Below are 115,343 nucleotides of genomic sequence, written 5' to 3'. Positions count from 1 at the left end.
TCGATCGCAGGGATAATGCCTTCTTTTTCGGATAAAAATTGCAATGCGGCGATCGCCTCTTCATCGGAGACGGGCTTGTATGTCACCCGCTTTGCGTCATTTAAGTAAGCATGCTCTGGTCCGATACCAGGATAGTCTAGACCCGCTGAAATCGAATAAGGCTCCGTAATCTGGCCGTGTTCATCTTGAAGTAAGTACGTCATTGAACCGTGGATGACCCCTGGAGTACCTTTCGTTAATGTCGCCGCATGCTGGCTCGTATGAACACCTCGACCAGCAGCCTCAACGCCATACAATTTGACGTCGTCTTCTAAAAACGGATAAAACATACCTATCGCATTGCTTCCTCCACCGACACAAGCAACGATATGTTCAGGTAAACGTCCAATTTGCTGTGTCACTTGTTCTTTCGTCTCATCACCGATCACCCTTTGAAAATCACGAACCATTTTCGGGTAAGGATGAGGACCGACGACTGAACCTATAATGTAAAAGTGATCTTCACAATGCTGCACCCAATAACGGATTGCATCGTTTGTCGCATCCTTTAAAGTTTGATCTCCCGAAGAGACAGGAATGACTTCTGCACCGAGCAGCTCCATTCGAAAAACATTTAATTTTTGTCTTTCGATGTCCTTTTCACCCATAAACACTTTACAGTGCAAGCCGAATTTTGCCGCCACGGTTGCTGTGGCGACGCCATGCTGCCCCGCGCCTGTTTCAGCGATCACGTACTTTTTCCCCATTCTTTTTGCAAGCAATGCTTGCCCAAGTGCGTTGTTTAATTTGTGAGCGCCCGTATGGTTTAAATCTTCGCGCTTTAAATAAACTTGCGCGCCACCTAAAGTATTGGTCGTATTTTCAGCATACGTAAGCGGTGTCGGTCGTCCCGAATATTCACTTAGCTCCTTGTGTAAAGAGGAGATAAACTCTTCGTCGTGCAGCGCTTCTTGCAAAGCTTCTTCCAATTCATATAGGGGCTGCATTAATGTTTCAGGAACGTATTTTCCGCCGAACGTCGCGAATCGCCCTAAGTGATCAGGATAAGTCATTTCGAGTGCCATAAAGCACAGCCTCCATTCGTTTCATTTGTTCAATCGATTTTTGTCCTTCTACCTCAATCCCACTAGCAACGTCAATACCGTGAGGTTCGTATTCAAGAAGCTTGGCAATATTAGCAGGGTTGACTCCCCCAGCAATGAAGCATGTCACCCCTTGACGGTTTGCCTCTTCCATATATGCAGGAACACTGGACCAGTCAAACGTCTGTCCACTTCCTCCCCAAAGCTTCGTTTTAGTATCAATTAAAAACCCATCCACAATGCCCGCAAAGGCTCGCATCTGTTCCAGGCCATTCTCGTTATGATGAATTACTTTAATGACGTCTCGTTGAAAGCGGCTCTTAACAAGCCGACACATATCGGGCGTCTCCCGACCATGAAGCTGAATGATATCCATACTTGGAAAGGACCGGAGGGTACTAGCGATTTTCTCAATGTCAGGTTGAACGAAAACCCCTACGAGCTTTTGCTCGTTTTTTTTGCCATGAGAAGCGACCCACGTTTGAACATCGTCAGGAAGGACATACCGTGGACTTTCCGCAAAAAAAATAAAGCCAATCCATTCTGCCCCGTGACTGATGGATTTCACATAATCAGCGGCACTTTGATTTCCGCAAAATTTCAAGATTGGTTTCGTTCTCATGTGGCTTGATTCCCATATAATGCTCGTATCGCTTGTTCAGGCGCACCCGATCGCATTAAATGCTCGCCAACGAGGATGCCTGCTGCACCGTATTCTTTAACCGTTTTGACATCGTCAGATCCATGAATACCTGATTCACTAATAAAAAGCGTACCTTCCGGCAGGAGCTTTGCAATCTCGTTTGTATGTTGAAGCCGCGTTTCAAACGTGTGTAAATCGCGATTATTTATGCCGAGCAATGCCGGTGTAAAGACGTCAAGCAGTTGGGAGAGCGTTTCCTTACTATGCACTTCGACGAGGCATTCCAAACCAATCGCTTCTGCTGTTTGATAGAGTGTGTACAATGCTTCTGGAGACATCGCCTCACCAATTAACAGGATCGCATCGGCACCAATTGAAGCACTTTCGAATACTTGCGCCTCTGAAATAATAAAATCCTTCCTAAGCACTGGCAGAGACACGTGAGCGCGCACGGCTTCTAAATGCGCTTTTGCCCCTTTGAAATACGTTTCGTCCGTTAACACTGAAATCGCGGCTGCCCCGCCACGTTCATATGCCTGCCCAATCTCTGTAGGAACAAAATGCTCGCTAATCAGACCTTTTGACGGTGATGCTTTTTTCACTTCAGCGATTAAGGCGGGCTGTTGCTCAGATGAGAGCAATGCCTGCCGTAAAGAACGAAAACCGACATCACGATGCTTCAGCTCTTCAATATGAATGTGCTGTATTTCTTCACGTTTTGTTTCAAGAATTTGATGCAACATGGAAGTCCCCCGCCTTTTTCGTCATCATTTTTTCTAAATGTGCGTATCCCTGCCCAGTACGCAAAGCTTGCTGCGCACGCTCAATCCCTGCTTCGATTGAGGAAACATCGTCAGCGACATACAGAGCAGCACCTGCATTGAGTGCAACAATGTTTGTGGCTGCTTCCTCTCCTTTTCCTTTTAACACGTCCGTAATGATGCGGGCGCTATCCTCTGGAGAGCGCGCAAGAATATCTTCAATACGCCCGGTCGGTACGTTAAATTGCGCTGGTTCAATCTGGTATGTGTGGATATCACCGTCACAAAGCTCAACGACGTTCGTACGTCCAGTAATTGTTATTTCGTCAAGACCGTCTTCTCCTGTCACGAGTAACACATGTTCAGAGCCTAGCTCTCGCAAAGCTTTTGCCATTTTTTTCGCCTGTTCAAAATCGTACACCCCGATCAATTGCTTGCGACAACGAAGCGGATTTGCCATCGGTCCCAAAATGTTAAATACCGTGCGAAAACCAAGCTCTTTTCGCGGTGCAACGGCGTGCTTCATCGCCTGATGGTACAAAGGAGCAAATAAAAATGACATATGGTGCTTTGCTAAACCTTGCTTTGCTTCCTCTGCATTTTGCTGAATATCAATGCCGAGTGTGTTCAGCACGTCGGCACTTCCACTTTTAGATGAGACCGCAAAATTTCCGTGTTTTGCAACCGGCACTCCGAGTGAGGAAACGAGCAGTGAGCTAGCCGTGGAAATATTAAATGTTCCAGAAGCATCGCCTCCTGTACCACACATATCAATCAAATTTTCGGTTGGCCCATTGACCGTCGTCATGTGCGAACGGAGGGAGCGAACAAACCCGATAATCTCTTCGATCGTTTCACCTCTCATATGGAGCGCCGTTAAAAATGAAGCAATTTGTAACGGTGATGCCTCTCCTTGCATAACGATGTTCATGGCCTGTTCAGCTTTCTGTTCGCTTAACGTTTCTTGGCGGGCGGCCACTGTTTGAAGAATAGATTCAAACATAAGTTTGACTCCCTTCCGCTTTTTGCTTTTCCGCATGGTCAATCGCTCGCACAAGCCCCAGCGCCTTATTTCTCGTTTCTTCCCATTCCATCTCAGGGACAGAATCAGCAACGACACCAGCGCCTGCCTGCACTGTGACGGTACCTTTTTCCAAAGTCATGGTCCGGATCGCTATACACGAGTCGATTTGAGCATTATAGCCGATATAACAAATGGCTCCAGCATAAATGCCTCGCGATGTAGGCTCTAGCTCATTAATAATTTCCATTGCCCTGATTTTCGGTGAACCGGATACGGTTCCCGCGGGAAAACCAGCGTTTAAGGCAGCAAATGGTGTAAACCCCTCAGCTAGCTGGCCACGTACTTTAGAAATGAGGTGCATAACGTGCGAAAAGTGTGCCAATTCAAGTAAAACAGGTGTGTGTACAGAGCCGTATGCTGCGACACGACCCACATCGTTGCGAGCAAGGTCGACGAGCATATGGTGCTCTGCCCGTTCTTTTTCATCATTTTTCAATTCTTCACCGAGCTGTTCGTCTTCTCGTTTTGTCTGACCACGCGGTCTCGTCCCTGCAATTGGGTGAATTTCAATTTCACCTTGCTGAACTTCAACGAGTTTTTCCGGTGAGCTGCCAATGATTTCTGTCTCGCCAAGTACGATGTAAAACATGTACGGTGAAGGGTTAATCATTCGTAACGACCGATACAGCTCAAGGCCGGACACTTCTGTTTTTTTGGTAAACCGTTGCGATAATACAGCTTGAAAAATATCGCCGTTTTTGATCCATTCTTGAATGGCCTTTACATCATGTAAGAATGAATCTTTCGCGTAATTGCTAACAAATTGGGCAAACGCTTCTTCGACTTCCTGTCCGTTGGTCGGTGTTAACAAATGCGGAGGTGCATCGTTGTTCAAAGTTGCTTTAGAAACGATATCATCCATTCGCTTGATCGTTTCTGCGTAAATTTCCTTTACTCGATCTTTATTTTGCACGTCTACATAACAAATGACTTCAAGGCGGCCATTGTGATGGTGATATGCGAGCACGATTTCACAAAATATAAAATGATACAAAGGTTTTTGCCCGTCAAAACCGTGTTTCGTTCGCACAGTTTCTAGCTCATAAGCCGCTTCATAAGCCATATAGCCGACACCACCACCAGAAAAAGGCAAGTCACTTTCCAATGGCTTTAAGTTTTGTAGCTTTTGCACTGACGCAAATGCATCTTGAAGCGTCGTCTCGCTTTCGATCACTTTATTCTCTTTCTTAATCTGAAAGTGACTTTCTTGGTGAACGATGGCATACGTTTCGTGTAAACCAATAAACGAATGCTTCGACCAAAGTGACTGCTCATCACGGCTTTCGAGTAAATAGGACGCCGTATCTTGAAGGTGAGTAAACATATGAATCGGTGTCGTTTGATCAACGTAGTACTCTTTAACTAAGGGGATCGTGTCATAATGTTCTGCTTCTTCGATAAATTGCTGAAGTGTCTTCAATAGGAATATCCCTCCATCATTTGCCTATGGAGAGCAGGAGAGGAAAAAAGAGGAAATATAAAACGCCCAGGAGCTTTGAACTAAAGCCTGGGCGCGAAAAAGGATAGACGTATCCCGTGTGTATTCGCTCATCTCTGCTCACGCTCAGCTTTTCTAAACTCACTCTACTCTCAACTCAACTGCTTATTAATCACTAATCTCATTTACTTAACTTGTATAGACTTTACTATACCTTTTTAGAATCTGTCAATGATAAATCCGGCCTAAGGACGACTGCCCCTTCAAGATAAATGTGCTCCACTTCTTTTTGCGACGCATTCGTGTTCACATGCATCATCACTCTGATACATTTTTCTAAGGCACCCGCAACCGTTGCTTCTGCCATACACATAATCGGAACGTACGTCCAGCCATCCAACCGCCTTAGTGCCTTTGCAGGGAATACAGCATCTAGGTCGTTCGTCATCGACACGTATACACTCGCAACATCTTCTGCTTCTACACCATTGGCCGTAACCATTTTGCGGAACAATGCTTCTGTCTTGACAAGAATGTCTTCGGCATTATTCGATTCTACCGTTGTCGCACCTCTAATTCCCCGAATCATGCCTGTTCCTCCCTTTGAAATGCTTTTAACTCTTCTATGATCATTTCATCATCGACAGAGCGCAGGCAAACCCGGCCAATTTCTTCTAGTAAGACCATATTGATTTGACCACTCGTTGATTTTTTATCTTTTTTCATTTTCTTAAGCATGTCGCAAACGTCAAGGTGAGGAGATAAACGCGGGAAACCGAGCCCGTCAAACCACTCTCGCCAATCCTTCTCTTGAACTTGTGTGCCGGTCAGCTTGCGACTCATTCGGAGGGCAAATCTCATTCCGATCGATACCGCATCTCCGTGTGACATTTCAAAGTTCGTCATTGATTCAAGCGCATGAGCCAACGTATGACCAAAATTCAAGTATGCGCGTACACCCGTCTCCGTTTCGTCTTGTGCAACGACATGCGCTTTCACACGAATCGCACGTTCAATCGTAAGAGCTAAGTCTGCGTCAGAACGAACAGCGTCCAGAGAAGGAAAAGCGTTTCTCAAATCATGATAAAGCGAGCTGTCGCCGATAATGCCATGTTTAATGACTTCAGCAAATCCTGAGCGCCATTCATGCTCCGGCAGTGTCTGTAATGTTTCTATATCGTAATACACGCCGTCAGGTTGATAAAAAGCGCCGACCATATTTTTTTCATGCTCGAGGTTGATCGCAACCTTTCCACCAACAGAGCTATCATGGGCAAGTAATGTCGTCGGAATTTGAATAAAGCCAACCCCACGCATATACGATGCGGCAGCAAATCCCGCTAAATCACCGATCATTCCTCCGCCAAGAGCAATCATACAAGACTTACGATCCAAGCCAACTGCTAGCGCCTTCTGTAAAATCTTTTCGTACTCACTAAATGACTTTGAGGCCTCTCCACTAGGGACAGCGTACAAATGAACAGGCACTATATTTTCAAGAGCCTTCATACAGTCATTGCTATAATATGCAACGACTGCTTCATCGGCGACGAGCAAAACGCGCGAATAATCTCCCTTGTTGATCCATTGACCGAGCTGATGCCGGAGACCTGCACCAACCCGGACAGGGTAATGATTTGAAGAGGCTTCAATCTGAATCGTTCTCATCAAAATCGCCTCGTTCGTTCTTTATGCTCTTTAAGCTGTCCCTGAATGACGTCTAAGCGATCGTGGCCGAATTGGTGCACGATTGCACTAGCAACTTCCCAAGCAACGGCTGCTTCAGCAACAACGCTCGCTGCCGGAACGGCACACGAATCTGAGCGTTCTACACTGGCAGAAAAAGGCTCTTTCGATTCGATATCAACGGATGCAAGTGGTTTGTATAACGTCGGGATCGGCTTCATTACGCCACGCACGACGATTGGCATTCCAGTCGTCATCCCGCCTTCAAAGCCTCCTAAATTATTTGAAGAGCGTGTGTAGCCAGAGGCTTCATCCCAATAAATTTCATCATGGACTTGACTGCCGAATCGGCGGGCAGCGTCAAAACCAATACCAAACTCAACACCTTTAAAGGCATTAATTGACAAGATCGCCTGGGCTAACTTTGCATCCAGCTTGCGATCGTATTGTACGTAGCTGCCAAGACCGGCTGGTACGCCTTCGACAATCACTTCAACGATACCACCGATGGAATCACCATTTTTCTTTGCATCGTCAATCGCTTGCATCATTCGTTTCTCTGCGTCACCGTCAAGCGTTCTAACAGGAGAGGCTTCCGTGATCTCCTTTAGATCAGAAAGCGATGTATAGGCTGTATTTTCAGCACGAATGCCGCCAATCTCCAATACATGACCGGCGACCGTAATGCCAAGCTCAGCTAACAGCTTACGGGCAACCGCACCAGCAGCAACGCGAACCGTTGTTTCACGAGCAGAAGAGCGCTCAAGGACATTACGTAAATCACGGTGACCATATTTCATGCCCCCAACGAGATCCGCGTGTCCAGGACGAGGCTTCGTCACCTTCCGGCGAACGTCCTCTCTCTCTTCATCTGAAATTGGATCCGCACCCATGATATCTGTCCAATGCTTCCAATCATTATTTTCTACAACGAGCGTAATTGGCGACCCGAGAGTTTGTCCATGACGTACGCCGCTTTTAATCATTGCTTGATCCTTTTCAATCTTCATACGGCGGCCGCGGCGTGACCCTTTTGCCTGCGTGCTAAATCGTCATTAATATCTTCAGCCGCCAATGGAACGAGCGACGGCATCCCTTCAATAATGGTTGTCAACTGAGGTCCATGTGACTCTCCCGCTGTTAAATACCTCATTTTGAACCGACCTCCTCTTCATCACTTTAAAGCATCTGTGCAAATCATAGCATATTTGCGCCGGTTTGTCCTATAATTTACGGTAAAAAAAATGACCTTCATGTTTGAAGCCATAGCGTTCAGGACGAAAAATCTGTTCTGTGCTACCGACAAACAACAGGCCACCCTTCGTCAACGCATCAGCAAAACGCTGGTAAACTCCGTCTTTCGCTTCTTCAGTGAAGTAAATACAAACATTTCGACAAATGATCAGATCTTGCTGGGATGGATATGAATCCTTTAACAAGTCATGTAAACGAAACTCTACTTGTGGTAGAGCTGACGTTGAAAGTTCCCAAAAATTTGCCGATTCAACGAAGTAAGCATCTAATTCTTCCTTTGGCACTTGTTTAATGACATGTGGTTTGTAAATCGCTTTCCGAGCAGCCGCAAGGACCGTTGCATCTACATCAGTCGCTAGAATATTCGCACGAATACGTTGTTTCTTCATAATCATCGCAATCGTATACGGCTCTTCACCGGTCGAGCAGGCTGCGCTCCAAATGCGAAGTGGTCTTTGCCGGTCTTTATACATTTCCGGCAAGATATGTTGCCCTAAATAATCCCAGCGCTCTTTATTTCGATAAAATTCGGAAACGTTAATCGTCATTTTTTCTAAAAATTGCTGCTTAATATCCTCATCTTGCACCATTGCAACTGCTAAAGCGTCAAAGCTGTCAAAACCTAGCTTATCACGAAGCGTTTTAAATCTTCGTTTCATCTGTTTTTCCTTATAAAGGTTTAAATCAATGCCAGTTGCTTTCTTATAATGTTCGATAAACGCTTTGTAGTCTTTTTCTTCTAGGCTATTCACCGTAGCTCTCTCCTCTTCTTCCCCAAAAACATTCATTATGTCGTTAATTACCTTGAAAAGCCGACCTGTTATCTCAGGTCGGCTGTTCGGCTACCGTCATTCCACAAGCCATTGATCAATTGTTTTGTTATATTCTACTAACTCATCCGCTGAGAAAAACAGACCCATTTCGCGCTCAGCGCTTTCAGGCGAATCTGCTCCATGAATGACATTTCGCGGAACGACAACACCAAAATCTCCACGGATCGTGCCAAGTGGTGCTTTAGCTGGGTTAGTCGCGCCAATAAGATGGCGAGCGGTTTCAACGACTCCTTCACCTTGCCAGACCATTGCAAATACTGGCCCAGAAGTAATAAAGTCGACGAGGTCTGTAAAGAATGGCTTGTCTACATGTTCTTTATAATGTTCCTTAGCAAGCTCTTCAGAAACTGACATCAATTTTCCACCAACAAGCTGAAAGCCCTTTCTTTCAAACCTATGTACGATTTCTCCAATCAAGTTTCTCTGAACCCCATCCGGCTTGACCATAACAAACGTTTTTTCCATATATGTACTCTCCTTCGTCCTTCTGGAAATAAACACTTCATATTGTATAGTCTACTAAAAAGAGTCTAAAAGTTCAATGACAGTCAAAGCTAAGACCAAAAGTGAGACCTTTAGCTTTACTGTCAAAAATAAGGATAAAAATGAAGTTAATATCTGCGACGACCAATATACTCGGCGATGTCTTTAAGTGTTTTTTTAGCTCGGGTATTCGGTAGCACCTCGAGTGACGTAAGCGCCTTTTGCAAATACCGATCACTTAACTGCTCACTATAACGGATGCCACCTGATTGTAATACGACATTGACAGCCTGGTTCACACTTTCACTCGTATGTTGAGCAATCAAATGTCGTAAGTGCTGTTTTACCTCTGGATTCTGTATGGCATATAACACTGGCAAAGTAATATTTCCTTGCGCTAAATCACTGCCAGCAGGTTTGCCGAGCTGTTTTTCGGTTCCGGTAAAGTCAAGCACATCATCGGTAATCTGATAGGCCATGCCAACATTGTAACCGAATCGATACAGCGCACGCACAGCATCTATAGGCGCATCGTTTGCCAGTGCACCTAGTTGACAGCTCGCCGCGATTAAGAGCGCCGTCTTCCGACGAATGCGTCGTAAATAGACTCTCATTGATTGCTCCCAATCAAACTTTTCCCTCACCTGTTCTAGCTCGCCTTTACACACTTCAACAATTGTATAAGCCAGACGCTGATGGGCTTGTACAGACTCAATTTCTGTCATCAGCTCAAGCGATTTAGCAAAAATATAATCGCCTGTGTACATTGCGATTCGGTTATCCCATTTCGATTTGACCGTTTCTTGACCTCGACGAAGCTTTGCATCATCGACGACGTCGTCATGAACGAGCGAAGCCATATGAATCATTTCGAGTGATACAGCTACCTTTTCAGAGATACTGCGATCATATGACCCGAAACGACCTGACAACAACACAAAGATCGGACGGATTCGTTTACCACCGGCCTTTAACAATTGGGTCGACGCTTCTTGCAACGTTTCTTCAGAAGAAAAAACGGTTTTTTCCAGCGTCTTTTCAATTGTTTTTAATTCGCTATCTAGGTGTGCATAAATCGTTCGTAATTTCATGGACTTGACTCACCTTTATCTTCAAATCGGTTTAAGGCTGCGACTTCTGTGGTTTACTTGCCAAATGCATGGCTGCCACACCGCCTGTAAAGCTTTTAATCTCTTTCATTTCTAGGCCAACACTCGAAAATAAGTGAGCGAGCTCATCCTTTCCAGGAAAATCTCGCGCTGATTCCTGCAACCATGCATATTCGTCATAGCTTTTCGCCAACCATTTCCCAAGCCTTGGCATAATCGTTCGAAAATAGAGGTGGTAGCCTTGCTTAAAGACCGGCATCGTCGGTTGTGAGGTTTCTAAACAAACCACTTTTCCTCCCGGCTTGGCCACTCTTGCCATCTCAGCTAACGCAGCCTTATAATCAGGAACATTTCGCAAGCCAAAGCCAATGGTCACGTAATCAAACGTATGATCTTCAAAAGGGAGCTCCATTGCATTTCCTTGAACCCACGTAATTGGCGCTTGATTGGGCAATGGCTCTTTTTCCTTAGCTACTTGAAGCATGTTACCGCTAAAATCAAGACCGTAGACAGCCCCTTCTGCACCTGCCTGTTCTGCTAAAGCGAACGTCCAGTCACCTGTTCCGCAACATACGTCAAGCGCTTTTGCTCCTTCATGAACGTTCATTTGCTTCATTGTGTATTTTCGCCACGATTTATGTTTATTAAATGAGATCACTGAATTCATTCGGTCGTACTGACTCGAGATTTTCTCGAATACACCGTGAACCTTTTCTTCTTTCGATTGTCTGTTCAAATGATTCATGATAAACCTTCCTCTATGTACCGCTGTTGCTGTTCATGCGGCTGGGAAATCAGGTCATGAACACGCTCTCGTACTTCTTCATGAACCCCGCTTAACGCTTTTTCTAAACGGCCTTGAATTTTTTCAATAGCGCGGTCAAGAAAACGGCCTTCTCCACCTGGGTTTTGTTCAAATAAAAAAGCAAAAGGTGACGCGTGCTCGTTTTTCTGCCGTGTTTTTATGAGGCGCTTCAACAGAAAAAAGTCTTCTGCAATCATTTTCAGTGAAGGCGTTTGTAAAAACTCAGCAACACTTCCAAGAATGGACGTCTCAATGTGTACTATCACGTCTAATACTTGCTCAACAGTTTGAGACGTTTCCTCGTACAGCTTCACCTTAGCTTCATTAATGACTTTGACACCCTGCGATACAGCACGAATAAAGTTTATGTCCCCGGTGTAGGACAGTAACCGATAATACATGCCGCTATAAAAATCTCCCGCGAGAACAGTCATTTGCTGTTGTTCTCGATCATTGTTTGATATCTCTTTTGATTGAGGACGTACAAATTCATGCGTATCCATGGCTAACTGTACGAGCATGACCGGTACAATGTATGTACGTGTATCTTCTTCTGTAAAATTCGCTTCCTTCATCATTGCATACAAAAAAAGCATGCGGTCCTCATCAATTTCGGGAACAGGCACTGCATGGCGAAGCGCAGGGTGATCGAGCCTTTTATTCATTCGTTTTCGAAGTTCATTCAATGTTTCTCTACACATACGCAAAAATCCTCACCCTTGTCTGTCTGCCGACTTTTCTCTTCGTCTGCCGTTATTGTAACACATATAGTCACCTGGTCACTGCGAAAATGATTCAGATCATCGTGCTTATTTTTCCTGTTCTCCACCATGAACTTCTCCAAAGCTCGTTTTAATGAGTGCTTTCCCTCTTACTTTAATTGCAGAAGTGTGCTCCGTAAACTGAGCAATCATAACCTCACCATCATCAAGCTTTTCAGAATGGTGAAATCGTGTATTTGTCCCACGAGTCAACCCGATGACGTTAACGCCATCTTCCTCTGCTTTAATTACGATAAACTCACTATTTTTGTCATTCATTATCAATTGCCTCCTTATCGATCGACTGACGGGTGCCAAAATGAAGGAACACAACCTCCGAAGAATATCCAGATGCGATCGATCGTGTTACGCCGATATTATAGAAATTCTAGCACAATGCCGGTGCCATCGTAAAGAAAACGGAGCATATGGATCATCTTATCGGGCATTACACGTCAAAACAATCGCCTTATCGAAAAAAGAGTCACAAACACACGGTTTGCGACTCTTTTTATGCCCTATCTATGTATTACTTCACAGCATCTTTAAGGGCTTTACCAGGCTTGAAGGCCGGCACCTTACTTGCAGGAATTTCGATTTCTTCACCCGTTTGCGGATTGCGACCTTTACGTGCAGCACGCTCACGAACTTCGAAATTTCCAAAACCGATTAACTGTACTTTATCTCCGTCTTTTAAAGCATCGCTGATGCTTTCAAATACTGCGTCGACCGCTTGAGTTGCTTCCTTTTTGGAAAGTTCTGCGGATTCGCTGACAGCATTGATGAGATCTGTTTTGTTCATGCCAATCACCTCCTCCCAAAAAGATCAAAAACAGGTTCATTTTACTTTACTGTTTTTTAGTCAAAAATAGCCTTTCATTCAGGCCAGCCTTGAGACTGACAGCCTTATATTAAACGATCACATCCGAGAATTCAATCATTTTACGCTGTTTTTTCGGGATTCACGCGGAAAAAAGTTGATACGGACTTAAATTCCAGTCATATTACGAAAATAGATACAATTTATGACGAAGACAGTTGAAAATCCTTCATCCTCCTTCGTTTGACAGATCACTTTCTGCAAGCTGACATCTCCAGTGTAGACAAAACCGCTTATTTATAATACTTTGCATACAACTTTTTTCGGAAAACTGACTTAATCATACGATATAGGTGAACAGAAGCTCACTTCTCAAGAGACAGGCAACGGATACGAGCGTAGACCCCTTATCTTACTAAAAGAGCGCAGATAAAGTCATTTTTGACGTCATCTACACCCTTTAGCATCAACGCATTCAGTTTATCGCCTAAAATCGAGTAGAAGGGAAAGTTGAATCACTTTCCGCCCCTCTCACCACCACCGTACGTACGGTTCCGTATACGGCGGTTCAATTTATATCGCAGTGTGTACTTTTAGATAGTAATCTAAGGCAAAGGGGATACCCCTCTGTCTTAGGCGTTTATTGAGTATCCTTTGAGATACGCTCATACTTTCCTCATTAACACATTCTGAAGTTTATCTTTCGTGCATTCTTGGCGTAGAAACACTATAAATTGTTCAGCCCTTCGTGATCAGTCTCACTACTATGGCTTCGGCTGACTTCTCACGGTAAACCTTTTTCGAACCAGCTTTCTTGTTAGGGGACTCCTTAGCTGTCCGTGAGACCTCCCAGGGTAAGACAACGATCTTTCCTCTTTTACTCGCCTGATTTACTCCATAAAGTTACGCACATCTTTTGGACTTTGACTTGTCTTGGAGCCTCATCCTTTTATAGAGCCTTCGTATCAGATTTCTGTTCGTCGAGCCAAGATTTTATTCCACGCTTCCTTCAGCCCTTACCTCACAGTAAGTACCTTGCGCTTCCTTAGTGGTTGGTTGATGTGTACCCCCACAGTGGACTTTCACCACCTAGATCGTCACCATGCCTGGCGCACAAGAAAAACGCCCTGTGGCAGGCGTACAAAATTAAAGAATAATCGCGATCAAGCCTCCAGAGCCTTCGTTAATAATACGCTCTAATGTTTCTTTAAGTTTATATCGCGCATTTTCTGGCATCAATGAGAGCTTTGCTTGGATCCCTTCACGAACGATCGAACTTAACGAACGTCCGAAAATATCCGAATTCCAAATGGACAATGGATCATCCTCAAAGTCTTGCATTAAATACCTTACCAACTCTTCGCTCTGTTTTTCGGTGCCTATAATTGGGGCGAATTCAGATTCTACATCGACCTTAATCATATGAATTGATGGTGCAACTGCCTTTAAACGCACCCCGAAACGAGGTCCTTGACGAATGATTTCTGGTTCTTCAAGACTCATATCTGTCAGTGCCGGAGCTGCTACGCCATACCCCGTTTGCTTGACCATTCTTAATGCATCAGATACTTGATCGTATTCCGTTTTGGCATGTGCAAAGTTTTGCATCAACTCGAGCAGATGGTCTTTACCGCGAATTTGCACACCGACTACCTCTTGTAAAATACGGTCGTAGAGATCATCTGGTGCATATAAGTCAATTTCCGCGATCCCTTGCCCCATTTCGATGCCGGCTAAATTAGCCTGATCAATAAATTCATAGTCGCTAAATTGTCCCACAACACGATCAACATCGCGTAGGCGCTTAATATCTTTTACCGTATCGCGGACCGCTGCTTGGTAGCTCTCTCGCAGCCAGTGATCTTCTTTCAACACCATGACCCAGCTTGGCAAATTGACATTGACTTCAAGCACTGGGAACTCATACAACGCTTCTCTAAGCACACTATATGCATCTTGCTCTCGCATGCTTTCGACACTCATTGCTAATACAGGAATATCGTAGTGTTCTTCGAGTGACATTCTTAATTCTTCCGTATCTGGGTGATGAGGCTGAGCAGAATTGATGACCATAATAAATGGTTTACCAACTTCTTTAAGCTCTGAGATGACCCGCTCTTCCGCCTCAATAAAATCGCGACGATCGATCTCGCCGATCGTGCCATCAGACGTAACGACGACCCCAATCGTAGAGTGCTCTTGAATCACTTTGCGCGTTCCTATTTCAGCAGCCTCTGTGAACGGAATTGGATCCTCGTACCAAGGCGTATGAATCATACGTGGCCCATTCTCATCTTCGTACCCTTTTGCGCCTTTGACGGCGTATCCAACACAGTCAACGAGGCGAACGTTGACATCAAGACCTTCATCAACTTGAATTGAAACGGCTTGATTCGGTATAAACTTTGGCTCAGTCGTCATAATCGTCCGCCCTGCTGCACTTTGTGGCAGCTCGTCCTGAGCTCTTGCTTGATCGGATTCGTTTTCAATGTTTGGCAGCACAGCCAATTCCATAAACTTCTTAATAAAAGTAGACTTGCCTGTGCGAACGGCTCCGACTACGCCAAGGTACACATCACCGCCGGTGCGCTCTGCGATGTCCTTGAAGATATCAACTCTTTCCATTGCTTCCCCTCCCGCATATACTTGTGACCATCCATTTTTCGTAAAGGCACCCTTCACCCCATAACTCAATGTATGAGCATCGCCATAAAAAATATGACTACGTTTGGACGATCGTTGAATGATTGCGAGTCCCTCTACATAAAACAACCTCCGTCATCACATCGTATGATTCGGAGGTTGAATGCATGCCTTTTATTCTTTTTGCGCAACAATTGTTTCATCTTCCATCGCATACGGAACTGAGAAAGCAGGAACAATCGGATGGTCTGTAACCAATACCTCTCGCAAATCTCCCGCTGGCTCCTCCGCTCCTTCTTCCAACGCCATAAAAATATCAGGAGCATAATCGACATATAGATTTCCCGAAGCGTCAAACACAATCGGTAGCGTCGTTTGAGAATATGGACTTTCTACATACGGCGGCTCATCTAAGCCCATTTTCTCATAATCTATTTCTAACAGGCCATTTTCTTTCACCCTGGCTACAGGCAAATAATTTGAACGCTGCATGTAACTGTTTAATTGTAGTCGTAAACTACGCATTTCTTCTGCATGCCGTAAATCAATCAGCTTAACCTTAGGTGCCTCATCGGGATCAACGAGCACATACTGATAATGTCCTCCCGCTTCATACGCATTAGAGGGAACTTCACTTAAAAACCCGTTTAAAAGCCTTCTAAAATCAATCGTATATTTTTCATAGACGGACGTATCTTCTTCACTATTTTTAATCGGAAAAACGCCTGTTTGCTCCTGAAAGCGGTCAACAGCATTTTGGACAAACATGATCTGTTCATCTGGCGGAGCCGAAGAACCATAGTCACGAGGATACATACACCCCGACAGGAATAAGAGGCTCACCGTCAGAACGACTACCATCTGTCTTCGTATCATTTTCATCCACCCCTTACGAATCAACCGGTCCTGAAAAAACGACAAAAACAATCAGAAGACCTGCAAAAACCATGCATATGTATGCAATCACCGCAGTAAAGCTTTTAAAAAACCCTTGTAATTTAAAGCGGCTTGCCAAAATAAACACAACAGCTAAAAACATCAGTCCGATTGCTCCAAGTGCAATCCACATTTTTATAAGCCCAACAGACATGACTTCCCCTCCTTTAAACACGTCCCATTATATCACAGGCAAAATGACTTTCGCCTTGATTTACTATAAAGTGAATAAAAAAGCGGCGAGGCCTCCCCCGCCGTTACAACTTTCCCTTGAACGCCACAAGCCCCTAGCCGTTTTAGTTTTACAGGCTTTCATTCACCTATTCAACCCTAGGGGCTTTCCTTTAACGTATGCGTTAACAGCTAAAAATGAGCGCGCTACTGCCTATTTAAAAAGGTTCTTCACCGAACAACTCCATTTCTCTCCGGCGGTCTCTACTCATCAACTCATCTACAGCGACCTTTGCTTCCTTCTCCTTAAACCAAACATCATAAATGGCACGAGTAATCGGCATATCTACGTCACGCTCACTGGCTAACTGGTAGACCGCTTCAGTCGTTCGAACACCTTCAACAACCATCTTCATTTGACTAAGCGTTTCCTCTGGTGAGTGACCACTTCCTAAAAGATAGCCCGCCTTCCAATTACGACTATGCACACTCGTACATGTGGCAATGAGATCACCCATGCCAGTCAAGCCAGAGAACGTTAAAGGATTTCCACCAAGACGACTGCCAAGGCGAGAGATTTCCGCTAATCCCCTCGTAATTAAAGCCGCTTTTGCGTTGTCGCCATACCCTAAACCATCAGAAATGCCAGCACCGAGCGCAATGATATTTTTTAACGCGCCGCCAAGCTCGACACCGACAAAATCAGCATTCGTATACACACGAAAAACATCGTTCATAAATAAATCTTGTACGAACGTTGACGTTTCCATACGAGCAGCAGCAATAACAACGGTCGTCGGCTTTCGTTCACACACTTCTTCAGCATGACTTGGTCCGGATAAAACAGCAACGTCTTTTCGAAAATGATCAGGAATTTCTGCACGGACAATTTCTGACGGCCTTAGATAAGTTCCCGGCTCGATCCCTTTTAGTGCATGGACCCAACATAGTTCTTTCGTTAAGGCGGGGATCATTTGCCTTAACACCTCACGGAGTGCCTTTGTCGGGATAGCGAGGATGCATGTATGCACGTCCTCTAAAACGGTTTCGAGTGATGTCGTCGCTTGAATCGATTCAGGTAGCTTAACACCTTGTAAATATTGCTCATTTTGCTGACGTTCATTTATATCGTTCGCGAGATCTTCACGATGTGTCCACAACGATACACTGTGCCCATTATCAGCAAGAACCATTGACAAGGCAGTGCCCCAGCTTCCGGCGCCAATAACTGCGATTCGTGCCACCTTCATTCCTCCTTTTACTTTACCGCTCTTTTTTTCGCATGCGCGGGTAAATGTTAATCGGTGTTCCGGTAAAATCAAATGCCTCACGAATTTTATTTTCTAAGAAACGCTGATAAGTAAAATGAAGTAGCTCAGGGTCGTTCACAAACAGCACGAAGGTCGGTGGCTTTACACTCACTTGAGTGGCATAGAGCACCTTTAATCGTCGACCTTTGTCAGTTGGCGGAGGATTGACGGCCACTGCATCGGAAATGACGTCATTTAGTACGTTTGTCTGGACGCGCATCGCGTGATTATCAGCTGCTAATCGGATGGCAGGAAGAAGGGTATGCATCCGTTTTGTCGTCAGTGCTGATAAAAAAACAATCGGTGCATAAGCTAAAAAGGGAAAATGAGCACGAACGTTCTTAGAGAAGCTCTGCATCGTTCTTTCATCTTTTTCAACAGCATCCCATTTGTTAACCGCAATGACAACCGCCCGTCCACCTTGATGGGCATAACCAGCAATCTTTTTATCCTGCTCAATAATCCCTTCCTCACCATTTAAGACGATGACACAAACATCCGATCGTTCAATCGCCTTTTGTGCCCGTAGAACGCTGTATTTTTCCGTTTTTTCGTAAACCTTCCCACGTTTACGCATACCGGCTGTGTCCATAATGACATACGATTGCTGATCATGCTCAAATGGTGTATCTGTCGCATCGCGTGTCGTACCAGGAATATCTGATACGATCGCTCTTTCTTCACCAAGAATGGCATTGACGAGCGAGGATTTCCCGACATTCGGTCGACCAATAAATGAAAAACGAATGGCTTCAGGATCTTCATCCTCTTCCGTTGTCAGCGAACCAAAAGCTTCCACGACAGCATCCAGTAAATCACCTAATCCACTTCCATGCGCTCCTGAAACCGGATAAGGCTCCCCAAAGCCTAGCGCATAATAGTCGTAAATATCTTCGCGCATTTGTGGATTATCCATTTTGTTGACCACAAGAAGCACGGGCTTTCCACTTCGATATAAGCGTTCGGCAACCGTTTGATCTGCTGCAGTAACGCCTTCCTGCCCATTGACCATAAATAAAATCACATCTGCTTCGTCCATAGCGATTTCTGCTTGCTCACGGACACGGGCAAGCAAGGGTTCATCCCGTAAATCGATCCCGCCTGTATCGATGACATGAAAATCAGTGCCAATCCACTCTGATGTGCCGTATATACGGTCTCTCGTTACGCCTGGTGTATCTTCAACGATCGACAACCTTTGACCTATCAAGCGATTAAATATCGTTGATTTCCCGACATTCGGTCGACCAACAATCGCTAAAACGGGTTTACTCATGCGTTTCCCACCTTTCTTTTTTTACAATCTTTTAGTCACACTTCTATCAAAGACAGTCTAGACACGCCCGGTCCACCCTTGTTTTTGCAACACTTTCGCTTCTAACTTTCGAATGCCTGCTTTCATGAAGTGCCATCCACCATGCAATAATAAAACGACGACAAGTATATCAGCCTGTATCATTGTACCAAGCATATAAGACATGTTCACTTTTTTTAATACAAGCATGACGAGAAAGGCTCCTTGCACCATCCCACCAGCAATATACGACAATCGATCAATTGTACGCTTCGCCAAAAGGAGTGTCAGAAAAAAAAGAATGGATCCGACCAACCATTGTTTATCGAGTACTGTCCATACAGGATCATATAATAAAAACAACTCAAAAAATGCGAAACAAAAAGCACACGTAAGCATTGAAAAAAACCGGCGCAGAAGCGAGCCCCCAGCATTGTTAAAAATGTGCCAAAACCCGAGCCAGCCAACAAAGACAAAGCCTGCATTGACTTGGTTTTCATAAAAGAAGGGAACTTCAAGCGCAGACAAAATAATCGCACTTAAAACACTAGCAGCGACTCGGGTTCTCCGAGCCGAGCGTTCTGCAAAAAATGTCATGTATAACCATACGAGCCACGCAAGCCATAATAAGCCGAAGGAGGGCCACAATTTAATCACCTCTAGCCTCCATTATGACTCATTAGGACGCATTTCAATCACAAAGCACGTGAAAAACCAAGCGTTGCTGTAAAAAGCATACACCGCTTGGCTTTACTTCGGTTGAGCGAACTCGCTCGTATATAATCCACGCTCCGTCAGCCAATGATGTACATATCCAGATACGAGTATAGGAGCACTAGACAACTGCTGAGGCTTCGTCACACCAAGCGCTGTCATGATGGTGATCATGTCATTGTGCCAATCAACCAGCAACTGCTCAAGCGCTTCTTCCCCTTCAGACATAAACGTCCTTAACGCTATACCAGCCACACCAACTGCTGAGGCGCCTAAAGCGAGCGCCTTCACCACATCTAAAGGCGACGTAATCCCGCCAGACCCTAACACTGGAACCTGCAGATGTCGTAAGCGAAGCTCAGCCAACGCGCAAGTCGTCGGGATGCCCCACTCATTAAAAAAGTCCATCGAACGAGTGCGACGGTCATTCTCAATTCTTGAAAAGTTTGTGCCCCCGAAACCAGCGACATCCACTGCCGCTACACCAATTGACTGTAAGCTTCGAGCGGTTTCATAGCTCATCCCAAAACCAACTTCCTTAACGATCACTGGCACATTAATCGCTTGTACAATCTGTTCTAGACGGGCTAAAACCGTTGAAAACGAGCGATCTCCTTCAGGCATGACAAGCTCTTGAATCACATTTAAGTGAATTTGCAGTGCATCTGCGGCAATGATATCAACGGCCTCTTTTGCTTGCTCAGCAGTGGCATCCATCCCAAGATTTGCAAACAAAATACCGTCTGGATTCTCTTCTCTGACGACCTCGTATGTATATCTTTGGGCTTGATCTTTGACAGCAGCCATTTGAGAACCGACAGCCATCGCCACGCCTGTTTTTCTCGCCACGCGGGCAATGCCTTGATTAATCAGAAACGTTTCTTCTCCACCGCCACCTGTCATCGCATTGATAAAAATAGGCGAACTTAATGTAAGTTCGCCTATTCCAGATTGCAGTGAAACGTCTCGCAAATCACACTCAGGCAGACTTTGGTGGATAAAAGTGACATGCTCAAAACCAGCTCCGCCTGTCTCCTTTTCTACCATAGCTCCTTGAATATGATCCAGTTTTCTTTGTGCGCGTTTCACAACATCACCATTATTTAAATTTTTTCAAAGCGTCGCCAAACAAGTCGCCAAGCTTCACACCGGAACCATCTTCTTCCTCATAAGAAGGAGTTACAGCGTGGTGTTCTTCTTGAGCAGACTCTTCAAGCAGGTCGCGAATGCTTAATGATACCCGGTGCTCATCCGGGTTCACTTCTAGCACTTTCACGCGAACTTCCTGTCCTTCTTCTAACACCTCATGAGGCGTACCAATATGGCGGTTCGAGATCTGTGAAATATGAACGAGACCTTCAACACCAGGCAAGATTTCTACGAACGCACCGAAAGAAACAAGGCGCTTTACAGTACCGTCAAGCTCATCGCCAGCTTGAACTTTATTTGCAACTTCTTCCCATGGACCAGGAAGTGTTTCTTTAATGGACAGAGAAATGCGCTCATTGTCGTGATCAACAGAAAGCACTTTCACTTGTACTTCTTGACCTTCCTCAACAACATCAGATGGCTTTTCAACATGATGGTGAGCCAATTGTGAAATATGAACTAGGCCGTCAATGCCACCGATGTCTACAAACGCACCAAAATCAGTCAAACGCTGAACTGTACCAGGCAACACTTGTCCTGCTTCTAATGAAGCAAGCGTATCACCTTTTTTCTGTTGAATTTCCTCATCAACAACAGCACGGTGTGACAGAATGACACGATTTTTGTCTCGGTCAAGCTCAAGCACTTTTAGTGTCAAAGTACGACCTTTATAGTCGTCAAAGTTTTCTACATAGTGACGCTCGACTAGAGAAGCTGGGATGAAGCCACGGACGCCTAAATCTACGACGAGTCCACCTTTAACAACTTCTTTCACTTCCGCTTCGAAAGTCACGTTGTTTTCAAATTTTTGCTCTAGGTCTTCCCATGCTTTTTCTTCATCCACTGCTTGCTTGGACAAGATTAATTCATCGTCATCAATTTTGATCACTTTTAACTCTAACTCTTCACCGGTTTCTACAACATCTGCAGGTGACTCGACGTGCAAACTGGATAATGATTTAATAGGTACAATCCCATCCACTTTATATCCTACGTCTACGAGAACTTGCTTATCTTCGATTTTAGTGACAGTACCCTTCACTAAATCGCCCGCAGAAAAAGATTTGATTTCGGACATTTCTTGCTCTTGGTTTACTTCATCAACCATGTAAACAACCTCCTTGAATCCCAACAAACTACGTATTCCACAAAAGAAAGGTAGAACAAATCATATCTTCCTTTGGTGCTACGAAAGTTCTTTTCTCTAACTTCTTATAAATACTTCAGTTTGTCAAGTCATTATTACTTGTACTGTTCTATTAAAGCAGAGATTTCGCTCATAATCAACTCAGTTGCCTGTTTTGATGACGCTTTTTCTTTACGAAGAGTCTCGAATGGGATCGGCGGTCCAAAAGCGACTTTCACTTTTTGAAAAGGTTGATAATCACCGATAACCGCACTTGGCACAATCGCAGCGTTAGATCGCAGTGCAAAAAAACCCGCACCACTCATCCCTTCGCCAAGCTCGCCTGTTTTACTTCGTGTTCCTTCAGGAAACATTCCGTATACATCCCCATCATTTAACACTTGAAGGCCTTTGCGTAACGCTTGCTTATCAGAAGCACCGCGACGGACAGGAATGACACCGAGCTGATTCATCAGCCACTTTAGAGGAGGCGCCTTGAAAAGCTCGTCTTTCGCCATATAGCGCACTTTTCGCGGACAGGCAACGCCTAAAAGGACAGGATCATAATTCGACCTATGATTGCAACATAAAAGAACACCGCCCGTCTTAGGGATATGCTCCTCACCAATAACTTCAAATTTAAATAAAGCTTTTGAAAAGCCTGCGCAAAGTGTTTTACCGACCGTGTATGTTTTGGTCATGACGCCACCTTCTGCTTTACGACTTGAACAATACGCGCTACAACATCGTCTAAAGGCATTGCCGTCGTATCGACTTCAATCGCGTCAGATGCTTTTTTTAATGGTGCAACCTTTCGTTCCATATCCTGCTTGTCTCTTTTACGGATGTCCTCCAACAGAAGTGCTAAATCAGCGTCTTGCCCTTTGCTCTGATATTCCTTCCATCGTCTCTCTGCTCGTTCCTCTGGCGAAGCAACTAAAAAGATTTTCACATCTGCATTAGGCAGTACATTTGTACCAATATCTCGACCATCCATAACGACTGCCCTTTGCGCAGCCATTTCGCGTTGGAGTGCCACTAAATGATGGCGGACGGGTGGATGCACAGCAACAGCAGAAGCATACAGCCCCATCTCCTTCGTACGAATCGCCTCTGTCACGTCTTCTTGACCGACAAACACGCGCTGAGCTTTCCCTTTTCTCTGGAAATCCATCGCAAATGAAGGTAACAGCTCTCTTGTTTCTTTTTCACTCGCAGGGTCGACGCCATTTTGCACTGCATACCATGCAAATGCCCGGTACATCGCTCCTGTATCTATGTATAGATAATTAAAATAGCCAGCCACTTTTTTGGCCACGGTGCTCTTGCCTGCTGCAGCCGGGCCGTCAATGGCAACGGCAATACTCTCTTGCATACATTCTCTCCCTAACTTTTTTCCTTATCATACCACAGCGTGCCTTTCCTGGTCTAACGACGTGTCGTTTTTTCTTGTTCATCAATCTGTTCAACACCTTCATATTTGGTGAGCCGCGTTACACTTTCGCCGCCAGCGGACAGATTGACGTATTGAGCAATGCAAAGAAACAAAAAGTGCCATAAAGTGAGAATAAGAATGATCCGCTCTACTCTTTTCATCACTTGCTCCTTTTTTAGATAACGTGCCTCATTTGAATCTTTTTTATGCTCTCGCTTTTCGCGCATGTTCAAACATCGTATAACGAACGAGCTTTTTGCGATCCTGCTCGCTAATATCTAAAAATTCGCCGCCCCAACGTTCATTTCCACCCTCTACTTGAGTGTGCCGGAGTGGATTAAACAATGTTTTAATTAATGTAGGCTTTTCTTCCTTTTTAAGCGGGAGGGAAATATACAGTAACACTTGCTGTTCACGGACGAGCTCAGTACCGCGCGGCATCCAAATAGATACGCCTCCTCCGCTCACATCATATGTCGTCGTAACAAACGGCTCAAGATCATCTTCTTCCATCCCATAGACTGCGACATTAAGCTTGGCTTCGACACGCAAAAAATTGCGTCGTTGAATGCGGTGGATATGCTCAGGCGCAGGCTTACGAAATCCAGCCATCCATACGTTTCCTTCCTTTCGCACCGCAGTATGCTCAGCTGTAAACGTTTGTAGCGCACCACTATATTCCCGAAAAGAAAGAATGCACGTTTTTTCTTCAACGTACTTCATTAATTCTTTGTCAATCATAATCCAAATATTTTCTTGATCTTCATCGACAACTGCACCGACATACTCCTTTTTTTCCAAACCTTGAAGGCGCAGCCACATCTTTGTACCTAATTCGATGGTCATAACCCCCTTTTTTTCATTATGCCCGAAGCCGTTAAAAAAAGGAAGTCATTTAAACCTCTCCGCTAAGTAAACTTTATTTCAGCTCGTGAAAAATCATTTTATAGAGCTAAAAAGCGTAGACAAAACCAAATAGGTCTTTTGTCTACGCACCGAAGCTCAAGCTTCTATTTTTTTACACAGCATTCTCAAAAACGTTTTCTGTGCTTTCAACTTGTTCAACGTCCTCTTCATCACCCGTGTTGGCGTTGATTAGAAGTCGATACGTGTCACCATCCATAACAGCGTATACTTCATAGCAGAGCACATCCTCACCAAACTCATTTTCGGTGAAGACGAGGGATGATTGCTGAATGTCCATCGTCTCACGAATTGGTTCAAGCACTTCCTCCTCTGACAATGCAGGCGTCGCATTTAAAGCTTCTTGATCTTTCGGGTCTTCAATTAAATACTGGCGTGCATCAAAACCGACCAGCTCTCCATTGTCCAAAGCAATCTTTACGCGAATGGACGCTGGGAGATAATGAATTTCGTCGATCTTTTTCACGAAGGTAAATAGCCCTTCATTGTCATACTGGCTGCTTTCGTGCAATTCAACCTTCCCATAGCCGTGCTTTTTTAGAAAGGATGCGGCTTTATCAGCAGCCTTATTTAACGAGACGGTTGGATCTTGCACTTCTCTGCTATTTAATAGCCAGATGGGGACGCCACCATTTTTAGAAATGTCGCCAGTAAAGGTTTCCTTGTCATTTGATAATGTCACCGAATAAAATGCGTAATCCGCACCTCCGCCGCTCTCTTTCACCGTCGTTTCATATTCGCCCTCTAGCTCGAAGAACTTTTTCATTTTACGAACGGCTTGTTTTTCAGAAATCGGTTTTCCAGCAAAAGACATTTTCGTATTGTAGTGGTCATTCAAACGTTTCACATCAGTGCCAAAGTCGGTGTTTTCATTGTATTTTTCGGATTGCTGTTCAACAGTTTTAAATCCGTCAATAATCGTGTTGTCCATCGGCTCTTCATCAGAAGCAAGCGCCATTTGCACATCCATCCATTTTAAATGGTCTTGAAGAACTTTTTTCTGGACGTTCTTTAGCTCGCCATCAATCGACTTTGCGTCTTTATACAACGTTTTCAATGTTTTTTTCTCTTGATCTGTCATCGGATTTTCAGATAAGTCACGGAAACTCGTCCGATAGCTGAATTCAGCAATGTTAGACAGAAATTCTTCGGTTTTATTAAAAGCCATGAGTCGTAAAGGGAGCTGTCCAACATCAGAATGTGCTTCGGCACTCACCTTCCAAACATCTGTTAATGTTTTTTTCATTTGAGCATCTGATTGAATGCCTAGTGATGTTCCGACTTTGTCTTTTAAGTAGCCGACACGATAAGCAAGGTCATGAAATGCTCGTTGGTAATTGTTTTCCGCGTGGTTCATAACTGCTTCTTTCCCTTGGCGCTCTTGATAGCCCCAAAAGCCAGCCCCAATTACGCCAAGAGCTAAAACGGCAATGATTATGTTTTTGGCCATTTTCATCCTCTCCTTTCTTATTTACAGAAAATATGAGCACCAATTTGTTTAATTTGTGGACGAGTCCAGATCCATGGTGATGTAGCTGTATCTGGATTAAAATAATATAAGGCGCCGCTACTCGGATCCCAACCGTTGATCGCGTCGAGTACGGCCCGTTTTGATGTTTCATTCGGGGTTAACCAAATCTGCCCGTCTGCAACAGCTGTAAACGCACGCGGCTCAAAGATGACGCCAGAGACTGAGTCAGGAAACGTTGCGCTGTTAATGCGATTTAAAATGACACCGGCAACAGCAACCATACCTTCATAAGGTTCTCCGCGTGCCTCTCCGTGCACCGCATTGGCCATCAGTTGAATATCATTTTCAGAATATCCTGCAGGGACATTAACTGGCTTAGTAGGCTGCTTGCCCCCACCCCCTGACGGCTGCTGCTGTCCAGGACTTTGTTGCTTTTCGCCCGAAGAATTGTTTTGTTTTCCGCCGGACTGATTTTTTTTATAGCTCCCGCCGTAATACGTAAAGCGCTTTCCACTGTTTAAATAATTTTTCACGTAAGGTTCGTCGTATTGAGACGCGTTGACGAGTTTTTCCTTTGTCTGTGGACCAGCCAGCCCATCGATATCCAGTCCAAAATCTTCTTGGAAGTTTCTTAAAGCCCAATACGTACTCCAACCAAACTTTCCATCAATTTGACTCTGATAAAAACCGATGTATTGCAAGCGTGATTGCAATTCAATAACATCATCACCGACAGCACCCTTTTGAATGACTTGATTTGTAAAGGCTTGAACAGACGCTGTCTGACTTAAGCTTAAAACGAGACATACAGCTATGATTATTTTCCATCGTTGCTTATTCACTCTCTTTTACCCTCCGTTCATCGAAGATCACCTTTTACAGGCTTTGGTGGGTAGTATTTGCTGAGTTAATCGTTTTATTCAATTGGTGGTTGATTTATGAAAACTGATCAAGGCAGACCTTTTGCCATGTAAAAAACGCCCTCTAAAAGAGGACGTTAAAGAGGAGACAAGATCGTTTTTGATGTCGTCTACGCTTATTTTATTTTTTTAAACTTTAAATGAAATGAGATGTCGTGCGCATTGAAGATTGAAGCGCCCATCAATGATCATAGGTCAAAGGTTTGTTTCCGGCTTCTCTGATTGGCGCTCTTCACTTTCTTTAAACCAAGCCACCAAAGAAAAACCATAAATGGAACAATCCAAACGAGCCAATTTTTTTTAAAGAATAGCATAATATAATCATATATACCGTGGAGAATAAACGGAACGAAAAATGATAGCAGCAGCCAGGCATAGCGCTTCTTAGTGATAGCAAACTTAGCCCGTCCAAGGTAATAACCCATAATAACACCGTATAGCGCATGACTTGACACAGGCAGTAACGCTCTTCCAAAAGCCGTGTCAATGCCATTTGCAAAAATATACAGAATGTTCTCGAATGTCGCAAATCCTAAGGAAACGGCAACCCCATAGACAATCCCGTCATAATAATCATCAAACTCGACATGATGATACACTGTATAGTAAAGCACAAACCATTTAAAAAACTCCTCAAGAAAGGATGTTTGGACGAATGCCTCAAACAATGGAGAATCAATGGCAGCTTCATGCGTGATGGCATACTGCAAAAACATAATAGGAAAAACAATTGCAAAGCCGACGAGAAAGCTTTTAGCTACCATATGAATGGGCTCTGCTTCATATTTATCGCGCAAATAAAAATAACATAAGAGGGCTGCCCCGGGAGCAATTCCCGCTGAAATAATGGGGAGCATCTGATCCCTCCAGCTTAGTTTGGCATGTATGTATTATCGTATCATGAAAAATTTCAAAAGGCACTGATTTTTAAAAGGAATGTTATGCTAACGGGCGAATGCACGCGCAGGTGACCCATGAGAAGAAAGAGCACAAGCAAGCTTCACGCGGGCTTTTTTCGCATCATAATCCTTCCCGAGAATGACGCCTTGTTCAGCAAGTTGATACGCGCTCCCAGTATAATCATAGGCCGGAAACACATATCCTTCCTCTGCACTCGTCGTTAAAACGACTGCTGTCCCTTCATCAATTGCCGCCAAAATACCTGGTACCACCGCGGGAGGTACGTGCCCGCGCCCATTGCCTTCAATAATGATCCCGCGAGCACCTTCTGCTACGAACGCGTCAACAGCCGTTCGGTCAGCACCGGTATAGCAAGTAACGATATCAACTCTCGGAAAGGTATGGACGTCGGGATAAACATCGCGATCAACTGGCTTTTGATAGACATGAACGATATCTTGATCAATGATGCCTAAATAACCATAACCAAACGTTGCAAAGCCTTGCACATTCGACGCATGTACCTTTTGTACATACCGCGCAGGCCAAATGCGCTCGTTAAAAACAACGACCGGACCAGCGCCATGCAAGCTTGTATTTCCGGCTACAAGCATTGCATTTCGAAGGTTCGTATACACATCACTTCCAAGGTCGTTTGCCGACTTCTGACTGCCTGTAAGGACGATCGGACGATCATCAGAGATCGTCAGGTCGAGAAAATAGGCGGTTTCTTCTAAAGAATCTGTTCCGTGTGTAATAACAATACCGTCAACCGAATCGTCCGCTAAAACCGTTTCGACGGTTTTCTTTAAAGTGAGCATCTCTCCTTCTGTTATATGCATGCTTGGTAGCTGAAAGAGAGAAACGACATTAATTGTATAATGTTGGGGCATTTTACAAAGGGAAGCAACCTCATCCCCGAGCATCACGCCCGCAGCGAGTAAACCTTTTTCATTCGGTTTACTTGCGATGGTACCTCCCGTTGTAATTAACGAAATGTTAGGCATCGTGATTCACCTCTTTTTTCAATGAAGTCAACGAATGCTGCATAAGCGCATTGGCAATTTTACCTCCGTGAAAGCGCCCATTTTCAATAAATATTTCATTTGCGTTATTTCCTGCGGCTACGACACCAGCGATGTAAAGGTTGGGCACGTTTGTTTCCATCGTGTCTTCGTTGAAAAAAGGGCGTCCAGTGTCTTCATCAACTTTGATTCCGGCTTCGCGAAAAAGCCCATGATCGGGTGTATAGCCCGTCATCGCAAAGACAAAATCACATGCAATTCGCTGATCTTCGTTCCCAACGGCATACACAACTTCATCAGAGGTGATCTCTTTAATCTGGGCATTGAATGTCATTGACACTTTCTCATGCCTTACGAGCGCTTCAAATTCTGGCAAAATCCAAGGCTTAATGCTTGCTGAATACTCAGGGCCTCTATACAGAACGCTCACATGTGCTCCGGCCTTTTCTAATTCAAGCGCAGCATCGACTGCAGAGTTCTTACCACCAATGACAACGACTCGCTGATCAAAATAACGGTGCGCCTCTTTAAAATAATGGGATACGTGGGGCAACTCTTCTCCTGAAACATCCATCACATTCGGGTGACCGTAATAGCCTGTCGCTAACACAACAGCTTTTGCACGATAGACACGCGGACCATCGAATGTCTCAGACATAACAAAAAAGCCGCCACCTTCAGCTGGAGCAACACGACTCACTGTCTCAAATGCATGAATACGCAAATTTTTCTTCTTAACGACTTCACGATAGTATGCCAGCGCTTGGCTCCGGCGGGGCTTCCGCTCTTCAATAATAAATGGAACATCACCAATTTCCAGCTTTTCACTCGTTGAAAAAAAAGTTTGATGTGTTGGGTACTGAGCAATGGCGTCAACGATATTTCCTTTTTCAATAACGAGGGGCACAACACCTTTCTCTTGGAGCTCGATCGCTGCCGACAAACCACATGGTCCCCCACCAACGATCACGACTTGTTCTTGCTGCGCCTGATTCTCGATTGACATGAAAAATTCTCCTTCCGTTTTCAAAAACCATAAAAGAGATGGCCTGTAAGCCACCCCTCATCAACGTTTCCTTCAGTCTGTCTAAATTAAATCCACCCACGAAATCTCGCGGCTTCTGCCATTTTACGAACACCAACCATGTATGCAGCGAGCCTCATATCAATTCGGCGATTCGTAGCTGTCGTGTAAATATTCGCAAATGCTTTGACCATCACATCACGGAGCTTTTCTTCAACCTCTTCTTCACTCCAGTAATAGCCTTGACGGTTTTGCACCCATTCAAAGTAAGAAACAGTGACGCCGCCAGAGCTGGCGAGGACATCCGGCACAAGCAGAATTTCCCGCTCGGTTAACAGCTTCGTCGCTTCAAGCGTCGTCGGCCCATTTGCAGCTTCGACGACAATACGGGCATTAATATCGTTGGCATTGTCCTTCGTAATCTGGTTTTCAATCGCTGCCGGAACGAGAATATCACAATCAAGCTCAAGCAGCTCTTTATTGGAAATCGTATGGTTAAACAGCTTCGTCACTGTACCAAAACTATCTCGGCGATCAAGCAAATAATCGATATCGAGACCGTTCGGATCATGCAATGCACCATACGCGTCTGAAATGGCAATGACTTTCGCTCCGGCATCGTGCATAAACTTTGCAAGAAAGCTCCCTGCGTTACCAAAACCTTGGATAACGACACGAGCCCCTTTAATATCAATATTCTTTTTCTTCGCCGCTTCCTCTATACAAATCGTAACACCTTTTGCAGTTGCTGACTCACGCCCGTGAGAACCCCCTAGAACGATAGGCTTTCCGGTTATAAATCCAGGGTTATTAAATTCATCAATGCGGCTATACTCATCCATCATCCAAGCCATAATTTGCGAATTTGTAAATACATCAGGTGCTGGAATATCCTTCGAAGGTCCAACAAATTGGCTAATGGCTCGTACATATCCCCGACTTAATCGCTCAAGCTCTCTAAACGACATTTCACGTGGGTCACATATAATACCGCCTTTTCCACCACCATAAGGTAGATCAACAATGCCAGCTTTCAAACTCATCCAGATTGATAAGGCCTTGACTTCTTTCTCCGTTACGTTTGGATGAAAGCGGACGCCACCTTTCGTTGGACCAACCGCATCATTGTGCTGAGAACGGTAGCCAGTAAATATTTGAATTGAGCCGTCATCCATTCGGACAGGGATGCGGACGGTTAGTAAACGAATTGGCTCTTTTAGTAGTTCATACACTTCATCTGGGTAGCCCAGTTTTTCCAACGCCTTCATGATTACTGTCTGGGTCGATATTAAAATATCTGTCTGCCCCTCATGAGAGCCCTTAGTTTCCTTGGTTGCCATCAGTCCATGTACCTCCTGTGTTTCAACACACTATTCTTGCCTCATTCACAGATTAGTATACACGTTGTCATCTTGATTTGAAAGGTATAACAGTCGTTTCTTTCTATAGGCTTGTACGTATTTTTTCAGCCGAGCCATTACGCCAAAAATGGCAGTCAAAATGAGGCTGACCGATCAAACGGGAAGCCTCACCACCAATCATTTATGTCGACAAAAAGAACTGGTCAATGACTTTGGGAGCCGAATGAGGAATGACGACTTTTCCATACTCCTCTACCCGATACTTCGTTAACGTCGAGGGGCTGCCAAACTCAGCTAAAATGGCCACTAAGCCTTCAAGCTCGCTTGGAGTAACTTCCTCTATACTTAGACTGTAAAAATACCGATTTTCAAAAGCGTAGAGCCTGCCTCTCTCCACCCCTTTTCTAATCAAGTGTGCACTGAGTGAAATAAAGTCCTCAAAGCTCACAAACTCATAAAAAATATCGTCACTTTCATCGAGTGTAACCTGCATTTCAATATAGTCTTCGTCATAATCATCATCAAGTGAGTGGTTTCCAGCTTTCGTCATGATAATAACCATGCCTTGCGCCTGCATTGAAAAGACTTCAACAGCGATTGGCCCAACAGCCTCAAATCCTAGTTCAACACTCGCTTCCTTCATCATGTCCCTGAATAATTGATGAACTTTAGGTGCATCGTGCCATAAATCTTCTTTCGTCATTCCTCTTTCATATAAATCGTCGTATGTTAAAAATATTTTAATCTTATCCATGGTTAATCGTTCAAGACGCAATTCTTTTAAGCCCCCCTCCACCGTTCCCTTACTTCCTACATCATATGATGTCAGGAGCTATCGGTGCGTGCCTTTGCGCAAATTTATGAATGATCTAAAACGTTGACAAGGTATTAAATGAAACAGCTATGCGTTACTAATGATTTGACAACACTTGATTTGTTGCCATTTTTAATTTAAGCAAAGTCTAACTTCCTTGTATTATATAGAATCTCTTCAGTGCATGTCCACACTTCACTCCCCAGAGATTGACAGCCAATGTGCCTCAGACCTTGCGCCTAAGCGTAAAGGCAGTAAAGACGTACCATATCCGTTTGTCGAAAGCTCAAAAAACGCTTCTTTTACCTTTAGCTCTCCAAGCGTATATGGACCGAATGGACCGATACGGATTTGCCCACCATGCGTATGTGCGGTTAACACTCCACTCAATCTCTCTTTTTCCGTCTCAGTATAACGAACATTTGGATTATGTGAGACAAGTAAGAAAAAGCCACTTTGATCGTCCTTAGGCATCGCTTTTGGCAAATCATCCAATGCACTGGTCGCATCGTCTACACCAATGATACAGACGTGTTCACGCAGAAAGCTATGACCATTACGAAGAAGCTGAACGCCTTCATCTGTCAACATTTGTACAAATGCTTTCTGATCCACTTCATAATCATTATTCCCCCATACAAAAAACACAGGGGCCCCCAAGGAGGAGAGTCGTTGAACATTCAGTCTCGTCTTCTCAAGAGGAACACCTTCCTCAGTAAGATCGCCTCCGATAACCACTGCATCCAGGCCGCCAACACACTTTCTTAAAAGTCGGCGTGACACAGTTCTCCGGTGAATATCACTAATAAAAAAGATGTCAAGTGTTTCATCACGCTTCAAATGAGGGGAGAACACTTTATGGGAGCATAACCTATTCTCAAAGGCGAGCATGATCATACACCCTAACAAAAGAAGCCCGGCAATGGCTGCTCCCCCGATGATCAAAATCCAATCCAAACAGTTCTCTCCTCTCTAATTAAACCACCGCATTCTTCGAGCATACAATTGAAAAAGAAGCATTGTTACCATATATAACATCACGATTGCGGAAAGCCAAAGCGCAAAAATGCTCAAAATCCCCGCACTGAAGACAAATGTAACGACACAAGCTCCTTTAAAAGACGGGTAGGGCAGCCATTCGTGAGCGATAAATAAACTTTTAATGACAGTTTCTGCGCCCGCAATAATCAGCAATACCCCACCGATGGAAGGCCAAGGGTGCTGGAAGGCAAGCGCTAAAGATGGGAGGAAATCTTTCTCAATTGGTAATAGCCATATACCTCCTGTAAAAAAAACAAAACTGAGGCAAACCCATGCTGCATATTTTATCCCAGACATTGTCCATGGCCTCCTTTTTTTCTAGACTGGGACGGTCGTCTAAAATAATATATGCAACGGTTTGCTCAGAAGTGAACGCTTTTAACGTGCAGGAATTTGCAGCTCTTGCCCTACGTAAACCGCATCTCCATTTAGTCCATTTGCATTTCTAATGATTTCCTCTCCATCACGCGATCCATAATAGCGTTGGGAAATTGAATATAGTGTGTCCTCTGCTTGGACAACGTGCGTTCCGGCTTGCTGATTTGTTTCCACAGGAGCTTGCTCTGTCTCTTGAGGGGTTTCCTCTTCCTCCACCGGTGTTTCTTCAACCGTACTCTCAGAAGGTGCAGGTGGATCTACACTCTCTTGTGAATTCACTGGCTCCTCAACTGTTTCGTTCGCATTTTCTGATACAGTTGGGGTGCGTTCTTCCGGTATTGTAGGCGAGCTCGTTTCTGCTTCAGCTGCATTATCGTCATCTGTTGTTTCCTGTTCACCATCAATGACTTCTTCTGCTGTAGCGTCCGCTTCCTCATCTGCCTCTTCTTCGCTAGCCATGTTTACAACATCCGCGGCATTTGTCGATGTATCATCATTTTCATGCTGAGCTAATGGCTCAGCTTTCAAGGCATAATATACGGGAATCCCGATGGTTAACACAAGAAAGAAAATGAGCAGCCATTGGTGCAGCGTCATTCGTCTTTTTCGTCTGCGGCTGGCACGCCTTTCTGTTAATGTTTCACTCGAATTTGAACTTCGACGTTGAACTCGTGATGGGAGAGACTGTTCGCCTTCCTGTTTTTTTGTAACAGTGCGGCGTTTTTCTTCATGTTGGCTCGCCCTTCGTTCAGCTCTTGTTTGCATCGCAATCCCCCCCTGTTGACTTATCATGCAATTCATTCTCTCGTTTTTTTAGTTGTAGGCCTGCAGCTAAATTGATTATTGTGTGGGCAATGACTACGGTCCAAAACGACGCTGTCACCTGAAATAAAAAACCCATCCAAAAGCTAACGAGCGTTACGAACACGAGCAAAAAAGGTCGTTTCACATATCGAAAATGGACAAAAGCAAACAGCAAAGCCGCTAAAATAAGGCCAAATTGCGTTTGCAGGACAACTCTAAATAAAGCTTCTTCAACAAAGGATACGACGAGACAAAGAAAAATCATATGGTGATACGATAAAGGAGCAAAAAGCGCCTGATTAATACCCCCATCATCCAAAAGGTCCTTTGACATTGTCTTACTTAATACCCACTCAATACATAAAACGATGAGCGCTCCACCAATCCCTACAGCGAGCTCAGCAAATGACGGCCAGTGAAAGAAAATCGCGATGTCTCTTCGTTGTAACGGAAGGAGCCATAACAAAAGAACGGCGACCACTAGCAAGATGACTTGAGATAGGTACGCATTGATGAGCAATAAACGATGCGACATTCATTCACACTCCCGCTTCATCTTGAGAGACTTGACAAATGACTGCCAGTTCTTGACGCCAATCGTTAACCGCTTGAGGCTGCAAAGGTGTCACTACTGCCGCTTGAGAACGAACAAGCGGAACAGTCATCCCACAATTGTCACAACACAACTGAGGACGCTCCGAAGGTTCAAGCGTTTCATCAAAAGCGTCTAATAGTTCTTGTCGACGACAGCCTTCCGTGAAAATCCACTTTTTTACACACTTCCAATGAGACCACTTTTCTCGCAGCCGCTCCTGGGCCAAGTTTTTTAATACAGCAAAAGGATCTTCTTCTGCAGATTCAAGACGTTGCAATTGAAAATAACAGTAATCCATTTGCTCTTCAGACATGTCGAAGCGGTGATCATGTTGCTTTAAAGCGCTCATTCCTTCGCGCCAGCCGAGCTGACAAAAACATAAATATAGCCGATCCACTTTTGCGTCATCTGGTAGAGAACCCGTCATTAAATGCTGCTGCAACAATTCATCTTCCGGAGAAAACAATCCAACAGCGAATGCTGGACGACCATCTCGACCAGCTCTTCCCATCTCTTGAACAAACGATTCAATGCGTGAGGGCATGTGGTAATGTAACACAAATTGAATATCAGGTTTATCAATTCCCATCCCAAAAGCACTCGTACATACAACAACCTCGAGTTCGTTGTGCAAAAATTGTCGCTGAATAAGCTGTCTCTCTTCAGGATTTAGACCGGCATGATACGCAGACACTTCAAATGCCGTTTCTTTTTCGAGCAAAAGAGCAAGCTCTTCCGCTTTCCTCCGGCTGGACACATACACGAGCGCAGGACCCCGCATTCGTTTAATCCATGTGAGAAGCGCCTCTTTTTTGTCGAATTCATGATCAAATGTTTGCGCAGCTAAGCGAATATTCGGGCGATCAGTGCCCATGCGTAAAATCGTCTGATGGGTAGAAAAACGCAAATGGGTCACAATATCATGAACAACCGCCGTCGGTGCTGTCGCTGTTAATGCCAAGCATGGAGGACTTCCAAGTGTCTCTCTGACCTCACCTAACTTAAGGTAATCCAGCCTAAACTCTGGCCCCCATTGTGAAATACAGTGTGCTTCATCGACGACAAATAACCGTATTGTACAAGACATGAGCGCTTCTTTCACCTTTTTTGTTTGCAACATTTCAGGTGAGACAAAGACGAATCGATACGATGCAAGTCGATGAAGCACAAGCTGCTTCTCTCTCCACGCCATCCCGCTGTGAAGCGCAACAACCGATCGCTCTTTTACATGCCAAAGACGGCGAACTTGATCTTCCATTAATGAGATTAATGGTGTGACAATTAAGACAACGCCGCCATACAAATAGGCTGGCAGCTGATAGCAAAGGGACTTTCCAGCCCCCGTTGGCATCACAGCTAATACATCCTTTCCTTCTTCCATCGCATCTAACACCATTTCTTGTTCTGAGCGCAATGTAGATAAGCCAAACACTTTGCGTAACAGCTGGTCACGTGTCATCTTGAAAAAACGCTCCCTTCTCTCTAGCAAGACATAAACGAATGCTAAAATATGAAACTTCTGGAGGAAGCTTTTCTTTCATACGTTTTAAGGAATACCCTTCACCTTCTCTTATGATAGGGAGAATGAGCGTGACGTGTTCGCTCAATATGTAATCCTTCCATTGGAAATGCGGCAGATGTGAAGCAATTTCAATGATATGATCTTCAATGGTACTTTCTTTTAAACGACGCTTCAGCGCAATATCAGATATCGAAGCACCGCGTTCAGCATATGGAAGGGTCTTGGCTGCGGATTGTGTCAAAGGGTTATTTGCTGTCCCTTCTAAAAGCAAGGAAAGGTTCTGATAGCGTTGAGGCGCGTTCATAACCGTGCCAAATAAGTGATGAAGAGCAGCTCGCCAATATAGCTCCGCGCCTTCAATACCGATGCCGAACCGTTTGCCTGCCTGCTCCAATGTCCAGCCCGTTCGCGTAGGGCGTGACAGCTTGTAAACGAACATGCAGGCGGATAGTTGATCTACTTGATTTAACAATGTCAACAATTCATCGTATGCAGCCCTCACCCAGACGCCTTTTGAGTGCGAGCGGCAAAACTGATCAAGCCAAAGTAACGTACTTTTTTCTGCCAGCATAAAGCTTGAAGACGCTTTTTCTTCGGCATCACGATCTAATAGGTGATAAAGACGCCGCCAAAATTCGTCAGTTCGACTATGATATTTCGCACCATTAAGCCGTTGTGGTGCAGGATAGCTTTTATTAAACTGAAGGAATAAATCTCTTCCTTTTTCCGTGAGTACCGCTTTATGCTTGCCTGTTGAGATCACATACCCTTCTGACCATAACCATTCAATATCGTTAAGAAATGTGTCTCTCGTCAATGTTGTGGAAAGACAACCAAAAAATGGCGATAGCGCAAACAAACCAGCATCTTGAATCGTTTGAGATGACCGCTTCCCCTTTAATAAATGGTACACAGCATTTACACTACGTTCTCCTTGAAACCGATCAAGCACGTGCATAAGTACTGCCTGTCGATACGACATTGTTCGATCCACCTCACTACACCTCTACCAAATCATTCATCTGTCTTTCAGTTTATCATAGACGAGTCGATTCTTGGAGAAAGAACAATCATTTGAAAACATTTCGACGATCTCTTGTCTTTTATTGACGTCTTATCAAAAGAGTCATACAATGACAAGCATATTGAAACAACCATTTGCATGACTACGGAGGGTCTCTGATGGCAAAATATACGATTGTTGATAAAGATACGTGCATCGCGTGCGGCGCGTGTGGCGCAGCAGCACCAGATGTTTTCGATTACGATGATGAAGGGGTTTCATTTTCATTACTTGACGATAACCAGGGCACTGTCATTTGCCCCGATGAACTAGAGGAAGATTTAATGGACGCATTCGAAGGGTGTCCAACAGAATCCATTCGTATAGCAGAAAAGCCATTTGATGGCGATCCAAATAAGTTTGAATAATGCTGATGATCCCTTGTTTCATGGATACAAGGGATCTGACTGTTGACAAACACCCACACTCGTCGTGCTTAGCCTCACTTTTCCTCTCAAACTAAAACGCTATTTGCACCTTCGCTCCCCCTCTCGACCTCGCCTGATATCTGATCAGCGTTTGCAAGTCATGCTACAAAGAAGGCGTTCGTAAGCTGACGCTAGCACAGTGTAGTAAAAATCGAGCATATACATTGTCTACACGCTGAGACACGCTGAGCCCCTGTTTCATGCTTACGCCGGTTTCTTTATTTTAGCGAACAAAACTGTAAAAAAACATTTTTTGTTCGTAAATGCAATTGAATAAATGCTTAAAACGCCTTACACTATTATTGATGTTCGTCATTTATTGACTTGGTTTCGTAGATATGGTACTTTCAAAAAAATCAACTTTCATTTTCAGACTATCTTAGACAGGCAAAGGAGACCTTAAACCGATGGGATACATTTTAGTGTCTGATGCAATGAGTGAAGAAGGTCTTGCACCGCTTTTAGAGGCAGACCACGTAACCGTTGTACAGAAAAATGCTCATGACGTGACCGATTTACACCTTTATGATGCTCTACTTGTACGTAGCCAGACAAAAGTCGACGCTGAACTGATCGAAAAAATGTCCAATTTAAAAATCATTGCTCGTGCTGGTGTCGGTGTTGACAACATTGATATTGATGCAGCGACAAAACATGGTGTCGTCGTCGTCAATGCGCCCGATGGAAACACGATTTCGACGGCCGAACATACATTTGCAATGATTGCCTCACTCATGCGAAACATCCCTCAAGCTACAGCCTCCATAAAAAATGGCAACTGGAATCGATCTGCTTTCCAAGGTCGGGAGCTTTACGGGAAAACGCTTGGGATTGTAGGTATGGGACGGATCGGATCAGAAATTGCTAAGCGCGCTAAATCCTTTGAAATGAAAATCAAGGCATTTGACCCATACTTGCAAAAAAATCGTGCAGATAAAATGGGGATTGAGTCGGTTAGCTTAGAAGAGTTGCTAGAATCATGTGACATTATCACAGTACATACACCACTCACGAAGGCAACAAGAGGATTAATCAACGACGAAAATCTTGCCCTTACGAAAAAAGGTGTCTATTTAATTAACTGTGCACGTGGGGGTATCATTGACGAATCCGCTTTAGTGAACTACTTGGATAAAGATCATATTGCCGGTGTTGCTTTGGATGTTTTCGAAGTTGAGCCACCTGAAGCACATCCGCTTTTACAATATGACCAAGTGATTGCTACGCCTCATATCGCTGCATCTACAAAAGAAGCGCAGCTCAATGTAGCAACACAAGTCGCCAGCGAAGTGCTCTCCTTCTTAGACGGACGACCAGCTCAATCGTCCATCAACCTCCCCGCTCTGCCAAAGGATGTATTTGAGCAGATGGAGCCGTTTTATCATTTAACGAAAACCATGGGCCGGTTTTTATCTCAGTGCATGAGAGAACCTGTTAAAGAAGTGTCCATTACGTACGCTGGTGAGGTGGCTTCATTAGAAACATCTGTAACTACACGTGCTTTCCTCGTAGGTTTTTTGCAGGAACGTGTAGATACAGGTATTAATGATGTGAATGCAACGATGACAGCGAAACAGCGTGATATTCATTACGGTGAAAAGATTTCAACCGAAACGAAAGGCTACTCTAATTTGATCTCGGTTGAAGTTCGCGGAGAACAAACGACCTTTACATTGACTGGTACATTCGTCCAAGGGTACGGGATACGAATTGTCAACGTGAACAGTTTTGACATTGATTTTCTGCCAGAAGGACATCTCGTCTACATTCACCACAATGACCAACCAGGGGTCATTGGTAAAGTCGGACATATCCTGGCTCAGCACGGCGTCAACATTGCAACGATGCAAGTTGGCCGAAAAACTGCTGGCGGCGAAGCCATTATGATGCTATCGTTTGACCGAGTATTGACCGAAGATGTTGTCCACGACCTTTCATTTATTGATGAACTCGACTCATTAAAAACGATTGAGCTTTAATAACAAAGCAATAAAAACGAAAGACGCCAAAAGATAAGGCGCCTTTCGTTTTTTTATTCGTCTTGCTTAAGGGCATCGTGACGATTAGCAGCCACAGGAACTTCAATCGGTTGATTCAATGCATACGGTCCAATTTGAGCGCCCTGCGCCCCTTCAAACTGTACGCGCACAGCACCGTATTCTTTAGCTGTCATAAGAATGGCCTCGATCATCCATTGAAGCTGGTCTAAATTTTCGTTTGAATTCAAACTGTCCAGGTTGGCGAATGTGACCGTCGCCGTTTCGTTGAGTAGTGTCGCCTCCTGAATCTCCACCGGTTCAAGGGCAGAAGACACTCCCGGTAACACGTCAGGTGGTGTTTTCATAAATTGCAGAGCTTCATCAAAGCTTTCTGGTAAGGCTGGCTCGGAAAAATGACTTGGCATCGCAATGAGAAAACGAGTTGCATCCGTTTCATAGATAAAATAAGGTCGAGGCTTTTGATTTATCAGTTCTAACTCCTCCACCGTTCCGAAATTGCCTAAAGACAACCCAGGCTGACCTTCTGTTTGCAAACGGACAAAATCAAATGATGAACCAAAAGCTTCTTCTAAAGATAAAACGAGTAACGTGCTTGCCGTAGATCCTTGGTTGAGTTGAGTTGCTTTCTCTTGACTAAAATTTAACGTAATCATCCGTTTGTCATCATTCTTCTCAATTTCAACATTTTCAAGCAACGATGCCCCTAAACCGAATGCTTCATCGCTTGCGAGTTGATCTGCTTCAGCATATATTTGTTCCATTTGCTCAGTCGTTTCCCCGTCTTGGACCGTATAACTGACCGGAACGATAAATTGTGCACTTGGATCAATATACGGAACAGTCACGACCTCACTGCCAGTCGGGATACTCCTAATGACATGCTCCTCGGCTAAAGGCATTCGCATCATTGAGCGCTCAACCGCTGACTCCCTTTGGTCTCCAGTTGCCCTCCGTTCAATAGGCTGCTGTCTTTCTCCTTTCGGGGCATCCTGCGCACCGCTAAATGGCTGTACCTCCTGTATTTCAGGTACGGCTTCATCTGCCAAATTGTAGCTTTCCTCATCAGAGGGAATAAGTGGTATGGCAATTAATAGCAATATGAGCGCTGTCGCAACGAAAGAAAAAACCGGAACCCAGCGATGACGGCGTTTTTTAGACGGTTTCGACAAAGGAACATCGTTTAACCGTTCGGAAATATTTCGATACAATGCTTCTTTTTCTTGCGTGTCGTCGATCTTAGGCATGTCACTTAGAGCTTTTTTTACCTCTTCATCGGTCCAATGACGTTTTTTCATGGATGCTCCCCCCTTTCCCGGTCGAGGCATTCATTAGGCGCTGCAGCTTTTTGATCGCCCTGTGCTGTGTCGTTTTCACTTTACTTTCTGACCAATCGAGTATTTCCGCCGTTTCAGCAATCGATAACGATTGAATATACCTTAAGACAAGCACCGTCTTTTGTTTTTCATTACATTGATCAAGACATTCATATAGCCAGCGAATGTCCTCCATTAACAAAGCATGCTCTTCAGGCATGTCTTCCGGCGACGGCTGTTGTTGCAACTGAGCCGTTGCCCATTCGAATGAGTCGCCACTATGCTCTTTTTTCCTTTTTTGACTACGGAGCCAATCAATTGCAACATGCTTCGCAATGGAAAAAAGCCACGTTTTTTCTGAACTTTTACCTTCGAATGAATCATAGGAGCGTAACACTTTAATGTAAACCTCTTGGACGAGGTCTTCAGCTTGCTCTCGATTTTTCACCATATACACTAAAAATGTAAATAAATCTGTATGATATTTATCATAAAGTTCCTGAAACAGCGAATGCACGACTGAACCTCCCCGTATAACCTATTTGTCGATCATTAGGAAGAAAAGTTACATACTTTTCTACAAAAACGAATTTCCTATGATTCAACCGGTCATTGTATACAATTTGTTTTCAAGAGCTATTGTAGCATGAATATGCCCTTATCGCTGATTTACTTTCTAATCAACCTCAAAAAACCGACCAGAATAGCGGTCGGTTCAGAGTGCAGAAAAATGATCAACACTTTTAAAAGAGAGTCCTATTTATCAGCTTCGCTTAAAAATAATTGACTGACTAGACATGCCTGAGGCCGAGGAAACATTTTACAAGCTGACTAATAACGTTCGTCTATCATTGGATGCGGGAACGTTACTGTAAAAGTCGTCCCTTCATGCTGCTTGCTATGAACGGTGATTGTCCCTTGGTGTGCTTCTACTAAATTTTTTGAAATGGCAAGTCCTAAGCCTGTCCCACTCATCCCGCGCGTTCTTGCCTTATCAGCTTTATAAAAGCGCTCAAAAACAAATGGAAGGTCTTCTTCTGGAATACCTACACCTGTATCACGAACTTCGATCATTAGTCGTTTTGGTGTCGCTTGTGCGTGCAAAACGACTTCTCCTTGAGCCTCTGTATGACGAATGGCGTTGTCTAGTAAATTTGTCAACACTTGCTCCAATCGATCTTCATCCAAAGGGAAATGATCAACCGTCAAATGCAAATCTGTCTTTAATTGCACATCTCTTTCTTGAGCCAGCGTGTTAAATTTTTGTATCATCCGGTCAAAGTACGTCCTAAGCGAGACGTCGTTTTTGTTTAATTCTACATGACCAGCTTCGACACGGGCTAAATCAAGCAGTTCATTGACAAGACGTCCCATCCGTAAAGATTCCTCATAAATGATCTTACCGACTTCACGTTTATCCTGCTCACTGACAGCGACATCATCAACGATCGCTTCACTGTAACCTTGGAGCAACGAAATTGGTGTACGTAATTCATGAGATACGTTTGCAATAAAGTCCGTCCGCAATTTATCAAGCTTCCGTTCGTCCGTCATGTCTCTTAATACAGCGACCGCCCCGCGGACGTACGAGCCGTCGTATAAAGGGGCCATAATGATGACCCAAATGCGTCCTTGGATCGTAATTTCTGCCGTTTCTACATCCTCATTTTGCACAGCATCCGCAAATAGTTCTGATAAGAGGGGCGGTAATTCTTCAGCCTTATTTTCGTATCTCCACGTATTAATAAAGCGTTTTGCCGGTGGGTTTGTCAGCAAAACCTCGCCATCACGGTTTAAAGTAATGACCCCGTCTACCATACTGCTTAATATGCTTGATAGCTGCTCTTTTTCTTGGTTTAATGCGTTCACATGAAATTGTAATTCACGCCCCATCCGGTTAAAGGCAAGGGCAAGTTCACCAATTTCATCGTGTGTTAAAATTGGAATCTTTGTATCAAACTCACCCCGTGCCATTTCAAATGCTGCTTCACGCATCTTCCGTAAAGGCGCCGTAATTCGGGTTGATAAAAAGAACGCAAAAATTGTCGTTAAAAATATCGCCACGCCGGCACTTAGCAACACAAGCCGTGTCGTTTCTTCTGTCGTCCGTTGTACGACATCCAATGATTGATAAACAAAGACCGCACCGTCACCTGATGGCGTTACAGGCGCAGGCATTCCAATGATCATGACATCCATTGGCTGCGGTTGTTGCGGCTGCTGTAATGAGGTCGTCTCCGAAACCGTTTCACCTGACAATAACACTGAAGAAAGCTTAGAATCCAAAAGCCACTGGTGTAAAGCAACGCCGTTCATTTGCCACGATTCACTCATCCAGTATTCATTCGAACTAGCAGCAATAATGACCCCGGTCGTATCATCCGCAATTTCAAAAGCAATAGAGCGCGCCAATTCAGGGTCATCATGCTCCTCTACAATCGTCACGACTTTCGAGGCAACCTGCGTCAACTTGTCTCTAGCCTCATCGACTTGAAAACCGCGAAAGAATTGCAATAAGAGCACCGTCAAAATCAATAGAACGAAGGCGACGAGTAAAATAATCGTCAGCCACAGTTTACCAACAACACTGCGCCAAATCATTTACTCGCCTGTCGCTTCAAATTTATAACCGACACCCCAAACCGTCACAATCATTTGCGCGGCTTCTTTAGACACTTTCGAGAGCTTCTCTCGCAATCGTTTGACATGTGTATCGACCGTTCGCAAATCGCCAAAGAACTCATACTTCCAAACTTCCTTTAACAATTGCTCTCGAGAAAACACTTTGTCGGGAGTCTTTGCCATAAAATGAAGCAGTTCATATTCTTTCGGTGTAAGACCGATTTCTTTATCACTTGCGGTCACACGATGCGCATCGTGGTCAATCGTTAAATGTGTGAAGACGAGCACATTTTTTGCTTGTGTTTCTGTTTGTAAAAACTTCGTGCTATCGGCACGACGCAAAATTGCCTTGACGCGCAGTACAACCTCGCGCGGTGAGAAAGGCTTGACAATATAGTCATCCGCTCCTGATTCAAACCCTTGAACACGATTCGCCTCTTCACCTTTCGCGGTGAGCATGAGGATGGGCGTCGCTTTTTTGTCACGAATTTTTTCACAAACCTCGACGCCATCCATTCCCGGAAGCATTAAATCGAGTAAGATACAGTCGTAATCTGATTCTACAGCTTTTTCAAGAGCAGATTCTCCATCTTCTGCTTCGTCTACTGTATAATGCTCACGCTCAAGATACATTTTTAAAAGGCGGCGGATCCTCTCTTCATCATCCACGACCAAAATGTGTGCTGATTTTTCCATAGACCTCTGCCGCCAGGAGTGCTGGCAGCAGTTTTCCCACCTTTCTATCGCTTAACTCTCTGATCTTATGCGTAAGAGTGAAGTCCAGAGATGACTAAGTTTACAAAGATTAAGTTAAACATAATGATAGCAAAACCGACGACCGCCAGCCAAGCCGAACGCTCTCCGTGCCACCCTTGAGAAAGACGTAAATGGAGGAAGGCAGCATAAAACAAAAAGGTAATCAGCGCCCATACTTCCTTCGGATCCCAGCCCCAAAAACGTCCCCAAGCTTCTTGAGCCCAAATCATCGCAAAGACTAAACCGCCTAGAGCAAAGACAGGAAAGCCGATCGCTACCGCCCGATAGGAAATTTCATCAAGCAGCTCTGGTCGAATCCCTTTCAGTTTCGGATGGATGACAGCACCGATTCGTTTTCTGAAGATTAAACGCAACAGGCCATAGACGAGAAGACCACCAACGAGAGATATGAGTAGCGTGTTAAACCGGCGCGGCGCTTCAGCACCATTCAACCAGGCAGGGGCTTCAAAAGGTGCTGAAAAATATGGCTCTCCAGCGACGAGCTCTCCACCTGCCGGCGCAAATACGGCCGGAATGTTGTATTCAATCTGTAATTCTTGCTCATCTTCAATAAACGTGTACACTTCGCTATGGTTCATCGCCGAGAACGTCGACGTAAGAACGATAAACGCCAGCGCACTGCATAATGTAAAAAGAATAAATTCGATCCAAAACGTTTTTTTTCGTTGCTTTTGCTTGATCAACAACACGCAACAAGTAAATTAAACCTGCAGCAAAGCTGATCGCTAAGATCGCTTGTCCAGCTCCAACGGTTGTTACATGAATGCTTAACCAATTACTTTGCAGTGAATCGACGAGCGGTTCAACTTCGTTTGGAAACATGCTTCCATAAGCAATGATAAGTAAGACAATCGGTAACGTGAATAATCCAAGTACGTTCAGCTTATACATCCAGTATATGATTAAAAAGGCAAAGATAAACATCATGCCAAAGAACGTAATAAACTCAAACAAGTTACTAACCGGAGCTCGTCCAGCTACAATCCAGCGCAAAATAAAGTAGCCGAGGTTACTTAAAAAGCCAATCACGGTGATTGTATATCCGATCACGCCACTCTTCGTCCAAACGACTTCATCTTGCTTTTTTCGAATAGCCCCACCAAAAAAGCAGTCGCTACTAAATAACATATAAACGCAACAAATAATAAATTCCCACTAAATTCTACCATCCTACTCACTTCCCTTCAGAGAGTCTTTCGCTTTAGACTCTTCTTTTCGATCAACAACAGACGTAAGGGAAAAAGGTGCAATCACTTCATCCAGCTCTCTTTTCAGTCCAAACCAGTTTTTGTTTGTATGACCACTCACCCAAACCTCATCGTCATCATTTTTCACCCAAATACGACGATGTGTCCAATACATTCCTTGAATGACCCCAAGCATAAAAATCGCACCGCCAACGCTAATAATACCTAGCGTCCGGTCTTTTGTCACACTAAGGCCTGTCGCCTGTCTGAAATCTGGTTGGACAAGGGATAAGGAATATACATTGTCGGCGTCTGGCGCAGAGACGTTGATCCCAATTCCGATGACGCTCCGCTCCACCTCTTCGATATCAGGACCGGTCACTTCAAAAACAAACACTGGATTATCCGGAATTTTAGATTTTGAGCCTAAGTTGACTTGCTTTTCCCCGTCAACCCACTCTTCCTTCACTTCATAATCTGGATAATAGCCGGATAATGTAACTTCATAGCCATCACCAAGATCATAGACAACTTCGTCATCATTCATTAGTCTTTCATCACTCAGATCAACAGTGAACGTCCCAACTCGATCTTCTGTATCATTTCGATCTAAACCAAGCGTTAATCTGTAGAGCTCAGCCGGTTTATAGTTCATTTGATAAAGCGTTAGTCCGTCTATTTTTAAAGGGTGATTTACACGGATCAGCTCTTCACTTACTTTTTCCAACTCTGGCTCTTCGCCTGGAACCGTTCCTTCTGCACGCTTATAAATAATTGCGTCTGTTTTATGCGCTTTAACAACGTTTCCACCTACACGCTCTAAAGCTTCCTTGTATTCGCCTTCATTTGCTTCTGGGTCATAATATTCAACTTCAAAATCTACATTTTCTAAATAATAGCCATTTGAATGGGGGATCGGTTGTGTTTCGTGTTCACGCACCCATAAGTGATCTTGCACGTACATATCTGGTGAAAAACGAAGCATAACCCCAATTAAGAAAATAATCAGTCCAATATGGTTTACATATGGACCCCAGCGTGAAAAACGACCTTTTTCGGCAAGTAAATGGTTTCCGTCACTCCGAACACGATAACGTTTTTTTTCAAGAGCCTTTTTCATTTCATCTAAAGAAACGTTTTTATGCTCGGTTACAGAGTGAAGTCGCTGGTGCTTTAAGAAATGATCTGCTTTTTTGACACGCTGGTGCTTTAAAGCCCGATAAAGCGGAACGAAGCGATCGAGAGAACAAATCACTAGCGAAACACCGATCGAGGCGACGAGTAATATGTACCACCATTGAGCGTACATTTCGTGAAAACCGAGCTGATAAAAAATCTTCCCGAATATACCAAACTCTTCTTCATAATAAATCGCTTCCGTTGATCCAGGAGGCAAATATTCCGCTTGAGGAAATACTGTACCAAGAGCCGAAGCAATTAACGTCACGACGATAAGCCAAATCCCAACTTTAACTGAAGAAAAGAACTGCCAGATTCGATCGACAATGTTTCGCTTATACGTTTGGGAGCGACGAGCAGTTCCTTCATAACGCATCTCAGCAACTTTTCGTTTACGCTCCTCTTCGGTTAAGGGGCGGCCACAAGCTTCACATAAGTGTGTTCCTTGTGGATTCACATGCCCACATTCACATTTTACTTTCTGCATACAACCACCTACGTTTCATTTGGCTTTACAGCTTCCATATAGCCACGAATTTCTTCTGCACTCATTTCGCCAATTTTGTGCTGAACGATTTCACCGGTTGGATCAATCATAAAAGTAGAAGGGAGCTGTCCAACGCCATATAGCTTCATAATTTCAGAGCGGTTGTCCATTAAAATTGGAAAAGTCGTCCCCATCCTATCAACAAAATCTTTGACAATAATCTTCGTTTCTGCAACGTTCACTGCAAGCACTTCAACACCTTGATCTTTATACATGTTGTAACCAGCCTCTAAAGCAGGCATTTCGCGTTCACAAGGCTCACAATACGTACCCCAGAAATTGATAATAACCCCTTTTCCACGCAATTCCTCCAGCTCAATACGCCCTCCGTCAAGCGTTTCCAAAGAAAAGTTGGGTGCAACCTGGCCCGCCCTAACAATGGATGGCTTGTCGAAAATGCCAGAATAAAGCGTGTAACCAACAGCAACAAGCATTACAAGTAAGATTGAAGACCGGAGCACAAGCCTTTTTTTCTTTCTTGCGTTCATTTGCTCACCCCTTAAAAAACCACATTTTGTCTAAATTATATCATCTTATCAGCAAAATCTGATTTTGATTTTATGAAGGTTATGTGACAGCTAATTGTCTAAGCTGTTTGACCTCATGGGGTGTAAGTTCGCGATACTCACCGGCGTTTAAGCCCTGAAGTGTTAAAAACGCATACCGTTCTCTTTTCAGCTTCAATACTTTAAATCCGAGCGCTTCAAACATTCGTCGGACTTGACGATTTTTTCCTTCATGTATCGTCAACTCAACAATTGACGTCTTTTTCGCTGTATCTCGCGAAATGACCTTCGCTTTTGCAGGTGCTGTTTTACCGTCTTCCAGTTCGACCCCTTTTTTGAACTCGTTGAGATCACCTTTTTTGACAAGCCCTTCAACTTTAGCGACGTACGTTTTGTCGACTGTATGCTTCGGATGCATCATTGCATTGGCAAATGCGCCATCATTCGTCAGCAATAAAAGCCCAGACGTTTGATAGTCGAGACGCCCAATCGGATAAATACGTTGTGGTACTTCAACAAAAAAGTCAGTGACAACCTTTCGCCCTTTATCATCAGCGACGGCTGTAATGACGCCACGCGGCTTGTACAACATAAAATATACCGGTTCTTCTCTTTCTAAAGGAACACCTTCAACTTCAACTTTATCATTGGCAGATACTTTCGTCCCGAGCGTTTGAACAAGTTCGTCATTGACCTTTACCTTCCCTTGAACAATGAGTTCTTCCGCCTTTCGCCGAGAAGCGATGCCTGCCTGTGCTATCACTTTTTGTAATCGTTCCATCGTTCCACCTCATTTAGCAGTTGCTATAACGCTGTTTTAATTTATATTAAAGCAAAATACCGCAAGAAAGAAAATCTTCCTGCGGACCGTGTGAACACGCCTTTGCTATTGTATCATACTGTGTCGGTTTCACCGAATGAATGAACTTTATTTTACAAAAAAACGAGAGAAACGATGACAATCGCAGCAATCAGTCCGACTAAATCAGCAAGCAAACCGACTTTAACTGCCTCGCTCATTCGTTTAATCCCTACAGCACCAAAATAAACGGTTAATACGTAAAAGGTCGTATCTGTACTCCCTTGCATCGTTGAGGCGAGGCGACCAATAAACGAATCAGGGCCGAACTGTTGGATCAAATCAGATGTCATCCCTAAAGCAGCCGTTCCGGAAATCGGACGTATAAAGGCCAATGGAGCAACTTCTGCTGGTACACCTAAAAAGGTCAGCAGCGGACGCAGTCCTTCCGTTAAAGCATCCATTGCTCCAGACGCTCGAAAAATAGAGATCGCCACCATCATCCCGACGAGGTAAGGAATAATTGAAAAGGCCATTTGGATCCCTTCTTTGCCCCCTTCAACAAAAACCTCATAAGAAGGGACCTTTTCCACGCCGCATATAAAAGAATGAAAGCAATTAAACAAGGGATTAAAAGCGTTGAGAACCACATCATAGACGATCTACCTCCGTTGTCGACGATACGCAAAATAACGATCAATCATAATTGCGCCGATAAATGAGATTAGGGTCGCCATAAAGGTGACACCGACGATCTCAGTTGGGTTATTAGATTGATAGGTCATGCGGATCGAGATGACCGTTGTTGGGATCAATGTAACGCTTGACGTATTAATCGCTAAGAAGGTGATCATCGAACGGCTCGCCTCTGGTAATCCGCCATTCAGCTGCTTCATTTCTTCCATTGCTTTAATACCTAAGGGTGTTGCCGCATTGCCTAAACCGAATAAGTTTGCCGTCATATTTGAGAGTATATATCCAAGTGCAGGGTGGTCTGAAGGAATTTCAGGAAAAAGACGTTTCATCACAGGACGAAAAATGGCCGTCACCTTCTCAAGCAGCCCAGCCTCTTGTGCAATCCGCATTAAGCCAAGCCAAAAGACGAGGACGGAGATGAGCCCCATCGCGAGCACAACTGCTTGCTGCGCGCCATCAAACACGGCTTCGTTCACCGCCTCCATCTGACCTGTAGAAGCGGCATAAACAATACCGATGACCGTTAAAAACATCCATATATAATTAACCATCAGCATCTCCTCCATACGCTTGCTGGAGGAAAGGAAGCCATCTTTCAAAAAATGTCTTTTTCTTTAGTGGAGTTTCTCGCTCCACTTCAATTAAGTCAACCATTGCCTCGCCTACGATGACTTCAGCGTATCCAACATCTTGCGTTTCTCCTCGTAAATGAAGGGAAACATCACCGGTTTCATCATTGGCTAAAGGGAGCTCATATGGAGACGTGGCGTGGTACTTTGAGCCCTCAGTCCCTCCGGCGGTTTTAATTGATTGACCTTCGTCAAACAAGACATACCAATCATAATTCGTAAATCCCCATTCAAAGAGCGCTTGATGGTCTGTCCAATCTGAAGGCGCATTTAACGTCACGACGAGAAGCTTCTCCCCTGATTTTTCCGCTGTAGAAACGAGGGTTCTGCCCGCCTTCTTCGTAAACCCTGTTTTTCCCCCAGTTGATGAGTCGTATAATGCGGTCAGCAGTTTGTTTTTATTTTTCCAGACATATCGTTGATCCGAGGAGCGATAGACCGACGTACTTTGCACTTGGCGATACAGGTCATTTTTCATAGCTTCCCGCGTTAATAACCCCATATCATACGCGGATGAATAGTGGGCGTCATCCATATCTAAACCATGCGGATTACTAAATGACGTGTTTTCCATGCCAAGAAGGCGAGCTCGTTCGTTCATCATAAAAACGAATCCTTCTAGACTTCCCCCGACGTGCTCAGCGATTGCCACGGCAGCATCATTGCCGGAGCGTAGCATTAACCCATAAACGAGGTCTTTTAACTTCACCTTATCTCCTGCGCGTAAATAAAGTGACGAGCCTTCCTGTCTCACCGCACGATCACTTATCGTTACGGTATCCTCCCATGAACCGGACTCGATCGCCAACAACGCCGTCATGATCTTCGTAATGCTAGCAATCCGTCTTTGCTCATGCATGTTTTTGTCATACAATACGCGCTTGCTTGACAAATCCATTAATACAGCTGCCGATGCTGAAACACCCGGTGGCGGAGAGGTGTCTTCTTTTTGAGCGTGTGCAGGGGCAGTGATTGTGACAAACACTAATACAGCAACGATATATTTCCGTAACCTTTTCATCTCTGCTCGACTCCTTGTCTCCATCTATACTAGCTATCTTTATGAAGAAAGAGGGACAAACATGATTCATTCCGAGCAAAGCGTCGCGGTTGCAGGAGACAGCGTATCTTTGCAAAGGTACTGAAAGCGTTAAACACGGACATGGCTTTCTTTGAACGAAGGTGAGCTTTGCATTTATCGTAGGTAACTTTCTGTAACCTTGACTAAGAATAATTATGCAATTTCTTGTCTTTGACAAAGGCGAACTTACGATCGTTTTTCACATGATGAAGTCAATACGTTGTTGAAAAATAGTTTCACAAAAACCATGTAAAAAGAAAGTCAATTGACTGGAGCTGCTTTTCAGTATTTGGGTTTGTTTAGCATAAAGGACCAGACACACACACGACAATGACTGAGTTGACAAACGAAAAAAGAACCTGCATTAAGACAGATTCTTCATTTGCGGTCGATGACGTCCCTTTTTGTGAAGGCTTACTCACTAAGAAAGCTGTTCATCACCTAGGGTATCAAAAAAGAGGGCTTTATCTTCTTCTGCGTCCGATTCTTCCTCAACAAAAGGCAACGGAGGCAAGCCTTCAATTGATTTTAAACCGAAATGCTCCAAAAAGGCTGACGTCGTGCCGTATAAAATGGCACGACCACTCCCTTCCTTTCGCCCGCGATCTTCAATTAATTCTCGCTGCACGAGTGTCTGAATCGCTCGTTCACATTTAACACCACGGATGTCTTCAATTTCAGGGCGTGTGATCGGCTGATTATAGGCGATGATGGCCAAGGTCTCAAGGGCAGCACGAGATAAAGTCGAGTTCTCGGGGATTGTGCTCAACCGTTCAATATAAGAAAAATGCTCAGGTCGTGTCGTTAACTGAAATACACCGGCGATTTCAATTAACTGCACACCTCGCTGCTCTTCATCTAGCCGCTCCTGTAAGCATGCGAGTGCCTCAGCGACGACTTCTTCATGACACTCCAAGGCATTTGCCAGCATCTGGCGGTCAGCACCTTCATTTCCTGCAGCAAATAACATCCCTTCCACGATAGCGGCTCTTTCTTCAACCGTCATTTCTAACCACCTCATTCGTTACTGACGACGCTTCATCAGTTAAATATAGCTCAATGGATGAAAAATTACTTCCTTGCTCATATCCAATTTTTTTCATTTTCAATAGTTCTAACACAGCAAGAAAGGTAACAACCACTTGTTTCGGTTGGCTGTTGTCACCGATGAGCTCGATAAAACTGAGCTGACGCCCACCCAATCGTTTGACTACTTCATCCATTCGATCTCGAATCGGCGTCTCATCTCTTTCGACAGATCGCTTCGGCCATACTTTCTCTTTTGATCGGTTTTTAAGCTGTAATAAGCAATCTGTTAAATCGAACAAAGAGACGTTTTGCAACGCATCACCCGGTTCAATCTTTTGTGCAGGCAAGGAATGACATGGTCTCGAAAAAAGCCGGCTCTGTTCCAGTTCGCTTTCTCTAAGGCGCGACGCTGCTTCCTTATACCTTTTATACATCAGGAGTTTTTCCGCTAGCTCTACAGCTGGATCTCCTTCATCTTCAAACGCTTCCTCCCAATCTTCAAGCGACTCGTCCTCTTGTGTTGGCAGTAGCATTTTACTTTTTAACTCTAATAAAGTCGCCGCCATCACGAGATATTCACTGGCCACGTTGAGTTCAATTTGCTTCATATCTCGGATATACATCATATATTGGTCGGTAATTTCATGAACGGGAATATGATAAATATCAATTTCAAGCTGCTGGGTTAAATGAAGCAATAAGTCCAGCGGCCCTTCAAAATTTTCGAGCTTTACCTGATACGACAACTTACTTCACCTTTTCTATCAGTCTCATTCACGTACTCCATTTTAGCATAATTTTTAAGCCGTTAAACGAGCTTACTCAATATACCCAGCAAATAAACGGCCACCATAACATGCGAGCTTTTCGTCCACACATTGTACGAGCTGTTCTTTCTTAGACGTTTTAAAATAATGTGCCACCGTTTCTTCCAGTCGTTTTTGAAAGGTCGGATCGGCTTCTGTCAATGCGCGAGCAGCCCATTTCCCTTTTCCTGACCAACATGCCTTTTCACGACAGATCAGCTCCTGAACATCTGATAGTAGCTCAATCAAAATATAGACCGTCTCATGAAATGGCCGCTCAACTTCAAAATCTTGCAATAGATCGGTAATCTGATAACGCCGACTATCGATTTCAGACGTTGATATAGGGTGTGGCCCCTCTGTAAGTAACTTCTTTGCCTTTTGAATGATCGCACTGCCCGTTTGTTTGCATTGCAGCAGAATCACGCTCTCAGCGGTCAACCGTGTCATAAATGGAATGCCCGTAAACGACTCAGTCGTCATGATCATATCGAGACTCGACTGGTTATATTTAAATATTTCGAGCGGTATCCCTTCATAATTGACACTTTCCCGACAATAATGTTCGATCGTATCATCAATGATAACTACATCCATATCAGAGCCTGCAACCGCTCCCCCCGTGACATAGCTCCCCCCGACGAGAACAGCCTCTGCATTTATATCATGCTCGAGTACATATTCCTTCACCCGTTCAAGTGACATGTCTTTTCCCTCCCTTTAATTCAGCGTATGCACAGCCTAAAGAGAGCAAAACAAAAAACGAAGCGATAATGCGTACAATCGCCCAAACACCTCAACGATTGAATACATATGGTGTATTGTAAGCTCTAAGCTTAAAGTTAAAAAGGAGGAACATGAACATGAGCGGATACGGATATGGATATGGTAAAGGCTTTGCGTTGATCGTAGTGCTTTTCATTCTATTGGTCATTGTAGGTGCAGCTTGGCTGTAAGCTGACACTTCTCCCCCTGTTTCTAGGGGGTACATATAAGTAAACCTGTTGCATTCTTTATGCCTTTCTGTTGAAATGAAGGTGAGAAGCTTCATTGAAATGGGGAGCCACTTATGAATGATTTACCAGAGGCGTATATTGAATATTTAATCCATTTTCATGGCACTCGTGATTATTTTGAGTGTCATGAAATACTTGAAGATCATTGGAAAGAAGATCCGCATCGATCCGCTGTCTGGGTCGGGCTTATTCAATTGGCGGTTGCGCAATATCACCACCGTCGTAAAAATTTTTTTGGAGCACAGAAGCTATTTAAAAAAGCGATCGATAAACTTCAGTACGAAGCTGAACCATTGCAAAGACTTGGGATAGACCGTAAAAAGCTATTATCGTTGCTGCACGTGCTTGAAGAAAAGGCAGCGATGCAGGCGGATTACGTGAGTGTTTGTCTGCCGTTTTCAGAAAAAAAGGTTGAAACTCTCTGTAAGTCGCTCTGTCGTCAGCGAAACCTTTTTTATGGTGAGCCGAGCAATTTACACAACGAGGCCATCGTTCATAAACATATGCGACGAACGCCTTAAGGAAGATTGCCCGTAAAACATAAACAAAGTGAAGCAGATTTGGCGTTTTTTTCACAAAAACAGCAGTAATAAGCTGCCTTTGCACTTATGAACGAAGATCGATGAAGCGAATAATCCGCGAAATAACGCTTTATCGGTCACCTGCTTTACGATTTCATTTGCATAGACCATTAAAAAGCCTGAGGTTTTGTCACCCCAGGCTTCTTTGTTTTACATAGCTTATTGATCTTAAGATTCAGATTCAATACATCTTGAAAAAAATTCGGTCGTTTCTTCATTCGGCAGTAATGTATACCGGTTGGAGAAAAGCGATTTTAACTCACGCACGAGTCGTTGGCCTAATCCTTGGTTACGGAAGGAAGGGTTTACAGAAATATGCTGTAATTCCGCCTCTCCTCGATCAGGATTCAGTCGCACCCCGATAATGCCAACCATGTCTTCGCCTTCCTTCCAGAGAAACAGTTGCCATAAATCGTTGTCTTCGTATTCGCGAATCGTTGACATCAATTTTTTTAAATCTTTTTCTCCGGGCATGAACGACAAAAGTCCCATCGCTATTTTTTCATAATTCTTTTTATACTTTACTAACATGAAAATATCCTCCAGTACCGGCAGCATAACACTGCCTTGAAGTTCTCTTACCTCCTCTACAGGAGGTCGGTGAGATTAGCCATCTCTACTGCGCTCACAGCAGCATCATAGCCTTTATTTCCGGCTTTTATTCCCGCTCGTTCCATCGCTTGTTCGATCGTATCTGTTGTAAGTACGCCAAAAATAACAGGAACTCCCGTATTTAAAGCGACATGAGATAGCCCTTTTGCGGCTTCATTGCACACGTATTCAAAATGCGGTGTTGCGCCACGAATGACACACCCTAAAGCAATGATGGCGTCATACTGTCCAGCTTCAGCGAGCTGTTTAGCTACAACCGGTAATTCAAAAGCACCAGGAACACGAACGAGCGTGATATCATTGTCTACTACACCGTGCCTTTTCAAACCATCCTTCGCACCTTCTAACAACGATTCCGTAATGAGTGAATTAAAACGAGATACAATGATGGTCATTTTTTTACCTTGACCTTGTAAATGACCTTCCAATGTGCGAGTCATAGCCATCCTCCTGTGCGTTGACAAGACAGGTGACGAAATTATCTTACCTCACTTTGTCTTGTGAATCAATTTTTAAGCTGAAACATGTGTCCCAACTTTTGGTTTTTCGTCCGTAAATAAGCTTTATTTTCTGTACGAGCAGGTATTTCCAAAGGGATACGCTCTTGGATGTCGATGCCGTAGTTTGTCAATCCGCTTAGTTTCAGCGGGTTATTCGTTAACAATCGAATGCGTTGAATGCCAAGATCGAGAAGCATATGTGCCGCTTCTTGATAACTGCGCCCATCTGCTGTAAATCCAAGTCTTTCATTAGCTTCTACAGTATCTAAGCCATCCTCTTGGAGTGCGTAAGCTTTCAATTTATTGAGTAACCCAATGCCTCGTCCTTCTTGGCGCAGGTAAAGTAAAATTCCGTCACCTTCTCGCTCAATAGCGCGGAGGCTGGCGTGAAGCTGGGGACCACAATCACAACGGTGAGAGCCAAAAACGTCTCCCGTAAGACATTCTGAATGCACGCGCACGAGCGTACTTTCAGCTTGTGTGACATCTCCTTTTACAAGCGCCAAATGCTCCTTCTGATTCACTGTGCTTCTAAATCCGACCGCACGGAAAAGTCCAGCTGTCGTCGGTAGCGATGTTTCTCCTTCACGATAGACAGTGCGTTCAACTTCTCGCCGATACTGCTTCAACGCTTTGATCGTAATCATCTTTAATTGATACTTGGAAGCGAACACTTGCAGACTGTCGCGTCGTGCCATTGTCCCATCTGGATTTAAAATCTCACAAATGACTGCAGCTGGTCGTGAGCCAGCAAGTTTAGCAAGATCAACGGCAGCTTCTGTATGACCAGCACGTCTAAACACACCACCTTTTTTTGCAACTAAGGGAAACATATGACCCGGCGTTCGAAACTCTGCTGGATGAACATTTTCTTTGACGAGCTCTCGAATCGTACGTGCCCGTTCAGCAGCCGAGATTCCAGTTGTTGCCGACACGTGGTCAACACTAATCGTAAATGCTGTTCCGTGCGCATCGGTATTGCGCGACGTCATTGGCGATAATTGTAATTGGCATGCCATCGCTTCATCCATCGGTAGACAAATCAACCCTCGTCCTTCCTGGGCCATAAAATTAATGCTTTCAGACGTTACCGCATCCGCTAACGCGACGAGGTCACCCTCATTTTCGCGATCTTCGTCGTCGCAGACGATCACCATTTTCCGCGTTTTAAATCCGTCACTGCTTCTTCGATCGTTGAAAACATTGCCTTACCCCCTTTTATGCATGAACTCTGGTGCTTTGATCAGAATGATGAAGTTGTTCGACGTACTTCATAAGTAAATCAACTTCTATATTGACGAAATCATCAGGCTGCTTCCGACCGAGAATCGTCTGCTCCGACGTGTGTGGGATTAACGAAATATGCAAAATTTGATTCTGAATCCCGAAAACTGTAAGACTTGTGCCGTCGACGGCCACTGATCCCTTCATAACCACATAACGCGAAAGGTCTTGCGTAAGCTCAATATGCAGATTAAGAGCATTTTGATCTTTCTCAACAGCAAGCACACGGCCTGTCCCATCGACATGACCACTGACAAAATGACCGCCAAATCGACCATCAGCCCGTAAAGATCGTTCGACATTAACGAGCGTACCTTCCTTAAAAGAGTCTAACGTCGTTGCTCGTAGTGTTTCTGGCATTACATCGAGCGTAACTGTTTTTTCGTGTATTGCCCGTACAGTCAAACAGACGCCATTGACGGCGACACTGTCGCCAAGCTGAATATCATTACAAATCTTGCGCACCTGAAGAATAAGCCCATACTCATCTTTGTCTGCGAACAGCTCTTTTACGATTCCGATTTCTTCAACAATTCCTGTAAACAACGCTTACACGCCTCCTCTGTATAAAACCACTTTGATATCTGATCCTAAGGTATCCACAGAATGAACCGATAGGGCGGGGGTTTCAGATAGGGATGGAATGCCCCTTCCTCCAAAAGCAGAAGGAGCGTTCGCGCCTCCAATTAACGTAGGCGCAAAGTAGGCGACGACACGTTGAAATTGTTTTTCTTGCAAAAAGCTAGCGAGCACTTCTGATCCACCTTCGACGTACACTGAGCAAATGTGATGCTGCCAAAGGATATGGAGCCAGTCGTGTAATTTTCTTGGGTGACTGCGAATGACGCGCACACCTCTGTTTTTAAGCGCTTTTTCTCGTGCTATAGGGGCTTCTTCAGATGTAATAACCCACGTCGGGGCCATTTGATCGATGACGACTTTGGCGTCTAAAGGGAGCTGCAAATGCGTGTCAAGGATAATACGCTCTGGATGTCGTCCTCCAGGGATGCGAGCAGTCAGCGATGGGTCGTCTGCGAGAATGGTGCCTATACCAACGACGATACCATCATGATCGTGACGCTCTTTCCAACCGTCATAACGTGCATGAGAAGACGTAATCCACTGGCTCTCTCCTTCGCTTGTCGCTATTTTTCCGTCAAGGCTGGCCGCAAATTTCAACGTAATAAATGGACGTTGATAGCGTATATGATGAAAAAATATGCGATTAAGCTCGCGCGCTTCGTCCTCCAACACACCTAGCGTCACATCAATACCGGCCTCATTTAGCTTTTCGATGCCACGCCCAGCAACCTCAGGGTTAGGATCTGTACAGGCGATGACGACACGTTTGACTTGATGTTGAATTAAGGCGTCACTACACGGAGGTGTGCGACCAAAGTGACTACATGGCTCGAGTGTGACATACATCGTCGCGCCGCAAGCATCTCCAGCAGCTCTTAGTGCATGAACCTCTGCGTGCGCGCCCCCGGCTCGTAAGTGAGCGCCAGTTCCAATGATTTTGCCTTCTTTGACTAAAACCGCGCCCACAAGCGGATTGGGCGATACTTGCCCACGTGCTTGACGAGCCAGCTGTAACGCCATATTCATATAATGCTCATCCGTCATCGATCTTTCCCCCCTGTTCTAAAGCACAAAAAACAAAAATAAAACCCCGAACGATATGTTCGGGGTGAAAAAGGCACAAATAATAATCATACGGTCAGAAAAACGCCGCCGCATGCTTTGCGTCACTAAAGAAGCCCAGCACAACTTCATTTTTCAAAAAATGAGGTGTACTGAACGACCTACCTTCTCCCATCCAGACTTTCACTGTCGGTCCCGGATTTTCACCAGGTCCACCGCTTTGCATGTGCAAAACGGGTCACGGACTGAGGATCTTAATTTAAAGATCCATCACCGCCGGTCGGGATTTTCACCCTGCCCCGAAGGTATTATTCTGTTGGATGCATACAGTATACGCTAATTTGTTACATGATGCTAGAGCAATGTATTTTATTTATTTTGTAATAATATACAGCGCAGCAACGAACCCCCACAGCAGCGAAGCTACCAGAAGGATGACAAACAAACGAATGTTTTTTTACGCATGCTCTTCAAGCGTCACAGAAGTCATGCGATCACCATTTTCATCGCCACCGCAACGTCTAATCCTTCGGTCACCTGACCAAACACAGTATGGACACCGTCTAGGTGAGGCTGTGGTTCATGCACGATAAAGAACTGACAGCTTCCTGTATCTTTGCCCGCATGCGCCATCGACAATGTCCCAGCGACATGTTTGTGCACGTTTTGCTCTGCCTCACATTTGATCGTATGTCCCGCATTCCCAGTTCCATTGCCGATCGGGCAACCACCTTGAGAAACGAAGCCGGGAATGACACGATGAAAAGTCAAACCATCATAAAAACCTTTTTTAATCAAAGTTTCAAAGTTTTCTACTGTGATGGGTGCTTCCTCTGGAAAGAGTTTAATTTTTATTTTTTGACCATTCTCCATTGTAATAACTGCCTGTTTCATATGCTTTTAATCTCCTTTTTATTAGATATTGCAGAGTGCTTTTGCTCAGATGTCCAAGGCTCGTCAAGCCGGATAAGGTCATCTAGCGTTTCTCTGCGAATGACGACTTTCGCTTCTTCCCCTTCCACAAACACTACGGCAGGTCGCGGGATACGGTTATAATGATTCGCCATAGCGTATCCATATGCGCCTGTACTAGGCACAGCTAAAACATCCCCAGCTTCACTTTTAGGCAATGATGCGTCCCAAATGAGCATATCACCAGTTTCACAACATTTTCCAGCAATCGATACGACCTCTTCAGCAGGTGCTGTCGGGCGTTTTGCCAAACAGGCTTCGTATTTCGCTTGATAAAGCGCCGGTCGTAAATTGTCACTCATTCCTCCATCAACGGAAACATACGAGCGGACGCCAGGGATATCTTTACGACTACCAATCGTATAAAGGGTCGTAGCAGCTTCACCGACAAGCGCACGCCCGGGCTCAATCCATATTTCCGGTATTTCCATTTGCGCAGCGTTGACACGGTCGAGTAAATGATCCAGCACATTGCCAAGCAGCTGATCGACCTCAAGTGGTGTATCTTCATTCGTGTAACGTATTCCAAAACCACCGCCAATGTTTAACACCGCTGGATTCTTACCGTAGATGTCCTTCCAGCGACTTAAAAGTCCGACGACTTTGTCCGTTGCGAGGAAAAAGCCATCGGGCTCAAAAATTTGTGAGCCGATATGCGAGTGAACCCCAAGCCAGTTTAAGTGCTCTGAATGTAGCGTAAATTCCAAGGCTTTGTCGGCTTGACCACTCATAATATCGAAGCCAAACTTTGAATCTTCTTGCCCGGTCAAAATATACTCATGCGTGTGTGCTTCAATTCCAGGCGTAACACGGAGAAGAACAGACACTGCTCGCTTTTTTTCTTCACAGATGCCGTCAAGAAGCGTGAGCTCGTAAAAATTGTCTACGACGACACAGCCAATGCCCGCATCAACCGCCATCGTCAACTCTTCGTGACTTTTATTATTCCCGTGAAAATGAATGTTTTCCGCAGGATAGCCAGCTTTTAACGCCGTGTAGAGTTCTCCTGCTGACACGACGTCCAAGCTTAACTTTTCTTCCATGGCGAGCTGTACCATCGCTACGCATGAAAAAGCTTTGCTTGCATAGGCGATTTGATAGGACAGGTCTCGCTTTTGGAAAGCTTTATGCATGCGCGCGGCTTGTGCACGAATTTCATTAACGTCATAAGCGATCAAAGGCGTTTGGTACTCTTCAGCCAAATCGATGGCATCCATGCCACCAATCAATAAATGTCCACGTTCATTCGTATGTTGAAATTGCTCCATCGTCATCGTCCCTTATACTTTCAAAGTAGTACAAACTTGTTAAAACTTTACCACAGTTAAGTAAAGAGATGCAAACGCTCTTACTTCACTGGCTGGCTTTTTCGATTGCGTGGCTTCACAATACTCGGTCTCGTATTTGACAGCGGCACAGTTACTCTCATCAGCACATGCCATAAAGCTTTCGGGTTAAATGGGAGAAGCGGCCATAAATAAGGCGTTTCCAAGCTGCGAATGGAAGCAAGAAATAAAACAAAGACCGTTAATGCAATGACAAGCCCTGGTACTTGGAAAAAGAATACACTAATGATAAAAATGAGCCGCGCAATTTTATTGGCAACACCTAATTCATAGCTTGGCGTTGCAAAAGAGCCGATGGCGGCGACAGCGACATATAAAATGACTTCATTCGTAAATAGCCCAACCTCAATCGCAATTTGCCCAATGAGCACTGCGGCAATTAAGCCCATCGCTGTTGAAAGTGGGGCAGGTGTATGGATCGCGGCCATTCGCATTAAATCAATACCGAAATCGGCCAATAGCAGCTGAGCAACAATCGGGATATTGGTCGCCTCACTTGGCCCGATAAAACCAAGCTCTTCCGCGAGCAAGCTCGGATCAAGCACAAATAAAAACCAAAGTGGGGTTAGTAATAACGATGCGATCATCCCAAAGAAACGAATCCACCGATAAAAGGCTCCCATCGTCGGCACTTGGCGAAATTCTTCGGCGTGTTGGACATGGTGAAAAAAAGTCGTCGGCGTAATAATGACACTTGGCGACGTGTCGACGAAAACCAGCACGTGCCCTTCAAGCAAGTGGGATGAAGCAACATCTGGTCGTTCCGTATACCGTACTAGCGGGAATGGGTTATAGCCTTGATTGACGAGAAATTCTTCCACTGTCTTATCTGACATTGGCAGCCCGTCAATGTCAATCGTGTCTAACTTATTACGGATAATACGTATTCTCTCTTCATCAGCAACGTCTTCTAAGTAAGCAATACAAACATCTGTTTTTGAACGCTCTCCGATTTGCATCATTTGGAAACGAAGCCGCTCATCACGAATTCTTCGCCTTGTCATTGCCGTGTTTTCGATGATGTTTTCTGTAAAACCGTCTCGAGACCCACGGACGACTTTTTCTGTGTCTGGTTCTTCTGGGCTTCTCCCCGGATAATTACGTACATCAATGGCAAACCCTTCCGTTCTACCATCAATTGCTACAAAAATAAGCCCTGACAGCACTTCATCCGCTGCTTCATCATAAGTTTTTACCGGGGTAACTTGTTGATGAACTAAACGGTTGTGAATGGCTGCCTTTACTTCACTAGCACCATGCTTTTCATTTTCGTTCAAGTGAAGTAATTCTTCAATGATCTCTGAAACGATTTGGGAATCGCATAAACCCGTGACATAATATATGTGAATATGGGTATCCATCACCCTGAGCTTTCTTACACCTATATCAAAGGAAACATTCATTCCAAGATGCTTCGTAAAGTATTGCTCGATGTCTTTGACGCGACTGCTGAGTGGTGTTTGTTTTTGTTCTTCATCTGTCATCCTGAAACCCACTCCTTTCTAAAATAAGTTCAATCGCCTGGCACGTAATCGGCGCTCCTCGTTCGACTGTATCTCGACCGTCCATTTTCCCAATATCTCCAATGCCGACAATCGTTGCTGGGCGTAGCTTCTCAAGGCAATCGACAGTATCTCCATAGACGCGCCCGACTTCAATATCCGGCAAACCACTTTTATCTATAGCATGATGTGTCAACTTGCCATAGCGATCGACAGACACATCAACGCTTGCCCATTCCCCATCGCCCCTTCTTGTTTTTGAAGCGACCGCGATCACACCGAGGACACGCACATCTTGATGAGCAGCGATCTCTAACATCGCCTGCTCCCCGGGCCCTTCGCCTGCTAGCCCACAATCATCAAACATAATGAACTGCAAACGTTCTTCTGTTTGCGCCATTACTTGAAGGAGTTCTTTTCCCGTCATCATCGTCGGGTTACCACTTGACACTGAGATGCAAGCTGCCCCATATTTACGTGCTGCATAGTGCACATTTTTCTCAGCATATTCATCGCCATCTGTCACAAAAATTGTAAACGTAGGCTTCATGGGGTGTCCCTCCTCACTTAATGTATAAATATCAGCCAGTGAAATAACGACCCGGCGATCTTGCCAAACACTAAAGCCATCAGCAGCCAGATGATTTGCCCATCTAAGCCGATTCGTTTCGCTAACAGCGGAAAGACATTAAGTACTTCCGTTAATGCCGCAGCAAGCATGCCGATAAAAATGCCAGCAAGCAGCCCCACAGGGAGGTTGATCCAGTCAGGCCCGCCCATTGGAAATGGCCGAAAGCTTGCCCAAGTGCTAAACAATGTTCCAGAAACAATCGCCCATTCATAAGCCTTCATTTGTCCTTCTGTTTTCGTCAGCTGCATTAATCGAGGCAAAATGCCAAGCACACTTAAAAAAGCGACAAAACCAGTTCCGACGGCCACACCACCAGCAAGACCAGCAAAAGCAATGAATAGGTTAATCCACATCTTTTTTTTCACTTTCTTTATTTTCATGAATGGCGGTATACGAATCGAGATCCTGCTGGTATTTAAACATTTCAACTTCGAGCGGACTTGGCTCTTCATTAATGCGCTTTTTAAATATGTGATTAAAAAATAAGATCATACCGAGTCCAAGTCCGATCGAGTATGGGATTTGTAAAAGCAAAGGCTCTTCATTATTTTCTCCAGTAATCAAATAAAAATTTTTCATGCACAGCTCGCATGCTGACATCCTCATGAAAGTTCATAATTGCTAGGCCTGCACCTACAAACAGCAATAACCATACAAAAATGAATAGTAACGGTGACATTTTTCTCTTTTTGTAGTGAACGACAATAATGGTTTGTGAAGGTCCAATCGTCTGGATCGCTGCATCAGGGTAAATCTTCCGAATCATACGTATGACTTGCATGGCGTCAATGACAATGAGATTTTTGTCCGCCGCTGTGACGTGGTGAACAACTTGATGTTGCAATTTTTCATAACGTTCTTCAGCGGCAATGCATTGGGCAATGTCAGTCAGGTACACCTTTGCCCCTGGTTGTACGATCGTACGCTGACGCATGCGAATGTAAATCTCCTGAGATCCGTTCACGAAAAGCCACCTCCTTGTCCCTCAGTCTTAGTATGAGACACGTCCACGTCTCTCATTCATGTTCTAAAGAACTTGTTTAAAGAGACTGTCTTTTCTTCAACGCAAAAAAGGCAGTGGGAAGTTGTCATCCCATCTGCCACAGTGTAGACAAAGTAAATTCGTGACTTTGCCCACAATCTTTTGTTCATAGCGTCATTCTTCTATTTTTCAACCAGTCATGAAGGCGAGCGATAATTCAATTAGAACCAATTGTTTCTGAGAGGACGAGCGAGGCGGCGGATGAAAGCGTTTGCCAAAAGGCTGAGCTTACGATCCCATCTGTTCTTTCATATGTTCTAAAATTTTCTTTTCCAGCCGCGACACTTGAACTTGCGAAATGCCCAGCCGATTGGCAACCTCAGATTGCGTTTGATCTTTATAATACCGCAAGTAAATAATGAGACGTTCTCGTTCATCCAGACCGCGGATGGTTTCTTCTAAAGATATTTGATCAAACCATTTATGCTGAGTATCGTCAGCGATCTGATCTAATAAAGTGATTGGGTCACCATCATTTTCGTAAACCGTTTCATGAATAGACGATGGATTCCGGCTTGCTTCTTGAGCCATAACGACATCCTCAGTTGACAGCTCCAATTTCTCAGCTATTTCAGTGATGGTCGGCGACCGCCCAAGCTCCTTTGTCATTTCGTCCCGCACACGACGGATTTTATTTCCTGTTTCCTTTAGTGAGCGACTGACCTTTACTGTCCCATCATCGCGTATAAAGCGCTGAATTTCCCCAATAATCATCGGGACAGCGTATGTTGAAAATTTTACGTCATAGCTTAAATCGAATTTATCAACGGATTTTAATAGACCGATGCAGCCAATTTGGAATAAATCGTCTTGATCGTATCCTCGATTTAAAAACCGTTGCACAACAGACCATACGAGGCGAACATTTTTTTGCACAATTCGATCTCTCGCTGCTTGATCGCCCGTTTGACTGGCCTCAATAAGTGCTTTCACTTCTTCATCTTTGAGAAAGCCTGCCTGTTTTTTGAGATCCACGTCCATAGGCTAATATCTCCTTACTGGCTGAGCGCTTTTTTGGCGGCAAAATATTTTGTCAGACGGACTACTGTTCCTTGACCCGGACCAGAATCGACGCTGACTTCGTCCATAAAGTTTTCCATAATCGTAAAGCCCATGCCCGAGCGCTCAAGCTCCGGTTTTGAAGAATACAACGGCTGCATCGCTTCATGAATATTTTCAATACCATGCCCTTCGTCGCGGATGACGATGTCTACCTTGCCGTCTTCCAAAACGGCTGACAATTGAATCATCTTTTGGTCATCATGATCGTAACCATGAATGATTGCATTCGTGACGGCTTCTGAAACGACAGTTTTAATCTCAGTCATTTCATCCAAAGTCGGATTAACGTGGGCAATAAAAGAAGCGACTGCCACGCGGGCAAATGATTCGTTTTCACTTCGGGCTGAAAAGGTAATATGCATTTCGTTTCTCATTTACGCCACCCCCAAAGCTTCTAAGCATCGATCTTCATCATCGGCAAGCGTCAAAATTTTAAACATCCCTGACATGTCAAAAAGGCGTCGCACAGGAGCGGATATTGCACAAACATACACCCTGCCCCCTATGCTCTGCACTTGTTTATAGCGTCCTAAGATGACGCCAAGCCCTGAACTATCCATAAACGAAAGTCCTTCTAAATTAAAAACAATATGTTTCGTATCATGTTTGGCAATACGATTGACTAAAGTTTCTCGCAGCTCATCTGCCGCATGATGATCGAGCTCCCCTACTAGGCGCACACATAGTACATTATTTTTCACTTCCGTATCCACCACTAAGCCCATTGACTAAAAACGCTCCCTTCATCGTTGAGTTATGAGCTTTTTTCGTCATGGGCAGGTGAAAGTCCTTGTTGTTGACAAAGGATGTGAAAAATCGCGGAACTTCGCTCTTTTATGACACTGCGATGACTACGGGCGAGCGATACGTTCAATCGATCGTTTAAACAACGTCCACCACGAGGCTTTTGGTACATCTTCTTGAATGATCAATGGTGCCTTTGCGAGCACACGATCCCCTTGCTTAATTGTCACTTCACCGATATCCTGTCCTTTTGTCAGCGGCGCATCTACTGTGCTTTTTAACGTTACAAATCGTTTTAATTCCGCGGCATCTGCGCCTTTTGGAAGCATAACGATGACACGATCATCAGTTACCGCGTCAACGGTTTGTCTTGCTCCTTTTTCAATGCGAACTGTGCCGACCTTTTCATTTTCCGCATACATCTCATGTGTTTCAAACCGGTTAAAGGCATAATCAAACATTTTTACAACTTGCGCATTGCGTTCTTTTGATGTCGGCGCTCCCATGACGACAGCAATAACCCTCATATCATTTCGCTTCGCTGTTGCGGTCAGGCAATATTTTGCTTCTGACGTATAGCCTGTTTTTAACCCATCTGCTCCTTCGTAAAATTTCACTAAGCGATTCGTATTCACAAGCCAAAACGGATCTTCTGTGTCTTGACGTAAATGATCTTCATACAAGCTAGTAAAATCCGTTATTTGTTCGTATTCTAGCAGGGCTTTTGCCATTTCAGCCATATCTCGTGCTGTTGAGTAGTGACCTTCTGCTGGCAGACCAGTCGTATTTTTAAAATGTGTGTTCTCCAGACCTAGCTCTTTTACCCGTTCATTCATTTTCGCAACAAAAGCTTCCTCTGAACCAGCGAGGTGCTCGGCAAGTGCAACGGATGCATCGTTACCTGAGGCGATCGCCACGCCTTTGAGCAGCTCCTCGACCGTCATCGTTTCACCAGCTTCTAAAAAGATTTGCGAGCCACCCATCGACGCAGCGTACTCACTTGCTGTGACATCTTCATCCAATGCGACCTGACCCTTATCAATCGCTTCCATGATTAGAAGCATCGTCATAATTTTAGTCATTGAGGCTGGGGGCAGCTTTTCTTCACTGCTTTTTTCATATAATATCTGTCCAGACGATTGTTCCATTAATAGTGCTGAAGTTGCTTTCGGTGTTAGCTCCATCTCTTCTGCAGACGCCTGCATAGGAACTAAACTACCAACCATTACTGCAAGACATACCATTACACCCATCTGTTTTAAACGATTTCTCATCCTTATATGACCTCCATTCTTCCTGTCTCCATTATTTCCAAATTGAAGGTCACTTATACGCTTTGACGAGCAAACAGCCTGACTTTTACTTAACTAAAAAAACCCTTTTATTCGCCATCGTTAGCATGGCCATTAAAAGGGTTTAGCACTTTCAGCTTACTGTATCGTTTTAAAAAGAAGGGTCGGTTGATCGGGAGGCGTTTGATTAATCGTTATGCTTTGCTGTAGCTCGTCCCGCGCCGTTCTAACATCACTGGTTTCCTTGACGTACATTTCCGCCCACGGTTCGTCGGTATGAAGCGGATCGCCAACTTTTTTAAATAAGCGAATCCCTACAGCAGGATCAATGATACTATCTTTGTGCGCACGCCCTGCCCCTAGACGCATTGCCGCTTTTCCAACAAGCTGTGCATCAAAACGGTGGAGATAGCCACTTTCTGTTGGGTAAATAGAGATACGTTCAACACCTTCATATAACGGCGCAAAGTCATCGAATGCGTCAGCGCTTGCACCACGGTCGACTGCATATTGGATAAACCGCTCCAACGCGTCGCCGCTTTGTACCGCGTGGTCAACTTTTTCTTTCGCCTGGTCAAATGATAATGAGTCATCAACAGACATCAGCATATGAGTGCTCAAAAGTACAGACAGCTCGGTTAAATCTTCGGGACCTCCACCACGCAACGTCTCAATCGCTTCTTCGACTTCAAGGAGATTACCGACAGTGCGACCAAGTGGTTGATCCATATTCGTTAACAGTGCAATAGTTTTACGACCAAGGCGCGTACCGATCGTCACCATCGTCTCAGCAAGTGCTGTTGCTTCGTCAACCGTCTTCATAAAAGCACCTGACCCCACTTTTACGTCCAGTACAATTCCTTTTGCCCCAGCAGCAATCTTTTTACTCATGACCGAGCTTGCGATTAAAGGGATGGACTCAACTGTTGCTGTCACATCACGCAGTGCGTAAATTTGTTTATCCGCAGGTGCGAGGTCCTGTGTTTGACCGACGAGCGCCATCTGATGTGTTTTTAGCAAGTGTTGAAATTCATCGTGAGAAGCGGCCGTTTGAAACCCGGGTATCGCCTCAAGTTTGTCTACCGTACCGCCCGTATGGCCAAGACCACGACCAGACATTTTCGGCACGACAACACCACAGCTTGCGACAATGGGCGCGACAATAAGCGTCGTTTTATCTCCAACGCCACCAGTAGAATGCTTGTCTACCGTCGGGTACCGACCTCGGAAAAATCGAGCGTATCTCCAGAGTATGCCATTTCCTCCGTTAACACAGATACTTCCTGAGCGGTCATTCCTTTGTAATAGATGGTCATGAGAAAAGCACTCATTTGATAATCAGGGATTTCACCCGCTGTATACCCTTTGACGAGCGCTTTCATTTCGTCCGCTGTTAATGCCTTCCCGTCTCGTTTCTTTTCAATCAAATCGATCATGCGAATCATCATTTTGACTCCTTTCCGCGCTGGAGAATCCCTTTTAATAAGTTAACAAAATTCCCTTCTGCTTCTGCTGCGACAGCAATCACTTCTTCATGCGTGAGCGCTTCCTCTGCATCGCCAAGCGCCATGTCCGTTACACATGATAACCCTAAAACTCGCATGCCCATATGGCGAGCAACGATCACCTCAGGCACCGTCGACATACCGACAGCGTCACCGCCAAGCATGGCAAGCATCTTTAGCTCCGCATGGGTTAAATATGACGGACCAGAAATTGCCGCATACACCCCTTCATGCAAGGGAATGTCCTTTTCTCTGGCGGCTTCTCGCGCCCAATCCTGCCATTGTGAGTCATAAGCTGAGGATAGATCCGGAAAACGCGGGCCGAAGCGCTCATCATTCGCCCCTCTTAACGGATGATCCCCCATCTGATTGATATGGTCTGTGATCAGCATAAAGTGTCCTGGCGAAAATGCTCCGTTCATTCCCCCACAAGCATTCGTTACAATTAAATGACGGCATCCAAGCATCCACATGACACGAATTGGAAAGGTCATCTCTTTCATCGCGTGCCCCTCGTAATAATGATACCTTCCTTGCATCACACACATCGGAACGCCATCATAGTAACCGATGATTAAACGTCCGGCATGCCCCGCGACGGTCGAAGGTAAAAAGCCCGGAATATCCGCAAACGAAAAGCTCACTTCGTCACTTAACTCCTCCGCAAATCGACCCAGCCCGGAACCGAGCACGGCTCCGACGGTGACCTTCGCTTCTGTTTGTTTTTGAATCCATGATGCTGCTTCGGCCGCAAGCTCCCACTCATTGTCCATGACAATGCCTCCTCTTTTATCTATCCAAAAAATTTATTGTTCAAACGGCTCACGCTCAAGTCCACTGAGAAAGCTTGTCCCAGGATGCGAGAAAGATACTTTGAAATTGTCACATATGGTCGCGCCTATATCACTAAAAGTCTCACGCTCACGAATATGTCTTCCCGTGTTTATACGCGGTGAATAAACAAGAAGCGGAACATTTTCCCTTGTGTGATCGGTGCCACGAAACGTCGGATCATTTCCGTGGTCAGCCGTAATGAGCAAACAGTCGTGCTCGGATAAGCATTGGACGATTTCAGGAAGTCGGCGGTCAAAGGCTTCCAATGCCTCTTTATACCCTTTTGGATCACGCCGATGACCGTACAAAGCATCAAAGTCAACGAGATTACAGAAAATAAAGCCCCGTTCAGATGAACTTTGCAAGACACGGATCGTCTGATCTACTCCATCATCATTAGAGGACGTTTTCACCGATGTTGTAATCCCTTCTCCATCGTAAATATCGGTAATTTTACCGATCGCTGTCACGTGTAAACCGGCATCTTGCAACAAGTTCATTGACGTCACACCAAATGGCTTTAAGGCAAAATCTCGTCGTCGGCTCGTTCTGACAAAATGACCTTCCTCGCCTATATATGGACGGGCAATAATCCTACCGACTAAATATGGTGGCTCCGTTGTCCACGTGCGAATCTCGCGACAAATATCATACAGCTCATCAATAGGGATCACTTCTTCGTGGGCTGCTATTTGTAAAACTGAATCAGCAGACGTATAAACGATTAAGGCCCCGCTTTGGAGCTGCTCGTGCCCATAACGCTGAATAATCTCTGTCCCTGATGCCGGTGTATTTCCAATCACGCGCCGACCCGAATACGCTTCAATCCGGCGAATTAACTCAGTCGGAAATCCCTCAGGGTACGTTTGAAATGGGGACGACACTTGAACCCCCATGAATTCCCAATGCCCTGTCATCGTATCCTTGCCATTCGCCGCAGGCTTCATCACCGTGTAATGCGCCGTCGGATATTCTACGCGTGGTACACCGTCAATTGGCGCCAAATGACCAAGACCCATCGAAGCAAGATGAGGTAAATATAGACCTCCTTGAGATGAAGCAATATGGCCGAGTGTATGCGCTCCTTGGTCGCCAAACGATTGCGCATCATGAGCCGCACCAATCCCTACCGAATCTAAAACAATCATCACCATTCTCTGAAACGGTCGATTCATGTTGAGTCACCCGCTTTCTTTCGTCGTTAATTCCATTATAAGTCGTCCACGTCTATGATGCATAGTTTTGAACGGTTCGATACGCTATTCAAAAACCCCCTCTTAAAAGAAGAGGGCAACTGATGGACAAACATGCTGACGATGAGCCCTCGTTTATCATCAATGATTCACGTGCTACGACAGCGACAATAGCGCTTCTATGACAATAAAGAAATTGTGCGCAGCAAAAAAAGTGTAAACAACTGTCTCGTCTACACTTTAGGTTTTGCGCCCTCAGAACCGTTAAGCTCTCGGATGATGCTGGGCATATATGTCTCGCAAACGAACCTTGGAGACATGGGTATAGATTTGTGTCGTTGAAATATCCGCATGACCGAGCATTTCTTGAACCGCTCGTAAATCAGCTCCATTTTCTAACAAATGAGTAGCAAATGAGTGGCGCAAAGTATGGGGCGTAATATCTTTTTCAATATGCGCTTCTCTCGCTCGTTTTTTTAAAATCTTCCAAAAGCCTTGTCGGCTTAAGCGTTTGCCATGATGATTTAAAAACAACGCATTTTCTTGCGTGTTTTTGAGAACGTGCGGACGTTCATGATCTAAATAATTGCTTAATGCTTCCGCTGCCATCCGACCGAGTGGAATAATTCGTTCTTTATTTCCTTTTCCTAAACATTGGACAAAGCCCATTGTCATATGTACATCTGTGACATTTAGCGCGGTTAATTCACTTACCCGCAAGCCAGTGGCATAAATCAATTCAAGCATCGCTCGATCACGATCAAGATGCGTTGAGTGGGCATTTGTAAAGGATAAAAGTGCCTCGACTTCTTCACTCGACAAAACCTTTGGTAGCTTTCTTCCTGTTTTCGGTGTATCTAAATGGATGGTCGGATCGTTTTGCATCCATTGCTCTCGTAATAAAAACTGATAAAATGATCGCAAAGAAGCAATCGTTCGTGCCACTGTTGTTTCTGCCCGACCTTTTTCATGTAAAAATTCAAGATATGCTAAAACATGAGCTCTCGTCGTCTTCGTGATGTCATTGACCTGCTGAACGTGTAGCAAATGGTTTAAATACGAACCAATGTCACGTTCATAGGATAAAATTGTGTTATTCGCTAAGCCTTTTTCTACAGTCAAAAACTCAAGAAATGTCTCTTTAGCTTCATCCACTTAGCTCTACTCCCTATTTTGATGTATATAGACTAGCTCATTTCCTGGTGCCATCTCCACTTTTTCTATCGTCGTTTTTTCTGGTGACATATCGATTTTTTTATAATAGCCGTACTCGCTCTCCACCCAGACCATTGCAAAATAAAACAACGTTAAAAACAAAGTGAAAAGAAGAAACAGCCGACACGTCCGCCACAGTTTAATCACCTGGAATTCACGCCTTTCCTCCTTAAAACATTAGATAATTCCAGGTATAACCATAAGAGGACATTTTATACGTCGTCTATGACTTCCCTTGACACGTTTTGCAAATCCCGTGAAATGTGAGGCGATGGTCTTTTACTTTAAAGTAAAAATCTCTTTCAACAACTTTTTCAACGTCCTCTAACAAATCTTCCTCAATTTCTTCCACCTTCCCACACTCAATACAAACGAGGTGATGATGAAAGTGATCTGCACCCTCTTTGCGCAAATCGAAGCGTGAAACACCATCTCCAAAATTAATTTTATCGACAATTTTAAGTTCAGTTAGCAGCTCCAAAGTGCGGTACACTGTCGCCAAACCAATTTCTGGCGCTTTTTCTTTGACAAGTAAATAGACATCCTCTGCGCTTAAATGATCTTCCTCATGCTCAAGTAAGACACGCACTGTTGCTTCCCGTTGTGGCGTAAGCTTATAGCTTTGCTGATGAAGCTGCTTTTTAATCCGATCAATACGATTTTCTAGTTCCAAAGTGCCGTCCTCCCTCTTACGTCTCTGAAACTATTATATTGAGAATGAGAAAGCCTGTCAAATTATAATGATTATTAACTTGTAATTGAGATCACAAATTTTATTGAATCACCCACCGATAATCATTCTCATAAAGAACGGGCTCATCCATGCTTCGATACCCGCAGAGGCTGTAAAGGTTAAGCATAATAACGCCATCGCCATCGTGTATTTCCTTAACATCGGAAAAAATGGAACTTGTTGTCTCGAGGAGAGCTGGTTTTTTATCATTTGCACCGAAACAGCAACGGCACAGGCAGCACAGCATACGTAAACAGGAACAATGAGCATATTTTGCGGCATTACAGCTGCAGCAGCCAAGCCAACGCCTTGCCAGCCCATTTGTGAAACGAGAAATCCGACTGTAAAGCCAATAAAAACACCTTTTACAAATACAAGAGCCATAACAATTGGAGCACCAATGACAGACAAACCTAACAGCCACATGAGTCCTATCGTTTGTACATCAAGCCAAAAGCTTTGCTTATACACAATAGTCGCATCGACAAGATGATGATTTTCTACATCGGTAAAAAAGCGGCCAATGTATTGAAATAAATCTTCCTTTTGTACAGCAGTCAAACTATTGACGACAATTGCCCCAAAAATAATACCGACAAATACAAGCGTGGCTGTGAAGAGTAATAATGACTGATGCTGGCGAATTTGATACGTCAATTCCTTTTGAAAAGACGATGCCATGGTCATCCTTCCTTTCATTTCTCATTCCTTTTTGATTCTATGAGAAAAGAAAGCAGGACATGCCTTTAAGATTGTTGGGCTTGAATGTCCAAATAAAGGAGAGCATATGCCGTTTTTGCATCATGGATAAGCTGCTGATGCAAAAGTGCCTTCGCCTCCTCCAGAGTGACAGCAATAACCTCTATGAATTCATCCTCATCTAAACTTAATTGATGGCTTTCTTGAATGTCGCGAGCTTCATAGAGCTCGATGATCTCATCGGCAAACCCCGGCGACGTATAAAACGACGTCACTTCCTTCCATTGTTCCGCCTGATAGCCAGTCTCTTCTTCTAACTCGCGCTTTGCTGTTGTGAGACTGTCTTCACCCGGCTCTTTTTTTCCGGCTGGAATTTCATAGATCACTTTCCCGAGTGCTTTTCGATATTGTTTGACGAGAATGATTCGACCGTCGTTATCAATTGTAATGATTCCAACTGCTCCAGGATGCCGGACAATCTCTCTTTTTGCGTCATTTCCATCAGGTAGAGTGACGTCATGTAATTCTAAATCAATGACCTTGCCTCGATATAACGTCTCTTTTTGTACTGTTTCTTCAACCATTTACAATCATCCTTTCATCTTTTGGCCATGAGCTTCATAAAGTGTATCACATGTATATCGACGAGCCTCGACGTACAAGCTGATTAGAAAAGAAGGAGGCGTGGTTTCAATAAATATTATTTTGAAGGAAAATGCTGTCGTACTCCAAGGGCGGGCTTGGGAGATTCGCGCGAAGTTAAAGCAATATCAAAATAAATATACTTACATTCGCGAGTGGATTGACGATAAGCCCGAACGAACATCCGCGCGCTAAAGGTTGGCTCTCTTTCTATGGTGATTTACAATATACGTATCATCATCTGAAGGAGGATCACTTTGAAAGAACGAAATTTAGGTCAATCCGAGCTTTCTGTATCAACAATTAGTTACGGATGTATGTCCCTTGGTACAGACGTCTCCCATGCCGAGAGCTTATTAGCAAAAGCCGTTGACTTAGGCATAACACACTTTGATACTGCCGACCTATACGATCAAGGGCTTAATGAAGAGCTAGTCGGACGGATATTAAAACCTTACCGCAAAGACATCACAATCGCTACGAAGGTGGGTAACCGCTTTACACCTGGTGAACAAGGATGGACGTGGGCTCCGACTAAAGAATACATCTTACAGCAGGTCGATGAAAGCTTACGTCGTCTGCAGACCGACTACATTGATCTTTACCAGCTCCATGGCGGTACGATGGACGACCCGATCGATGAGATTATTGAAGCGTTCGAAATGCTGCAACAAAAAGGAAAAATTAGAGCGTACGGCATATCGTCAATCCGACCAAATGTCATTCAAACTTATGTAGAAAAAGCAAACATTGCTTCGGTTATGATGCAATATAGCTTACTTGATCGTCGCCCAGAGGAATGGCTTGATTACCTGCACGACAACGGTGTTTCTGTCATCGCGCGAGGGCCTTTGGCAAAAGGACTGCTGGCAACGAACGGTCACGACAAACGAAAGCACGCGATTCGTCAAGAAGGTTATTTATCTTACGACGGCCAGGAATTACAAACGACACTCTCTCAGCTTGAAAACCATTTTCCTTCTAAGCTTACAGCAGCTTCTCTTCAATATGTGCTGCATCATCCAGCGGTCGCCTGTGTCATTCCCGGTGCAAGCAAGCTAGAGCAGCTTACTGATATCGCCAAGACACCGTCAGTCGATCTGACAGACGATGACATAAAGTTTATGAAACAGCTTACGAAAGAAGATCGTTATAAAAACCATCGCGAACGTTAATTCAACAAAACCTACAGTTCTTTGTACTGTAGGTTTTGCGTGCTTACATAAGCTGTAAGCGAACATGTGGGGAAAAGATTTCCGACGATGATTGCAAAGTAAACGTTTCTTTGCCTGGATTGGCTTTCAACTGCAAGTATTCAGCAAAAAAGATACGGTGCGGTCCCCAAATGTAAAAAGGAAGCGGATGATGACTTAACAATACATCTCCCTCTTCTGCCGCCGCAGCCTCAACGAGAAGGGGCACACCACTGACAGCACAACCACACCCTTCATGATCATAGACAAGACGAACGACATGATTTTCATTTGTTACTTTTTCAGTTAACCTTTGAGCTGTTTCATCATCCAACTTTAACATCATAGAACATCTCCTTTGAAATAATAAAAAACGCTTGTGTAACCGCTAACATTGACACTATACTAATAATGAGGCCACTATTACATAAGAAATGAGGGGACTATCGTGAAAGTAAGAGTTACTCAACCAGTCTTTGCCGAAGCGGCAAGTACACTCGTCAACGCAGCCAACAAACATGCAGAAACCATTCTCATTAAAAAAGGGGATTGGGTCGTTGATGCAAAAAGCTTATTAGGTGTCTTAGCACTTTCCCTGCAGCCAGATCAAGAGATAGACATTTCTTTTCCTGAAGACAATACCGACATCGAAAACACATTAATCCAATCGGGACTGTTCGAAAAAGTCACAGTATAATCAAATATTGCAGCCTAAGCGTTTCTCAACAGGCTAGCTGTCTGCGATCTTTAACGCAGACAGTCTTTATTTGGAATGGAATTGTTTTGAGAAAAGCGTTTCGACGACGCTAGGAGCCCCTTGATATAATTTTGCCCCCACATGCATCCACCACGGTTTATTCACTTCCCTACGCCTTTTTCCGACGATCCCGACAATGGACCGAGCCAAGGCTGTTCGTTCAAGCATCAATGGCTTCATTTTTTCAGCATATGTACCATCTGGATCTGCGTTAGCAAAAAAAGGGGTCTGCACAGGCCCTGGATTGACTGTCGTGACAAGAATGCCATCTTTTTGCACCTCCATACGAAGCGCATCCGAAAAGCCTAGAACCGCATACTTCGTAGCCGCATACACTGTTGCTTTCGGTGTTGGCAGTCTTGCTGCTTGCGAAGCGACTGTAATAATGTGACCGCGCTTTCGTCGCATCATTGCTGGAAGAACCGCTTGTGTACTTGTAAAAACAGCGTTCACATTAATGTTCACCATTCGCTCAATCTCTTCTCTTTTTAACTGTTCAAAAGGCAGAAAGCGGCCTATGCCCGCATTATTAATAAGTACGTCAATCTCCCCCACTTCTTTTGAAATGGAGGCGAAAGCTTGCGTGATATCATCACTTTTTTCTAAATCAGCCGTTACGAGGTACACGGCACAAGATGACGGAAGCTGGCTTCGCAACATTTGTAATTTGTCCAAAGAGCGTCCCATTAAGACGATGCGGTCAAACGCTTTGGCTGCTTCCATCGCTAAGGCTGAGCCGATGCCTCCTGTTGCACCTGTAATGCAAATTAATCGCGGTCTCCATTGCATAATAATCCCCTCTCCTTTTCAAAAACCGTTCTAATACGTTTCTTTTTGCGTTATACTCACGTAGAACAAACAATCATAAGTATATGATCATAAAGGATGGCTCATCATGAACATTTATGCACATCGAGGGGCAAGCGCACGATGTCCTGAAAACACGATGACTGCTTTTATCACTGCTTTGACAGATGGTGCGGACGGAATTGAACTAGACGTCCATTTGACAAAGGATGACATTCCCGTTGTTTTGCATGATGCAACTTTAAAGCGGACGACTGGTCTACATCATGTCGTTCGAGAATTGACGTGGACTCACTTGCAAGCATTGCTTGTTGAAAAAGGGTTTAAAGGAAATCTCACACCTGTGCCAAAGCTTCAAGATGTACTTGTGTGGGGAAAACAAAAGAATATGCTTTTTAATATTGAGTTAAAATGGCCTCGCCACGGCAACGTAAATATCGAAAAAATCGTGCTTAACCTCGTTAAAGATCTTGCGTTTGAAGACCAAACAATGTTTTCATCCTTTTACGCGCCCACCCTGCATCGTCTCAAGCATTTGGACCGTTCGATAGAAACAGCCCTCATTGTATCAGGCTCACGAAAACGAGTGCTTTTAGAAGCAGGTGCTTGTCAGGCGGATGGCGTACATATGAAGCGCCGCCTGCTGCAGCCGATGTTCGTTCAGCATGTAAAGAAACAAGGGTTCAAAGTACGCGGTTACACATTGAATCAACCGATTGATCTTGTACACGCCTATTCGTTGTCGTTAGACGGCGTAATTACCGATCGACCAGCCCTTGCCCGCAGAGTCATCGCTCAACTTCAGCAGTAGTTTACTCTCCTCGTTCAATTGAAAAGCTCATAAAATCTTGCGCGATCTCGATGGCTGAAAAGTTGTTTTGGAGCGGAATTAACGATTCGGTGAGCTCACGATCATCCTGATACCGTGATGACAGATGGGTTAAGATGAGCTGTCTAACGCCTGCTTTATTTGCTACATGAACCGCTTGATGGGCTGTCGAATGACCGTATTGCCACGCCTGATCTGCCTTATCTTCCTCAGCATACGTCGCTTCATGAACTAACACGTCGGCGTTTTTGGCAAGCTCAATGCTATTTTCACATAATCTCGTATCTCCTAAAACCGCAACCACCCGCCCTTTTTTCGGCGAGCCTAGAAAGTCCTTACTTCTCAACAGACGACCGTCTTCCAATTTTACTTCCTCACGCTCTTTAAATTGCTGAAACAATGGTCCTGGCGTCAAGCCTTCACTTTGCAACTTCTCAACGAGTAGCGCACCTTGCTTATCCTTCTCAACAACTCGAAAGCCATAGGACAAAATGGTATGCTCCAGCTTTAACACGTCAACATAACTGTATTTATCTTCAAAAACCCTACCTTCTTCCAGTTCATGAACGGTCCACGGATAACTTAAGCTCGTACCACTCATGTTAAGTGACACTTCAAGATACTCTTTTAATCCTTTCGGCCCATAGATGTCAAGAGGCACATTTTCCCCATGTAAAAATGAACGCGAGCTCAATAATCCAGGCAGTCCGTAAATGTGATCACCATGAAGGTGTGAAATAAAAATTTTAGTAATTCGCCCCGGTCTAATCGATGTGTGCAGGATTTGCCGTTGCGTCCCTTCCCCACAATCAAATAGCCATGTTTCAGACTGATCTTCTGTCCATTGGAGAGCCGTTGCTGTGACATTGCGCTGTTTGGCAGGGAGTCCTGCCCCCGTACCGAGAAAAGTCAACTTCATGGTGATCCCCCCTCTTCGATTCCTGCTGAATAACGAGCTAAATCCTGTTCAAGCGTAAACAAATTCAATTGATAGCTGAATGGTTTTAACGGACCTACTTCAGACGCGGTTACACCTAACAAACGCACCGGGCGTCCATCCCACAAAGCTTCGTGTAATCGCACAGCCTCCTGAGCGACCGCCTCACTTTGTTGGACTGGTTTTTCCAATGAGTACGTCTTTGATGATACACGAAAAGCACTGTCTTTCATTTGGACAGTTAATCGATATCCCCAAAGTCCTTTTTCTTTAAGCCGTACAGACAACCGCTCAGAAAGCTTACGAAGTGCCTCGTGGCATTCTGCAGCTGTTTCCAAGTCGTCGTGAAATGTCGAGGAAACGCCAACACTCTTACGTTGCTCCGCCCGTTCAGGGTCAACTGGACGATCATCGATGCCTTGTGCCTTTTCGATCAGCCGGACAGATTTAGGTCCAAAATGCTCAATAATCTGCGCTGGGCTTGCTTTTGCTAAAGCACCGATCGTTTGAATACCGATACGCCGCAAATGCTCGCCTGTTTTATCACCAACGCCATGAATTTCCTCGACAGGCTGATCATAAAACAAGGTTGGCCAATCTCGCTTTCGCAAAATGGATATGCCTAAAGGCTTTTTCATATCAGAAGCCATTTTTGCAAGAAATTTATTAGGGGCAATCCCGATACTACACGGGAGCCCTAGCTTTTTAAGCAAAGAAGCCTGAATTTCCTCAGCAAGTTGAACATAATTTTGCTTCGTACTGTCTGTCACATCGACATATGCCTCGTCGATGGATGCTTGTTCAACAAAGGAAGAATAGCTTTGGAGAAGTTCAATAAATGCGCTTGAATAACGGCGATATTCTTCAAAATGAGGAGGCACAATGACGAGGTCACGACATACCTGTCTTGCCTTCCATACAGGCATTGTCGTATAAACACCGTGTGCCCTAGCCTCATAATTGCTCGTCACGACAATCCCATGTCGCTGACTACTCGTGCGAGCAACCGCGACTGGGTGCTTCTGCAAATGCGGCTGCAGGATCATTTCCACACTCGCAAAGAAACTATTTAAATCAATATGAAAAATAACCCGACCGCTCATAGAAGTCACCTCTACTTCGCTACTGACTCACTACCTGCTTGGGTCGCAATCGCGATCACCAATTCTGCTGCCTTTACGATTTCTTCGACCGCAATTCTTTCATTCGTCGTATGGATATTTTCGTAACCAATTCCTAAGTTCACTGTCGGTACACCTAATCCAGAAAATACATTCGCATCGCTTCCGCCTCCACTTTGTACAAGCCTCGGCGTTCGATTAATTGAGCGCACTGCCTTCATAGCTTGTTGGACGACAGGTGACTCCTCCGTATGTAAAAAGGACGGGTATGCCTGCCATGCTTCAACCGAAGCACTGCCTCCCATACGCTGCGCCGTTTCTTCTAATACGTCGGTCATATGCTTCACTTGAGCGACCACTTTTTCTTCAGTCAATGAGCGTGCTTCAGCAAGCAAATCGACGTGCTCGCATACAACATTCGTCGCTTGCCCACCGGCAAAACGACCGATGTTGGCGGTTGTTTCTTCATCGATGCGACCAAGCCTCATCTTTGCAATCGCCTTAGCAGCGATCGTAATCGCCGACACCCCTTTTTCAGGAGCTACACCAGCATGAGCCGATTTTCCCTGGACCGTCATATTCAATTTATACTGTGACGGTGCAGCGGTCACGATCGTCCCTACCTGTCCGTCCGAATCAAAAGCAAAGCCTAAGCTGGCAGCTATTTGCTCCTTTTTCATCGCTTTTGAGCCGACTAGCCCTGATTCTTCCCCAGCGGTAATAATGAGCTGTATGTCAGGGTGCGACAAGCCTTCTTCTTGAATGACCTTCATCGCTTCTAACATTGCCGCTACGCCTGCCTTATCATCCGCACCTAAAACCGTCGTTCCGTCAGATGTTAACCAGCCGTCCTTTAATTGAGGACGAATCCCCTGGCCGGGCGCAACTGTATCCATATGTGCTGTGAAAAAGATGCCTGGGCCATGCACACTTCCTTTCAGTGTGCAAATCAGGTTCCCTGCTTCATGTCCCGTGATGGCGGCTGTTTGATCTTCTTCTACAGTAAAACCGAGCTGCTCACATTTCTTTATAAGGGCATCGGCAATATGACGTTCTTGCTTCGTTTCAGAATCAATGTGAACCAGTTCAATAAATTCATTAATAAGTCGCTCTTCATTCACCATTGTAGGCGCCTCCTTTACTCTACCAACATCTATTGTAACAAAGGTGAGCGACGAACGCATGCTCGACATCATACTGGTGGATTACCCTTTCGGTCTGAAACAAGCTGTCTTCTCGACAACTGCTTTAAAGTATTGGCGACCACATATGGCGCATCAGCTAAGGTAAGAACATCGTCTATATAGCCGGAGGCGAGTCCTTCGCTCAAGCCATCACTTGCACAAAAAATTTGAAACGTTGCTGGATTTAAAATTTCACGCGCACCTTTTCGCCCCATCACAGCAATGTCTGCTTGTTCGAAAGCATACACTGCATCAGCACCGAGACTTTTACAGTTCATCGCAACAAACGCCCCACCATAGCCATGTCGGACAATCACCGTTATCTTTGGTACCGTTGCCCGCCCAAAAGCATACAAAATTCGCGCACCTTTTCGAATCAGACCTTCTTTTTCTTCCTGACTATTTGGATAAAACCCAACCGCATCCATAAAGGAAAGAATCGGAATGCCCCATGCATTACAAAGCTGAATAAACCGAGCCGCTTTTTCAGAAGCACGAATATCAAGCACGCCAGCTTTGACTTTAGGTTGATTCGCTACAACACCAATCGGCTGCCCATCCAACTGAGCAAAGCAGGTCAACATGTTTGGCGCGTACATGTCTTTCATGTCACGACGCGTCCCTTCATCAACAAACTGATCGATCAACAGTTTCATATCGTACGTATTTTTTGTGTCAGATGGAAAGGTGAATGAAAGCTCGTTCTTAGTGCGTTGGTTCGTCGTCGTTTTCATTTTCAAAAAGGAAATGAAGTCTCGTGCTGTTTGCAAGCAGCGCTCCTCGTTCTTTTCTAAAATGTCGACGTTTCCACTTAAACGAGCTTGAACTAACGGACTGCCGTATTCACTGACGTCAACCTCTTCACCGGTCGCTTGTTTGAGCACTTTAGGCCCTGTAATGAACATCTGCGCTTTTTCTTCATTCATAATGACAACATCTGTGAGGGCAGGGCCGTAAACAGCACCACCAGCGCAAACACCTAGCATCACCGAGATTAATGGAATTGAGCCAGATGCTTGAATTAGCTCATGAAAGACAAGACCATACCCTTCTAATGCAGCAATGCCGTCCTGCAGACGGGCGCCACCCGAATCAACCAAGCCGATCAGCGGAAGGCTGCCCACTCTTGCCCGCCGGATAAGCGCAGCCATCTTGCGTGCATGGACAACGCCAACAGACCCACCCCGATAGGAAACATCTTGCGAGTATACAGCGACATCGACGCCATCAATCTGGCCAAAACCGGCAAATAAACCATCTCCCTCCTGCCCCTTCTTTTCAAACGAGGTGACCTTTGCTTGAAACGGGATAAACGTCTCATCATCGAGAAGAGTGAGAATGCGTTCCTCCGCAATCGCTACCACTAGCTGATTCCCCCTTTAATTCGGTATCCTCACTAAGAACACTTGTTAAAAGGGTATGCGAATAAGCTTCAACTTCGCCTTATTTTTTTGTTGCAGCCTTGAATCAGACAGGCTACAATAAACAGAAGAGAAGTTTGGTGGAGGGTTGGTATGTCTAGAAAAACAATGAAACTCGTTGTTTATATCATGATTTTTTCAATGCTTCTGTCGTCACTTTTTGCAGGAGCTGCGTTTATGTTTTAAGCAGGTTCGCATACAACCACAGAAGAGAGCGTCTTCTGTGGTTGCGTATCGTAGACAAAGGCAAATCGAACTAACCATACTTTTCTATGTTTTATCCCTGATCGAAAGCGCTTACCAACCATGAGCTTAGCGTACGTCATCATAAATTGAACGATGACCTAGACGAGCGGTTATCAACAGAAGTATCGTCTTTTGTTGTTTTATGCAGATGACCGTTGCGAAGAACGATTAAAATACGCCTCGGCTAATGACTCATACGAGCTGTCTTCAGACGTAATCAGCACATGAGTTCCATAAGGAGTTTCAGCGAATAAGCGTTGAATATCAGCTTCGTGCAGGCGAACGCAGCCGTTCGTAACACGTTGCCCAATAGACGCAGGATTATTATTGCCATGAATGCCGTAAATCCTACCATCAGTCTCCCGGGCATCAAGACCGATCCAACGGCTACCAAGAGGGTTTTCAGGCACACCTCCAGGTATATCCCGCTTTCGATCATACGGATCGGCTGCTTTTACAACGACAGTAAAAATTCCTTCTGGCGTATCATCTGGCTGTAGCCCTGTAGCAACCGGGACAGTATACTTGAGTGAACCTTTTTCAAAATAGGCCAATTCATTTTTCGCCTTTGAAACGATAATGAATACGTCATGCTGTTGGCTTATCGTTAGTATTGACATCACACCTATCATAATCACATTGAACCATTGCACGTTAAAAAGCACCCCCTGTTTTACACAGTAGAGTGCCCTCGATTATTTTAGTTTACACTGGGTAAAAATGACGCTTTATGTCCAGATACCTTTCCATTTCGGTAATGAAATAATACAGTAGGGCGCGGACTTCAAATTCTTCTCGCGTCTGCGGCAAATCCGTTTCTCTCATTTCCTCTTTCAAATGCATTAGCTTGTCAGCATAGACGTGCGCTCTATTCTCCGGATGAATAATCGACAGGCTGAGCTCCGTTAAAAAATCCGCAATCATTTCTCCTTGTTTCACAGTGACCGGCATGCGGGAAACGGTCGATAAAATCCGCTCAATAATGTCAAACTGTTTCTCACGCATTTTAAAATAATGGTAATACTTATTTTTATTCCGCAACAGATAGCTTTCAGCATTTCGTAACGCCAGCTCTTTTCCCTGTTCAATGCAGGATGCGGCCACCGTAATTTCCTGACCGTTCCAGTCCATACGCCCTTCTCTAAGAAAAGAAGCCAGCTCGATAAAAATCTGACTGTACTGTTCCTCCAGCTGAGATTGCAATTTACTTAGAGACGCTTCATTTTTAGGAATGTACAAATTTAATACGAGTGCCATCCCAATACCAATGACGATAATGAGCACTTCTTGAAAGGCAAAGACCCAAGTGAATTGCTCCGCTAAATAGAAATGCAGCACGATCACTGAGCTTGTAATGATGCCTTCCTCGACCTTGAGCATAACGGTTACAGGAATAAAAAACAAAAGCAGCAAAGCAACCGTAAGCGGCTCGTATCCAAACGCCTCAAAAAACAATGCCGAAAAAATAATGGCCAAAACACAAGCGACAAAACGCTGTCCAGCGCTAATTAAAGATTTTTTCTGAGTCGGCTTAATACATAATATCGAAATAATTCCGGCAGAGGCGGCGTTAGGAAGCAACAACGCCTGTGCAATTGCAATTGAAGCTGCGGTGCCAGCTGCAGTTTTTACTGTTCGATAGCCTATTCTATACATCCGCATCATGTAACGCCGCCTTTACCCCTTAGCTAGTTAGCTGTGTAAGCTTTTTCGTTACCTCTTCAGGCGAAGCTCCTTCGATCTCTAAACGTTCAACCATTCCAATCATTTCACCATCACGAAGAACAGCAAACGACGGGGACGATGGAGGATAACCTGTAAAGTAAGCTCGAGCCGTCTCCGTTGCTTCTTTATCCTGTCCAGCAAACACCGTATATGCCTTAACATCTCTCGTTGTCTGAAGCCACGCTTTCCCAGCCGGACGAGCAATGCCACCGGCGCAACCACAAATGGAGTTGACAAATACGACAATGAGACCAGACTGATCAAGTGCGCCTTTGACTTCCTCTGCTGTTCGCAAGCTTTCAAACCCTGCCTCTTCGGCGTCTTTTCTAGCCATAGACACGTAGTCTTCTCCATCTGGATGAAAGATATTAAAAGTCAATTGAATCCCATCCTTTCACGTCATGTTATCATTTCGAGCATCTCTTGAATGAACTTGTCCACCCAAAGACCTCAAGCAATTTCCCGCTTTATTTTTTACCGTAAAATAGGTTTAGATTTGTTAAAAAAGGGAATCCAAATAATGTAGCATCGAGACCCCATACCCTATAAACTCCCTATGAAGGCTGCGTTCCCCCGACGCAGCCCTTTTTGTCGTCACAGGGAAAAGCTAACGACGTCAGCCTGTTGACAAACGCTTTTCACCCGTCGTTGTATGGCGCGCTCGTCCTCTCTCGCCTTCTCGCCAAGAGTGACGAGTGCTTTTTTAAACAGACAAAACGGCATGTTAAGGAAAGATAGACTATGTGTAGAAACTCTAAAAAGCCTTTGTCTACACCTTGAAGCCACGACGTTCATCGTGACTTCAAGCGTGTAACATGGCTTAGTATATCGTCGTTTCTTTTGGATCAATTCTTTCGAGTAACTCCTTTACCCTTCCGAGGAAACGGCCACAAACGAGTCCATCCAGAATACGGTGGTCGAGTGATAAGCAAAGGTTAACCATATCCCGTGCTTCTATACTCCCGTCTTCCATCACGACAGGGCGTTTGACGATTGACTCTACTTGTAAAAGGGCGGCCTGTGGATAATTAATAATACCCATTGATTGAACAGATCCGAATGAGCCGGCATTGTTGACAGTGAACGTTCCTCCGCTCATCTCTTCTGACGAAATGTTTCCGGAGCGCACCTTTGACGCTAACGTCGTGACTTCTCGTGCAAGGCCTTTAACGCTTTTTTCATCTGCATGTCGAATGACAGGAACAAAAAGGGCGTCATCGGTTGCGACCGCAATCGAAATGTTAATATTGTTTTTCTGGATAATCCGATCTCCTGCCCAGACCGAATTTAATTGCGGATATTCACGTAGTGCCTCAACGACAGCATTAATAAAAAACGGAAAATAAGTAATGCCATAGCCTTCTTTGCTATAAAATTGATCTTTAATTGATTTACGAAGCTGAACGAGCCCGGTCACATCAACTTCAACCATCGTCCATGCATGCGGAATTTCAGTTGTACTCCGCAGCATATTTTTTGCAATGACGGAACGGACACCCTTCACTGGAATGACGACATCCCCGCGTTCAACATCAAGCCCTTCAGTCACCGTATCTTTAATGACTTTGTCCGTGACCGTTGATTGGTCAATCTCACTTGACGATGATGGGGCTTCAGCCACGGTCTCGAGAGAAGCGAGATAACGTTCTACGTCTTTTCGCGTTACACGCCCCTGCGCACCAGTACCAGTGACGTTTTCAAGCACGACACCTTCTTTTTCTGCAAGCCAGCGAACTGCTGGTGAATAACGCTTTTTATCAAGTATTTTAAACGTTTTATGTCGTGTAGGTCTTGAAGGTGTAGGTGTTGATTGAAATGCTTGTTTTTGAGGAGTCCCTGTTTTCGCCGCCGAGGGTGCCTCAGCGACGTCCATCTTACAAATAGCCTCCCCGACAGAAATGGTATCTCCCTCACCGGCAATCAGCTCAGAAATAGACCCCTGTTTGGTTGAAGGAATTTCCGCACTCACTTTATCGGTCATCACTTCAGCAATCGGCTCATATTTTTTGACGTGATCGCCTTCCTTGACAAGCCACCTGCTAATCGTTCCTTCTGTGACGCTTTCCCCTAGTTGCGGCATGCGAATTGTCTCTACAGGCACCTTGAGCTCCTCCTTCCTAGCACTAAATGAATTAGGTTCCTCTTAAAAAGCAGCAAGCTGTCTCATCGCCTTTTCAATTTTTTCGGGTGAAACTAAAAAGTGTTTTTCAAGACTCGGCGCGAAAGGCATTGCCGGAGAATCCGGTCCACAAACCCTCTGCAAAGGAGCATCCAGTTGAAAGAGACATTCTTCCCCAATGATCGCTGCCACTTCACCGAGAACGGAGCTTTCATAGTTGTCTTCGGTAACGAGTAATGCTTTGCCTGTTTTATTGACCGCCTCAACGATCGCTTCGCGGTCCATAGGATAAACAGAGCGTAAGTCGAGGACATGGACGGATATGCCATCCTCTTCTAATCGCTTTGCTGCTTCCAAAGCGTAATGAACACAAAGGCCATAGGTGATCACTGTCAAATCATCGCCTTCTCGTTTGACGGCTGCTTTTGTAATATCCATGACTTCCTCTTCTTCAGGAACGTCTTCTTTTAACAGACGATAAGCTCTCTTATGCTCAAAAAAGAGGACGGGATCATTTGAGCGAATCGACGCTTTCAGCAATGCTCTAGCATCACGAGGGCTCGAAGGGATGACAATGCGTAACCCTGGTGTGCCTGCAAACAAAGCTTCTAGCGATTGAGAATGATAAAGTGCGCCTTTTACCCCTCCACCAAAAGGTGCTCTAATCGTTACAGGGCAAGTCCAATCGTTGTTTGAACGATAGCGTATTTTCGCCGCTTCAGACACAATCTGGTTTACTGCGGGTAAAATAAAGTCGGCAAACTGCATTTCACAAACAGGGCGCATTCCGTACATGGCTGCCCCAACACCAACACCAGCAATGGCTGACTCCGCCAAAGGCGAGTCGATGACACGTTCTTCACCATACGTTTCGTACAGCCCTTCCGTTGCCCGAAAAACACCGCCACGGACGCCGACATCTTCGCCAATGACAAAGACATTTTCGTCGCGGGCCATTTCTTCGTGTAATGCCGTCTTAATTGCTTCTAAATAATTCATTACTGCCATTAAGACGCCCCCCCTTCTGTGTCGTACACGTAACGTTCCAAGGAGTCTTCATCCGCCTCGGAGGCTTGTTCCGCCAGCTCTGTCGCCTCATCGACAATCGCATCCAACTCGGTCTCAATGCTTTGCTCAAGTTCATCTGAGAGCAAGCCGGCCTCAATGAGCTCTCCTTTGAACACGGTAATGGGGTCATTAGCTGCAAACAGGTCAAATTCTTCAGACGGCCGATAACTGCGATCATCATCGTCGCTAGAATGAGCCGTCATTCGCTCAACCATGACCTCAATTAATGTTGAGCCTTCACCATTCATTGCCCGTTCTCGCGCGTTTTTAACCGCCTCATACACGCCTAACACGTCGTTGCCTTCCACGGTCACCCCTGGCATTCCGTAACCTGCTGCACGATCTGACACTTGCTCGCAGGCAAGCTGTTTATGATGGGGAACAGAGATCGCATAACGGTTATTCTGGCACATGAAAATGGATGGAAGCTTATGAACACCGGCAAAATTAAGCCCTTCGTGAAAATCACCTTGATTCGAAGAACCTTCACCAAACGACGTAAACGTCACAAAAGATTCGCCTTTCATTTTCCCAGCTAAAGCAATTCCAGCAGCATGCGGAACTTGCGTTGTCACCGGAGAGGAGGCGGTAACGATCCGACTCGACTTCTTCCCAAAATGCCCCGGCATTTGCCGGCCCGCGGATGAAGGGTCTTGGGCGCGTCCAAAATTGGAATACATCAAATCCGCTGCGGTCATCCCAAAATGAAGGACGAGTGCATGGTCACGATAGTATGGTAATAAATAGTCTGTCCCCGGCTGGAGCGCAAAGGCAGCACCAACTTGGGCACCTTCATGCCCTTTACACGAAATTACGAAACCGATCTTCCCAGCACGGTTTAACAACCACGTACGGTTGTCCACTTTACGAGCCAAAAGCATCGTTTTATACATTTGAATGACATCTTCGTCTGTCAGTCCGAGTGAACGGTGCCTGTTATTCTTCACAACTTCCCCTCCTCTTAAATATGCACCGGCGTGCCAATCGCCATTTTGGCAGCTTCATTTAAAGACTCCGAAATCGTCGGGTGTGGAAAAACCATTTCCGCGACTTCATTAACCGCCCCATTGACATACAGCGACATCGTGCCGGCTGCAATCATTTCAGTAACATGATCTCCAAATAAGTGTATGCCGAGCACATCGCCCGATGCATGATCGTATAAAAGCTTGGCAAAGCCTTCCGTATCTTCAATTAATGCTTTTCCATTTAATTGAAAAGGAAAGGTTTTTGCTTGATATGAGATGTTTTTTGTTTGTAATTCTTCTTCTGTAAAACCGACACTTGCCGCCTGCGGCGCTCCATAAACACAACGAGGAATCATATGCATCGGCATTGGCTCGACGTTTAACCCCGCGGCATGCTCGACAGCCATTTTTCCTTGCCAAGCCGCCTTATGAGCCAATTGAGGACCTTCTGTACAATCCCCGCAGGCATAAATACCTTGGATATTCGTTTGTTGATAATCATCCACAGCTATGGCAGATCGTTCGGTGTTAATGCCTACGTCCTGTAAACCAAGGTCATGCGTCAGTGCTTCACGACCTACTGCAACAAGGAGGAGATCACTTGTGACATCATATGGTTCGCCTTCTTTAACGCATTGTACTGTAACTTTATCTTCTGTCGTGATGTCAAGATCAGTAATGCCCGTTAAACAGTTGACCGCTTTTTTCTTCAAACTCTTTTGCATCGCTTCTGATATATGACGGTCTTCGTTTGGCAAGAGACGATCAGCGACTTCAAGTAATGTAACACGAACGCCGAAGTCAGCCATCATCGAAGCCCATTCAACACCTATCACTCCGCCACCGATAATTGTCAGCGATTCTGGGAGCTGAGTTAATTTTACCATATCAGCAGAGCTTAAGACTAGGTCATGATTTATAGGAGCTTCAGAAATCCAACGACTTTTTGCACCTGTAGCAATGAGAATCCGCGTTCCACGAAGGACTGTATCTTCATTCACCGAGACTGTAAATTGTTCATCTTCAGCTTGCTGGGGCGCAGATTCAATTTTTCCGTGACCGACAAAAATGTCGACTTTCGCTTGCTTCATGAGCTGTTGAACGCCTTTGTACAGCGCATTGACGATGTTATTTTTCCGTTCGGCAACACTTGTAAAATTTAAAGAAGCAAAAGCATTTTCAATACCAAAACGCTCTGCACGATGAATTTGCTGTAACACTTCCGCACTTTTTAAAAAGGCTTTTGTCGGTATACACCCTTCATGAAGACAAGTGCCTCCTACCTGATTTTTTTCGATGATTGCTGTCTTCATACCGAGTTGAGAAGCTCGAATGGCTGCCGTATAGCCACCCACACCACCACCTAGAATGATTAGATCATAGGACTTGGTCATAAGCCGCTCCTTTCTATGTACACATTCACACGTACTTTGCGTCTTGTTCTTGACAAGCTCGCAAATAGTGCGTACCTTTTGAATAGCTTTCCTTACCATTAAACCATGTTTATAACGCGACGTCGAATAGTTCGTTAGAGGGAGGAATGTTTTTTGCTTCGTTTTTTTGTCCTAATGCTTATTCTTATTCCAATCGCATCGGCGGCTTATGGCATTAAGCTTTTGCGAGACGTGCTTTTTGCCAGTCTTCAATTTCCGTATCCTTATTTATGGATGCAGTTTTTTGCTGGTCTATTTTTTTTAGGAGTGGGTCTTTATTTGATCGGTGGGTTTGTCGTTTTTCGCGATCGCAAAAATGGAAAAATCCCAGCGCGTCGCACAAAAAATAAACGAACAACTCAAAAAACTGAGGGAATGATACCCTCAGTTTTTTTAATGAGAAGCTTCCACTGGCTCAAGCACTACAGCATCGCTTACAGCCGGATTCTCCCCAAAATATTCATTATATAATGCTTTTACCGCCCGAGACACATCTTTTGCCTTCACACCAAACATCAAGCTCACTTCAGACGATCCTTGATTGATCATTTCAATATTCACCTTTGCAATGGCAAATGCTGCTGTCGCTTTTGCCGCCATGCCTATCGTCTTCGTCATGCCTTCGCCGACAATCATAATGAGAGCAAGTCCGCGCTCAATTTTAATCATGTCGACACGCAGCTCTGTTTGGATCTTATCCATAATTCGCTTTTCTTTTTCAGCTGTCAGCTGTTCTTCCCGCAAAATAATCGATATATCATCAATTCCTGAAGGAACATGCTCGTAAGATAGTTCTTCATCCTCCAAAATTTGCAAAAGCTTTCGCCCGAAGCCTACTTCCCGGTTCATTAAGTATTTACTTACGTAAATGCTGGCAAAACCTTCGTCACTGGCAATACCTGATATCGGCGTCGTCTCATAATCACGCTTCGCGACAATAAGCGTTCCTTCACCTTCAGGATTGTTTGTATTTTTAATGCGTACGGGTATACCAGCATGAAATGCCGGCATGAGTGCTTCGTCATGGAATACCGAAAACCCAGCGTACGATAACTCCCGCATTTCTTTATACGTCATTTCTTTTATTTTCTTCGGCTGATCGACGACATTTGGATTGGCAGCGTACACCGAATCAACGTCGGTGAAATTTTCGTAAAGGGATGCTTGTACGCCTGCAGCAATAATGGCTCCGGAAATATCTGAGCCTCCGCGCGGAAATGTGACGAGATGACCGCTTTTGGAATAACCGAAGAATCCAGGAATGACCACCGTATGCTCGAGGTCGCGAAGCTTTTTTAAATGGGCAAATGTTTCGGGTTCGACACGTGCGTTTCCAGGCTCATCGCTCAACACAAGACCTGCATCACGAGGATTGACATACTTTGCATTAATTCCACGATGGTTTAAGTATGCTGCGATTAACCGGGCATTAAAATCTTCACCACAAGCTTTCAAACAATCCGTACGATGAACGTCTGAAATATTGTCATCTTCACAAAGTGCTTGCAATTCTTTAGAAAAAGCAACAATATGTTCATTGCCACACCCAAGGGAAGCAGCAATCTCCTGGAAGCGTTCAATGACACTTTGCAATGCCTCAGTATATGGATTTTTTGCAGCAACTTGCGTATCTAGGGCAATTAATAGATCGGTCGTTTTCGTATCCGAAGAAAAACGTTTACCGGGAGCGGAAACGATGATAATTTTTCGCTCATGATCTTCGTGGATGATATCTCCCACTTTTTTAATTTGTTCCCCACTTGCTACGGACGTTCCTCCGAATTTAGCGACTTTCATGACAAGTAATGTCCACCTTTCTCAGCTTTGTCCCATGTACGAGTACAAATGCTCTATCATTGTAACAATAGTATCATATTTTTTGTCATAAAAAAGGGGGAATTTGCAGTTTATCTATATTTTAATTAAATATTATATCTCATTTATAAGAAGACGGCTAGATTTCTTTTCTTTCCAATCGATTAAAAAAGCCGATGAATTCACGCTTCAAACGTGTTTTCTCGACTTTGGCACTCTTAGTCTGTTGATAAACATCATTGGTGGCTCACTCGTCTCCACATGAATTAAGCTTGTGTCGAGCCGCTGCTTGCCTTTTTGCTCCGCTAAGTTTTCTTTTAAAGAAAAGTGCACAAAAAGTAACCTGTGCCACTAAAATGGACTGTTTACGCCTTGATAATCAGACTTTTTCCAATAAGTGTGCAAGTTCACTTAGACTAATTTCTAAAGAGTGAAGCCCTGAAACATCGCATTGATCCTGTTCAACTGCAAACCATTCTACCCCGTTTGCTTCCGCCCACTTCAGAATGGGGATAAAATCGATTTGACCTGTATTAATTTCCGCAAACGTCTCACGCTCATCATTCGTCATATCTTTCAAGTGAATGATCGGCATACGGTTTGCATATGGCTCAATAAAAGTTAAAGGTTCATATCCCCCTTTTTTAATCCAAAAAACATCAATTTCAGCCAACAAATCATTCCCAGGGACAGGCTCAAGTAAGTAATCTAAAGCATTTTTCCCCTCAACGGTCGTATTAAATTCAAACGCATGATTATGGTAGCTAATCCGATAGCCTTTAGCTTCCCTGGCAATACTATTAAGCATGGCCCTAACTTGTTTATACCCTTTTTCATTCTGATATTCTTGAGGCAGTGATGGACATACTAAATCTTTTGTTCCATACAAATTCGCCTCTTCGATCACCGCGTGCAAATCATTCATCAAGCGGTCTAAAGAGATGTGCATGCCGGCCACATTTAATTGATTATCGTCTAACACTTGCTTTACTTCTCTAGGAGAAATCTCCTGAGGTAGTGCTGATATTTGTACTGCGGGCCAGCCCATTCGCTTTAAAGCTTTTAACGTCCCTGAAAAATCTTCACTCATTTCCTTCTTAACCGTAAAGAGCTGTGCAGCCATTTTTTCTTTCATCTCACTAGTTCCCCTTTTAAAATACGTCGTATTCTTTTTTTAGTTCAGCACTTAGGAGGCTTTATGTTCTAAACGCAGTTTATCTGCAACCATGGCAATAAACTCTGAGTTTGTCGGTTTGGCTTTAGACATCGAAACTGTGTAGCTGAATAAAGAGGAAATTGATTCTACATTTCCGCGGCTCCAAGCCACTTCAATGGCATGCCGAATCGCTCTTTCCACACGACTTGCTGTTGTTTTGTATTTCTTGGCGATATCGGGATAAAGCACTTTTGTAATGGAACCAAGCAGTTCAATATCGTTGTAAACCATTGAAATGGCTTCTCTTAAGTACATATATCCTTTAATATGCGCAGGGACACCAATCTCATGAATAATTGACGTAATGCTCGCATCAAGGTTTTTTGGTTGGGCATCAGACGGTTTTTGTGTTATCAAAGTGGAGCGTTTTACCGATGCCGTTTCTTTACCGCTGACTTGGCGAATTTGATTTGTTAAATGCTCCATATCAAATGGTTTAAGGATAAAATATGAGGCTCCATACTCTACAGCTTTTGAAGTTACATCTTCTTGACCGAATGCTGTCAACATAATGACGTTTGGCTGTTTATCTAACGACATACTCCTTAGTCTTTCGAGAACGGCTAAGCCATCTAGATGCGGCATTATAATATCAAGAATGACGACATCTGGCTGATTTTTTTCAATCATTGTCAAACATTCCTGTCCATTGTAGGAAACACCTACGACCTCCATATCGTCCTGTGTCGTCAAATAATCTTCCAGTAAACCGACGAGCTCACGGTTATCATCCGCTAAACCTACTTTGATTTTACGCATAAAAAATCCTCCTCCATTTTATATTATATCGCATAACGTTGAATAATGACTAAGACTTGATTTCGACAGTATCCCCCTAAAACCTTTCGATAAATTGAAAAATCATAAATATGCCGATTTTTCTATTAAATTCTTCTTTTTTCTCAGAAATTCGACGCTTTATTTAAAATAGCGAGGATTTTGTTCGAACATGTAGAAGAACCAGCTTTTCATGCTGAGTAAAACAAGCGATCTATACCAATGGTAGATGACTAATGAAAAGCGCCCTCAACTAGTTTGAATAATCTTTACAAAATTCACTTAGAATGAGCGATCAAATAATCAACAAGCAAAACAAAAGGCCTTTACGCGGCCTTTTGTTCGGTGTCATCTTTATGCTCAATGAGAACACCGGCTTCTTTAAGCATCCACTCAATATGAATGCCATATCCACTTGTCGGATCATTGACGAATACATGCGTGACAGCGCCAACAAGCTTACCATCTTGAATAATTGGACTTCCACTCATACCTTGCACAATCCCGCCCGTTTTATCAAGTAAGGCTGGGTCAGTCACTTTGATGACCATGCCTTTCGTCGCTGGAAATCGTTGCGGAATAGAATTGACAATTTCAATATCGAATGCCTCAATCTCTTGGCCTTCAACAACGGTTAACAGTTGCGCTGGACCTTTTTTCACTTGTGAAGCTACGGTAATTGGAATGGGTTTGCGGTCTACTTGCTTCGGAAACGGACGTTGCAGCGTCCCAAACACACCAAAAGGGGTGTTTTTTTGAACGGTTCCAATCGATTTTCCTTCAGAAAGGAAAGCAGCTATTTTTTCGCCTGGAACACCTTGATTTCCCTTAGTAATCGACGTCACTTGAGAGAGCAATAACTCGCCTTCGTACACAGATACGGGTTCTTTTGTCAAACGATCGGCGATGACGTGTCCTAAAGACCCGTAACGCTTCGTATCAGGATCAATGAATGTCATCGTCCCTATCCCCGAGGCAGCTTCTTTAATATATAATCCAAGGCGATATTTTTGCTCCGCTGGATCAAGCTGTGGCTGCAAGGATGTTTCAAATGACTGATCATTTCGTTTGACCTCAAGCTTCATTGCTTTTCCTGCTTTACCTGCTTTTTGAACAAGCTCGCCAAAGTTTTTCATTGTCGTTACTGCTTGCCCATTCACTTGCACAATCATGTCACCTGTTTGCAGGCCTGAAGCCTTCCCAGGAGACAATATCCCTTTTTTCGTATCAATATCGTGGTACCCAACAATTAAAACGCCGCCTGCGTTCAAGCGTACACCAATTGACTGGCCTCCAGGAATTAAACGAATGTCGTCAAGCATTCGCACCTCGGATTGTTTAATCGGAAAACCGCCCAACGTATAATGCAACTTTGCTACCCCTGATTTTTTTGCTTCAACGCTCACCTTATTTGCATCTTTTTGAACCGTCAAGGATGGAGCACTTTCCATTTCAATGCCTGGTAATGCATCCACTTGGACTGGTTGACTATTTGTGAACATTGTCATGGAAACAGGAAGCTTTACATATGATATAAAAGGCGGGCTTGTCGTCAATCCAATAAAAGCAACAAGGAGAAAGACACCAACCAGTTTTCTAACAGGTAATTTCCTTTTCATACTCACTCTCCTCGTTTCCGCCTGCACTTGATGTTTACATTCAATAATGTTGCCTTTACGAAAGCCTTTTATAACTGACGGACGACAAAAAAGCCATCCAATCATGGATAGCTTTCTCACACATTGTTTTTATAAACATCAGCTAAGGCCAAAAGCTCAGAAGCATGCTTCTTTGTCAGCTCTGTCACTTCAGTACCCGCGATCATCCTTGAAATCTCGTTCTGCGCTTCATCCTCTTGCAGCTTACGTACGCCTGTTGCTGTTCGATCGTCGTCGATGCGTTTAGAAATGTAAAGATGCTGATCTGCCATCGCGGCCACTTGGGGTAAATGAGATATACAGATCACTTGTGATGTTCTTGCGAGCTGGTATATTTTTTCAGCCATTGCCTGAGCGACACGGCCACTAACGCCTGAATCCACTTCGTCGAAAACAATAGCTGTTTTTTTCTGCAACTTGGAGAAAATACTCTTTATCGCCAACATCATTCGTGACAGCTCTCCGCCTGAGGCGACCTTCACAAGTGGTTTTAATGGCTCTCCTGGATTTGTCGAGATGAAAAACTCAATTCGATCCATTCCATTTGAATCAAACGATGGTAATGGTTTCCATTCCACTTTAAACGTTGTTTTTTCCATATATACAGCCTTTAATTCATCGTGAATCGCGTTTTCAAGTACATGAGCGTGTCTTTTGCGAATATCTGTCATTTGCTGTGCTTCTAATGCCATATCTTTCTCGAGCTCTGCCAGCTCCGTTTGAACCCCTTCGATATGAGCGTCTTTATGTTCAAGTGTTTCGAGTTCCTCTTCAATTGACGATGCATAAGCTAAAATATCGTCTTCGGTGGCGCCATATTTGCGCTGTAGCGTTTGTATTTCCTGTAAGCGGGCTTCCACTGTATTTAAACGGTCGGGGTCATGCTCAAGCTGGTCAATGGTCTGACGAATGGCATAAGAAGCCTCTTCAAGAGCATAATGACTTTCTAACACGGTCTGATGTAAAGTTTTATATGTCGAATCCAATGAGGCAATTGATTCAAGCTCAGTCGTAGCAAGACCAGTCCAATCCAAACCTTTGTGCTCCCCATAAAGCGCATTATAAGCTTGTTGCAATGCGTGAAAGAGCTGCTCAAAATTGGCCAGCTGTTGCTTTTCCTTTTCTAGCGCAGCACTCTCACCTGGCTGCAATTGTGCAGATTGGATATCGTTCAGTTGAAAGCGCAATAAATCAATACGCTGTGCTGTTTCCTGTTCATTTTCGGACAGTTCGCGCAATCTGCTTTTTAACTGTGCTCGCTTCTTGTATAGCTGTTTGTATTCTGTAAGGGTCGCAGTTAATGCACTGCCAGCATATAAGTCAAGTAACGGACGGTGACGCTCAGGCTTCATCAAATCTTGGTTTTCATGCTGTCCATGTATGTCAACTAAACGTTGCCCGATTTCACGAAGCATCCCTAACGTCACTAATTTTCCATTCAACCGGCAAATATTTTTTCCTTTTAAAGAGATTGACCTTGATAGGACCATCATTCCTTCTTCCACTTCAATGCCCTGTTGTTGAAGTACCTCGAGCACACTTGACTGATCTCCTACTTGAAAAAGCCCCTCGATTTCCGCACGTTCACATCCGTGTCGAACAAATTCGTGAGATCCCCTCGCACCCATTAACAATGATATGGCATCAATAATGATCGACTTTCCTGCACCAGTTTCTCCGGTAAGCACAGTAAGCCCTTCATCAAGCGAAAGTGATATTTCTTCGATAATGGCAAAATTTTTAATTCGTATTTCTAACAGCATAAGTAAATCCTCCTTAGAGCAAGTGGATCAACTTTTCTTTTAGCTCCAATGCCTGTTCAGGAGTTCTACAGATAATCAAACATGTATCATCTCCGCAGATCGAACCGACAATCTCTTCCCAGTCTAAATGGTCTATAATTGCCCCGATCGATTGAGCATTACCAGGCAGCAGCTTCAGTACGATCATATGGCCTGCTGTATCAATTTTCACGAAAGAATCCATTAAGTATCTTTTTAATTTCTCTAACGGATTGAATCGTTGGTCAGCAGGGAGGCTGTATTTATAAATTCCGTCAGCTGTAGTGACCTTTACAAGGTGAAGCTCCTTTATATCTCGAGAGATGGTCGCCTGTGTGACATGAAAGCCCGCTGCGCGCAAACGCTCGACTAATTCCTCTTGGGTATCGATATCATGTTCAGTAATTAATTCTCTAATTTTTATTAAACGCTGTCCTTTACTCACACTTTTGCTGTTCACCCATGTCAAGGGCACGACAGCACGTCACCTCCTTTGGTCTTTTTAAAAAGTACAAGATCATTCATGCATGGGCCGCTAAAGTAAGATGCGCATTTTGAATCACTTGCTCGATATGCCTCGAAGTGATGGTGACATCTTGCCCTGCTTGAAATTGAAACCAGGCCAAATATTCAATATTGCCATCGCCACCAGTGATCGGTGAGTATGTTAAATCACGACAAACGAAGCCAAGTTGTGAGCACATATCAATGGTGCTTAACAACACATCGTGATGAACGGCCGGATCCCTCACAATTCCTTTTTTACCTACACGTTCTTTCCCAGCCTCAAATTGTGGCTTTATTAAAGCAATGACGTCTCCTCCAGGTGCGAGAATATCTTTGAGAGCGGGAAATATTAGCGAAAGAGAAATAAATGATACATCAATCGTCGCCACTTCTGGCAAACCCCGATCAAACTGATCTTCTGTTGCATAACGAAAGTTCGTTTTCTCCATGACAACAACACGATGATCAGAACGTAATGACCACGCAAGCTGGTTCGTGCCAACATCAACCGCATAAACAAGCCTTGCACCATTTTGCAAGGCACAATCAGTAAACCCACCTGTGGAAGCGCCGATGTCCACCATGATTTTATTTGTTAATGACACTGAAAAGGCTTGAAGAGCTTTCTCAAGCTTCAAACCTCCTCGACCTACATAAGGGTGTTCCTTACCTTTAATACGCAACGGAGAGCTGAGAAGCAGCTTTTGCCCAGGCTTGTCAATTCGTTCTGTCCCCGAATAGACAAGACCTGCCATAATGGCGCGCTTTGCCTGCTCTCTCGTTTCAATCAGCTGTTGCTGTACTAAAAGTATGTCAACCCGTTCTTTTTTTTCATTCATCGATTTACGCCCTCTGTTTAAGGTTTTGCTGTTCAGATCGTACCATTTTTCGCAGCTTTTGCATCATGTTATCGGACGTAAGACCAATTTCTTCAAGCAACTGTTTTGGACTACCATGTTCAACAAAATAATCTGGTATTCCCATTCGCTCAAGCGTTACATTCGTATACTGATGCGTCTGCAAAAACTCAAGCACTGCTGAGCCAAAGCCACCTTCAAGTGCTGTTTCTTCAGCTGTTAGAATCGGTAAATGTGCTTTCGCTAGAGCATGCATCATCGTTTCGTCCAATGGTTTAATAAAACGAGCATTAACGACTTGAACGTTTAATTGTTCGCTTTGTAGTTTACGCGCCGCTTCCAAAGCTGGCTCGATCATCGTTCCGACAGCTAAAATGACTGCGTCATGACCTTCGACGAGTGTCTCCCACGTCCCAATGTCGATGACCTCTTTATTTTCAGGCGTTGGCTTCGCACCTACACTACCACGAGGGAACCGCATCGCTATTGGTCCATCATCATAAGCCAATCCGGTCTTCACCATCGCCTGACACTCGTTTTCATCTTTCGGCATCATGATCACCATATTCGGTAAATGACGCATAAAGCTAACATCAAAAACACCTTGATGCGTTTCACCGTCTGCACCGACGAGACCACAGCGGTCAATTGTAAGGAATACGTTCAAATTTTGCCGCGTGACATCGTGAACTAGTTGATCGTATGCTCTCTGCAAGAAAGTCGAATAGATGGATAGCACTGGCTTCATCCCATCCGCTGCTAGCCCCGCTGCCATCGTCGTTGCGTGCTGCTCGGCAATGCCGACATCAAAGAAACGGTCTGGAAACTGTTCAGCAAAAGCTTCTAGCTTTGAACCGACTGGCATCGCTGGCGTGATGACAGCAATACGCTTGTCTTGCTCAGCTTCTTTAATAATCGCATCGCTCACGACCTTACTCCAACCTGGCGGAGCGTCTACAGGCTTCACAAATTCTCCTGAATCGATTTTATACGGTCCCGTCCCGTGCCATGCTCCTTTTACATCCATTTCTGCAGGGTGATAACCTTTGCCTTTTTTCGTTACGACGTGAAGCAGCACCGGCCCATCAATTTTCTTTGCATATTGAAGATGGCCCTCAAGATCATCAAAAGAATGACCATCGACAGGACCTAAATAAGTAAAGCCCAATTCCTCGAAAAACATCCCTGAAACCATTAAATATTTGAGACTGTCTTTTACACGCTCTGCTGTAGAAGCAAGCTTTCCACCGACGGCTGGAATTTTTTTAAGCAAAAACTCAAGCTCTTCCTTTACCCAACGGTACTTCCCAGCTGTTCGAAGGCGGCCAAGCATACTGTGTAATGCACCAACGTTTGGAGCAATAGACATCTCATTATCATTTAAAATGACAATCACTTTCCGCTGCTCATGTCCGATATGATTCAAAGCTTCTAAAGCCATTCCGCCTGTAAGTGCCCCATCACCTATGATCGGCACGACATGATTGTCATCGTTTCTCATATCCCGTGCGACAGCCATTCCCATCGCCGCAGATAAAGAAGTTGAGCTATGACCGGTTTCCCACACATCGTGCTCGCTTTCAACTCTTTTCGGAAAGCCACAAAGCCCTTTGTATTGACGGAGCGTGTCAAATTGTCCAGCACGGCCAGTTAAGATTTTATGAATATATGCTTGATGACCGACATCCCAAATGAACTTGTCTTTTGGCGAATCAAATGTTTTGTGAAGCATTAAAGTGAGCTCAACAACTCCCAAATTAGGCCCGATGTGTCCACCCGTTTTTGAGATCGTCGTAATGAGGAAGTCCCGTATCTCTTGAGCCAGCTGCTCAAGCTCCTCTGTCGACATATTTTTGAGAAATTTAGGGTTTTCGATTTTTAGAAGATCCAAATCGACCACTCGCTTTCATGGCTTTTTGTTTTGCTCGTCGTTTTCTGTCCTTACTGTCTCTAAACACTTTAATCTTTAGCTTCTCCTCAAGCAAGTAAAAAAACTCTCCGACTTTAAGGATAATGTGGTTGGCATAATGGATGGCGAAGGACTTACCTATTGCTTTACCACCGACTGTCATCGCCGCAACCACACTTGCAAAAATAACGTTTACCGCTTGCTGTAAGGGCGGGGAAGCGTCTACATTGATCGAAATGGTAAGTACGACAGCTGCGGAGGCCGTCCCACTAATAATACCAGCAATATCTCCGATCACATCATTACAGAAATTCGAAAAACGATCCGCATTCCTGACAATTTGTATCGCTTGCTTAGCACCCTTTACTTTTTCAGCAGCCATTGCATGCATTGGCGCCTCTGTAGCAGCGGTCGACGCTACGCCGAGCATATCAGAAACAATACCGACAAAGACGATCCCAAATACAATTGCCATCCCGAGTGCCCAACCTACACCGCCCAATAAAATAGTAGAAATAACTGAAAAAATAGCCGCTAACACAAACGTGATAACGGCAATAATCATAGTCCAACGTATAGATTTATTTAGAACGTTCAGCATGATGTAACGATCGCTTCTCCTTTTATAACAAGGATATGTAGAACGCGACCGCACTAAAAGTAAAAACTGCGGCTTAGGTCCAGTAGGTTTTCCCAACGTGCAACCTCGTGTTGCCACAAAGGCGGTTCCCCTTTCATACACATTTGATGCCGTCACCGGACATCAGACTGGATTACCACTTAGTCCACACTATAATCCCTTTAGTGCGTTAACCAAACAGCCTAGGAATTTTCTTCAACAGTTCTTAACTGCATTCTAGCCTCTTTTGCAAGATCAGGTTTCATAAGGAGTTCCAAATGCAGAGCAAGTGGCCACTTTGTTCCACACCTTATGCCTCAATCCCCTCTGACCCACTCAAGGCAGGCTACGCCGGCGCAGGATAACCTACGTTAAACCGGGTTTCTCACTCCCGTCACTCCGCAAATTATGCCAGAAGACAGCAAGTGGCCTCCACGAAGGGAGGGTTCACGCCCACATGCCGTTGTGGATCGCCCGCCCTTCTTAACTCCCAGCATCAACCCAAGGCTGGGCGCCTCGGGCCAATACAAGGAACTTCATCGATGTGCCCTTTAGCGGATTTTTAGGCCCGCCCTCAAATGCAGTGAACTGACTAGGATACTGCGTCGCATTGTTAATACATATTATAGCATAAACTAAGGCAGTACTCAATCATCGTGCTTAGTAATTTCGCTCGACAATATATTGAGTTAAAGCCGTTAGCTGCTCATTGTGGTTGAGGGGTAATTGTGCCAAAAGCTTCATCGCTTCTGTACGTTCAAAGTTAAGGCGGTCCTTTGCACCTTGTATGGTTAATAGTGATGGAAAAGTTGACTTAGCATTCGTCATATCACTGCCAATCGGCTTTCCTATCAGTGCAGTGTCACCTTCGACATCAAGAATGTCGTCTTTGATTTGGAAGGCAAGACCGATATGAGCGCTAAAAGCCGCTAAGCGATCCTGTACTTCTTCAGTTGCATTTGCAACGATCGCTCCTGCCTTCACGGCGAACGAAAGTAAAGCTCCGGTTTTATTTTTATGAATGTTTTCTAATTGGTCAAGCGGTACGGAGACTTCCTCAGCTTCCATATCCATGACTTGACCGCCGACCATACCTGAAGGTCCGGCAGCTTTTGCCAGCTCTTCGATTAAAAGAACGACATTATCCGCTGATAGATAACTACGCGAGCTAGAAATCATTTGGAAAGCATACGTTAACAGAGCATCGCCAGCAAGAATCGCCATTGATTCGCCGTATACTTTATGATTGGTCGGCTGTCCTCTGCGATAATCATCATCATCCATAGCAGGAAGGTCATCATGTATGAGTGAATATGTATGAATCATTTCTAATGCACAAGCAATTGCTAAGCAATCTTCACGCTTCCCGCCGAGTGCTTCAGCAGTCGCAATCATAAGAATAGGACGAAGACGTTTACCGCCCGCTTTTAATGAGTATTCCATAGAAGATTTAAGAGAAGGAGGTGCCTGAAAAGCCATCCGTTGATCAAGTGCCTGATCAACAACTGTTTTCATTTCTTTTAAGTAAGTATCTAACGAACTTGGCATTTATTCTTCCTCCTCTTTCGTCAATGTAAACGGAGAAAACGTTCCTTGTTCATTTAAGATACGATCCATTTCCCCTTCAACATGCTGTAATTTATCGTGGCATAACTTCGTTAATTGAACGCCTTCTTGAAAAAAATGAATTGCTTTTTCAAGAGGCACGTCACCTTCTTCTAGTTTTTGTACGATCGTTTCCAGGTCTTTCATTGCTTCCTCAAAATTCTTCTCTTTGTTTATGTCATTGCTCATCTTGCTGCACCTCCTTCTGTATCTCTGTCACTTGTGCAGTAGCTCGTCCTTTTGCAAAACGAATGCTAATCTCATCGTATTCGCTCAGTTCTTCAACTGATTTAATCACATGATCGTTCTTATATGTAAGGCTGTAACCTCGACTCATCACTTTCAAAGGACTTAAAGCATCGAGTTGTAAAGATTTTTCGTGAACTGCACTTCTCTTTCGCTTCAATTCCGTTTTGTAAGCCTTTAAAAGAGAAAGCGTCAACCTTTCAAGCTGCTCATTTGCATTTTCAAGCGATTTTTGTGGGTTTTGCAAATAGATACGTTCTGCCCACGTCTTATGATACGCTTCTTTCTCCCTCAGTGTTGTCCTTTTCCACGTCAGCAGCCGGTCAAAGATCCGATCAACATCCTGCTGTTTTTGCTGGATAAGCTGTCTAGGGTAGCGAAAAGCATAAGAACCTTGCAACTGCTCTAACCGCTCACGTTTCTGCCGGGCAAAACGTTGAATGGCTTTAAGCAGACGGGCATCCAACATTTGCAGTCGTTCCAACCATTCCTTCGCCTCAGGGACAGCTAATTCTGCTGCACCAGTTGGTGTCGCCGCCCGAACGTCTGCGACGAAATCAGCGATCGTTACATCAGTTTCATGGCCAACGGCACTAATCGTCGGAATTGTACATTGAACAATGGCACGCGCGACAATTTCTTCATTAAACGCCCAAAGCTCTTCAATAGACCCGCCACCTCGTCCGACGATCAACACATCGACCTCATTGCGTGCCTGCACGGCTTCAATGGCTTTCACGATCGATGCAGGTGCTTCTTTTCCTTGAACAAGCACAGGATAAACATCGATGTATGCCGCAGGATAGCGACGTTTAATGGTTGACCAAATGTCGCGAATTGCCGCTCCAGTCGGGGAAGTGATCACACCAATTCGCTTTGGAAAACGGGGCAGCTTTCGCTTGCGATCTTCATGAAAGAGCCCTTCAGCAGCAAGTTTTTTCTTTAGTTTTTCAAACTGCAAATATAAATTGCCACGTCCGTCGAGTGTCATTTCGTGGATGGTCACTTGATACTGGCCGTAAGGGACATAGACGGACACTGTTCCGCAAACAAGAACTTTTTGTCCATCCTCAGGTGAAAATGCTAAACCTGTCGTATCACGCTTAAACATCACACCTTGGATTCTTGCCTCATCATCCTTTAACGTACAATAAATATGACCACGGGAATGTTTTTTCACATTTGACAGCTCGGCGCGAAAATATAATTCCTGCAAATTACGGTCGACATCAAATTTCTTTTTAATGTACTTTGTTAAAGCACTGACCGTCACATAAGATTGACTCATTGCACTCTTCCTCATTGTTCTTTTGCGACATTAGAAAGCAAACCATTGACAAACTTCGACGACTCATCATCTCCATAAGTTTTAGCCAGTTCTACCGCTTCATTAATGGTCACAGTTGTAGGAACATCTTCAATATAAAGCATTTCGTACAATGCTAAACGAAGCAAGCTGCGATCCATTTTCGCCATTCGCTCAAGCGTCCATTGGTGCAGCCGGGCGGAAATGATTTCGTCCAGCTCCGCTCTATTTTCTAAAACCCCGTCTACGAGCTCTAAGCAAAAATCGCTTGCGGCTCGACCCTCCAGCGCATGCATTTTTGCATCCTCTATAGGGATATCTCCAGCCTCTAACTGAAAGATGATTTTAAAAGCGGTTTCTCTCGCTTGATGACGATTCATTCATTCAACCTCATTTCTTCTTCGGAGTTTGCTCTTCTCAGTGTATTATTCCACCTTGTAGGTTGCAAGCACTTGATGTTAGGAATACATCCCCGACAGTGAAAAACCAAAGGAATAAGCTCCTTTGGTCAGACAACGTGCTTTTTTGTTACGAATTGTTTTCAGACTTACCTTCTGATTCAAAATGAATGCCAACGATGTGCACATTAATTTCATGGATACTTAACGAGGTCATTGTCATAAGCGTTTGCCGGATGTGTGTTTGTAATTCTTCGGACACATCAGGAATCGACACACCAAAGGTCATTGTTAAATATAAATCAATAACGACACCATCATCTGTTAAATCAACTTTTACCCCTTTGGCGTGTTGTCGCATACCAAGCCTGTCGGCAAATGAACCATGCATTGAAAAGACACCGTCGACCTCAGAAGCAGCAATTCCGACGATGACTTCGATGACTTCAGGAGCAATTTCAATTTTCCCTAACCCTCTATCTGCATCCTTCATCTTCAAATTTTGCATGTCAGCCACATCTTTCACCCTTTCATCATGATTTAAAGACATCATGCTCTTCTAAAAATGTCGTTGTGAAATGTCCATTTTTAAACACAGGGTGCTCCATCAAATGTAAATGAAACGGAATGGTCGTATAAACGCCTTCGACGACAAATTCACTTAATGCCCGCCGCATTCGTTGAACAGCCTCTTCACGATTTTTTCCGTGAACAATTAATTTGGCCACCATTGAATCATAATACGGCGGGATCGTATAACCAGCATACACAGCCGAATCAATTCTTACACCAGGACCCCCAGGCGTCAAATAGCCGGTCACTTGACCAGGTGAAGGCATAAAGTTTTTCTCTGGGTCCTCTGCATTAATTCGGCATTCAATGGCGTGTCCCGTCAATTGAACATCTTCTTGAGAAAACGATAAAGGCTGACCTTCGGCTACTCGAATCTGTTCTTTAATCAAATCGAAACCAGTAACCATTTCTGTTACAGGGTGCTCAACCTGAATGCGCGTATTCATTTCCATAAAATAAAAGCGGTCTTCTTTCACATCGTAAATAAATTCCACCGTCCCAGCACCGCGATAGTCAACAGCCTCAGCCGCTTGGATAGCAGCCTCTCCCATTTTTTGACGTGTCGCTTCATTCAAAGCAGGCGAAGGTGTTTCTTCAACGAGTTTTTGCAAACGTCTCTGGATTGTGCAATCCCTTTCACCTAGATGTACCGTATGTCCATGTTCATCAGCAATCACTTGAATTTCGACGTGACGAAAATGCTCGATGTATTTCTCTAAATAAACGCCTGGGTTGCCAAAGGCGGTTGCTGCTTCCTGTTGCGTCATCTTATAGCCCTGAATGAGCTCTTCCTCCGTTCGAGCAACACGAATTCCTTTCCCACCGCCACCAGCAGTTGCTTTAATAATGACTGGATAGCCAATGGATTCGGCCACACTTTTCGCATCTTCTACCGTATCGAGAACACCTTTCGATCCTGGTACAATCGGTACGCCAGCTTCACGCATTGTCTCCCGAGCGACATCCTTTGTCCCCATACGTGAAATAGCTTCCGCACTCGGACCAACAAAGGTGACAGAGCAGTCATTACAAATTTCGGCGAAATCAGCATTTTCAGCTAAAAAACCATAGCCAGGATGAATGGCATCGACACTTGTGAGCGTTGCAATACTCATGATGTTTGTGAAATTGAGGTAACTTTGCTGTGAAGGAGTCGGTCCGATACAATAGGCTTCATCCGCCATCTGAACGTGAAGTGCATCTTTATCCGCTATGGAGTGAACAGCGACCGTTTGAATGTCCATTTCTTTACAAGCTCGAATAATTCGAACGGCTATTTCTCCACGATTTGCGATGAGTAATTTTTGTATCTTTTTCATAGCGATCACTCCGGTCTAACGTAGAACAATGGCTGACCATATTCCACAAGCTGACCATTTTCAACGAGAACCTTCTCAATCGTTCCCGAAATGTCCGCCTCAATTTCATTAAAGAGCTTCATTGCCTCGAGAATACAAACAACCTTTCCAGAGGTAATCTGATCTCCTTCCTTCACATAAGGATCAGATTCTGGTGTAGGTGATGCATAAAAAGTTCCGACCATCGGTGACGTGATTTCGTGAAAGGCTTCGTCTTTCACATCTGCATTTTCAGTATTCACCTCAGCCGTCTGACTCTGTCCTGCCGGTGGAACGACAGGGGTACTTGCTGCTTGCGGTGTTGCTTTGTCGTAAACCATCGTCGGTTCAGCTATATGTACCTTGCTCGACTGTTTTTTAAGCTGTAATCGGAACCCTTCATCTTTCAGGTCCAGTTCTTCAATACTAGATTGATCCAGCATTTCAATAAGTTCTTTAATTTCGTTCAAATTTAACACAGGGCCAACGCTCCTTTTCCACGATTCCATTCTATATTACCGTTGTTTTCTGCTATGAGCAAATGATACCAAAAGTTAATTCCACTTGTCACTGTTGAATCTCTATATCTAAAAAAGTCTCAAACTGTTTGCGGACGCTCTAGTCGCCTCATCACACGGCCAGCTTAGTTTCGTACTTCGGAGAACTTTGTTTGCAAATCACGTAAAAATGGAGCATTCCGAAAAATGAGTGTAAACAAAACCATCGTTGATTTTGTCTACACTCAAAGCTTTCACCTTCCCTATTCAGCTGGCTTCATTTCCACAACAGCAAATGTATTTTGCCCTAGCTCATCTCTGACTGTTGCCATGACTTGATTGGCAAGTGTTTTTGATTGCTCCTCAGATATGACTGTTACATTGACATCGTCCCCTGCTACTCGCACGAGTGCATCAGTAAAGCCTTCCTGGCGTAAGCGTGTTTCGATGATCGATTCTTTACTCTCAAGGTTTCGTAATTCCAACACTTCATCATAAGCTTCGCTGCGCTCTTGGCTAGTCAAATCCTCTGCTGCGACCTGTTCTTCATATTCTTCAATCTGGCGGCTGCGCTGCTCGTTCAACTCCAGGCGCATTGTTGTCAGTTCTTCATTAGAGCCTACATTAGAAAAGAAAATGTCCTCTTCATTGGCACTCGCATCTTCAGCGCCTTCCTCAGCTGAAGCCTCTTCATCATCCTTTGCAACAACCACTTCTCCACCGTCATTCTCTGTATGTTCTAAGGAGGCCCCTTCTGTCTCCTGGTCTACTGAAGTGTATTGTGACTCCTGCGGGGATGTCATGTAATAAACAGATAATACAATGACAAGGCTAAGCATCGTCAACAGCCAAACCGTTTGTTTTTTTAAGAGCATATTTATCTTTCCTCCTTTTTTTCGGTAACACAGAAACTCTGTGAGGCGGCACACCTAATGATTTCGTGACCGCTTCGATGATCCAGCTTTTCACCTGTATGTTGTCGGCTCCTTCAGCGACGATAAGAACGCCTCGCACCTCAGGATTCGCCGTTTTTTTCTGCACAACGGATTCCTTGTCGCCATCTCTTGTCGTTACAACGGTTTCCTCTGTTGTCGTTTCATCTATTGTTCGCTCTCCGCCATTTGCATCTTCTTCTCTCGTCTTTTGAATGCGATTTGTTCGATTTTTCTCGTAAATCTTTTCCCCGGTTGACTCAAGGGTCACCATGACAGTCGCGCCCCTTACCCCCATTAAGCCTTCGATCGTCGCCTTAAGTTGGTCTTCATACGCTTTCTCCATAGCATCGATTTCTTCTACATATGATTCTTCTTCCGAGCTGACCCGACCACCTGCATGGAGCGCATCTTCGTCATCCGTAGTTTTTAAAGATTCGTTATCACGCTCGATTGAAGCGACGGTTATCGCCTCTTCGGCATCATCCGTTTCTCCACCAGTTGTTCCTAATACGATGAGAAGCACTCCGATAGTGAGCATTATGACAATGTACGGAATGGGCAAAGAACCACTCGTTTTTTTTAGCGTCATTTTCTTAATTGAATCCCAATTCAGCCATTTCATATGCGGTCCTCCGTTAAAAAGGTCACCATCAGACGGTCCTCTTCAATGCCCCACAACTGACTTAAACGCTTTGCAAAAGAAGCTGAGTCTGGCGCTTCATCTTCCTCAGTGGCTCGCTCTTCACCGTTAATCTCGATGACGACTGGTTCAACATTTTGTGAAGATGAACTTGTTTCTCCAAGTGATACTTTCACGTGTTCCATTTGCCATTGTCCTTGGTCATTTCGCTTCATATCTACGGCTATATCCCTCACCATAACGCCATCCTTTTTCAACTCCTCCTGGGCCTGTTTCTTTAGTTGGACAGCCACCTGTTCAGAAATATATGCACGTTGTGCGACATCTATTTCTTTTTTTCGTAGTTCTACATCTTTTGTGACTTCATTTCCTATTGTAGACTCATTGAACGGCGTTTTTTTGGATCAGCGCTTCTGCATCAATTTGAAAGAGTTTGAGTAAAGGGGAAAGCAAAATTGAAATTAACAATAAGCTAATCACAACCTTTGCATACGTTCTAAAGGAGTTCTGTGGCAGCAGCATGTCTACGATTGATGCGAACAATATAAACAAAATAATTTGTCCAACCCACTCAGTCAGCATGTCCATCATGAACGATCACCTCAACGAACCATCATTGGAATATTACTCGCAGTAATCATAATGGTCAGCGCAAGAAAAAACATGAGCGAAACAATGGCGAGCGAAGCAAATACAAACATCATGCATTTGGAGATGATTTGTAAACATTCAATGACTGGTCCATCACCTAAAGGCTGCATTAAGGCTGCCGTGAGTCGATAAATAAAGGCCAAAACCAATATTTTCATCGCTGGAAACGCCACGATGACAACGAGAACACCGAGACCGATAATGCCGATGGTATTTTTTAAAATGAGCGAAGCCCCAATGACTAAATCAGCTGTATCGGTAAACAAACGTCCGACGACGGGAACGAAATTTCCAGCAACAAACTTCGCCGTCTTTAACAACATACCGTCCGTTACAGCAGCAGTCGCCCCTTGAACAGAAATGACCCCTAAAAAAGCAGCTAACAATACGCCGAGTGCGCCGATCGCGATTTGTCGAAATAAATTTGCCAACTGACTTACTTTGTAGTGCTCTGTCATTGACGAGACGATACCTAACAAAAGTGAAAGAAATAAGAGCGGTAAAACGATACTTTGGATGAAGATACTGCTTACATTCACTAAAAAAATAATGAGGGGGTGAAATAAAGCTGCACTCCCAACGGCGCCGACTGTTGCCATTAAAGCGAGAAGCAGCGGAATTAATGCAACTAAAAAGTGTATCATCGTAGATATTGCACTATTTGCGTAGTCCATAGCAACGTGAAAGGAGTTCAATGCTAAAAGAATTAACACCATATAAACGACTGCGTAGCCAATTTTCGCAACATTCTTTTGCTCGAACGCATTTTGCATCGATTGTAGCAGCATGCTAAACACCGTTAAAATGACGAGGGTGCCCATCAGCTGCCCACTAGCGATCAATTCTTGAAACAAAAAGCGAAGAACTCCTGGGATCAATTCATTTATTTGCAGAGACTCTTGACTGCGAATGATATCAACAAGTGATTTTCGATGACTTTCCGGAAGAAAGTGATCATATTTATCGCTTAACTCTTCCCAAAAATCCTGAATCTCACCAAGCTCAATTTCGTCTAATTGCTGCTCAATCATTTCATTTGTTTCATCCATCATTGTCGCTTCTTCTGCGTGTACCGTCATCGGAATAAAAATGAAAAGAAATAAAAGTGCAATATGAAAGGACTGTCGGGACCACAAACTCTTTCTCATCCTTGTCTTCCTTTACGTTGGTAGCATGGCGAGTACAGTCTCAACAATCACGGTTAAAATGGGCACTGCCATGACTAAGATCAGTACTTTACCACCTAACTCAATTTTTGAAGCCAGCGCATTTTGCCCAGCATCTCTTACAATTTGCGCCCCAAACTCAGCAATATAAGCAATGCCGACTATTTTTAATACCGTTGTTAAATAAACCGTCTCAATGTGTGCATTCGTCGCTAACCGTTTGATCATCTCAATCACAATTTGAATCTGCTCAATGAGCGTAAGAAAAATAAAAACACTGGCAAACAATCCGAGTAAAAGTGCAAAAAGAGGGCTTTTTTCTTTAACGATGAGGACGAGTAATGCAACAACAATCCCCAATCCTACTAACTGGATAATGTCCAACGCTGATGCAGCCCCTCCCTCTCGCCTATCGCTAGAACAAAAACACATCCCTTATTTTTTCAAACAAATCAGCGATCATCGTCGCCACAAGGTATAACACAACAATAAAGGCGATGAGCGTAACCCAATGTGCCCAATCTTCTTTACCCATTTGTTTGAGTAACGTATGAATCATCGCAATGATGACGCCGATGCCAGCAATCTGAAATATCGTATTAATATCGTATCCCATGGCTTCCATGCACCTCTTCTACTTCATTCCTTACAGCAAGATCAGCACGAGCAAACAACCGCTTAAAAAGCCTAAGCTTTTACTTAGAGAAGCATAGGTACGCTGCTCCGTGCGTGCCAGCTCTTCTTCTCTTGCCAAATGGGTCATCGCCAACGAAATCTGCTTTTGCTGCTGCACGCGATCATGGGCACCAAGCGTCTCGCCAAAATGATCGAGGATCGCTCTGTCTCCTTGTTTTAAAGCGGAGTGACTAAGCAATGACGCCACAGCTTGTTGCCATGCTTCTTTCGCGGATTGGTGCTCATGAAGCCCTAACGCAGTATCAGAAAACAGTTTTTGTGCCACCCCTTTGTGCTGCCTCGCCACGGTTTCACACGCCTTGTGAAGCGGCGCATGACTGAATAAAATTTCGGCCTCCAGTGCCTGAAACGCATAACGTATGTGAAGCAATTCCTCCGGACGTTTTTGCAATCGGGAAGCTTGATAAAACCCTAACCAAGTCGTTGTCGCAATAATAAACATTGCCCCAAATAGTGTCATCGTAAGACCTCATTTGACTCCTTTAAGGAGAACGGATGTCCGTGTTCATTTTTGATCGTGCGGATCGCTCCCGTTCGTACATGATCAAGCTCAATCATCCTGGAAAACGGGGAAGCATTCATTAATTCTTTAAGTGCTGGTCTTTGGAAAATATCATCTAAGTGAAACGCATGAGCTGAAGCAATAACCTTTACACCGGCATGAATGGCTTCCATGACCGCTAGTGCATCTTCTTTCTCGCCAATTTCATCAACGATTAATACGTCGGGACTCATCGTTCGTACCATCATCATCATGCCGGCCGCTTTGGGACACCCATCTAAAACGTCAACTCTCGGTCCAAACGAATATTGCGGAACACCGTCTTTACACGCAGCAATTTCTGAGCGTTCATCAACAATTCCAACTGTCCGAGCTGGTATGTCTTGTCCTCCCTCACTGATTAAGCGAACGATATCACGAATCAAGGTCGTCTTTCCGGATTTCGGAGGTCCTAGCACGAGCGTACTTTGCCACTCCCCTTGCTTACACAGAAATGGTGCAATTCGGTCAGCGACTCCTTTTTTTTCGTGTGCTAGGCGAATGTTAAAGCTTGTAATATGCTTCAGCGTACGAACACGTCCATCTTCATGGACTACACTGCCACATAAACCTATGCGATGCCCTCCGCGTAATGTAATATACCCTAGACGAATATCATGCTCATGAGCGTACATAGAATAATCCGTTAAACGCTGCACCAAATCGATCGCATCGTCACGCATAAATAAAGCTCCACTTAATAAGCGCGAACGCCCTTGCATTCTAACTTCCACTGGCTTGTCCACTCGAAGTCGAATTTCTTCAATATCATGCCAGTGCAGGCTCAGTGAATGAAGGCTCGTTTGAACCTTGACCGGAAGCAATGATATGACGTTCTCCATCGACTTCTCCCTCCTGCGCATTGGCGTCTTCATGCGTATACTTTATATGTATTCGTCACCCGTCTACTTATGCGTAGAATTATCGTCTATGAACGCCTATCAAGATTTGCCCGCCACGTTTCTTTATCATAAATGTAAAAATGCCCGCCTGATCAAAAATGCTGATCAAGGCGGGCTTCATTCCAAAAGAATATGAAAACTAGCAGAAGCAACGCCTGCTAGTTTTAAATGACATATTAAGCTCTTGAGACATATTTGCTATCAGTCGTGTTAATGATCAAGCGCTCACCTTGGTTTATGAAGAAAGGCACTTGAACAATGAGACCGGTTTCTAGCGTTGCTGGTTTTGTACCACCAGAAGCCGTGTCTCCTTTAATCCCTGGCTCTGTCTCGGTGACTTCAAGCTCAACCGTATTCGGAAGCTCTACTCCTAACGTTTCACCTTCGTAAGTGATCACAGATACTTCCATATTCTCTTTCAAAAATTTTAGCTCTTCTTCAATTTGTGCTGTGGGAAGCTCGATTTGTTCATACGTAGACGTATTCATAAACGCGTGCATATCCCCGCTCGCATATAGATACTGCATTTTGGCCCGCTCTATATGGGCACGGCCTACTTTTTCACCGCCGCGGAATGTTTTCTCTGCAATCGCGCCTGTTCTTAAATTACGAAGCTTCGAGCGAACAAATGCTGCTCCTTTTCCCGGCTTAACATGTTGAAACTCCATGACTTGCCAAATATCGTTATCTACTTCAATCGTTACACCTGTTTTAAAATCATTGACAGAAATCATATTACGCGCTCCTTTTAGCTTTAATTAAAGTACAATAAGTTCCTTGTTGCTGTGGGTGAGCCGTCGACCTCCGTCTTCTGTGACGAGCACATCGTCCTCAATCCGTACACCGCCTAAATCAGGAACATAAATGCCTGGCTCTACGGTGACGACCATTCCAGGCGCAAGCACTTCTTGCGATTTGCCTGACAATGAAGGACCTTCATGAACTTCCAAGCCGATGCCATGACCTGTTGAATGGCCAAAGGCAGCACCATATCCTGCTTCAGCAATGATACTTCGAGCGACATCATCGACTGAGGCGGTCGTTTCTCCTGGGCGAATCGCTGATAAAGCAGCTTTTTGAGCTGTTAGAACAATATGATGAATATCTTTTAGTTTTTCGTTCGGTTCACCAATGGCAATCGTGCGTGTGATGTCCGAGCAATACCCTTGATAATAGGCGCCAAAATCGAGCGTAACCATGTCACCCTGTTCAATGATTTTATCGGAAGCGACGCCATGGGGCAGTGCAGAGCGCTTTCCTGAAGCGACAATCGTGTCAAAGGACGAGGAGTCAGCGCCTTGTTTGCGCATGAAAAACTCCAATTCATTAGAAATTTCTAATTCACTCACGCCTGGGCGAAGGACCGTTAAAATATGTTCAAACGCTGCATCAGCAATTTGCCCCGCCTCTTCGAGAATTCGGATTTCATCGGCTTCTTTTTGTCGGCGCAGAGGCTCGATAACACCAGCGACACCTACGAAAGAAATGTCTGAAAGTGCTTGACGATATTGCTCAAACTGTTGATAGGTTAAATACGTTTTCTCAAACGCCACCTCTTTTACTCCAAGCGCTTTTGCTTTTTTGGCAACTTCATCATGAAGTGTGCTTTGATATTGAATAATTTCTAATTCGCTGACCTGGGCACGTGCCTGCTCCGTGTACCTAAAGTCCGTTAAGAGCATTCCTTCGTTTTGTGTCACAAATACGACACCCGCTGTACCTGTAAAATGGGAGATGTAACGCCGGTTCGAGGGATTTGTAATGACCATTGCTTCAATCGAATGCTGCTTCAATGCATTCTGTAGTTTAGCCAGTCTACTCATCGGTTGTTTCCTCACTCCTTATTTTGAAAGGTTTAATATCGCCTGAAGTCCCAGCTCATAGCTTGCCATGCCGAAGCCAGCGATCTGGCCGACACAAACAGGTGCTATGACGGACGTATGACGAAATGCTTCTCGTGCGTGAACATTGGACATATGTACTTCGACCACTGGACTTTGGATCGCTTGAATGGCGTCACGAATCGCAATGCTATAATGGGTATATGCACCTGCGTTTAGCACAATTCCTTGACAATGGCGAAATTCATGTAATGTATCAATAAGAACACCTTCTGAATTCGACTGTCGAAACGTCAAAGTCACATCTTTTTCATTCAAGAGCTCCGTGAGCTTTTGCTCCAATTGAGCCAAGGTTTCAGAGCCATAAACCCCTGGTTCCCGTTCACCAAGCAAATTTAAATTTGGACCGTTCAACACGAGTATCGTATTTTCCATGCGTCTCCCTCCTCTCCTATTAGATGAGGGGCTTTTCTTTCATTTAACCAATGCTTTATGATCAAAGCGGTAAAACGCGGTCTGCGTCTCATTTTATCATACGTCTATGCATTTGAGTAGTTCTCAGACTCTTTGTTATGCCGCAGTTTCATAAGCTTTTGATACTCATCATATTCATAGGAAATGGAGTATCCGACAAACACACCATACACTAAAAACAGACATCCCGTTGTCACTAAAGAGTCAACATTCATTTCTTGTAAAAGGGGCACGCCAGGTAAAAGAGGGCTTAACACTCCATATAAAATCAGCCAAATGGCAATGCCAAACAGGCCGCCTGAAAGCAAACCTTTTCGCTTTCGCAGCAACGCATGATAAATAAAGGCTATAACAATTGATAACAGACTTAGCCCGACTAGCGTTGTTAATACACCTAACCAAGTAGCACCGAACCCATAACCCGTTGCTTCTTCCAAGAAGGACTGCGGCCCATACGTGGAGAATGAAAGCAAAGAAGCGATCCAGCCGACAATCGAAAAAAGTAAGCCGCCGTACCAGCCAATACTGACGATTCGGATCATATATTGCGCCAATGGTGTC

123 protein-coding genes, 6 pseudogenes and 1 riboswitch (2 of these 130 only partly in view) are annotated in these 115,343 nt (G+C 44.4%); of the genes and pseudogenes, 10 read left to right on the top strand and 119 right to left on the bottom strand.

Annotated elements, in window-relative coordinates:
• The 40 genes and pseudogenes from trpB to G4V62_RS01370 all read right to left on the bottom strand — a co-directional run.
• Positions 1-1,064, bottom strand: the 5' portion of a protein-coding gene (trpB, locus tag G4V62_RS01565) for a tryptophan synthase subunit beta (protein ID WP_246218177.1). The gene continues 148 nt to the left of window position 1, outside the view; only the first 1,064 of its 1,212 coding nucleotides appear in the window; it begins with the start codon at positions 1,062-1,064; its stop codon lies off the left edge, out of view.
• Positions 1,039-1,704 carry a phosphoribosylanthranilate isomerase gene (locus G4V62_RS01560; RefSeq protein ID WP_165199004.1) on the bottom strand — a complete coding sequence of 222 codons (666 nt, stop codon included), beginning with the start codon at positions 1,702-1,704 and terminating at the stop codon, positions 1,039-1,041. Before G4V62_RS01560 ends, trpB begins: the two co-directional genes overlap by 26 nt.
• The gene (gene trpC / locus G4V62_RS01555; RefSeq protein WP_165199003.1) at positions 1,701-2,468 is read right to left on the bottom strand and encodes an indole-3-glycerol phosphate synthase TrpC; all 768 of its coding nucleotides are present in this window, start codon (positions 2,466-2,468) and stop codon (positions 1,701-1,703) included. The genes G4V62_RS01560 and trpC overlap by 4 nt, the downstream gene beginning before the upstream one ends.
• Positions 2,449-3,489 carry an anthranilate phosphoribosyltransferase gene (gene trpD, locus G4V62_RS01550; RefSeq protein WP_165199002.1) on the bottom strand — a complete coding sequence of 347 codons (1,041 nt, stop codon included), beginning with the start codon at positions 3,487-3,489 and terminating at the stop codon, positions 2,449-2,451. The genes trpC and trpD overlap by 20 nt, the downstream gene beginning before the upstream one ends.
• Positions 3,482-4,990: an anthranilate synthase component I family protein gene (locus tag G4V62_RS01545; RefSeq protein ID WP_165199001.1), complete on the bottom strand. Its 1,509-nt coding sequence runs from the start codon at positions 4,988-4,990 to the stop codon at positions 3,482-3,484. The genes trpD and G4V62_RS01545 overlap by 8 nt, the downstream gene beginning before the upstream one ends.
• 226 nt (positions 4,991-5,216) lie before the next feature.
• On the bottom strand, positions 5,217-5,597 hold the full coding sequence (aroH, locus tag G4V62_RS01540; protein ID WP_165199000.1) for a chorismate mutase: 381 nt from the start codon (positions 5,595-5,597) through the stop codon (positions 5,217-5,219).
• On the bottom strand, positions 5,594-6,676 hold the full coding sequence (gene aroB / locus G4V62_RS01535; protein ID WP_165198999.1) for a 3-dehydroquinate synthase: 1,083 nt from the start codon (positions 6,674-6,676) through the stop codon (positions 5,594-5,596). Before aroB ends, aroH begins: the two co-directional genes overlap by 4 nt.
• Positions 6,676-7,847, bottom strand: a pseudogene (gene aroC, locus G4V62_RS01530) (chorismate synthase). Before aroC ends, aroB begins: the two are co-directional and overlap by 1 nt.
• A 70-nt stretch (positions 7,848-7,917) precedes the next feature.
• Positions 7,918-8,700 carry a CheR family methyltransferase gene (locus G4V62_RS01525; RefSeq protein ID WP_312855407.1) on the bottom strand — a complete coding sequence of 261 codons (783 nt, stop codon included), beginning with the start codon at positions 8,698-8,700 and terminating at the stop codon, positions 7,918-7,920.
• Between the two features lie 96 nt (positions 8,701-8,796).
• Entirely contained in the window at positions 8,797-9,246 is a 450-nt protein-coding gene (gene ndk, locus G4V62_RS01520) for a nucleoside-diphosphate kinase (protein ID WP_165198997.1), read from the bottom strand.
• A gap of 146 nt (positions 9,247-9,392) precedes the next feature.
• Positions 9,393-10,355: a heptaprenyl diphosphate synthase component II gene (hepT, locus tag G4V62_RS01515; protein WP_165198996.1), complete on the bottom strand. Its 963-nt coding sequence runs from the start codon at positions 10,353-10,355 to the stop codon at positions 9,393-9,395.
• Between the two features lie 31 nt (positions 10,356-10,386).
• The gene (locus tag G4V62_RS01510) at positions 10,387-11,118 is read right to left on the bottom strand and encodes a demethylmenaquinone methyltransferase (protein ID WP_165198995.1); all 732 of its coding nucleotides are present in this window, start codon (positions 11,116-11,118) and stop codon (positions 10,387-10,389) included.
• The gene (locus tag G4V62_RS01505) at positions 11,115-11,879 is read right to left on the bottom strand and encodes a heptaprenyl diphosphate synthase component 1 (protein WP_165198994.1); all 765 of its coding nucleotides are present in this window, start codon (positions 11,877-11,879) and stop codon (positions 11,115-11,117) included. The genes G4V62_RS01510 and G4V62_RS01505 overlap by 4 nt, the downstream gene beginning before the upstream one ends.
• Before the next feature lie 108 nt (positions 11,880-11,987).
• On the bottom strand, positions 11,988-12,218 hold the full coding sequence (mtrB, locus tag G4V62_RS01500; protein ID WP_212508616.1) for a trp RNA-binding attenuation protein MtrB: 231 nt from the start codon (positions 12,216-12,218) through the stop codon (positions 11,988-11,990).
• A 250-nt stretch (positions 12,219-12,468) separates the two neighbouring features.
• Complete coding sequence (gene hbs, locus G4V62_RS01495) at positions 12,469-12,741, bottom strand: non-specific DNA-binding protein Hbs (protein WP_165198993.1); 273 nt, start codon at positions 12,739-12,741, stop codon at positions 12,469-12,471.
• A gap of 1,164 nt (positions 12,742-13,905) precedes the next feature.
• Positions 13,906-15,384 (bottom strand): stage IV sporulation protein A, encoded by a 1,479-nt coding sequence (gene spoIVA, locus G4V62_RS01490; protein WP_165198992.1) that lies wholly within the window; start codon positions 15,382-15,384, stop codon positions 13,906-13,908.
• Between the two features lie 192 nt (positions 15,385-15,576).
• Complete coding sequence (locus G4V62_RS01485; RefSeq protein WP_165198991.1) at positions 15,577-16,278, bottom strand: YphF family lipoprotein; 702 nt, start codon at positions 16,276-16,278, stop codon at positions 15,577-15,579.
• Positions 16,279-16,291: 13 nt separating this feature from the next.
• Positions 16,292-16,492 carry a DUF2768 domain-containing protein gene (locus tag G4V62_RS01480; RefSeq protein ID WP_165198990.1) on the bottom strand — a complete coding sequence of 67 codons (201 nt, stop codon included), beginning with the start codon at positions 16,490-16,492 and terminating at the stop codon, positions 16,292-16,294.
• A 235-nt stretch (positions 16,493-16,727) separates the two neighbouring features.
• Entirely contained in the window at positions 16,728-17,753 is a 1,026-nt protein-coding gene (locus G4V62_RS01475; protein ID WP_165198989.1) for an NAD(P)H-dependent glycerol-3-phosphate dehydrogenase, read from the bottom strand.
• 19 nt (positions 17,754-17,772) lie between these two features.
• Entirely contained in the window at positions 17,773-19,095 is a 1,323-nt protein-coding gene (der, locus tag G4V62_RS01470) for a ribosome biogenesis GTPase Der (RefSeq protein ID WP_165198988.1), read from the bottom strand.
• A 57-nt stretch (positions 19,096-19,152) separates the two neighbouring features.
• A complete protein-coding gene (locus G4V62_RS01465) occupies positions 19,153-19,770 on the bottom strand; it encodes a YphA family membrane protein (protein ID WP_165198987.1) in 618 nt (205 codons plus the stop codon).
• A gap of 93 nt (positions 19,771-19,863) precedes the next feature.
• Entirely contained in the window at positions 19,864-20,916 is a 1,053-nt protein-coding gene (gene fni / locus G4V62_RS01460; protein WP_165198986.1) for a type 2 isopentenyl-diphosphate Delta-isomerase, read from the bottom strand.
• Between the two features lie 10 nt (positions 20,917-20,926).
• Positions 20,927-22,084 (bottom strand): 30S ribosomal protein S1, encoded by a 1,158-nt coding sequence (gene rpsA / locus G4V62_RS01455; RefSeq protein WP_165198985.1) that lies wholly within the window; start codon positions 22,082-22,084, stop codon positions 20,927-20,929.
• A gap of 134 nt (positions 22,085-22,218) precedes the next feature.
• Entirely contained in the window at positions 22,219-22,803 is a 585-nt protein-coding gene (locus G4V62_RS01450) for a lysophospholipid acyltransferase family protein (RefSeq protein ID WP_165198984.1), read from the bottom strand.
• A complete protein-coding gene (gene cmk / locus G4V62_RS01445) occupies positions 22,800-23,477 on the bottom strand; it encodes a (d)CMP kinase (RefSeq protein WP_212508613.1) in 678 nt (225 codons plus the stop codon). The genes G4V62_RS01450 and cmk overlap by 4 nt, the downstream gene beginning before the upstream one ends.
• A 53-nt stretch (positions 23,478-23,530) precedes the next feature.
• The gene (locus G4V62_RS01440; protein ID WP_165198983.1) at positions 23,531-23,764 is read right to left on the bottom strand and encodes a DUF5359 family protein; all 234 of its coding nucleotides are present in this window, start codon (positions 23,762-23,764) and stop codon (positions 23,531-23,533) included.
• Positions 23,742-24,383 carry a flagellar brake protein gene (locus G4V62_RS01435; RefSeq protein WP_165198982.1) on the bottom strand — a complete coding sequence of 214 codons (642 nt, stop codon included), beginning with the start codon at positions 24,381-24,383 and terminating at the stop codon, positions 23,742-23,744. The genes G4V62_RS01440 and G4V62_RS01435 overlap by 23 nt, the downstream gene beginning before the upstream one ends.
• Before the next feature lie 172 nt (positions 24,384-24,555).
• A complete protein-coding gene (gene ypeB, locus G4V62_RS01430; RefSeq protein ID WP_165198981.1) occupies positions 24,556-25,911 on the bottom strand; it encodes a germination protein YpeB in 1,356 nt (451 codons plus the stop codon).
• A gap of 17 nt (positions 25,912-25,928) precedes the next feature.
• Entirely contained in the window at positions 25,929-26,753 is an 825-nt protein-coding gene (gene sleB / locus G4V62_RS01425; RefSeq protein WP_312855413.1) for a spore cortex-lytic enzyme, read from the bottom strand.
• A 287-nt stretch (positions 26,754-27,040) separates the two neighbouring features.
• Positions 27,041-27,709, bottom strand: a complete 669-nt coding sequence (gene prsW, locus G4V62_RS01420) for a glutamic-type intramembrane protease PrsW (protein ID WP_165198979.1) — start codon at positions 27,707-27,709, stop codon at positions 27,041-27,043.
• Between the two features lie 87 nt (positions 27,710-27,796).
• The gene (locus G4V62_RS01415; protein ID WP_165198978.1) at positions 27,797-28,759 is read right to left on the bottom strand and encodes an asparaginase; all 963 of its coding nucleotides are present in this window, start codon (positions 28,757-28,759) and stop codon (positions 27,797-27,799) included.
• Positions 28,752-29,783 carry a YpdA family putative bacillithiol disulfide reductase gene (locus tag G4V62_RS01410; RefSeq protein WP_165198977.1) on the bottom strand — a complete coding sequence of 344 codons (1,032 nt, stop codon included), beginning with the start codon at positions 29,781-29,783 and terminating at the stop codon, positions 28,752-28,754. The genes G4V62_RS01415 and G4V62_RS01410 overlap by 8 nt, the downstream gene beginning before the upstream one ends.
• An 86-nt stretch (positions 29,784-29,869) precedes the next feature.
• A complete protein-coding gene (locus G4V62_RS01405; protein WP_165198976.1) occupies positions 29,870-31,141 on the bottom strand; it encodes a Glu/Leu/Phe/Val family dehydrogenase in 1,272 nt (423 codons plus the stop codon).
• A 202-nt stretch (positions 31,142-31,343) separates the two neighbouring features.
• Positions 31,344-31,937: a genetic competence negative regulator gene (locus G4V62_RS01400; protein ID WP_165199088.1), complete on the bottom strand. Its 594-nt coding sequence runs from the start codon at positions 31,935-31,937 to the stop codon at positions 31,344-31,346.
• A gap of 234 nt (positions 31,938-32,171) precedes the next feature.
• Positions 32,172-32,933 (bottom strand): metallophosphoesterase, encoded by a 762-nt coding sequence (locus tag G4V62_RS01395; protein WP_165198975.1) that lies wholly within the window; start codon positions 32,931-32,933, stop codon positions 32,172-32,174.
• Between the two features lie 15 nt (positions 32,934-32,948).
• Positions 32,949-33,314, bottom strand: coding sequence for a hypothetical protein (locus G4V62_RS01390; RefSeq protein ID WP_165198974.1), 366 nt, complete (start codon positions 33,312-33,314; stop codon positions 32,949-32,951).
• Positions 33,315-33,395: 81 nt separating this feature from the next.
• Entirely contained in the window at positions 33,396-34,160 is a 765-nt protein-coding gene (locus tag G4V62_RS01385) for a LysM peptidoglycan-binding domain-containing protein (RefSeq protein ID WP_165198973.1), read from the bottom strand.
• Positions 34,144-34,734, bottom strand: coding sequence for a CPBP family intramembrane glutamic endopeptidase (locus G4V62_RS01380; protein ID WP_165198972.1), 591 nt, complete (start codon positions 34,732-34,734; stop codon positions 34,144-34,146). Before G4V62_RS01380 ends, G4V62_RS01385 begins: the two co-directional genes overlap by 17 nt.
• A 4-nt stretch (positions 34,735-34,738) precedes the next feature.
• Positions 34,739-36,253, bottom strand: coding sequence for a RecQ family ATP-dependent DNA helicase (locus G4V62_RS01375; protein ID WP_165198971.1), 1,515 nt, complete (start codon positions 36,251-36,253; stop codon positions 34,739-34,741).
• The gene (locus G4V62_RS01370; RefSeq protein WP_165198970.1) at positions 36,243-37,298 is read right to left on the bottom strand and encodes a YpbB family protein; all 1,056 of its coding nucleotides are present in this window, start codon (positions 37,296-37,298) and stop codon (positions 36,243-36,245) included. The genes G4V62_RS01375 and G4V62_RS01370 overlap by 11 nt, the downstream gene beginning before the upstream one ends.
• Before the next feature lie 200 nt (positions 37,299-37,498).
• Between G4V62_RS01370 and G4V62_RS01365 the strand changes: the two genes are divergently transcribed.
• Both G4V62_RS01365 and serA read left to right on the top strand, forming a co-directional pair.
• Positions 37,499-37,747 (top strand): ferredoxin, encoded by a 249-nt coding sequence (locus G4V62_RS01365; RefSeq protein WP_165198969.1) that lies wholly within the window; start codon positions 37,499-37,501, stop codon positions 37,745-37,747.
• Positions 37,748-38,214: 467 nt separating this feature from the next.
• Positions 38,215-39,786 (top strand): phosphoglycerate dehydrogenase, encoded by a 1,572-nt coding sequence (gene serA, locus G4V62_RS01360; RefSeq protein ID WP_165198968.1) that lies wholly within the window; start codon positions 38,215-38,217, stop codon positions 39,784-39,786.
• 53 nt (positions 39,787-39,839) lie between these two features.
• Here serA and G4V62_RS01355 read toward each other — a convergent pair whose 3' ends face one another.
• The 14 genes and pseudogenes from G4V62_RS01355 to G4V62_RS01290 all read right to left on the bottom strand — a co-directional run bounded on the left by G4V62_RS01355 (position 39,840) and on the right by G4V62_RS01290 (position 53,683).
• Entirely contained in the window at positions 39,840-41,102 is a 1,263-nt protein-coding gene (locus G4V62_RS01355; protein ID WP_165198967.1) for an RsiX family anti-sigma factor, read from the bottom strand.
• Entirely contained in the window at positions 41,077-41,637 is a 561-nt protein-coding gene (gene sigX / locus G4V62_RS01350) for an RNA polymerase sigma factor SigX (protein WP_165198966.1), read from the bottom strand. Before sigX ends, G4V62_RS01355 begins: the two co-directional genes overlap by 26 nt.
• A gap of 314 nt (positions 41,638-41,951) precedes the next feature.
• Complete coding sequence (locus G4V62_RS01345; RefSeq protein WP_165198965.1) at positions 41,952-43,721, bottom strand: ATP-binding protein; 1,770 nt, start codon at positions 43,719-43,721, stop codon at positions 41,952-41,954.
• On the bottom strand, positions 43,722-44,438 hold the full coding sequence (locus tag G4V62_RS01340; RefSeq protein ID WP_165198964.1) for a response regulator transcription factor: 717 nt from the start codon (positions 44,436-44,438) through the stop codon (positions 43,722-43,724). It abuts the gene before it with no gap.
• A 65-nt stretch (positions 44,439-44,503) separates the two neighbouring features.
• Positions 44,504-45,688: pseudogene (gene ccsB, locus G4V62_RS01335) on the bottom strand (c-type cytochrome biogenesis protein CcsB).
• A gap of 1 nt (position 45,689) precedes the next feature.
• Complete coding sequence (locus G4V62_RS01330) at positions 45,690-47,372, bottom strand: cytochrome c biogenesis ResB family protein (protein ID WP_165198963.1); 1,683 nt, start codon at positions 47,370-47,372, stop codon at positions 45,690-45,692.
• Positions 47,373-47,380: 8 nt separating this feature from the next.
• Positions 47,381-47,920 (bottom strand): thiol-disulfide oxidoreductase ResA, encoded by a 540-nt coding sequence (resA, locus tag G4V62_RS01325; RefSeq protein WP_165198962.1) that lies wholly within the window; start codon positions 47,918-47,920, stop codon positions 47,381-47,383.
• Between the two features lie 79 nt (positions 47,921-47,999).
• Positions 48,000-48,719, bottom strand: coding sequence for a pseudouridine synthase (locus tag G4V62_RS01320; protein WP_165198961.1), 720 nt, complete (start codon positions 48,717-48,719; stop codon positions 48,000-48,002).
• Between the two features lie 152 nt (positions 48,720-48,871).
• Positions 48,872-49,392 (bottom strand): annotated as a pseudogene (locus G4V62_RS01315) (spore maturation protein).
• A gap of 7 nt (positions 49,393-49,399) precedes the next feature.
• A complete protein-coding gene (locus G4V62_RS01310; RefSeq protein ID WP_165198960.1) occupies positions 49,400-49,984 on the bottom strand; it encodes a nucleoside recognition domain-containing protein in 585 nt (194 codons plus the stop codon).
• A complete protein-coding gene (locus G4V62_RS01305) occupies positions 49,977-51,083 on the bottom strand; it encodes a D-alanyl-D-alanine carboxypeptidase family protein (protein ID WP_165198959.1) in 1,107 nt (368 codons plus the stop codon). Before G4V62_RS01305 ends, G4V62_RS01310 begins: the two co-directional genes overlap by 8 nt.
• 481 nt (positions 51,084-51,564) lie before the next feature.
• Complete coding sequence (gene scpB / locus G4V62_RS01300; RefSeq protein ID WP_165198958.1) at positions 51,565-52,149, bottom strand: SMC-Scp complex subunit ScpB; 585 nt, start codon at positions 52,147-52,149, stop codon at positions 51,565-51,567.
• A complete protein-coding gene (locus G4V62_RS01295; protein WP_165198957.1) occupies positions 52,139-52,918 on the bottom strand; it encodes a segregation and condensation protein A in 780 nt (259 codons plus the stop codon). Before G4V62_RS01295 ends, scpB begins: the two co-directional genes overlap by 11 nt.
• 72 nt (positions 52,919-52,990) lie before the next feature.
• On the bottom strand, positions 52,991-53,683 hold the full coding sequence (locus tag G4V62_RS01290; RefSeq protein WP_165198956.1) for a nucleotidyltransferase domain-containing protein: 693 nt from the start codon (positions 53,681-53,683) through the stop codon (positions 52,991-52,993).
• 158 nt (positions 53,684-53,841) lie between these two features.
• Here G4V62_RS01290 and G4V62_RS01285 point away from each other — a divergent pair, with 158 nt between their 5' ends.
• Both G4V62_RS01285 and G4V62_RS01280 read left to right on the top strand, forming a co-directional pair.
• Positions 53,842-53,934, top strand: coding sequence for a YjcZ family sporulation protein (locus G4V62_RS01285; RefSeq protein ID WP_165198955.1), 93 nt, complete (start codon positions 53,842-53,844; stop codon positions 53,932-53,934).
• A gap of 113 nt (positions 53,935-54,047) precedes the next feature.
• Positions 54,048-54,515, top strand: coding sequence for a DUF309 domain-containing protein (locus G4V62_RS01280; RefSeq protein WP_165198954.1), 468 nt, complete (start codon positions 54,048-54,050; stop codon positions 54,513-54,515).
• A 228-nt stretch (positions 54,516-54,743) separates the two neighbouring features.
• Here G4V62_RS01280 and G4V62_RS01275 read toward each other — a convergent pair whose 3' ends face one another.
• From G4V62_RS01275 to G4V62_RS01165, 23 genes and pseudogenes are all read right to left on the bottom strand, one after another.
• The gene (locus tag G4V62_RS01275) at positions 54,744-55,106 is read right to left on the bottom strand and encodes a GNAT family N-acetyltransferase (protein WP_165198953.1); all 363 of its coding nucleotides are present in this window, start codon (positions 55,104-55,106) and stop codon (positions 54,744-54,746) included.
• Positions 55,107-55,162: 56 nt separating this feature from the next.
• Positions 55,163-55,627, bottom strand: a complete 465-nt coding sequence (ribH, locus tag G4V62_RS01270) for a 6,7-dimethyl-8-ribityllumazine synthase (RefSeq protein ID WP_165198952.1) — start codon at positions 55,625-55,627, stop codon at positions 55,163-55,165.
• Between the two features lie 65 nt (positions 55,628-55,692).
• A pseudogene (locus tag G4V62_RS01265) lies at positions 55,693-56,891 on the bottom strand (bifunctional 3,4-dihydroxy-2-butanone-4-phosphate synthase/GTP cyclohydrolase II).
• 14 nt (positions 56,892-56,905) lie between these two features.
• Positions 56,906-57,517: a riboflavin synthase gene (ribE, locus tag G4V62_RS01260; protein WP_165198951.1), complete on the bottom strand. Its 612-nt coding sequence runs from the start codon at positions 57,515-57,517 to the stop codon at positions 56,906-56,908.
• Positions 57,518-57,520: 3 nt separating this feature from the next.
• Complete coding sequence (gene ribD / locus G4V62_RS01255; protein WP_165198950.1) at positions 57,521-58,597, bottom strand: bifunctional diaminohydroxyphosphoribosylaminopyrimidine deaminase/5-amino-6-(5-phosphoribosylamino)uracil reductase RibD; 1,077 nt, start codon at positions 58,595-58,597, stop codon at positions 57,521-57,523.
• Between the two features lie 177 nt (positions 58,598-58,774).
• Positions 58,775-58,926, bottom strand: a riboswitch (FMN riboswitch).
• A 175-nt stretch (positions 58,927-59,101) separates the two neighbouring features.
• Positions 59,102-59,509, bottom strand: a complete 408-nt coding sequence (locus G4V62_RS01250) for a peptidylprolyl isomerase (RefSeq protein ID WP_165198949.1) — start codon at positions 59,507-59,509, stop codon at positions 59,102-59,104.
• Positions 59,506-60,855 (bottom strand): diaminopimelate decarboxylase, encoded by a 1,350-nt coding sequence (gene lysA, locus G4V62_RS01245; protein WP_165198948.1) that lies wholly within the window; start codon positions 60,853-60,855, stop codon positions 59,506-59,508. Before lysA ends, G4V62_RS01250 begins: the two co-directional genes overlap by 4 nt.
• 80 nt (positions 60,856-60,935) lie before the next feature.
• Positions 60,936-62,417 (bottom strand): spore germination protein, encoded by a 1,482-nt coding sequence (locus tag G4V62_RS01240; RefSeq protein WP_165198947.1) that lies wholly within the window; start codon positions 62,415-62,417, stop codon positions 60,936-60,938.
• Positions 62,407-62,985 carry a stage V sporulation protein SpoVABEA gene (gene spoVAEA, locus G4V62_RS01235; protein ID WP_165198946.1) on the bottom strand — a complete coding sequence of 193 codons (579 nt, stop codon included), beginning with the start codon at positions 62,983-62,985 and terminating at the stop codon, positions 62,407-62,409. Before spoVAEA ends, G4V62_RS01240 begins: the two co-directional genes overlap by 11 nt.
• 17 nt (positions 62,986-63,002) lie before the next feature.
• Positions 63,003-63,419 carry a stage V sporulation protein AB gene (locus G4V62_RS01230; RefSeq protein WP_165198945.1) on the bottom strand — a complete coding sequence of 139 codons (417 nt, stop codon included), beginning with the start codon at positions 63,417-63,419 and terminating at the stop codon, positions 63,003-63,005.
• Positions 63,409-64,000 (bottom strand): annotated as a pseudogene (locus G4V62_RS01225) (stage V sporulation protein AA). Before G4V62_RS01225 ends, G4V62_RS01230 begins: the two are co-directional and overlap by 11 nt.
• 336 nt (positions 64,001-64,336) lie before the next feature.
• A complete protein-coding gene (sigF, locus tag G4V62_RS01220; protein WP_165198944.1) occupies positions 64,337-65,089 on the bottom strand; it encodes an RNA polymerase sporulation sigma factor SigF in 753 nt (250 codons plus the stop codon).
• Positions 65,090-65,103: 14 nt separating this feature from the next.
• Positions 65,104-65,544 carry an anti-sigma F factor gene (gene spoIIAB / locus G4V62_RS01215; RefSeq protein ID WP_165198943.1) on the bottom strand — a complete coding sequence of 147 codons (441 nt, stop codon included), beginning with the start codon at positions 65,542-65,544 and terminating at the stop codon, positions 65,104-65,106.
• The gene (spoIIAA, locus tag G4V62_RS01210) at positions 65,545-65,895 is read right to left on the bottom strand and encodes an anti-sigma F factor antagonist (RefSeq protein WP_165198942.1); all 351 of its coding nucleotides are present in this window, start codon (positions 65,893-65,895) and stop codon (positions 65,545-65,547) included.
• Positions 65,896-66,021: 126 nt separating this feature from the next.
• Positions 66,022-67,188, bottom strand: coding sequence for a D-alanyl-D-alanine carboxypeptidase family protein (locus tag G4V62_RS01205; RefSeq protein ID WP_165198941.1), 1,167 nt, complete (start codon positions 67,186-67,188; stop codon positions 66,022-66,024).
• 156 nt (positions 67,189-67,344) lie between these two features.
• Positions 67,345-68,648, bottom strand: a pseudogene (locus G4V62_RS01200) (thymidine phosphorylase).
• Between the two features lie 2 nt (positions 68,649-68,650).
• Positions 68,651-69,484, bottom strand: a complete 834-nt coding sequence (locus G4V62_RS01195) for a purine-nucleoside phosphorylase (protein ID WP_165198940.1) — start codon at positions 69,482-69,484, stop codon at positions 68,651-68,653.
• 33 nt (positions 69,485-69,517) lie between these two features.
• Positions 69,518-70,720 carry a phosphopentomutase gene (locus G4V62_RS01190; protein ID WP_165198939.1) on the bottom strand — a complete coding sequence of 401 codons (1,203 nt, stop codon included), beginning with the start codon at positions 70,718-70,720 and terminating at the stop codon, positions 69,518-69,520.
• 282 nt (positions 70,721-71,002) lie between these two features.
• Positions 71,003-71,893 carry a site-specific tyrosine recombinase XerD gene (gene xerD / locus G4V62_RS01185; RefSeq protein ID WP_165198938.1) on the bottom strand — a complete coding sequence of 297 codons (891 nt, stop codon included), beginning with the start codon at positions 71,891-71,893 and terminating at the stop codon, positions 71,003-71,005.
• A gap of 6 nt (positions 71,894-71,899) precedes the next feature.
• Positions 71,900-72,100: a DUF4227 family protein gene (locus G4V62_RS01180; protein ID WP_165198937.1), complete on the bottom strand. Its 201-nt coding sequence runs from the start codon at positions 72,098-72,100 to the stop codon at positions 71,900-71,902.
• A 76-nt stretch (positions 72,101-72,176) separates the two neighbouring features.
• Entirely contained in the window at positions 72,177-72,626 is a 450-nt protein-coding gene (fur, locus tag G4V62_RS01175; RefSeq protein ID WP_165198936.1) for a ferric iron uptake transcriptional regulator, read from the bottom strand.
• Positions 72,627-72,734: 108 nt separating this feature from the next.
• The gene (spoIIM, locus tag G4V62_RS01170; protein ID WP_165198935.1) at positions 72,735-73,367 is read right to left on the bottom strand and encodes a stage II sporulation protein M; all 633 of its coding nucleotides are present in this window, start codon (positions 73,365-73,367) and stop codon (positions 72,735-72,737) included.
• Between the two features lie 65 nt (positions 73,368-73,432).
• Positions 73,433-73,969: an NUDIX hydrolase gene (locus tag G4V62_RS01165; RefSeq protein WP_165198934.1), complete on the bottom strand. Its 537-nt coding sequence runs from the start codon at positions 73,967-73,969 to the stop codon at positions 73,433-73,435.
• Between the two features lie 100 nt (positions 73,970-74,069).
• Here G4V62_RS01165 and mciZ point away from each other — a divergent pair, with 100 nt between their 5' ends.
• Both mciZ and G4V62_RS01155 read left to right on the top strand, forming a co-directional pair.
• A complete protein-coding gene (mciZ, locus tag G4V62_RS01160; RefSeq protein WP_312855405.1) occupies positions 74,070-74,222 on the top strand; it encodes a Z-ring formation inhibitor MciZ in 153 nt (50 codons plus the stop codon).
• Between the two features lie 62 nt (positions 74,223-74,284).
• The gene (locus G4V62_RS01155; protein ID WP_165198933.1) at positions 74,285-75,202 is read left to right on the top strand and encodes an aldo/keto reductase; all 918 of its coding nucleotides are present in this window, start codon (positions 74,285-74,287) and stop codon (positions 75,200-75,202) included.
• A gap of 43 nt (positions 75,203-75,245) precedes the next feature.
• Here the strand turns inward: G4V62_RS01155 and G4V62_RS01150 are convergent, their stop codons facing one another.
• Positions 75,246-75,566 carry an iron-sulfur cluster biosynthesis family protein gene (locus G4V62_RS01150; protein WP_165198932.1) on the bottom strand — a complete coding sequence of 107 codons (321 nt, stop codon included), beginning with the start codon at positions 75,564-75,566 and terminating at the stop codon, positions 75,246-75,248.
• A gap of 102 nt (positions 75,567-75,668) precedes the next feature.
• On the opposite strand from G4V62_RS01150, the gene G4V62_RS01145 reads away from it, so the two are divergent.
• A complete protein-coding gene (locus tag G4V62_RS01145; protein ID WP_165198931.1) occupies positions 75,669-75,917 on the top strand; it encodes an HPr family phosphocarrier protein in 249 nt (82 codons plus the stop codon).
• 66 nt (positions 75,918-75,983) lie between these two features.
• Here the strand turns inward: G4V62_RS01145 and G4V62_RS01140 are convergent, their stop codons facing one another.
• Entirely contained in the window at positions 75,984-76,766 is a 783-nt protein-coding gene (locus G4V62_RS01140; protein ID WP_165198930.1) for an SDR family NAD(P)-dependent oxidoreductase, read from the bottom strand.
• A gap of 106 nt (positions 76,767-76,872) precedes the next feature.
• On the opposite strand from G4V62_RS01140, the gene G4V62_RS01135 reads away from it, so the two are divergent.
• Positions 76,873-77,595, top strand: a complete 723-nt coding sequence (locus tag G4V62_RS01135; RefSeq protein WP_165198929.1) for a glycerophosphodiester phosphodiesterase — start codon at positions 76,873-76,875, stop codon at positions 77,593-77,595.
• Between the two features lies 1 nt (position 77,596).
• Here the strand turns inward: G4V62_RS01135 and rnz are convergent, their stop codons facing one another.
• The 4 genes from rnz to G4V62_RS01115 all read right to left on the bottom strand — a co-directional run bounded on the left by rnz (position 77,597) and on the right by G4V62_RS01115 (position 82,219).
• Positions 77,597-78,532: a ribonuclease Z gene (rnz, locus tag G4V62_RS01130; protein ID WP_165198928.1), complete on the bottom strand. Its 936-nt coding sequence runs from the start codon at positions 78,530-78,532 to the stop codon at positions 77,597-77,599.
• Positions 78,529-79,653: a DNA polymerase IV gene (locus G4V62_RS01125; protein ID WP_165198927.1), complete on the bottom strand. Its 1,125-nt coding sequence runs from the start codon at positions 79,651-79,653 to the stop codon at positions 78,529-78,531. Before G4V62_RS01125 ends, rnz begins: the two co-directional genes overlap by 4 nt.
• A gap of 11 nt (positions 79,654-79,664) precedes the next feature.
• Positions 79,665-80,795, bottom strand: coding sequence for a M20/M25/M40 family metallo-hydrolase (locus G4V62_RS01120; RefSeq protein WP_165198926.1), 1,131 nt, complete (start codon positions 80,793-80,795; stop codon positions 79,665-79,667).
• Positions 80,796-80,863: 68 nt separating this feature from the next.
• Positions 80,864-82,219, bottom strand: coding sequence for an acyl-CoA carboxylase subunit beta (locus tag G4V62_RS01115; protein WP_165198925.1), 1,356 nt, complete (start codon positions 82,217-82,219; stop codon positions 80,864-80,866).
• 150 nt (positions 82,220-82,369) lie between these two features.
• Between G4V62_RS01115 and prli42 the strand changes: the two genes are divergently transcribed.
• A complete protein-coding gene (gene prli42 / locus G4V62_RS01110; protein ID WP_165198924.1) occupies positions 82,370-82,462 on the top strand; it encodes a stressosome-associated protein Prli42 in 93 nt (30 codons plus the stop codon).
• Between the two features lie 200 nt (positions 82,463-82,662).
• On the opposite strand, the gene G4V62_RS01105 is transcribed toward prli42, so the two are convergent.
• The 7 genes from G4V62_RS01105 to lpdA all read right to left on the bottom strand — a co-directional run bounded on the left by G4V62_RS01105 (position 82,663) and on the right by lpdA (position 89,796).
• On the bottom strand, positions 82,663-83,175 hold the full coding sequence (locus tag G4V62_RS01105; protein ID WP_165198923.1) for a L,D-transpeptidase: 513 nt from the start codon (positions 83,173-83,175) through the stop codon (positions 82,663-82,665).
• Between the two features lie 52 nt (positions 83,176-83,227).
• Positions 83,228-84,178, bottom strand: a complete 951-nt coding sequence (locus tag G4V62_RS01100) for an aromatic acid exporter family protein (RefSeq protein ID WP_165199086.1) — start codon at positions 84,176-84,178, stop codon at positions 83,228-83,230.
• 28 nt (positions 84,179-84,206) lie between these two features.
• Positions 84,207-84,626 carry a BrxA/BrxB family bacilliredoxin gene (locus G4V62_RS01095; protein ID WP_281357966.1) on the bottom strand — a complete coding sequence of 140 codons (420 nt, stop codon included), beginning with the start codon at positions 84,624-84,626 and terminating at the stop codon, positions 84,207-84,209.
• Positions 84,627-85,067: 441 nt separating this feature from the next.
• Positions 85,068-86,348, bottom strand: coding sequence for a dihydrolipoamide acetyltransferase family protein (locus G4V62_RS01090; protein ID WP_165198922.1), 1,281 nt, complete (start codon positions 86,346-86,348; stop codon positions 85,068-85,070).
• 42 nt (positions 86,349-86,390) lie between these two features.
• Positions 86,391-87,374, bottom strand: coding sequence for an alpha-ketoacid dehydrogenase subunit beta (locus tag G4V62_RS01085; RefSeq protein ID WP_165198921.1), 984 nt, complete (start codon positions 87,372-87,374; stop codon positions 86,391-86,393).
• On the bottom strand, positions 87,374-88,381 hold the full coding sequence (locus G4V62_RS01080; RefSeq protein ID WP_165198920.1) for a thiamine pyrophosphate-dependent dehydrogenase E1 component subunit alpha: 1,008 nt from the start codon (positions 88,379-88,381) through the stop codon (positions 87,374-87,376). The genes G4V62_RS01085 and G4V62_RS01080 overlap by 1 nt, the downstream gene beginning before the upstream one ends.
• A gap of 14 nt (positions 88,382-88,395) precedes the next feature.
• Positions 88,396-89,796: a dihydrolipoyl dehydrogenase gene (lpdA, locus tag G4V62_RS01075; protein ID WP_165198919.1), complete on the bottom strand. Its 1,401-nt coding sequence runs from the start codon at positions 89,794-89,796 to the stop codon at positions 88,396-88,398.
• Positions 89,797-89,949: 153 nt separating this feature from the next.
• Between lpdA and G4V62_RS20760 the strand changes: the two genes are divergently transcribed.
• Complete coding sequence (locus G4V62_RS20760; protein WP_376768242.1) at positions 89,950-90,306, top strand: DUF2627 domain-containing protein; 357 nt, start codon at positions 89,950-89,952, stop codon at positions 90,304-90,306.
• Here the strand turns inward: G4V62_RS20760 and G4V62_RS01065 are convergent.
• The 29 genes from G4V62_RS01065 to G4V62_RS00925 all read right to left on the bottom strand — a co-directional run.
• Entirely contained in the window at positions 90,229-91,632 is a 1,404-nt protein-coding gene (locus G4V62_RS01065; protein WP_165198918.1) for an aspartate kinase, read from the bottom strand. The two genes, G4V62_RS20760 and G4V62_RS01065, sit on opposite strands and share 78 nt — an antisense overlap.
• A 397-nt stretch (positions 91,633-92,029) precedes the next feature.
• Entirely contained in the window at positions 92,030-92,785 is a 756-nt protein-coding gene (locus G4V62_RS01060) for a sugar phosphate isomerase/epimerase family protein (protein ID WP_165198917.1), read from the bottom strand.
• A 51-nt stretch (positions 92,786-92,836) separates the two neighbouring features.
• Positions 92,837-93,625, bottom strand: a complete 789-nt coding sequence (spo0A, locus tag G4V62_RS01055; protein ID WP_165198916.1) for a sporulation transcription factor Spo0A — start codon at positions 93,623-93,625, stop codon at positions 92,837-92,839.
• A gap of 344 nt (positions 93,626-93,969) precedes the next feature.
• Positions 93,970-95,262 carry a SpoIVB peptidase gene (gene spoIVB / locus G4V62_RS01050; protein ID WP_165198915.1) on the bottom strand — a complete coding sequence of 431 codons (1,293 nt, stop codon included), beginning with the start codon at positions 95,260-95,262 and terminating at the stop codon, positions 93,970-93,972.
• Between the two features lie 116 nt (positions 95,263-95,378).
• Positions 95,379-97,064, bottom strand: coding sequence for a DNA repair protein RecN (recN, locus tag G4V62_RS01045; RefSeq protein ID WP_165198914.1), 1,686 nt, complete (start codon positions 97,062-97,064; stop codon positions 95,379-95,381).
• Between the two features lie 13 nt (positions 97,065-97,077).
• On the bottom strand, positions 97,078-97,527 hold the full coding sequence (gene ahrC / locus G4V62_RS01040) for a transcriptional regulator AhrC/ArgR (protein ID WP_165199083.1): 450 nt from the start codon (positions 97,525-97,527) through the stop codon (positions 97,078-97,080).
• A 76-nt stretch (positions 97,528-97,603) separates the two neighbouring features.
• Positions 97,604-98,428, bottom strand: a complete 825-nt coding sequence (locus G4V62_RS01035) for a TlyA family RNA methyltransferase (RefSeq protein WP_165198913.1) — start codon at positions 98,426-98,428, stop codon at positions 97,604-97,606.
• Between the two features lie 4 nt (positions 98,429-98,432).
• Positions 98,433-100,337 (bottom strand): 1-deoxy-D-xylulose-5-phosphate synthase, encoded by a 1,905-nt coding sequence (gene dxs / locus G4V62_RS01030; protein ID WP_165198912.1) that lies wholly within the window; start codon positions 100,335-100,337, stop codon positions 98,433-98,435.
• Complete coding sequence (locus G4V62_RS01025; RefSeq protein WP_312855404.1) at positions 100,309-101,052, bottom strand: CNNM metal transporter family protein; 744 nt, start codon at positions 101,050-101,052, stop codon at positions 100,309-100,311. The genes dxs and G4V62_RS01025 overlap by 29 nt, the downstream gene beginning before the upstream one ends.
• A 582-nt stretch (positions 101,053-101,634) precedes the next feature.
• Positions 101,635-102,522 carry a polyprenyl synthetase family protein gene (locus tag G4V62_RS01020; protein ID WP_165198911.1) on the bottom strand — a complete coding sequence of 296 codons (888 nt, stop codon included), beginning with the start codon at positions 102,520-102,522 and terminating at the stop codon, positions 101,635-101,637.
• The gene (locus tag G4V62_RS01015; RefSeq protein WP_212508612.1) at positions 102,523-102,768 is read right to left on the bottom strand and encodes an exodeoxyribonuclease VII small subunit; all 246 of its coding nucleotides are present in this window, start codon (positions 102,766-102,768) and stop codon (positions 102,523-102,525) included. It abuts the gene before it with no gap.
• A complete protein-coding gene (gene xseA / locus G4V62_RS01010; protein ID WP_165198910.1) occupies positions 102,758-104,113 on the bottom strand; it encodes an exodeoxyribonuclease VII large subunit in 1,356 nt (451 codons plus the stop codon). The genes G4V62_RS01015 and xseA overlap by 11 nt, the downstream gene beginning before the upstream one ends.
• Positions 104,114-104,124: 11 nt before the next feature.
• Positions 104,125-104,511 (bottom strand): transcription antitermination factor NusB, encoded by a 387-nt coding sequence (gene nusB, locus G4V62_RS01005; RefSeq protein ID WP_165198909.1) that lies wholly within the window; start codon positions 104,509-104,511, stop codon positions 104,125-104,127.
• Positions 104,512-104,659: 148 nt separating this feature from the next.
• Entirely contained in the window at positions 104,660-105,046 is a 387-nt protein-coding gene (locus G4V62_RS01000) for an Asp23/Gls24 family envelope stress response protein (RefSeq protein ID WP_376768241.1), read from the bottom strand.
• Positions 105,047-105,062: 16 nt separating this feature from the next.
• Positions 105,063-106,421 carry an acetyl-CoA carboxylase biotin carboxylase subunit gene (accC, locus tag G4V62_RS00995; RefSeq protein ID WP_165198908.1) on the bottom strand — a complete coding sequence of 453 codons (1,359 nt, stop codon included), beginning with the start codon at positions 106,419-106,421 and terminating at the stop codon, positions 105,063-105,065.
• 5 nt (positions 106,422-106,426) lie between these two features.
• Positions 106,427-106,918 (bottom strand): acetyl-CoA carboxylase biotin carboxyl carrier protein, encoded by a 492-nt coding sequence (accB, locus tag G4V62_RS00990; protein WP_165198907.1) that lies wholly within the window; start codon positions 106,916-106,918, stop codon positions 106,427-106,429.
• Positions 106,919-107,199: 281 nt separating this feature from the next.
• Positions 107,200-107,811 (bottom strand): SpoIIIAH-like family protein, encoded by a 612-nt coding sequence (locus G4V62_RS00985; protein ID WP_165198906.1) that lies wholly within the window; start codon positions 107,809-107,811, stop codon positions 107,200-107,202.
• Entirely contained in the window at positions 107,768-108,493 is a 726-nt protein-coding gene (gene spoIIIAG, locus G4V62_RS00980; protein WP_165198905.1) for a stage III sporulation protein AG, read from the bottom strand. Before spoIIIAG ends, G4V62_RS00985 begins: the two co-directional genes overlap by 44 nt.
• The gene (locus G4V62_RS00975) at positions 108,490-108,885 is read right to left on the bottom strand and encodes a stage III sporulation protein AF (protein ID WP_165199079.1); all 396 of its coding nucleotides are present in this window, start codon (positions 108,883-108,885) and stop codon (positions 108,490-108,492) included. Before G4V62_RS00975 ends, spoIIIAG begins: the two co-directional genes overlap by 4 nt.
• A 7-nt stretch (positions 108,886-108,892) precedes the next feature.
• On the bottom strand, positions 108,893-109,102 hold the full coding sequence (gene spoIIIAF / locus G4V62_RS20235; protein WP_165198904.1) for a stage III sporulation protein AF: 210 nt from the start codon (positions 109,100-109,102) through the stop codon (positions 108,893-108,895).
• Positions 109,103-109,113: 11 nt separating this feature from the next.
• On the bottom strand, positions 109,114-110,310 hold the full coding sequence (gene spoIIIAE, locus G4V62_RS00965; RefSeq protein ID WP_165198903.1) for a stage III sporulation protein AE: 1,197 nt from the start codon (positions 110,308-110,310) through the stop codon (positions 109,114-109,116).
• A 12-nt stretch (positions 110,311-110,322) separates the two neighbouring features.
• Positions 110,323-110,760 (bottom strand): stage III sporulation protein AD, encoded by a 438-nt coding sequence (gene spoIIIAD / locus G4V62_RS00960; protein WP_246218175.1) that lies wholly within the window; start codon positions 110,758-110,760, stop codon positions 110,323-110,325.
• Positions 110,744-110,944, bottom strand: a complete 201-nt coding sequence (spoIIIAC, locus tag G4V62_RS00955) for a stage III sporulation protein AC (RefSeq protein ID WP_165198901.1) — start codon at positions 110,942-110,944, stop codon at positions 110,744-110,746. Before spoIIIAC ends, spoIIIAD begins: the two co-directional genes overlap by 17 nt.
• A gap of 30 nt (positions 110,945-110,974) precedes the next feature.
• Positions 110,975-111,484, bottom strand: coding sequence for a stage III sporulation protein SpoIIIAB (gene spoIIIAB / locus G4V62_RS00950; protein WP_165198900.1), 510 nt, complete (start codon positions 111,482-111,484; stop codon positions 110,975-110,977).
• Positions 111,481-112,407: a stage III sporulation protein AA gene (gene spoIIIAA / locus G4V62_RS00945; protein WP_165198899.1), complete on the bottom strand. Its 927-nt coding sequence runs from the start codon at positions 112,405-112,407 to the stop codon at positions 111,481-111,483. The genes spoIIIAB and spoIIIAA overlap by 4 nt, the downstream gene beginning before the upstream one ends.
• Before the next feature lie 236 nt (positions 112,408-112,643).
• A complete protein-coding gene (efp, locus tag G4V62_RS00940; RefSeq protein ID WP_165198898.1) occupies positions 112,644-113,201 on the bottom strand; it encodes an elongation factor P in 558 nt (185 codons plus the stop codon).
• Between the two features lie 24 nt (positions 113,202-113,225).
• A complete protein-coding gene (locus G4V62_RS00935; protein WP_165198897.1) occupies positions 113,226-114,290 on the bottom strand; it encodes a M24 family metallopeptidase in 1,065 nt (354 codons plus the stop codon).
• Between the two features lie 18 nt (positions 114,291-114,308).
• Complete coding sequence (aroQ, locus tag G4V62_RS00930) at positions 114,309-114,743, bottom strand: type II 3-dehydroquinate dehydratase (RefSeq protein ID WP_165198896.1); 435 nt, start codon at positions 114,741-114,743, stop codon at positions 114,309-114,311.
• A 104-nt stretch (positions 114,744-114,847) separates the two neighbouring features.
• Positions 114,848-115,343, bottom strand: partial view of a YqhR family membrane protein gene (locus tag G4V62_RS00925; protein ID WP_165198895.1) — the 3' portion only. The gene runs 26 nt beyond the window's last position; the window shows 496 of its 522 coding nt (coding positions 27-522); the start codon falls outside the window, past its right edge; it ends in the stop codon at positions 114,848-114,850.

Source organism: Litoribacterium kuwaitense, from assembly GCF_011058155.1.
Lineage (GTDB): Bacteria > Bacillota > Bacilli > Bacillales > DSM-28697 > Litoribacterium > Litoribacterium kuwaitense.
Note: the sequence above shows the minus strand (reverse complement) of the source record. Positions and strands in the feature narration are given on the sequence as shown.

What these genes read in the sequence shown, in the direction of transcription:
- G4V62_RS01560 (WP_165199004.1), bottom strand. Translation starts at nt 1,704, where the DNA reads ATGAGAACGAAACCAATCTTGAAATTTTGCGGAAATCAAAGTGCCGCT.
- trpC (WP_165199003.1), bottom strand. Translation starts at nt 2,468, where the DNA reads ATGTTGCATCAAATTCTTGAAACAAAACGTGAAGAAATACAGCACATT.
- trpD (WP_165199002.1), bottom strand. Translation starts at nt 3,489, where the DNA reads ATGTTTGAATCTATTCTTCAAACAGTGGCCGCCCGCCAAGAAACGTTA.
- aroH (WP_165199000.1), bottom strand. Translation starts at nt 5,597, where the DNA reads ATGATTCGGGGAATTAGAGGTGCGACAACGGTAGAATCGAATAATGCC.
- aroB (WP_165198999.1), bottom strand. Translation starts at nt 6,676, where the DNA reads ATGAGAACGATTCAGATTGAAGCCTCTTCAAATCATTACCCTGTCCGG.
- ndk (WP_165198997.1), bottom strand. Translation starts at nt 9,246, where the DNA reads ATGGAAAAAACGTTTGTTATGGTCAAGCCGGATGGGGTTCAGAGAAAC.
- hepT (WP_165198996.1), bottom strand. Translation starts at nt 10,355, where the DNA reads ATGAAATTACGAACGATTTATGCACACCTAGATAGCGAATTAAAAACA.
- G4V62_RS01510 (WP_165198995.1), bottom strand. Translation starts at nt 11,118, where the DNA reads ATGAATCATTTGAACAGACAATCGAAAGAAGAAAAGGTTCACGGTGTA.
- G4V62_RS01505 (WP_165198994.1), bottom strand. Translation starts at nt 11,879, where the DNA reads ATGTGTAGAGAAACATTGAATGAACTTCGAAAACGAATGAATAAAAGG.
- mtrB (WP_212508616.1), bottom strand. Translation starts at nt 12,218, where the DNA reads ATGAATGACAAAAATAGTGAGTTTATCGTAATTAAAGCAGAGGAAGAT.
- hbs (WP_165198993.1), bottom strand. Translation starts at nt 12,741, where the DNA reads ATGAACAAAACAGATCTCATCAATGCTGTCAGCGAATCCGCAGAACTT.
- spoIVA (WP_165198992.1), bottom strand. Translation starts at nt 15,384, where the DNA reads ATGGAAAGAGTTGATATCTTCAAGGACATCGCAGAGCGCACCGGCGGT.
- G4V62_RS01485 (WP_165198991.1), bottom strand. Translation starts at nt 16,278, where the DNA reads ATGATACGAAGACAGATGGTAGTCGTTCTGACGGTGAGCCTCTTATTC.
- G4V62_RS01480 (WP_165198990.1), bottom strand. Translation starts at nt 16,492, where the DNA reads ATGTCTGTTGGGCTTATAAAAATGTGGATTGCACTTGGAGCAATCGGA.
- der (WP_165198988.1), bottom strand. Translation starts at nt 19,095, where the DNA reads ATGAGTAAACCCGTTTTAGCGATTGTTGGTCGACCGAATGTCGGGAAA.
- rpsA (WP_165198985.1), bottom strand. Translation starts at nt 22,084, where the DNA reads ATGGTTGATGAAGTAAACCAAGAGCAAGAAATGTCCGAAATCAAATCT.
- G4V62_RS01450 (WP_165198984.1), bottom strand. Translation starts at nt 22,803, where the DNA reads ATGACCAAAACATACACGGTCGGTAAAACACTTTGCGCAGGCTTTTCA.
- cmk (WP_212508613.1), bottom strand. Translation starts at nt 23,477, where the DNA reads ATGCAAGAGAGTATTGCCGTTGCCATTGACGGCCCGGCTGCAGCAGGC.
- G4V62_RS01440 (WP_165198983.1), bottom strand. Translation starts at nt 23,764, where the DNA reads ATGCGCGAAAAGCGAGAGCATAAAAAAGATTCAAATGAGGCACGTTAT.
- G4V62_RS01435 (WP_165198982.1), bottom strand. Translation starts at nt 24,383, where the DNA reads ATGACCATCGAATTAGGTACAAAGATGTGGCTGCGCCTTCAAGGTTTG.
- ypeB (WP_165198981.1), bottom strand. Translation starts at nt 25,911, where the DNA reads ATGGCCAAAAACATAATCATTGCCGTTTTAGCTCTTGGCGTAATTGGG.
- prsW (WP_165198979.1), bottom strand. Translation starts at nt 27,709, where the DNA reads ATGCTCCCCATTATTTCAGCGGGAATTGCTCCCGGGGCAGCCCTCTTA.
- G4V62_RS01415 (WP_165198978.1), bottom strand. Translation starts at nt 28,759, where the DNA reads ATGCCTAACATTTCGTTAATTACAACGGGAGGTACCATCGCAAGTAAA.
- G4V62_RS01410 (WP_165198977.1), bottom strand. Translation starts at nt 29,783, where the DNA reads ATGTCAATCGAGAATCAGGCGCAGCAAGAACAAGTCGTGATCGTTGGT.
- G4V62_RS01405 (WP_165198976.1), bottom strand. Translation starts at nt 31,141, where the DNA reads ATGGCAACCAAGGAAACTAAGGGCTCTCATGAGGGGCAGACAGATATT.
- G4V62_RS01390 (WP_165198974.1), bottom strand. Translation starts at nt 33,314, where the DNA reads ATGTCTGGGATAAAATATGCAGCATGGGTTTGCCTCAGTTTTGTTTTT.
- G4V62_RS01385 (WP_165198973.1), bottom strand. Translation starts at nt 34,160, where the DNA reads ATGCAAACAAGAGCTGAACGAAGGGCGAGCCAACATGAAGAAAAACGC.
- G4V62_RS01380 (WP_165198972.1), bottom strand. Translation starts at nt 34,734, where the DNA reads ATGTCGCATCGTTTATTGCTCATCAATGCGTACCTATCTCAAGTCATC.
- G4V62_RS01375 (WP_165198971.1), bottom strand. Translation starts at nt 36,253, where the DNA reads ATGACACGTGACCAGCTGTTACGCAAAGTGTTTGGCTTATCTACATTG.
- G4V62_RS01370 (WP_165198970.1), bottom strand. Translation starts at nt 37,298, where the DNA reads ATGTCGTATCGACAGGCAGTACTTATGCACGTGCTTGATCGGTTTCAA.
- G4V62_RS01365 (WP_165198969.1), top strand. Translation starts at nt 37,499, where the DNA reads ATGGCAAAATATACGATTGTTGATAAAGATACGTGCATCGCGTGCGGC.
- serA (WP_165198968.1), top strand. Translation starts at nt 38,215, where the DNA reads ATGGGATACATTTTAGTGTCTGATGCAATGAGTGAAGAAGGTCTTGCA.
- G4V62_RS01355 (WP_165198967.1), bottom strand. Translation starts at nt 41,102, where the DNA reads ATGAAAAAACGTCATTGGACCGATGAAGAGGTAAAAAAAGCTCTAAGT.
- G4V62_RS01345 (WP_165198965.1), bottom strand. Translation starts at nt 43,721, where the DNA reads ATGATTTGGCGCAGTGTTGTTGGTAAACTGTGGCTGACGATTATTTTA.
- G4V62_RS01340 (WP_165198964.1), bottom strand. Translation starts at nt 44,438, where the DNA reads ATGGAAAAATCAGCACACATTTTGGTCGTGGATGATGAAGAGAGGATC.
- G4V62_RS01330 (WP_165198963.1), bottom strand. Translation starts at nt 47,372, where the DNA reads ATGCAGAAAGTAAAATGTGAATGTGGGCATGTGAATCCACAAGGAACA.
- resA (WP_165198962.1), bottom strand. Translation starts at nt 47,920, where the DNA reads ATGAACGCAAGAAAGAAAAAAAGGCTTGTGCTCCGGTCTTCAATCTTA.
- G4V62_RS01320 (WP_165198961.1), bottom strand. Translation starts at nt 48,719, where the DNA reads ATGGAACGATTACAAAAAGTGATAGCACAGGCAGGCATCGCTTCTCGG.
- G4V62_RS01310 (WP_165198960.1), bottom strand. Translation starts at nt 49,984, where the DNA reads ATGGTTAATTATATATGGATGTTTTTAACGGTCATCGGTATTGTTTAT.
- G4V62_RS01305 (WP_165198959.1), bottom strand. Translation starts at nt 51,083, where the DNA reads ATGAAAAGGTTACGGAAATATATCGTTGCTGTATTAGTGTTTGTCACA.
- scpB (WP_165198958.1), bottom strand. Translation starts at nt 52,149, where the DNA reads ATGACGGTTGAAGAAAGAGCCGCTATCGTGGAAGGGATGTTATTTGCT.
- G4V62_RS01290 (WP_165198956.1), bottom strand. Translation starts at nt 53,683, where the DNA reads ATGTCACTTGAACGGGTGAAGGAATATGTACTCGAGCATGATATAAAT.
- G4V62_RS01285 (WP_165198955.1), top strand. Translation starts at nt 53,842, where the DNA reads ATGAGCGGATACGGATATGGATATGGTAAAGGCTTTGCGTTGATCGTA.
- G4V62_RS01280 (WP_165198954.1), top strand. Translation starts at nt 54,048, where the DNA reads ATGAATGATTTACCAGAGGCGTATATTGAATATTTAATCCATTTTCAT.
- G4V62_RS01275 (WP_165198953.1), bottom strand. Translation starts at nt 55,106, where the DNA reads ATGTTAGTAAAGTATAAAAAGAATTATGAAAAAATAGCGATGGGACTT.
- ribH (WP_165198952.1), bottom strand. Translation starts at nt 55,627, where the DNA reads ATGACTCGCACATTGGAAGGTCATTTACAAGGTCAAGGTAAAAAAATG.
- ribD (WP_165198950.1), bottom strand. Translation starts at nt 58,597, where the DNA reads ATGACGGATGAGCATTATATGAATATGGCGTTACAGCTGGCTCGTCAA.
- G4V62_RS01250 (WP_165198949.1), bottom strand. Translation starts at nt 59,509, where the DNA reads ATGAAACAGGCAGTTATTACAATGGAGAATGGTCAAAAAATAAAAATT.
- lysA (WP_165198948.1), bottom strand. Translation starts at nt 60,855, where the DNA reads ATGGAGCAATTTCAACATACGAATGAACGTGGACATTTATTGATTGGT.
- G4V62_RS01240 (WP_165198947.1), bottom strand. Translation starts at nt 62,417, where the DNA reads ATGACAGATGAAGAACAAAAACAAACACCACTCAGCAGTCGCGTCAAA.
- spoVAEA (WP_165198946.1), bottom strand. Translation starts at nt 62,985, where the DNA reads ATGAAGCCTACGTTTACAATTTTTGTGACAGATGGCGATGAATATGCT.
- G4V62_RS01230 (WP_165198945.1), bottom strand. Translation starts at nt 63,419, where the DNA reads ATGTGGATTAACCTATTCATTGCTTTTGCTGGTCTTGCTGGTGGTGTG.
- sigF (WP_165198944.1), bottom strand. Translation starts at nt 65,089, where the DNA reads ATGGACGTGGATCTCAAAAAACAGGCAGGCTTTCTCAAAGATGAAGAA.
- spoIIAB (WP_165198943.1), bottom strand. Translation starts at nt 65,544, where the DNA reads ATGAGAAACGAAATGCATATTACCTTTTCAGCCCGAAGTGAAAACGAA.
- spoIIAA (WP_165198942.1), bottom strand. Translation starts at nt 65,895, where the DNA reads ATGGGCTTAGTGGTGGATACGGAAGTGAAAAATAATGTACTATGTGTG.
- G4V62_RS01205 (WP_165198941.1), bottom strand. Translation starts at nt 67,188, where the DNA reads ATGAGAAATCGTTTAAAACAGATGGGTGTAATGGTATGTCTTGCAGTA.
- G4V62_RS01195 (WP_165198940.1), bottom strand. Translation starts at nt 69,484, where the DNA reads ATGGACAATGAGTGGGAGCTTGCGGCCGAAGCAGCATCATGGATTCAA.
- G4V62_RS01190 (WP_165198939.1), bottom strand. Translation starts at nt 70,720, where the DNA reads ATGAATCGACCGTTTCAGAGAATGGTGATGATTGTTTTAGATTCGGTA.
- spoIIM (WP_165198935.1), bottom strand. Translation starts at nt 73,367, where the DNA reads ATGGCATCGTCTTTTCAAAAGGAATTGACGTATCAAATTCGCCAGCAT.
- G4V62_RS01165 (WP_165198934.1), bottom strand. Translation starts at nt 73,969, where the DNA reads ATGGTTGAAGAAACAGTACAAAAAGAGACGTTATATCGAGGCAAGGTC.
- G4V62_RS01150 (WP_165198932.1), bottom strand. Translation starts at nt 75,566, where the DNA reads ATGATGTTAAAGTTGGATGATGAAACAGCTCAAAGGTTAACTGAAAAA.
- G4V62_RS01140 (WP_165198930.1), bottom strand. Translation starts at nt 76,766, where the DNA reads ATGCAATGGAGACCGCGATTAATTTGCATTACAGGTGCAACAGGAGGC.
- G4V62_RS01135 (WP_165198929.1), top strand. Translation starts at nt 76,873, where the DNA reads ATGAACATTTATGCACATCGAGGGGCAAGCGCACGATGTCCTGAAAAC.
- rnz (WP_165198928.1), bottom strand. Translation starts at nt 78,532, where the DNA reads ATGAAGTTGACTTTTCTCGGTACGGGGGCAGGACTCCCTGCCAAACAG.
- G4V62_RS01125 (WP_165198927.1), bottom strand. Translation starts at nt 79,653, where the DNA reads ATGAGCGGTCGGGTTATTTTTCATATTGATTTAAATAGTTTCTTTGCG.
- G4V62_RS01120 (WP_165198926.1), bottom strand. Translation starts at nt 80,795, where the DNA reads ATGGTGAATGAAGAGCGACTTATTAATGAATTTATTGAACTGGTTCAC.
- prli42 (WP_165198924.1), top strand. Translation starts at nt 82,370, where the DNA reads ATGTCTAGAAAAACAATGAAACTCGTTGTTTATATCATGATTTTTTCA.
- G4V62_RS01100 (WP_165199086.1), bottom strand. Translation starts at nt 84,178, where the DNA reads ATGTATAGAATAGGCTATCGAACAGTAAAAACTGCAGCTGGCACCGCA.
- G4V62_RS01085 (WP_165198921.1), bottom strand. Translation starts at nt 87,374, where the DNA reads ATGGCAGTAATGAATTATTTAGAAGCAATTAAGACGGCATTACACGAA.
- lpdA (WP_165198919.1), bottom strand. Translation starts at nt 89,796, where the DNA reads ATGACCAAGTCCTATGATCTAATCATTCTAGGTGGTGGTGTGGGTGGC.
- G4V62_RS01065 (WP_165198918.1), bottom strand. Translation starts at nt 91,632, where the DNA reads ATGAAAGTCGCTAAATTCGGAGGAACGTCCGTAGCAAGTGGGGAACAA.
- G4V62_RS01060 (WP_165198917.1), bottom strand. Translation starts at nt 92,785, where the DNA reads ATGAAAGAAAAAATGGCTGCACAGCTCTTTACGGTTAAGAAGGAAATG.
- spo0A (WP_165198916.1), bottom strand. Translation starts at nt 93,625, where the DNA reads ATGCGTAAAATCAAAGTAGGTTTAGCGGATGATAACCGTGAGCTCGTC.
- spoIVB (WP_165198915.1), bottom strand. Translation starts at nt 95,262, where the DNA reads ATGAAAAGGAAATTACCTGTTAGAAAACTGGTTGGTGTCTTTCTCCTT.
- recN (WP_165198914.1), bottom strand. Translation starts at nt 97,064, where the DNA reads ATGCTGTTAGAAATACGAATTAAAAATTTTGCCATTATCGAAGAAATA.
- G4V62_RS01035 (WP_165198913.1), bottom strand. Translation starts at nt 98,428, where the DNA reads ATGAATGAAAAAAAAGAACGGGTTGACATACTTTTAGTACAGCAACAG.
- G4V62_RS01020 (WP_165198911.1), bottom strand. Translation starts at nt 102,522, where the DNA reads ATGCCAAGTTCGTTAGATACTTACTTAAAAGAAATGAAAACAGTTGTT.
- G4V62_RS01015 (WP_212508612.1), bottom strand. Translation starts at nt 102,768, where the DNA reads ATGAGCAATGACATAAACAAAGAGAAGAATTTTGAGGAAGCAATGAAA.
- xseA (WP_165198910.1), bottom strand. Translation starts at nt 104,113, where the DNA reads ATGAGTCAATCTTATGTGACGGTCAGTGCTTTAACAAAGTACATTAAA.
- nusB (WP_165198909.1), bottom strand. Translation starts at nt 104,511, where the DNA reads ATGAATCGTCATCAAGCGAGAGAAACCGCTTTTAAAATCATCTTTCAG.
- accC (WP_165198908.1), bottom strand. Translation starts at nt 106,421, where the DNA reads ATGAAAAAGATACAAAAATTACTCATCGCAAATCGTGGAGAAATAGCC.
- G4V62_RS00985 (WP_165198906.1), bottom strand. Translation starts at nt 107,811, where the DNA reads ATGCTCTTAAAAAAACAAACGGTTTGGCTGTTGACGATGCTTAGCCTT.
- spoIIIAG (WP_165198905.1), bottom strand. Translation starts at nt 108,493, where the DNA reads ATGAAATGGCTGAATTGGGATTCAATTAAGAAAATGACGCTAAAAAAA.
- spoIIIAF (WP_165198904.1), bottom strand. Translation starts at nt 109,102, where the DNA reads ATGATGGACATGCTGACTGAGTGGGTTGGACAAATTATTTTGTTTATA.
- spoIIIAE (WP_165198903.1), bottom strand. Translation starts at nt 110,310, where the DNA reads ATGAGAAAGAGTTTGTGGTCCCGACAGTCCTTTCATATTGCACTTTTA.
- spoIIIAD (WP_246218175.1), bottom strand. Translation starts at nt 110,760, where the DNA reads ATGTGTTTTTGTTCTAGCGATAGGCGAGAGGGAGGGGCTGCATCAGCG.
- spoIIIAC (WP_165198901.1), bottom strand. Translation starts at nt 110,944, where the DNA reads ATGGGATACGATATTAATACGATATTTCAGATTGCTGGCATCGGCGTC.
- spoIIIAB (WP_165198900.1), bottom strand. Translation starts at nt 111,484, where the DNA reads ATGACACTATTTGGGGCAATGTTTATTATTGCGACAACGACTTGGTTA.
- spoIIIAA (WP_165198899.1), bottom strand. Translation starts at nt 112,407, where the DNA reads ATGGAGAACGTCATATCATTGCTTCCGGTCAAGGTTCAAACGAGCCTT.
- efp (WP_165198898.1), bottom strand. Translation starts at nt 113,201, where the DNA reads ATGATTTCTGTCAATGATTTTAAAACAGGTGTAACGATTGAAGTAGAT.
- G4V62_RS00935 (WP_165198897.1), bottom strand. Translation starts at nt 114,290, where the DNA reads ATGAGTAGACTGGCTAAACTACAGAATGCATTGAAGCAGCATTCGATT.
- aroQ (WP_165198896.1), bottom strand. Translation starts at nt 114,743, where the DNA reads ATGGAAAATACGATACTCGTGTTGAACGGTCCAAATTTAAATTTGCTT.